The 80,983-nt window shown below is 71.3% G+C and carries 79 protein-coding genes and 1 pseudogene; 38 read left to right on the top strand and 42 right to left on the bottom strand.

From position 1 onward, the window contains the following. Positions 1-217: 217 nt before the first annotated feature. Complete coding sequence (locus tag ACWEV3_RS33425; RefSeq protein WP_452617710.1) at positions 218-787, bottom strand: dienelactone hydrolase family protein; 570 nt, start codon at positions 785-787, stop codon at positions 218-220. Positions 788-960: 173 nt separating this feature from the next. Here ACWEV3_RS33425 and ACWEV3_RS33430 point away from each other — a divergent pair, with 173 nt between their 5' ends. The 3 genes from ACWEV3_RS33430 (at position 961) to ACWEV3_RS33440 (ending at position 3,704) form a co-directional block, all read left to right on the top strand. Continuing rightward, complete coding sequence (locus tag ACWEV3_RS33430) at positions 961-1,878, top strand: AurF N-oxygenase family protein (RefSeq protein ID WP_452617711.1); 918 nt, start codon at positions 961-963, stop codon at positions 1,876-1,878. Between the two features lie 3 nt (positions 1,879-1,881). Continuing rightward, positions 1,882-3,351 carry an FAD-dependent oxidoreductase gene (locus ACWEV3_RS33435; RefSeq protein WP_452617712.1) on the top strand — a complete coding sequence of 490 codons (1,470 nt, stop codon included), beginning with the start codon at positions 1,882-1,884 and terminating at the stop codon, positions 3,349-3,351. Positions 3,352-3,431: 80 nt separating this feature from the next. Then, positions 3,432-3,704, top strand: a complete 273-nt coding sequence (locus tag ACWEV3_RS33440) for a hypothetical protein (RefSeq protein WP_452617713.1) — start codon at positions 3,432-3,434, stop codon at positions 3,702-3,704. A gap of 13 nt (positions 3,705-3,717) precedes the next feature. On the opposite strand, the gene ACWEV3_RS33445 is transcribed toward ACWEV3_RS33440, so the two are convergent. Further along, positions 3,718-4,464, bottom strand: a complete 747-nt coding sequence (locus tag ACWEV3_RS33445) for a LysR family transcriptional regulator substrate-binding protein (protein ID WP_452617714.1) — start codon at positions 4,462-4,464, stop codon at positions 3,718-3,720. Between the two features lie 60 nt (positions 4,465-4,524). Between ACWEV3_RS33445 and ACWEV3_RS33450 the strand changes: the two genes are divergently transcribed. Further along, entirely contained in the window at positions 4,525-4,917 is a 393-nt protein-coding gene (locus ACWEV3_RS33450; RefSeq protein WP_358566325.1) for a DUF5997 family protein, read from the top strand. A gap of 39 nt (positions 4,918-4,956) precedes the next feature. Here the strand turns inward: ACWEV3_RS33450 and ACWEV3_RS33455 are convergent, their stop codons facing one another. Next, complete coding sequence (locus ACWEV3_RS33455) at positions 4,957-5,478, bottom strand: DinB family protein (RefSeq protein WP_452617715.1); 522 nt, start codon at positions 5,476-5,478, stop codon at positions 4,957-4,959. A gap of 199 nt (positions 5,479-5,677) precedes the next feature. Between ACWEV3_RS33455 and ACWEV3_RS33460 the strand changes: the two genes are divergently transcribed. Beyond that, entirely contained in the window at positions 5,678-6,142 is a 465-nt protein-coding gene (locus ACWEV3_RS33460; protein ID WP_452617716.1) for an Lrp/AsnC family transcriptional regulator, read from the top strand. A gap of 55 nt (positions 6,143-6,197) precedes the next feature. Here ACWEV3_RS33460 and ACWEV3_RS33465 read toward each other — a convergent pair whose 3' ends face one another. The 3 genes from ACWEV3_RS33465 to ACWEV3_RS33475 all read right to left on the bottom strand — a co-directional run bounded on the left by ACWEV3_RS33465 (position 6,198) and on the right by ACWEV3_RS33475 (position 7,933). Then, positions 6,198-6,695: a nucleoside deaminase gene (locus ACWEV3_RS33465; RefSeq protein WP_452617717.1), complete on the bottom strand. Its 498-nt coding sequence runs from the start codon at positions 6,693-6,695 to the stop codon at positions 6,198-6,200. Positions 6,696-6,733: 38 nt separating this feature from the next. Beyond that, the gene (gene cynS, locus ACWEV3_RS33470) at positions 6,734-7,204 is read right to left on the bottom strand and encodes a cyanase (protein WP_452617718.1); all 471 of its coding nucleotides are present in this window, start codon (positions 7,202-7,204) and stop codon (positions 6,734-6,736) included. Between the two features lie 132 nt (positions 7,205-7,336). After that, the gene (locus tag ACWEV3_RS33475) at positions 7,337-7,933 is read right to left on the bottom strand and encodes a carbonic anhydrase (protein WP_452617719.1); all 597 of its coding nucleotides are present in this window, start codon (positions 7,931-7,933) and stop codon (positions 7,337-7,339) included. Positions 7,934-8,050: 117 nt separating this feature from the next. On the opposite strand from ACWEV3_RS33475, the gene cynR reads away from it, so the two are divergent. Beyond that, positions 8,051-8,938: a transcriptional regulator CynR gene (gene cynR, locus ACWEV3_RS33480; RefSeq protein ID WP_452617720.1), complete on the top strand. Its 888-nt coding sequence runs from the start codon at positions 8,051-8,053 to the stop codon at positions 8,936-8,938. A gap of 71 nt (positions 8,939-9,009) precedes the next feature. Here cynR and ACWEV3_RS33485 read toward each other — a convergent pair whose 3' ends face one another. Genes ACWEV3_RS33485 through ACWEV3_RS33495 form a run of 3 tightly spaced genes read right to left on the bottom strand, consistent with a single transcriptional unit; the run spans position 9,010 to position 9,625 of the window. Further along, positions 9,010-9,180, bottom strand: coding sequence for a hypothetical protein (locus tag ACWEV3_RS33485; protein WP_452617721.1), 171 nt, complete (start codon positions 9,178-9,180; stop codon positions 9,010-9,012). A 5-nt stretch (positions 9,181-9,185) separates the two neighbouring features. Then, positions 9,186-9,389: a hypothetical protein gene (locus tag ACWEV3_RS33490; protein ID WP_452617722.1), complete on the bottom strand. Its 204-nt coding sequence runs from the start codon at positions 9,387-9,389 to the stop codon at positions 9,186-9,188. Further along, complete coding sequence (locus ACWEV3_RS33495; RefSeq protein WP_452617723.1) at positions 9,386-9,625, bottom strand: hypothetical protein; 240 nt, start codon at positions 9,623-9,625, stop codon at positions 9,386-9,388. The genes ACWEV3_RS33490 and ACWEV3_RS33495 overlap by 4 nt, the downstream gene beginning before the upstream one ends. 197 nt (positions 9,626-9,822) lie before the next feature. On the opposite strand from ACWEV3_RS33495, the gene ACWEV3_RS33500 reads away from it, so the two are divergent. Beyond that, entirely contained in the window at positions 9,823-10,326 is a 504-nt protein-coding gene (locus ACWEV3_RS33500) for an ester cyclase (RefSeq protein ID WP_452617724.1), read from the top strand. A gap of 55 nt (positions 10,327-10,381) precedes the next feature. Next, a complete protein-coding gene (locus ACWEV3_RS33505; protein WP_452617725.1) occupies positions 10,382-11,179 on the top strand; it encodes an inositol monophosphatase family protein in 798 nt (265 codons plus the stop codon). A gap of 106 nt (positions 11,180-11,285) precedes the next feature. On the opposite strand, the gene ACWEV3_RS33510 is transcribed toward ACWEV3_RS33505, so the two are convergent. Continuing rightward, on the bottom strand, positions 11,286-13,580 hold the full coding sequence (locus tag ACWEV3_RS33510) for an ATP-binding protein (RefSeq protein WP_452617726.1): 2,295 nt from the start codon (positions 13,578-13,580) through the stop codon (positions 11,286-11,288). Positions 13,581-13,871: 291 nt separating this feature from the next. Between ACWEV3_RS33510 and ACWEV3_RS33515 the strand changes: the two genes are divergently transcribed. Both ACWEV3_RS33515 and ACWEV3_RS33520 read left to right on the top strand, forming a co-directional pair. Beyond that, on the top strand, positions 13,872-14,759 hold the full coding sequence (locus tag ACWEV3_RS33515; protein ID WP_452617727.1) for a TrmH family RNA methyltransferase: 888 nt from the start codon (positions 13,872-13,874) through the stop codon (positions 14,757-14,759). A 67-nt stretch (positions 14,760-14,826) separates the two neighbouring features. Further along, positions 14,827-15,084 (top strand): helix-turn-helix domain-containing protein, encoded by a 258-nt coding sequence (locus ACWEV3_RS33520; RefSeq protein WP_452617728.1) that lies wholly within the window; start codon positions 14,827-14,829, stop codon positions 15,082-15,084. A 167-nt stretch (positions 15,085-15,251) separates the two neighbouring features. Here ACWEV3_RS33520 and ACWEV3_RS33525 read toward each other — a convergent pair whose 3' ends face one another. Continuing rightward, the gene (locus ACWEV3_RS33525; RefSeq protein WP_452617729.1) at positions 15,252-15,908 is read right to left on the bottom strand and encodes a maleylpyruvate isomerase N-terminal domain-containing protein; all 657 of its coding nucleotides are present in this window, start codon (positions 15,906-15,908) and stop codon (positions 15,252-15,254) included. 321 nt (positions 15,909-16,229) lie between these two features. Continuing rightward, positions 16,230-17,069 carry an NAD(P)H-binding protein gene (locus ACWEV3_RS33530; RefSeq protein WP_452617730.1) on the bottom strand — a complete coding sequence of 280 codons (840 nt, stop codon included), beginning with the start codon at positions 17,067-17,069 and terminating at the stop codon, positions 16,230-16,232. Positions 17,070-17,148: 79 nt separating this feature from the next. Between ACWEV3_RS33530 and ACWEV3_RS33535 the strand changes: the two genes are divergently transcribed. Further along, positions 17,149-17,562: a winged helix-turn-helix transcriptional regulator gene (locus tag ACWEV3_RS33535; protein ID WP_452617731.1), complete on the top strand. Its 414-nt coding sequence runs from the start codon at positions 17,149-17,151 to the stop codon at positions 17,560-17,562. 117 nt (positions 17,563-17,679) lie between these two features. Here the strand turns inward: ACWEV3_RS33535 and ACWEV3_RS33540 are convergent, their stop codons facing one another. The 6 genes from ACWEV3_RS33540 to ACWEV3_RS33565 all read right to left on the bottom strand — a co-directional run bounded on the left by ACWEV3_RS33540 (position 17,680) and on the right by ACWEV3_RS33565 (position 26,746). Continuing rightward, positions 17,680-20,439 carry a hypothetical protein gene (locus tag ACWEV3_RS33540; RefSeq protein WP_452617732.1) on the bottom strand — a complete coding sequence of 920 codons (2,760 nt, stop codon included), beginning with the start codon at positions 20,437-20,439 and terminating at the stop codon, positions 17,680-17,682. Continuing rightward, positions 20,436-21,548, bottom strand: a complete 1,113-nt coding sequence (locus ACWEV3_RS33545) for an ATP-binding protein (protein ID WP_452617733.1) — start codon at positions 21,546-21,548, stop codon at positions 20,436-20,438. The genes ACWEV3_RS33540 and ACWEV3_RS33545 overlap by 4 nt, the downstream gene beginning before the upstream one ends. A 152-nt stretch (positions 21,549-21,700) precedes the next feature. Continuing rightward, positions 21,701-23,041, bottom strand: a complete 1,341-nt coding sequence (locus ACWEV3_RS33550; protein ID WP_452617734.1) for a VWA domain-containing protein — start codon at positions 23,039-23,041, stop codon at positions 21,701-21,703. Then, positions 23,038-24,456 (bottom strand): hypothetical protein, encoded by a 1,419-nt coding sequence (locus tag ACWEV3_RS33555; protein ID WP_452617735.1) that lies wholly within the window; start codon positions 24,454-24,456, stop codon positions 23,038-23,040. Before ACWEV3_RS33555 ends, ACWEV3_RS33550 begins: the two co-directional genes overlap by 4 nt. Further along, entirely contained in the window at positions 24,426-24,935 is a 510-nt protein-coding gene (locus tag ACWEV3_RS33560; protein WP_452617736.1) for a hypothetical protein, read from the bottom strand. Before ACWEV3_RS33560 ends, ACWEV3_RS33555 begins: the two co-directional genes overlap by 31 nt. Positions 24,936-25,462: 527 nt before the next feature. After that, a complete protein-coding gene (locus tag ACWEV3_RS33565) occupies positions 25,463-26,746 on the bottom strand; it encodes a sigma-70 family RNA polymerase sigma factor (protein WP_452617737.1) in 1,284 nt (427 codons plus the stop codon). A 223-nt stretch (positions 26,747-26,969) separates the two neighbouring features. On the opposite strand from ACWEV3_RS33565, the gene ACWEV3_RS33570 reads away from it, so the two are divergent. Continuing rightward, a complete protein-coding gene (locus ACWEV3_RS33570) occupies positions 26,970-27,905 on the top strand; it encodes an NAD-dependent epimerase/dehydratase family protein (RefSeq protein WP_452617738.1) in 936 nt (311 codons plus the stop codon). Between the two features lie 382 nt (positions 27,906-28,287). On the opposite strand, the gene ACWEV3_RS33575 is transcribed toward ACWEV3_RS33570, so the two are convergent. Both ACWEV3_RS33575 and ACWEV3_RS33580 read right to left on the bottom strand, forming a co-directional pair. Next, on the bottom strand, positions 28,288-30,984 hold the full coding sequence (locus ACWEV3_RS33575; RefSeq protein ID WP_452617739.1) for a BTAD domain-containing putative transcriptional regulator: 2,697 nt from the start codon (positions 30,982-30,984) through the stop codon (positions 28,288-28,290). Positions 30,985-31,210: 226 nt separating this feature from the next. Beyond that, positions 31,211-31,366: pseudogene (locus tag ACWEV3_RS33580) on the bottom strand (DUF4913 domain-containing protein); the annotation flags it as partial. Here ACWEV3_RS33580 and ACWEV3_RS33585 point away from each other — a divergent pair. Then, a complete protein-coding gene (locus ACWEV3_RS33585; protein WP_452617785.1) occupies positions 31,292-31,633 on the top strand; it encodes a hypothetical protein in 342 nt (113 codons plus the stop codon). The pseudogene ACWEV3_RS33580 and the gene ACWEV3_RS33585 sit on opposite strands and share 75 nt — an antisense overlap. Before the next feature lie 55 nt (positions 31,634-31,688). On the opposite strand, the gene ACWEV3_RS33590 is transcribed toward ACWEV3_RS33585, so the two are convergent. Next, a complete protein-coding gene (locus ACWEV3_RS33590; protein ID WP_452617740.1) occupies positions 31,689-32,600 on the bottom strand; it encodes an aminoglycoside phosphotransferase family protein in 912 nt (303 codons plus the stop codon). A gap of 62 nt (positions 32,601-32,662) precedes the next feature. Between ACWEV3_RS33590 and ACWEV3_RS33595 the strand changes: the two genes are divergently transcribed. Continuing rightward, positions 32,663-33,031, top strand: a complete 369-nt coding sequence (locus ACWEV3_RS33595; protein ID WP_452617741.1) for an MBL fold metallo-hydrolase — start codon at positions 32,663-32,665, stop codon at positions 33,029-33,031. Between the two features lie 95 nt (positions 33,032-33,126). Here ACWEV3_RS33595 and ACWEV3_RS33600 read toward each other — a convergent pair whose 3' ends face one another. Beyond that, the gene (locus tag ACWEV3_RS33600; protein ID WP_452617742.1) at positions 33,127-34,410 is read right to left on the bottom strand and encodes an MFS transporter; all 1,284 of its coding nucleotides are present in this window, start codon (positions 34,408-34,410) and stop codon (positions 33,127-33,129) included. A gap of 130 nt (positions 34,411-34,540) precedes the next feature. Further along, complete coding sequence (locus ACWEV3_RS33605; protein ID WP_452617743.1) at positions 34,541-35,683, bottom strand: erythromycin esterase family protein; 1,143 nt, start codon at positions 35,681-35,683, stop codon at positions 34,541-34,543. A gap of 81 nt (positions 35,684-35,764) precedes the next feature. Between ACWEV3_RS33605 and ACWEV3_RS33610 the strand changes: the two genes are divergently transcribed. After that, the gene (locus ACWEV3_RS33610) at positions 35,765-36,493 is read left to right on the top strand and encodes a TioE family transcriptional regulator (protein ID WP_452617744.1); all 729 of its coding nucleotides are present in this window, start codon (positions 35,765-35,767) and stop codon (positions 36,491-36,493) included. Between the two features lie 9 nt (positions 36,494-36,502). Here ACWEV3_RS33610 and ACWEV3_RS33615 read toward each other — a convergent pair whose 3' ends face one another. Together ACWEV3_RS33615 and ACWEV3_RS33620 are read right to left on the bottom strand one after the other, a co-directional pair. Continuing rightward, positions 36,503-37,438, bottom strand: coding sequence for an alpha/beta hydrolase (locus ACWEV3_RS33615; RefSeq protein ID WP_452617745.1), 936 nt, complete (start codon positions 37,436-37,438; stop codon positions 36,503-36,505). 89 nt (positions 37,439-37,527) lie between these two features. Beyond that, the gene (locus tag ACWEV3_RS33620) at positions 37,528-38,724 is read right to left on the bottom strand and encodes an FAD-dependent oxidoreductase (RefSeq protein WP_452617747.1); all 1,197 of its coding nucleotides are present in this window, start codon (positions 38,722-38,724) and stop codon (positions 37,528-37,530) included. A gap of 53 nt (positions 38,725-38,777) precedes the next feature. On the opposite strand from ACWEV3_RS33620, the gene ACWEV3_RS33625 reads away from it, so the two are divergent. The 3 genes from ACWEV3_RS33625 to ACWEV3_RS33635 all read left to right on the top strand — a co-directional run bounded on the left by ACWEV3_RS33625 (position 38,778) and on the right by ACWEV3_RS33635 (position 40,102). Next, positions 38,778-39,380 (top strand): PadR family transcriptional regulator, encoded by a 603-nt coding sequence (locus ACWEV3_RS33625; protein ID WP_452617748.1) that lies wholly within the window; start codon positions 38,778-38,780, stop codon positions 39,378-39,380. A 285-nt stretch (positions 39,381-39,665) separates the two neighbouring features. Then, positions 39,666-39,848, top strand: coding sequence for a hypothetical protein (locus ACWEV3_RS33630; protein ID WP_452617786.1), 183 nt, complete (start codon positions 39,666-39,668; stop codon positions 39,846-39,848). After that, positions 39,845-40,102, top strand: coding sequence for a hypothetical protein (locus tag ACWEV3_RS33635; protein WP_452617749.1), 258 nt, complete (start codon positions 39,845-39,847; stop codon positions 40,100-40,102). Before ACWEV3_RS33630 ends, ACWEV3_RS33635 begins: the two co-directional genes overlap by 4 nt. On the opposite strand, the gene ACWEV3_RS33640 is transcribed toward ACWEV3_RS33635, so the two are convergent. Further along, positions 40,103-41,317, bottom strand: a complete 1,215-nt coding sequence (locus tag ACWEV3_RS33640; RefSeq protein ID WP_452617750.1) for a molybdopterin molybdotransferase MoeA — start codon at positions 41,315-41,317, stop codon at positions 40,103-40,105. Between the two features lie 281 nt (positions 41,318-41,598). On the opposite strand from ACWEV3_RS33640, the gene ACWEV3_RS33645 reads away from it, so the two are divergent. The 3 genes from ACWEV3_RS33645 to fdhD all read left to right on the top strand — a co-directional run bounded on the left by ACWEV3_RS33645 (position 41,599) and on the right by fdhD (position 46,039). Then, complete coding sequence (locus ACWEV3_RS33645) at positions 41,599-43,884, top strand: FdhF/YdeP family oxidoreductase (RefSeq protein WP_452617751.1); 2,286 nt, start codon at positions 41,599-41,601, stop codon at positions 43,882-43,884. Between the two features lie 95 nt (positions 43,885-43,979). After that, on the top strand, positions 43,980-45,218 hold the full coding sequence (locus ACWEV3_RS33650) for an MFS transporter (protein ID WP_452617752.1): 1,239 nt from the start codon (positions 43,980-43,982) through the stop codon (positions 45,216-45,218). After that, positions 45,206-46,039 carry a formate dehydrogenase accessory sulfurtransferase FdhD gene (gene fdhD, locus ACWEV3_RS33655; protein ID WP_452617753.1) on the top strand — a complete coding sequence of 278 codons (834 nt, stop codon included), beginning with the start codon at positions 45,206-45,208 and terminating at the stop codon, positions 46,037-46,039. The genes ACWEV3_RS33650 and fdhD overlap by 13 nt, the downstream gene beginning before the upstream one ends. 3 nt (positions 46,040-46,042) lie before the next feature. Here the strand turns inward: fdhD and ACWEV3_RS33660 are convergent, their stop codons facing one another. Beyond that, on the bottom strand, positions 46,043-46,945 hold the full coding sequence (locus ACWEV3_RS33660; RefSeq protein WP_452617754.1) for a LysR family transcriptional regulator: 903 nt from the start codon (positions 46,943-46,945) through the stop codon (positions 46,043-46,045). 298 nt (positions 46,946-47,243) lie between these two features. On the opposite strand from ACWEV3_RS33660, the gene ACWEV3_RS33665 reads away from it, so the two are divergent. The 3 genes from ACWEV3_RS33665 to ACWEV3_RS33675 all read left to right on the top strand — a co-directional run bounded on the left by ACWEV3_RS33665 (position 47,244) and on the right by ACWEV3_RS33675 (position 50,575). After that, the gene (locus ACWEV3_RS33665; protein WP_452617755.1) at positions 47,244-48,518 is read left to right on the top strand and encodes an ATP-binding protein; all 1,275 of its coding nucleotides are present in this window, start codon (positions 47,244-47,246) and stop codon (positions 48,516-48,518) included. 231 nt (positions 48,519-48,749) lie between these two features. Next, positions 48,750-49,766 carry a Dyp-type peroxidase gene (locus tag ACWEV3_RS33670; RefSeq protein ID WP_452617756.1) on the top strand — a complete coding sequence of 339 codons (1,017 nt, stop codon included), beginning with the start codon at positions 48,750-48,752 and terminating at the stop codon, positions 49,764-49,766. Then, entirely contained in the window at positions 49,763-50,575 is an 813-nt protein-coding gene (locus ACWEV3_RS33675) for a family 1 encapsulin nanocompartment shell protein (protein ID WP_452617757.1), read from the top strand. The genes ACWEV3_RS33670 and ACWEV3_RS33675 overlap by 4 nt, the downstream gene beginning before the upstream one ends. Before the next feature lie 335 nt (positions 50,576-50,910). Here ACWEV3_RS33675 and ACWEV3_RS33680 read toward each other — a convergent pair whose 3' ends face one another. The 7 genes from ACWEV3_RS33680 to ACWEV3_RS33710 form a co-directional block, all read right to left on the bottom strand. Further along, positions 50,911-51,069: a hypothetical protein gene (locus ACWEV3_RS33680; RefSeq protein WP_358566475.1), complete on the bottom strand. Its 159-nt coding sequence runs from the start codon at positions 51,067-51,069 to the stop codon at positions 50,911-50,913. Positions 51,070-51,092: 23 nt separating this feature from the next. Next, entirely contained in the window at positions 51,093-52,490 is a 1,398-nt protein-coding gene (locus ACWEV3_RS33685) for an MFS transporter (protein WP_452617758.1), read from the bottom strand. A gap of 33 nt (positions 52,491-52,523) precedes the next feature. Next, on the bottom strand, positions 52,524-53,654 hold the full coding sequence (locus ACWEV3_RS33690; RefSeq protein WP_452617759.1) for a hypothetical protein: 1,131 nt from the start codon (positions 53,652-53,654) through the stop codon (positions 52,524-52,526). A gap of 234 nt (positions 53,655-53,888) precedes the next feature. Beyond that, the gene (locus ACWEV3_RS33695; protein ID WP_452617760.1) at positions 53,889-54,881 is read right to left on the bottom strand and encodes a LysR family transcriptional regulator; all 993 of its coding nucleotides are present in this window, start codon (positions 54,879-54,881) and stop codon (positions 53,889-53,891) included. A gap of 374 nt (positions 54,882-55,255) precedes the next feature. Then, positions 55,256-56,677, bottom strand: coding sequence for an MFS transporter (locus tag ACWEV3_RS33700; protein WP_452617761.1), 1,422 nt, complete (start codon positions 56,675-56,677; stop codon positions 55,256-55,258). 93 nt (positions 56,678-56,770) lie between these two features. Further along, the gene (locus ACWEV3_RS33705) at positions 56,771-57,217 is read right to left on the bottom strand and encodes an RrF2 family transcriptional regulator (RefSeq protein WP_235883596.1); all 447 of its coding nucleotides are present in this window, start codon (positions 57,215-57,217) and stop codon (positions 56,771-56,773) included. Between the two features lie 199 nt (positions 57,218-57,416). After that, complete coding sequence (locus ACWEV3_RS33710) at positions 57,417-57,902, bottom strand: carboxymuconolactone decarboxylase family protein (RefSeq protein WP_452617762.1); 486 nt, start codon at positions 57,900-57,902, stop codon at positions 57,417-57,419. Between the two features lie 200 nt (positions 57,903-58,102). On the opposite strand from ACWEV3_RS33710, the gene ACWEV3_RS33715 reads away from it, so the two are divergent. Further along, positions 58,103-59,026 (top strand): RNA polymerase sigma-70 factor, encoded by a 924-nt coding sequence (locus ACWEV3_RS33715; protein ID WP_452617763.1) that lies wholly within the window; start codon positions 58,103-58,105, stop codon positions 59,024-59,026. Between the two features lie 139 nt (positions 59,027-59,165). Here ACWEV3_RS33715 and ACWEV3_RS33720 read toward each other — a convergent pair whose 3' ends face one another. Beyond that, positions 59,166-59,837, bottom strand: coding sequence for a helix-turn-helix transcriptional regulator (locus ACWEV3_RS33720; RefSeq protein WP_452617764.1), 672 nt, complete (start codon positions 59,835-59,837; stop codon positions 59,166-59,168). 483 nt (positions 59,838-60,320) lie between these two features. Here ACWEV3_RS33720 and ACWEV3_RS33725 point away from each other — a divergent pair, with 483 nt between their 5' ends. Continuing rightward, positions 60,321-60,962, top strand: a complete 642-nt coding sequence (locus tag ACWEV3_RS33725) for a GNAT family N-acetyltransferase (protein ID WP_452617765.1) — start codon at positions 60,321-60,323, stop codon at positions 60,960-60,962. Here the strand turns inward: ACWEV3_RS33725 and ACWEV3_RS33730 are convergent. Further along, positions 60,910-61,557, bottom strand: a complete 648-nt coding sequence (locus tag ACWEV3_RS33730; RefSeq protein WP_452617766.1) for a helix-turn-helix domain-containing protein — start codon at positions 61,555-61,557, stop codon at positions 60,910-60,912. The genes ACWEV3_RS33725 and ACWEV3_RS33730 overlap by 53 nt on opposite strands. A 112-nt stretch (positions 61,558-61,669) precedes the next feature. On the opposite strand from ACWEV3_RS33730, the gene ACWEV3_RS33735 reads away from it, so the two are divergent. Next, positions 61,670-62,854, top strand: coding sequence for an MFS transporter (locus tag ACWEV3_RS33735; RefSeq protein WP_452617767.1), 1,185 nt, complete (start codon positions 61,670-61,672; stop codon positions 62,852-62,854). A gap of 243 nt (positions 62,855-63,097) precedes the next feature. On the opposite strand, the gene ACWEV3_RS33740 is transcribed toward ACWEV3_RS33735, so the two are convergent. Then, positions 63,098-64,510, bottom strand: coding sequence for an aminotransferase-like domain-containing protein (locus ACWEV3_RS33740; protein WP_452617768.1), 1,413 nt, complete (start codon positions 64,508-64,510; stop codon positions 63,098-63,100). Positions 64,511-64,547: 37 nt separating this feature from the next. On the opposite strand from ACWEV3_RS33740, the gene ACWEV3_RS33745 reads away from it, so the two are divergent. After that, on the top strand, positions 64,548-65,447 hold the full coding sequence (locus tag ACWEV3_RS33745; RefSeq protein WP_452617769.1) for a DMT family transporter: 900 nt from the start codon (positions 64,548-64,550) through the stop codon (positions 65,445-65,447). A gap of 123 nt (positions 65,448-65,570) precedes the next feature. Here the strand turns inward: ACWEV3_RS33745 and ACWEV3_RS33750 are convergent, their stop codons facing one another. Further along, positions 65,571-66,227 carry a winged helix-turn-helix domain-containing protein gene (locus tag ACWEV3_RS33750; protein WP_452617770.1) on the bottom strand — a complete coding sequence of 219 codons (657 nt, stop codon included), beginning with the start codon at positions 66,225-66,227 and terminating at the stop codon, positions 65,571-65,573. Positions 66,228-66,286: 59 nt separating this feature from the next. Next, positions 66,287-66,964: a LuxR C-terminal-related transcriptional regulator gene (locus ACWEV3_RS33755; RefSeq protein WP_452617771.1), complete on the bottom strand. Its 678-nt coding sequence runs from the start codon at positions 66,962-66,964 to the stop codon at positions 66,287-66,289. Between the two features lie 287 nt (positions 66,965-67,251). Between ACWEV3_RS33755 and ACWEV3_RS33760 the strand changes: the two genes are divergently transcribed. The 7 genes from ACWEV3_RS33760 (at position 67,252) to mycP (ending at position 73,120) form a co-directional block, all read left to right on the top strand. Beyond that, on the top strand, positions 67,252-67,917 hold the full coding sequence (locus ACWEV3_RS33760) for a response regulator transcription factor (RefSeq protein WP_452617772.1): 666 nt from the start codon (positions 67,252-67,254) through the stop codon (positions 67,915-67,917). Next, positions 67,914-69,164, top strand: coding sequence for a sensor histidine kinase (locus tag ACWEV3_RS33765; protein ID WP_452617773.1), 1,251 nt, complete (start codon positions 67,914-67,916; stop codon positions 69,162-69,164). The genes ACWEV3_RS33760 and ACWEV3_RS33765 overlap by 4 nt, the downstream gene beginning before the upstream one ends. Before the next feature lie 309 nt (positions 69,165-69,473). Continuing rightward, positions 69,474-69,800, top strand: coding sequence for a hypothetical protein (locus tag ACWEV3_RS33770; RefSeq protein ID WP_452617774.1), 327 nt, complete (start codon positions 69,474-69,476; stop codon positions 69,798-69,800). Positions 69,801-69,830: 30 nt separating this feature from the next. Further along, entirely contained in the window at positions 69,831-70,889 is a 1,059-nt protein-coding gene (locus ACWEV3_RS33775) for a WXG100-like domain-containing protein (RefSeq protein WP_452617775.1), read from the top strand. Beyond that, positions 70,886-71,410: a hypothetical protein gene (locus ACWEV3_RS33780; protein ID WP_452617776.1), complete on the top strand. Its 525-nt coding sequence runs from the start codon at positions 70,886-70,888 to the stop codon at positions 71,408-71,410. Before ACWEV3_RS33775 ends, ACWEV3_RS33780 begins: the two co-directional genes overlap by 4 nt. Continuing rightward, the gene (locus tag ACWEV3_RS33785) at positions 71,391-71,777 is read left to right on the top strand and encodes a YbaB/EbfC family nucleoid-associated protein (protein ID WP_452617778.1); all 387 of its coding nucleotides are present in this window, start codon (positions 71,391-71,393) and stop codon (positions 71,775-71,777) included. Before ACWEV3_RS33780 ends, ACWEV3_RS33785 begins: the two co-directional genes overlap by 20 nt. A 62-nt stretch (positions 71,778-71,839) precedes the next feature. Beyond that, complete coding sequence (gene mycP, locus ACWEV3_RS33790) at positions 71,840-73,120, top strand: type VII secretion-associated serine protease mycosin (protein WP_452617779.1); 1,281 nt, start codon at positions 71,840-71,842, stop codon at positions 73,118-73,120. A gap of 12 nt (positions 73,121-73,132) precedes the next feature. Here the strand turns inward: mycP and ACWEV3_RS33795 are convergent, their stop codons facing one another. The 3 genes from ACWEV3_RS33795 to ACWEV3_RS33805 form a co-directional block, all read right to left on the bottom strand. After that, positions 73,133-73,765 carry a DUF4360 domain-containing protein gene (locus ACWEV3_RS33795; protein ID WP_452617780.1) on the bottom strand — a complete coding sequence of 211 codons (633 nt, stop codon included), beginning with the start codon at positions 73,763-73,765 and terminating at the stop codon, positions 73,133-73,135. A 468-nt stretch (positions 73,766-74,233) separates the two neighbouring features. Beyond that, entirely contained in the window at positions 74,234-74,530 is a 297-nt protein-coding gene (locus ACWEV3_RS33800) for a hypothetical protein (protein WP_452617781.1), read from the bottom strand. 12 nt (positions 74,531-74,542) lie between these two features. Further along, entirely contained in the window at positions 74,543-74,878 is a 336-nt protein-coding gene (locus tag ACWEV3_RS33805; protein WP_452617782.1) for a hypothetical protein, read from the bottom strand. Positions 74,879-75,007: 129 nt separating this feature from the next. On the opposite strand from ACWEV3_RS33805, the gene eccCa reads away from it, so the two are divergent. The 3 genes from eccCa (at position 75,008) to ACWEV3_RS33820 (ending at position 80,719) form a co-directional block, all read left to right on the top strand. After that, positions 75,008-78,970 (top strand): type VII secretion protein EccCa, encoded by a 3,963-nt coding sequence (gene eccCa, locus ACWEV3_RS33810; RefSeq protein WP_452617783.1) that lies wholly within the window; start codon positions 75,008-75,010, stop codon positions 78,968-78,970. A 163-nt stretch (positions 78,971-79,133) separates the two neighbouring features. Continuing rightward, a complete protein-coding gene (locus ACWEV3_RS33815; RefSeq protein WP_132485975.1) occupies positions 79,134-79,547 on the top strand; it encodes a hypothetical protein in 414 nt (137 codons plus the stop codon). Positions 79,548-79,558: 11 nt separating this feature from the next. Further along, positions 79,559-80,719: a hypothetical protein gene (locus ACWEV3_RS33820; RefSeq protein WP_452617784.1), complete on the top strand. Its 1,161-nt coding sequence runs from the start codon at positions 79,559-79,561 to the stop codon at positions 80,717-80,719. Positions 80,720-80,983 lie beyond the last annotated feature (264 nt).

An 80,983-nucleotide genomic window follows, 5' to 3' on the forward strand; every position in this document is an offset into this window, starting at 1 on the left:
GCGTGGAAACGGTGACGTTCCGGGGCGAGACCACGGTCGTCGGGGTGACGGACAAGAGCGTCGCCGGGCAGCCCTGGTTCGTCGAGTCCGGGCGAAACCGCCCTCGGTGTCAGGCACCGGCTGCCTTCGGGATGAGCCTGGCGGAGCCATTCGGAAACGACCTCTGAGTGGCTGCGCCGCTTCAACAACAAAGCCCTGCCCCCTATGGCAGCCCGGTTCAGAGCGATTCGAGGAACGCGAGCGCGACCGACCACGCCTCCGTGGTGGCCTCCGCGTCGTAGTCCGGCAGGTCCGGGTCGGTGAACAGGTGCCCGGCGCCCGGGTACTGGAAGATCTCGACGTCCGCCCCGGCCCGCCGCATCTGCAGGTACCAGGAGTTCAGCCAGTCGGCCGTCTCGAACGGGTCGGGGTCGGCGACGTGCAGCTGCACGGGCAGGTCGTCGACGGCCGCGTTCTCGGCGATGTCCGAGGTGCCGTGCAGGAGCAGCAGGCCGCGGGCCTTCTCGTCGGCCAGCGCGAGGTTCTGCGCGATGGCCGCGCCCAACGACAACCCGGCGTACACCAGCCCCTTGTCGCTGTGCGGGGCCGCCGCCTGCACGGCGCGGCGCAGCAGCTCGTCCCGGCCGATCTCCTCCGTGATGCGCATGCCGTCCTCGACCGTCTCCGCGGTCCGGCCGTCGAAGAGGTCGGGGACGTGCACCTCGTGACCGGCCACGCGCAGCCGTTCGGCGGCGGCTTGCACGGCGGGCCGCAGACCGAACGCGGAATGAAGCAACAGGATGTCCACGGGGACATCCAATCAGCCCGCCGCGACCGGGGCCCGGGACGGGCAGGGCCGCCAATCATTGCAATAGCCATTGACACAGTCGCCGATGTCATCGATCCTGATACCTGTTACTCGCGTTAGCAGGTATCGCCGGGTAACGCGAGACACCGCCGTCACCGTCGCAGGGAGCGCCCATGACCGGCAGCATCGCCCGGGACCACGGAACGCCGCCGCAGTCCGACCGCGCCGATTTCGCGGACCGGCTGCTGCGCTCCTCGGAGATCCTCTCCTACGACCCGGTCCAGAAGGTGGACTGGGAGACGCCGCTGGACACGAGCTACCACGGCACCAGCCCCGAGTGGAGCACGCTGTACGGCACGTCCTACTGGCAGGAGATGACGCCGGAGCAGCAGCGCGAGCTGACGCGCCAGGAGGCCGCGTCGGTGGCGAGCACCGGCATCTGGTTCGAGATGATCCTGCAGCAGATGGTGCTGCGGGACTTCTACGCGAAGGACCCGACCGATCCCGCCTTCCAGTGGGCGCTGACCGAGATCGCGGACGAGTGCCGGCACTCGATCATGTTCGCGCGCGGCGCCGCGAAGCTGCGCGCCCCGGCGTACCGGCCGACGCGGTTGGTGGTGGAGCTCGGCCGCGTGTTCAAGACCGTCGCGTTCGGCGAGGCCGCCTACGCGGCGATCCTGGTCGCCGAGGAGGTCCTGGACGTCATGCAGCGGGACTGGATGCGCGACGAGCGGGTCGTGCCGTTCGTCCGGACGGTGAACAACATCCACGTCGTCGAGGAATCGCGGCACATGAAGTTCGCCCGCGAGGAGACCAAGACACGGCTGGAGGGCGCGGGCCGGCTGCGTCGGCAGATCACCGCGATCGTGGTGGCCGGCGCGTCGTACTTCATCGTCACCAGCATGTGGAACCGCAAGGTGTACGAGAACGCCGGGCTCGACCCGAAGCGGGCCATCCGCGAGGCGAAGGCGAACGAGCACCACAAGTCGATGCTGCGCTCCAGCTGCGCCGGCCTGATGGAGTTCCTCAGCTCCGCCGGCCTGCTCACCAAGGCGTCGCAGTGGTTCTACAAGCGCGCGAACCTGATCTGAGCCATGGCGTACGCGATCACCCAGACCTGCTGCAACGACGCGACCTGCGTGAAGGTCTGCCCGGTCAACTGCATCCACCCGACGCCGGACGAGCCGGACTTCGGCACCACCGAGATGCTCTACATCGACCCCGCCTCCTGCATCGACTGCGGTGCCTGCGCCGATGCCTGCCCGGTCGAGGCGATCTTCCCGGTGGAGCACCTGACCGAGCCCCTGCGGGCGTACGCCGAGGTCAACGCCGCCTACTACGCGGGCGCGGAGCCCACTGCGGAGACGACCGATCCGGCGCCGAACTTCCACCGCTGGGGGCCGCCGGTGTTCGGCCGCGCCATCCCCAGCGACTTCGCGCCGCTGGACGTCGCGGTCGTGGGCACCGGCCCCGCGGGCATGTACGCGGTGGAGGACCTGCTCCTGCGCACCAACTCCCGGGTCACACTGATCGACCGGCTGCCCGTTGCGGGCGGGCTCGTGCGCTACGGCGTCGCGCCCGACCACCCGTCGACGAAGAAGATCGGCGAGACCTTCAGCCGCTTCCACACCCACCCGCGGCTGCGGCTGCGGCTGGGCGTCGAGGTCGGCAGCGACGTCACCGCCGACGAGCTCGCCGCCCGGCACGACGCGGTGATCTACGCCGTCGGCGCCTCCTCGGCGCGCCGACTCGGCATCCCCGGCGAGGACCTGCCCGGCAGCGTCGCCGCCACCACCCTCGTGGGCTGGTACAACGGGCACCCGGACGTCCCGGCCGATGCGATCGACCTCTCGGCGGAGCGGGTGGTCGTGGTGGGCAACGGCAACGTGGCGCTCGACGTGGCCAGGATCCTGACCGCGGATCCGGCGGCCTTGGAAGGCACCACCATCTCCCCCGCCGCGCTGGCTCAGCTCCGGTCGAGCAAGGTCCGCGAGGTCGTGCTCCTCGGCCGCCGCGGCCCCGAATCCGCCGCGTACACGACGCCGGAGCTGCTCGCGCTCACCCAGCTCGACGACGTCGAACTCGTCGTGGACGGCCACGACGCGCAGATCGAGGCGGCCATCGAGACGGCACCCGCCGGCGCCAAGGCGAGCCTGCTCCGGGGCCTCCCGCGCGAGGCCGTCGACTGGTCCGCGCCGCCCCGGCACGGGCGCCGCCGCATCGTGCTCCGCTTCCACTCCGCGCCGGTGGAGATCAGCGGCGACACGCAGGTGCGCGCGCTGCGCGTCACCGGTCGCGCCGGCGAAGTGGAGGTCATCGCCGGTCAGGTGGTGCGGGCGATCGGCTACCGGGGCGCGGAACTGCCCGGCCTGCCCTTCGACGAGGACACCGGCACCATCCCGCACGCGGACGGCCGGGTGGACGGACGGCCGGGGACCTACGTCGTGGGCTGGATCAAGCGCGGCCCCACCGGCGGCATCGGCGCCAACCGGACGTGCGCCCGGGAAACGGTCGACGCGCTGCTCGACGACGCCATTGCCGGCCGCCTCACGGCATCGCGCTGAGGCGGCCTCGCCGGACCCGCGGCAGGGGTTCTGCCCCGCCCCGCCGCGGGTCCGGCGAACTCCCCGGACTCGCAGAATCCGTGGCAACGGCAGTCGCAGAAGGCGAAGCGGCGATATCCTCGAATCTGGAATCGTCCGTCCGCCACACCGAAGACGCGCACTGGTGCGCCGGAATCTCGAACGGCGACGACCTCTACGAGCACGGCGGTTTCGCGGTGCACTTCTTCGACCGGGCCCTCGTGGACGACCTCGCCGCCGGCCGGCGCCTCGACGAGGTCCACGCGTTCGAAGAGGGCGAACTGCCCCGCAGGCTGTGGCGCGTCACCCAGACCCGCCCGTCGAGTCCTCAGTAGACGGAGCAGGCGCTTACGAACGGCGGCGGGGCTTCCCGCGCTTGGGAGCGCCGGAACGCGACTGCCGGGCGCCACCGGCCGGCTTGCGCGCGGCGGCCTTCTTGGCGTCCCCCTCGGGACGCTTGCTCTTCGCCTGCGCCGGGGCCGGTGGGCGTCCGCGCGTGCTGTTGACGGTCCGCCCCCGGACGATCCCGATGAACTGCTCCATCAGGTCGGTGGTCTCGTCCTCCAGCCATGACAGCGCGACCCGCGATTGCGGCACGTCGACGATCGGCCGGTAGGTGAGGTCCCGGCGGTGGTGGAGCCGGGCGAGCGACTGCGGGACGACGAGCAGGCCCACGCCGGCGGCCACCAGCTGGATGGCGTCCGCGGTCGTGGCCGGGCGCTCCAGCGCCGGGCGGCCGGGCGGCCGCTCCCAGTCGAGGGTGTCGTCGAGCGGGTGCAGCACGAGCTCGTCGGCGAGGTCGTCGACGGACACCTCCTCGGCCGTGGTCACGACGTGGTCCTTCGGGACCACGACCACCGTCGTCTCGGTGTAGAGCGGGATCGCGTGCAGGCCCTCCCGGTCCGTCGGCAACCGGAGGAGGACCGCGTCGGCGTCACCGGCCCGCACCAGGCCCGCGGCCTCGGCGGCGGTCACCTGCACGAGGTGCAGCGGGACCTCGGGCGACCGCTCGTGCCAGGTCCGCGCCCACTTGCCGGGCGTCACCCCCGGTACGTAAGCGAGCGTGAACGAGGGTTGTCCGTCCGTGCCTGTCACGTGGCCAGGCTACCGGGCGTCGTCGCAGGTAGTGCGCACCCGGTCGATACCCTTGAGGGCATGACGTCGCAGAAGACCCCCCAGACGATGAAGCCCGCGACCGCGGCGAAGAAGCTGAACGTGTACCTCCAGGCCACCCCCGCGGAGTTCCAGGAGGGTGTCGTCTCGCGCGACGAGTTGAACGCCCTGCAGACCAGCCCGCCGGAGTGGCTGCGCGAGCTGCGCCGCAACGGCCCCCACCCGCGGCAGGTCGTCGCGGCGAAGCTGGGCGTCTCCATCGGTGGCCTCGCGCGCGGCGGGGTCACCGAGGCGCTCACCACGGAGCAGATCGAGGAGTTGAAGTCGGACAACCCCGAGTGGCTCCAGCAGGAGCGCGCCACCCAGGCGGATGTCCGCAAGGAGACGGCGCGCATCAAGGAGAAGGCGGCCGAACGCCGCCAACGGCGTCCCTGACGCCGGCCATCGGCGGGGTCGGGCGGCGCCGCCGCGGTCTCACCAGCCGCGGGCACCGTCCCACTGCTCGCGCAGGAGGTCCGCGTGGCCCGCGTGGCGGGCGGTGTCCAGGGCGACGTGGCAGAGCGCCCAGCGGAGCGTGTAGTCATCGGCCGTCTGGGCGCCGGTGCTGTCCAGCTCCAGATCGTCGATGATGCGGTCGCTGCCCAGGCACGCTTCGCGGTAGCGGGCCACCAGATCGGGCAGGGACTCGTCGGCGGAGGCGATCCAGTCGCCGTCGGGGTTCTGCGGGCCGAACGGCATCGGCACGGCCCGGCCGCCGAGGACGACCTGAAACCAGTGCTGTTCCACGGTGGTCAGGTGCTTGACGATGCCCGCCAGCGAGGTGTTCGAACGCGTCGGGTTGTACCGGCCGCCGTCCTCGGAGAGTCCGGCCACCTTGCCCAGGATGGTGTTGCGGCCGAACTCCAGCCAGGCCTGGAGCATTTCCTTCTCCCCGAGCCCGTGCTTCGGGATCCGACGCTGGGGAGCGTCTGCGCAAACCGGAACGTGCTGCGCCATGTGCGTCTCGTTTCTGCTCGCCGGCAACGGGAAAGCCGAGCGCGGGCAGGCGTAGGACGAACGGGCGCGGATCGCGATCGCCTCCCGGAGTTCGTCGCACCAGATCGCACTCGACCGACATTTTCGAATGTCAGTGACGCTCGCAGCTTATGATCATAAGCTAGATTCTGTCCACGGCATTGGAATCAAAGGGGTGACGGTGGCGGAAGAACCGGACGCGGTCGACCACGCGCTGCTGGCCGAACTCCAGGAGGACGGCCGGATGACGCACGCCGAGCTGGGGCGCCGGGTGGGGCTGAGCGCACCCGCGGTGGCCGAGCGGCTGCGCCGGCTGGAGCGGCTCGGCGTGATCACCGGCTATGCCGTCCGGTTGAACCCCGCGAAGCTGGGCTTCCACGTCGTCGCGTTCATCCGGCTGGCCGCGTTCGGCGCCGAGCCCGTCGAGGGCTCGATCGACCGGCTGGCGGAGATCCCGGAAGTCCTGGAGTCGCATCACGTCGTCGGCGACGACTGCTGGATCTTCAAGGTGGCGGTGCCGGATGTCGGCCGGCTGGAGGAAATCCTCGGGTCGATGACCGCGCTGGGCCGGACGACCACCTCGATCGTCCTGTCCTCCCCGGTGACCGGGAACAAACTCCCGATCTCCGGCGAACCCGGCGGGTGACCGGGCGCGAGACCGGCTCGGCCGGCCCGGAGCCGGGCCGGCCGAGCCGACGCGATCACGCGGTCGGGGCTCCGGCGACGCGGCGCTCCCCTCCGTTGCGCGCCTGCCATTCCCGGTAGACGTCGACGGCGGCGTCGCGGGGGTCGTAGGTCATCGGCAGGCGGCGCTCGTCCCAGTCCTTGGCGAACTCGCCGTAGAAGGTGGCGAGCTCGAAGTACTTCCGGTCGTCCACGTAGTGCGGCTCGTAGTCGTCACGGGTGGTGAGGAAGACCACCTCGTCGGGGCTGCAGTAGTACAGCGAGCCCAGGCACATCGGGCACGGGTGCGCCAGGACGTAGATGGTGGCGCCGGTGAGGTGCTCGGTGCCGAGCTTCGTGCAGGCCTCGCGGATGGCGAGGATCTCGGCGTGGGCGGTGGGGTCGCCGGTCTGGGCCACCTTGTTGGGGCTTTCCGCGACGATCTGGCCGTCCTTGACGATCACCGTCGCGAACGGGCGGCCGCCCTCGGCGACGTTCTGCCGGGCGAGGTCGATGGTGCGTTGTGCGAAGTCCACGGGATTCCTTCCTCCGGTTGCGCTGGTTCGGGTCCGCCTCAGAAGGGCTTGGTCGGCAGGTACTTGCCGTCGAGGGTGATCACGGCGCGCTCGCCGCCCTCGGGGTCGGCGACCTTCTTGACGTCCAGCCGGAAGTTGATGGCGCTGATGATGCCGTCGCCGAACTGCTCGTGGACCAGGGCCTTCAGGGTGGTGCCGTAGACCTGGAGCATCTCGTAGAAGCGGTAGATGGTCGGGTCGGTCGGGACACCGCCGTCGATGGAGCCGCGGGTCGGGATGGTCTGCAGCAGCATCTCGGCGTCGTCGTCGAGGCCCAGCAGTTCGGTGACGGCCTTGGCCGACGCCTCCGGCAGGGCGTGCTGGCCGAGGACCGCGGCGGTGACGAAGGCCGGCGACAGGCCGGCGGCCTCGGCGATCTGCTGCCAGGTCAGGTTCTTGCGGGTCTTGGCCTCCACGGCGGCCGCGGCAACGGACTGGCGGGCGGTGGGGTCGAACTGGGCGTGCGGCATGGGACTTGCTTCCTTTCGGGTGGCCGCCGCGCGCTGCGGCGGGGCTTGAGCGGGTCCGCCCGCGGTGTCGGGGCGGTTGCGTCCTGCCTCGTGAGCGTTTTGGATGGCGCTCCAAACGCGCACGAGCCGGGATCAGGCGACCTGGGGGCGGAGGTCGCCGGCGTCGAGCTCGTCGACGGCGCCGGTCGGGATGTCGAAGATCCAGCCGTGCATTCGCACGGTGCCCTTCGCGAGGGCCCGCGCCACCGACGGATGCGTGGCGAGGTTCGCCAGTTGCGCGGCGACGTTGTCGCGGACCAGCGCACCCACGGCATCGCGATCGCCGGGCGCGGTGCGGCCGGGGGCGGAGTCCGCGTGGCGCAACCAGTCGGCGATGGCGGGCATGCCGGTCAGGTCGTGGCCCTCGGCGATGGCGGTCATCGCGCCGCAGGCGGAGTGACCGCACACGACGATGTCCGACACGCCCAGGACCGCGACGGCGTACTCGATGCTCGCGGTGACGCCGTCCGCGCCCGGGGCGTAGGCGGGCACCAGGTTGCCCGCGGTCCTGATGACGAACAGCTCGCCCGGCTCCTGCTGGGTGATCAGCTCGGGGACGACTCGCGCGTCCGAGCAGCCGATGAACAGCGTGCTCGGCCGGTGGACGGCGCCGAGGCCGGCGAACAGGTCCGCCTTGGCCGGGAAGACCTCTTCCTGGAAGCGGTGGATTCCCTCGGCGAGGTGGTGCATGCCCACTCTCCTTCCGGACTTCTGCGGGGACCGACCACTCAACCGTGCACCAGCAGGGGCGATAGTGTCCAAGTCGCACTTCGCATGATCACGATTGGTCTCATCTATAGTCGCGGCATGCCCCTTGAGCTGCGCCACCTGCGCTACCTGCTCGCGGTCGCCGAGCACGCGAACTTCACCCGCGCCGCCGAGGACCTGCACATCTCCCAGCCGACGCTGTCGCAGCAGATCAAGCAGCTGGAGAAGTCGCTGGGCGTGCAACTGCTGGACCGCACCGGCCGCACCGTGCGGCTGACCGACGCGGGCGCGACCTACGCCGACCACGCCCGGCGGGCCCTGCGCGACCTGGCCGCGGGCCGGCGCGCGGTGCTGGACGTCCAGGACCTCACCCGCGGCCACCTGCGCCTGGCGATGACGCCGACCTTCACGGCCTACCTGATCGGGCCGCTCGCCGGCGAATTCCACGACCGGCACCCGGGAATCCGCCTGGACGTCCGGGAGATGACCCAGGACCGGATCGAATCCGCCCTGCTCGCCGACGAACTCGACCTCGGCATCGCCTTCGAAGGCGCGCACCTGCCGGGCATCGAGAGCACCGCGCTGTTCGCCGAATCCCTCAGCCTCGTCGTGGGGCCCGGCCATCCGCACGCCGGGCGGACTCGGCCGCTGCCGGTCGCCGAAGCGGCGCAGCAGCAGCTGGCCCTGCTCAGCCAGGACTTCGCCACCAGGGGCCACATCGACGCCTACTTCGCGCAGCACCGGGCGCAGATGCCGATCGCGGTCGAGACCAACACGATCACCGCGCTGACCGAGATCATCCAGCGCACCGCGCTGGCCACCGTGCTGCCGGACGCCATCACGCGGGAACACCCCCGCCTGCACCCGATCCCGCTCGATCCCGGGCTCCCGAGCCGCACCGTCAGCATCCTGCGTCGCGAGAACGCCTACCTCAGCGCGGCCGCCCGGGCGCTGATCCAGCTGACGCACCGCAAGGCTCAGGCGTAGCCTGACCGACGCCCACCAAGAAATCGTCTACTCAAGACCTACGTCGCGACGCGGTCGGTTTTCCCCTGGATTCAGGGACTTCCGGCCGCCCGGATCACGCCCTCGACCGCCCGGTCGATCCGGTCCGCGATCTCGTTCGGCTCGGGACGTCCGGCGTCCAGCCAGGCCATGACGGCCTCCGGGCGCACGGCGGGCACGCTGGTGGAATTGCCGGTGACCTGGTGACGGGACCACCAGGTCACCGCGTTCAGCCCCGCCGGTCTCGCCGGGCGGATTCCGCCGCCACGGCGCGCATCTCTTCGCGGTAGCGCTGGGCGAGGTTCCAGCGGCGGGATTCGAGGGCGATGTTCATGTGGTGCTCGGCGCGGCGGGCCCGGTCGTCGAGCTCCGCCTCGGTGCACTTGTGCAAAATCATCTCGTTGCCCGGGAAATCGTCGTCTTCGCCGTTCACGCGGCGACCGGCTGCTGCGCGGCTTCGATGTCGACGGCGGCCCGCACCGCGTCGAGGTGCGTGCGGTAGACGGTGCGGGCGTGTTCCGGGCCGGGGTTGGCTCGGGTGCCCTCCTGATCGCAGATCCAGGTGCCCATGAACAGATTTCGGTAGACGTGGGGCCGCGGGTGGGACGGGGTACGCGGATCGAGCGTGCGGACTGCCGGGTGTTCGGTGGTGGATCGGGGGGTGTGCATGGTGTTCTTTCCTGAGGGGTATCTGTTCGGTACGGAACCCAGCTTGGCCCGCGAGGCCCCCGGGGAAACACGGGAGTTCTACGTAGTGACTACCTAAATCCGGGACCTTCGCCTCTGTACGGGTCACCGCTTCCGGTCGGCGGACGCGCATGGGCTCCGGATTCCTGACGGGTAGGGCCGAACGCGGAAGTACTGCCATGGCTGAGCAATCGGGGGCCGACATGGCGACCAGCGACGGACAACGGATCGAACTGCAGCGCCGCACGATCGCCGAGCACATCGACGCGGAGAACGCCCACGACTGGTCGCGGGTGTACGGCACCTTCATCCAGGACGAGCACGCCTACTACGACGTCGTCCCGCTGAGCACGCGGTACGCGGGGTTCGAGGGCGTCCAGGACTTCTACCAGATCTTGGAGACCGCCGTTCCGGACTTCCGCATCACCGTGAACGCCGAGTACGACATGCCCGGATCGTCCGTGCGCGAGGTGACGGTCAGCGGCACGCACCAGGGCGAGTACTGCGGCGTACCGCCGACCGGCCAACCGGTCTCGTTCGAGCTGGCGGCGTTCTACCTGTTCCGCTCGGACGACGCCGCGAAGCTGCTCGCGGAGCGGATCTACTTCGACAACGAGACCGTGCTGCGCCAGATGCGCGGCGAGGAGAACGCGCCGATCGGCATCGGCCTGGCCCCGGCCTGATCCACTGCGGAGCCAGTGGGCTTCGGACGCAGTGGTGAAGTCATATTCTGGCGGCGTGATCGACTCTTACGCGGCCTCTGATGATGCCGGGGTTGCAACGGCCGCGGCAGGTGCCGGCGCGGACGTGGTGCGCAGCATGTACGGCCGCCGGCTCGCCCGCATCGACAAGGGCGCGGGCGACTTCGCCACCGCCGCCGATGTGGCGGCCGAGGAGGCGATCCTCGGCGTCATCCGGGCCGCGCGACCCGGTGATGCGGTGCTCGGCGAAGAAGGCGGCCAGCGTGGATCCGCCACCGCCGCGCGCCAATGGTTGGTGGATCCCTTGTGCGGCACGCTGAACTACGCCGTCGGCACCATGGTGGTGGCCGTCAACGTCGCGCTGCGCAACGGCGCGGCAGCGGTCGCCGACCCCTTCAGCGGCGAGGTCTTCGTCACCGACGGCGAGACCGCCTGGGTGCGGCACGAGGGGGTCGATGCGCCGCTGGCACCCACGCCGACCAGCCGACTGGTGGACGTCAACCTGGATTCGCCGTTTCCGAACGCGCCCGGCTTCCGGGCCGTGGACCTGCTGGCCCACCCCGGATTCGTCGAGCGGTTCCGGCCGCGGGTCGTGTCCACGACGCTGGCGCTCGCGTGGGTCGCGGCGGGCAAGCGCGCCGCATACGTCACCGATGGCGACGACCTGTGCGGGAGCGTGCATTTCGCCGCAGGCATCGCCGTGTGCCGCGCCGCCGGCTGCGTGGTCACCGGGATCGACGGCGCCCCGCTCGCGGAGACGAGCCGCGGGCTCGTCGCGGCGGCCGACGCGGAAACCCACGAGCTGCTGATGTCGATGATCCGCGACCTGCGCTAGCGCGGTGTCCAACGAGGACGGCCGGCAACCTCGCAAGAAATCCACCACCTGCTCGAACGGCGATCACCGGACGTGGCGGCTGTCGTCCATCCCACTCGGGTGCCCGCTAGGTGGCGCCCTCGGTTTTGCGCTGTGCCGCGACCCACGCCGCGATCTGGGTGCGCGAGCCGAAGTCGAGCTTGGTCAGGATGTGCTCGACGTGCGCCTCCGCGGTGCGCTGGCTGATCACCAGGTTCGCCGCGATCTCCTTGTTGGACATGCCCCGGGCGACGGCCTCGGCGACCTGGAGTTCGCGCCGGGTCAGCGGCCCGCCCCGCCGGTCCCCGGCCGGCGGGGCCGCGCTCTGCACCGGAACCGACCGGGCCTGGCCCCGCACCATCATCGGGAGGCTCTGCGCCAGCGGTAGCTTCGCGGTTTCCGCGGCGAGCTTGTCGAAGACGCCGTCCCCCAGCTCCGCGCGCGCTTCGGCTTCGGCCCGGCTCCGGTAGTCGATCAGCTGCTGCGAACCCAGCAGCGGGATCCCGACCAGCGGCCAGATCCGCCCGAGGACGCCGAACAGCCTGGCGGCCTGGTCGTGTTCGCCCAGCGACACGTGCGACCACGCCAGGACCTCCACCGCCACCCCGAGGCCGAACAGGTCGTTGAAGCGGCATTTGATGCCGATGCCCTCCCGGAGATCCGCCACGGCGGCCGTCGCATCGCCCCGCATCCAGCGCGCGAGCCCGCGCACCACGAGCGACCAGGAGCGGGTCCACAGCTCGCCGGCCTTGGACGTGATCCGCAGGCACTCCTCGGCGTGCTCTATCGCGTGCTCGCTGTCGCCCTGCAGGCAGGCCACCAGACCCGCCTGGACCAGCGACATGACCATCGGGCTGGTGATCTCCGCGTGCGTGCGGTGCCGCTCCCACGCCTGCGTGCAGAGTTCGTGGGCCTGCTCCAGCTCGCCTTCGGCCAACGCGGCGACGCCGCGCAAGTGCATGCCGAAGGACGCCAGGCTGGGATCGTCGAGCTCTTGGGCGATCGCGAAGCACCGTTCGGCCGTCGACCGGCCCCAGGCCACATCACCTTGGTGCGAAGCCAGCCAGCTGCAGACCCACAGATCGGTCGCCCGGGCCGCGGTCGGACTCGCATCCAGCGCCAGCAGGCGGTCGAGCCACTGCCGTCCCTCGGCGATGAGCCCGCAGGCCGTCCAGTAGAACCACAGATCCCCGGCCAGGCGGAGCCCGGCCTGCACGTGCTCGGGCTTCGACGCGCAGAACTCCATGGCCGCCCGCAGGTTGTCGTGCTCGATGGTGATCCGGGCGCGCCATTCGAGCTGGCGCGGGCCGAACCATTCGCGGGCGGCGCGTTCGGCCAGGCCGAGGTACCAGTCCCGGTGCCGCAGGCGGAGCCGGGCCCGCTCCTCCTCGTCCTGCAGGCTCTGGCCGTACTCGCGGACGGTCGACAGCAGCTGGTAGCGGGTGCCGGCGGGAAGATCGCCGGTCGGGTTCGCGGTGCGGATCAGGATCGACTTGTCGATCAGCGACGCGATCAGGTCCAGCACGCGGTCCGGGGTGAGGCCGTCGCCGCTGCAGACGTGCTCGGCGGCCGCCAGGTCCATGCCGCCGGCGAAGACCGACAACCGCGCCCACAGCATGCGTTCCTCGGCCGAGCACAGCTCGTAGCTCCAGTCCATGGTCGCCTGCAGCGTCTGGTGCCGCGGCAGGGACGTGCGGTTCCCGCTGGAGAGCAGCCGGAAGCGGTCGCCGATCCGCAACAGCAGTTCGTCCAGCGACAGGAACCGGGTGCGGGCCGCCGCCAGTTCGATCGCCAGCGGGATCCCGTCGAGCGCGCGGCACAACTCGACGATGGTGCTCTCCCGGCCCGCGGGGCACCGGAAGCCCGCGGCCGAGGCCCGGTCGATGAACAACCGAACCGAATTGGACGTGCCCGCGCCCCCGTCGACCTCCGCCGGTCCGGGCACCGGCAGCGTCGGCACGACGAGGACGTGTTCGCCGTAGACGTCCAGCGGCTGCCGGCTCGTGGCCAGGATCCGCAGCCCGGGCGCGGCGTCGAGCAGCACGGCGCTGGCCTTGACGCACCCGTCCAGCACCTGCTCGCAGTTGTCCAGCACGATCAGGATGTCCTTGTCCCGGACGTACTCGGCGAGCACGGACTCCACGCCCCGGGACGACCAGTCCTGGATGCCGAGCGTCTGGGCGATGGTGTGCACCACCAGGTCGTCGTCGCGCACCTCGGCCAGCTCGACCAGCCACACGCCGTCCCGGTAGGCGCGGCCCAGCTGCGCGGCGACCCGCAGCACCAGCCGGGTCTTCCCGACCCCACCGACGCCGGTCAGCGTCACCAACCGGGAGCGGGACAGGAGTTCTCGCACATCGGCGCACTCCTGCCGACGGCCCACGAAACTCGTTCGCTCGGCGGGGAGATTTCCCACCAGCCTGCGCGACGTTCGACTGGCCATTTCGGCCCCACAACGAAGTAGCGGCACCGGGCGCACAGCGCCCGCCTTCTGCACCGCCAGCCTACGGCGGGTGCGGCCCAGAATGCGAACTGTGCGCCTGGGCCCCGCGCCGCAAGATCGCGCGGAACCGTGCGGGCGGCAGGCCGGAGCCGTCGGTCCGGCGTTCTCGGGCGTCGGTCGACATTGGACCGTCGAGCGCTCGCGGTCGCCGCCGCCTGTTAACCTTCTCCGGTGTCGGACGCAGGACGTAACCGGGGACGAAGGGGCCAGGACCAGCGCGGGGGTGGCCGTTCCCGAGGACTCCGGGTCAGCACCCGGAACGCGCTTTTCCAGCAGTGGCAAGCATTGTTGTCGAACCGCACGAAGCGGCAGCGTTCCGGCGAGTTCCTGATCCACGGCGTCCGGCCGATCACGCTGGCCGTCGAGCAGGGCTGGCCGCTGCGCAACCTCCTGTACCCGTCGGGCCGGAAGCTGTCCACCTGGGCCCGGCGGCTGATCGACGAATGCGATGCGCCCGCCGTGGAGGTGCACCCGGATCTGCTCTGGGAACTCGGCGAACGCGAGTCCGAGGCGCCGGAGCTGATCGCCGTCGCCGCCCTGCCCGCCGACGACCTCGACCGGCTGCCGGTCGGGCAGGACTTCCTGGGCCTGGTCTTCGACCGGCCCACCAGCCCCGGGAACATCGGCACCCTGGCCCGCTCCGCGGACGCCTTCGGCGCCGGCGGCCTGATCGTCAGCGGGCACGCCGCGGACGTCTACGACCCGAAGTCGGTGCGCGCCAGCACGGGCTCGCTCTTCTCGGTCCCCGCGGTCCGGGTGCCGTCGCCGCAGGACGTGCTCGACTGGGTCGACGGGCACCGGCGGCGCGGCGTGCCGATCGCGGTCGTGGGCACCGACGAGCGCGGCACCGCCGAGATCACCGAATTCGACTTCACCCGGCCCGTGCTGCTGGTGATCGGCAACGAGACCTCCGGGATGAGCGCGACCTGGCGCGACCTGTGCGACGAGATCGTCCGGGTTCCCATCGGAGGCGCCGCGAGCTCGCTCAACGCGGCCTCGGCGGGGACCGTGGTGCTGTACGAGGCCGCTCGGCAGCGCGGCTTCCCCGCCGCCGGCTGATCGCGCGGACCCGCCGCGCAGCCAGGCACGGATCTGTCCCCCTCACGGGTCCGCCGGTTCCCGGCGCGTGAAGGGCTTGCGCCGCGAGGAGGTCGCGCTGCTCGCCACCATCAGCACCGACTACTACACGCGCGTGGAGCAGGGTCGGATGCAGTCCTCCGCGCCGGTGCTGGATACCATCGCCCGGGTGCTGCACCTCGACGACGACGGGCGCGAGTACATGTTCGAGCTCGCCGGCAAGGACACCTCCCGGCCGCGGCGACGCAACGCGCAGAAGGTCCAGCCGGCTTCATCGCGCTGGCCTTCGGCTCCGCCCACCGGGTGAGAGCGAAGGCGAACCGCGCGGCCTGGAGGACCCTTTCCAGCGCGCCGACGACTTCCGCAATGCCGTGTCGCATCTGACCGTCCGCGACGACGTCGACGCCGGGCGCATCGGCGTGCTGGGCATCTGCGCGTCGGGCGGCTACGTGCCCTTCGCCGCGCAGTCTCGTTCTACGCCCGAGGTGTTCCGTCCCAGCGCCAGGTGGAAAGACGAGGCTGCCCAGGCAATTCGGCGCGTCCGGTGGCCCACAGCAGGGTCGGCCAGGGGTCCGTGGTCTTCGGGGCGTCGGGGAACAGCCGGGCGAGCACCCGCGAGCACAGATCGGCAGGCGGGGTCCAGGCAACCCCGAGGCCCTCGGCCAGATCGTGGGTGTGCACCAAGGTTTCCACGATCCCCATCGCGGCGAAGCCCTCGGCGTCCGAGACGCCGTAGACGTGGTAGGCGCGGGTCTGCGGCGGCGTGGTGCGCACCATGGCGACCAGCAGTGCGCCGCTCGCCTCAAGCACCTGCAACAGCCCGGCAGGCCCCGCAGCCCGATTCGCGTGGACGGCGTTCGCGGGGCCGCCGGGCCGCCGGCTCTCCCAGGCGAAGGGCACCTCGCCGTCCAAGGGCGGCGTCCTGGGGCCTAGTTGGACCGCGTACGCGAAGAGGTCGTCGCTGAGGTGCTCAACGGTCTCCCAGCAGTCCCACTCCAGGGAACCCGCCTTGCGGTCCCACGCCGCCTGGGGCGCGCCGCGAAGACTCGCCACGGCAAGTCGCACGGCGAGGTCGAGGTCGTCAGCGGTGACAGGGGGCGGGATGCGGCCGGTCTCGGCTGATCGGGACATGGCAGGACCGTACCGAGAGCGGAAGCGGCCATGCCAGTGGTTTTGCGGTCACCGCACTGGAGACGCCAGCTCTTACCGGCATCGATCAGGGCCGCGCCCGCCGGCCGACTTCCGAATTCACGAACGGGCGGCGTCACTTTCAACCGTCATGGGCGGCTCGATGACGCACCAGCCGTCCTCGGTGGGATAGCCCTCGACGATCTCGCGCCCGCAACATCTGGTCCACTGTGGACCTGGTGCGGTGGCCCGTGAACCTGGGCCACCGCACCGGTCTCACGGCCTGGCGAGCAGTTCCGCCAGCACTGCCGTCGTCGCCGCGCGTTACCTGCCACCATCCGGCTGTCCCGGCCTCGTGGCGGAAGCGACTGCGACAGCCGTCGCCAGCGGGTCGCCGACCGGGCGGCCGAGGATGCCGGCGAGGTCGGGACCGGCGCCGTCCAGGAAGCCGTGCCGGATGCCGGTCGCGATCGAGGCGAGCATGGGCGGCTGGAACGGCAGGAGCCCCGGCATCTCGTCGAGAACCCTGCGCCGGAACTCCCCCAGGCCGATGGTGCGGTGCGGGACTCCGAGCCGGTCGGCCACCTGCGCCGCCGTGATCGGCGTGCCGACCAGGTCGTAGGTGCGCCCGCTGTGTTGCGCCGGGTCCGCCGCGATGAGCGCCGCGGCCTCGGCGAGGTCCGCACGAGTGACCGCGGCCACGGCACCGTCGCCGAAAGCGGACTCCAGCCCGTCATCGGCCCACTGCAGGAGGCCGCCGAAGAGTTCGGCGTAGAGGCCGTTGCGCAAGATCGTCCACGGCAGACCGCAAGCGCGCACGAGCCGTTCGGTCGCGCGGTGCGCCAGTGCGAAACCGAGGTGGTCGCCGGCGCCGGTCAGGCTCGTGTAGATGACGTGCTGGACACCGTCCCGGACGGCGGCGTCCAGGACGGCCGCGTGCCGCGCGATGACCTGGTCGTCCTCGGCATAGCCGGCGGAGATCAGCACCAGGACCGACACACCGGCGAGATCCATGCCGGTGGGGTCGTCGAAGTCGAGCCGCCGCATCCCGTCGCCCGGAGTGCGGCTGCCGCCCGTCGCGATCGCGCCTCGGGCGCGCAGCGCCGCGAGAGTGGCCGAACCGAGGTTCCCGCTCGCTCCGGTCACCAAGATCAAGTCAGTCATGGTCTTCCCGTCGTGGTTCTCTTCGGTAACTACGCTTGATCCTGATCAGCTCGCGCACCGGCCACAAGGAGGCAGTTCGATGTCACTGACGCACACCGGGGTAACCACCGGTCTGGATCCCTGCGGACGCGCGGATCATCCGGACTGCGGGATCCGCGATGTCCTGGACCGCATCGGGGACAAGTGGTCGGTGCTCGTGATCGTCGAACTCGCCGGCGGGCCGCGCCGCTTCCGCGAGGTACAACGCGCGATCGACGGCATCTCCCAGCGCATGCTCACGCTCACCGTGCGCCGGCTGGAACGCGACGGACTCATCCTGCGCACCGTGTACCCGACCGTCCCGGCCCAGGTCGACTACCGCCTGACCGAGACCGGGACCAGCCTGACCCACCTGGTCAAAGCGCTCGCCGACTGGTCCCTCACCCATCGCGCCGTCATCGCGGAGGCACGGCAGCAGTACGACCAGACCCATCCGGACCACGACATCCGGTGACGGGGAGCGCCATGAGCGCGTTGCCGATGACGCGCCGCGAACGAGCACGCAGCCCACGACAAACTGTCCACTATGGACTTGACGCGGTGGCCCGCAGCCCGGGCCACCGCGCCGACATCACGGCCTGGCGAGCAGTTCCGCCAGCGCTGCCGCCGTTTCCGGGTAGCGGCCGAGCAGCTCGGCGCCCGCCCCACCGGAATCGACCGGCTGCCACGCCCCGTCGCAGCCCAGCAGATCCGCCACCGCGTCGCAGGTCGCAGGATGTGCGGCCAGCAGCGCGGCCCCACCCCCGCGCGGCGCTCGCCGGGGCGGCACCGCTTCCGGCGTCGGCTGGGCCAGCCACGGCGGCACCCATTCGTCCAGCTCCGCGAGGCGGCCGGGGAAGATCCGCCCGGCCTCGCGGATGAGCATCGGCGCCAGTTCCGCGCCGCCGGAGCGCAGAGTGCTGATCAGGCTGGGCAACCACGGCAGCAGCACCGGGTCCGGCAGCCGCCGGAACGCGTTCGACACCGCTTCCACGACGAAGTCGGTCAGGCCCGGCACGGGCTCCAGCGCGTGCACGAATCCGCTGAGGTAGCGCGGGTAAACGGGCACCACCATGGGGTTGGCGAGCAACTCGTCGCACCGCGCCCGCAGCTGCGCGCGGGAGAGCTGCCCGAGCTGCACCTGAGCCGCCCACAGCAGCGCCAGCTTCGCCGGCTCCTGCGGATGCGACTGCGCGAACGCCAGCTCCAGCTGCGCCCGGTCGCAGCCCAGCGACAGCGCCAGGCTCTCCATGCTGAACAGGAAGCCCAGCATGGCGGCGACCTGGTCGACGGTCGCGTCCTCGTCGGTGAACGCCGTCGGCAGCAGGGTGCAGTAGTGCGCGTAGCCGGTCTTGACGAACGATTCGATCCACGGCGGCAGCACCGGCTCGCTGGTCCGGTAGTACGCCAGCAGTCGGCGCACCCGGCGCAGGACTTCCGGCGCGCCATCGACGCTGCGCTCGGTCGCCAGGACTTCCAGCGCACGCGTGCCCAACTCGTTGGCGAGGCGCCGGCTGCGCAGGTAGAGCGTCGCGTCCTCGACTGCTTCGAGGACGGTGGCCGTGGTCGCGCGCGGGCCGTACGCCGCGCTGCGCAGGCGCTGCTCCAGCACCTGCTCGATGCTGACGCCCTCGTAGCCGAGTTCGATCAGCGCCCGCTGGTGGGTGCCGAGCGCCACGTCCCACGACTCCTGGATCGGCCGCTCGCCGAGCCGCCGCTCGCCCATGATCGGCCGCGCCGCCCCGCGCGGCAGCAGGTAGCGCAGCATCCACAGCACGTCCGAGCACTGCGCCAGCTCCGGCCGGGAAGCGATGTCCAGCAACGCTCTTTGCACGCCGCGCTGCTGGAGCTTGAGCTCCAGCGGCGCGAGCCGGTCGTGCACGTCGCGCGCCAGCGGCGGCAGCGCGTCGTAGCCGACCTGGCCGATCCGGTCGCCGCCCATCATGATCTCGACGAGGCGGCGCACGTCGCGCCTGCCCGGCACGGCGTCCTTCTCGATGCAGGTGATCGCCGCGTCCTGGAAGTCGTACGGCGTGGGCTTGGCCCGGTCGCGCATCCCGGCCAGCAGGATCGACGTCTCGAACACGGCGATCGCGTCCGCGGTGGACGCGAGGTAGCCGTTGCGGCGCGCGGCGCGCACGATGTCCACCGACCAGCCCAGCAGCTCGGCCTCGTCCAGCCGGTCGAGGACGGGCGGCCGCTGGAGGAAGCCGGAGAGCTTGTCCGAAGGCCCTGACGGCGCGGGATCGACCGGCGGCGCGGTCTTCCCCGGCTTCTTCTTCGCACCCGCCTGCCCGGCGAGCCGGAACGGCTGCACCTTGGTGCGCTTGAGGTTCTTCGCCCACTCCGTCGCGGCGATCGACACCGAACCGGCGGCCAGGCCGAACTGCGCCTCGATCGCCGCATTGCTCGACGGGATCAGGCCGTGCTGCCACTTGCTGGCGCTGGGCGGGCTGATCTCGAAGGTGTCCGTGCCGTGCACGCCGAACTCCGCGACGCGGCTGGCCGCGTGGAACGCGCCGCAGACGTACAGGCAGTCCGCCGGATCGGCGCCGGTCGCGGCCAGGTGCTCGCGCATCCTGGTCCACATGTAGCGCTCGCGGTCCTCGTCCACGCGCACCCGCTGCTGATCCCCGGGCGCGAGGCGGCGGAACAGGCTGCCGATCAGGAGCATGACCTGCCGGTAGGCGTCGTGGTCGCTGTCGCCGAGCGGCAGTTCGACGTACTGGTGCCACCACTCCGACCAGTGCCGCACCCGGCCGTGGCGCAGCAGGTGCTCCTCCAGCTCCGCGAAGCGCGGCCGCAGGTCGCCGATCTCCACGCCGCGCGCGTCGCCGTGCAGCGCGGCCTCCTCCTCCGCCTGCGGCGCGTCCGGGTCGGCGGGCTCCTCCCACTGGAAGACGTGGTCGGAGGAGCGGTCGACGAGGACCAGCTCGACACCCGGTGTTTCCAGCGCGTAGGCGATCGCCTGGTACTCGGCCGACGCCTCGGTGATCGGGGCGACCACCGACAGCGGCGACCATTCGACCGGGAAGCCCTCGACCTCGGTCGCGAACGCCTGCACCGCGACCGGGAGCCGGCAGTTGCGCAGCTCGGACAGCAGCGGCGCCATGTCCTCGCACAGCTCCAGGTAGACCACCTTCGGCTGCTTCTCCCGCAGCCGCCGGGCCATCGCGATGGCCGAGGCCGGCGAGTGGTGGCAGACCGGGAAGATCTCCAGCGGCTCGCGCTGCGCGCGGTCGACGTCGTCGACGATGCCGAGCAGGATGCCCTCCAGCGCATCGGGCCCGTCGGCGAACGCCGCGGCGGCTTCCCGCAGCTGCGTGCGGAGCGCGTCGAAGGCGCCGCTCATGACAGGGTGGCGATCGCGTCGCGGCCGCCCTCCAGGAAGTCCGGCCACGATCCGCCCTCGTCCTTGCTGCGCGGCTCGACGACGCCGTGCAGGTACTTGTTGAGGATCGCCAGGTCCTCCGGCGCTCGCCTGGCCAGCGATCCGACGAGCGAGGAGGCGAGGGTGCGAGCGGTCAGCGCGTGCTCGCCGAAGAAGTTGCTGTGCAGGATCGCGTCTTCGAGCACGCCGATCTGCTCGGCGGTGGACAGCGCCGACTCCAGCTTCTCGTCGTCGCTGCCGGCCGCGGCCGCGGAGGCGCGCAGATCGGCGAAGCTGCGCAGCAGCACGTCCAGCAGCGTCGGCGGCACGTCGAGCTCGATCTGGTGGCGGCGCAACAGCTCCTCGGTCCGGAAGCGGACGATCTCCGCCTCGCTCTTCTTGTTCGTCACCACCGGGATTCGCACGAAGTTGAAGCGGCGCTTGAGCGCCGAGGACAGGTCGTTGACGCCCCGGTCCCGGCTGTTGGCGGTGGCGATGATCGAGAAGCCCGGCTTGGCGAAGACGATGTTGTCGCCGTCGAGCTCGGGGACCGAGATGTACTTCTCCGACAGGATCGAGATCAGCGCGTCCTGCACGTCGCTGGTGGAGCGGGTGAGCTCCTCGAAGCGGCCGATCGCGCCGGTCTCCATGGCGGTCATGATCGGCGAGGGGATCATCGACTCCCGCGACTGCCCCTTGGCGATGACCATGGACACGTTCCACGAGTACTTGATCTGGTCCTCGGTGGTGCCCGCGGTGCCCTGCACGACGAGCGTGGAGTTCCGGCTGATCGCGGCGGCCAGCAGCTCCGCCAGCCAGCTCTTGCCGGTGCCGGGGTCGCCGATCAGCAGCAGGCCGCGGTCGGAGGCCAGCGTGACGATGGAGCGCTCGACGAAACTGCGGTCGCCGAACCACTTCGGCGCGATCTCCCGGTCGAGGCCGTCGGCGCGCTCGGAGCCGAGCACGAACAGGCGGACCATCTTCGGGGACAGCCGCCAGGCGAACGGCTTGGGGCCGTCGTCGATCGACTCCAGCCAGTCCAGCTCCTCGGCGTACTTGATCTCGGCCGGAGCGCGCAACAGGTCGGACATGTCGAGAGCCTTTCTCAGAGCTTGTGTTGGAACTGGACTTCGCGGTTCGACGCTTCCGCCGGCCACGGGGCCGTGAGTGTTTTGGGGTGCCTGGGCGCCCCAAAACGCGCACGGCCTCCGTACCTGCGGGAGCGAGGCCGGAAACCGGTCTCCTACCCGAGGAATGTCTTGAGTTCTTGGACGAGTTTGCGGATGTGGCCGGAGATCACCGGCGTGCCGAGGGCCTTGAAGCGCTCGCGGAACCAGGGGTTGACCTCCTGGCGGCCGGAGCTGGTCACCGAGCCGACGGGGATGAACTTCACGCCCGACCGGTGGACCGCCTCGATTCCCTCGAACAGCGGCTGCGAGCGGTCGAACTCGTAGAAGTCCGAGATCCAGACCATGACGGTGTTCTGCGGCTCGGCGATCTTCGGCCGGGCCATGGCCATCGCCACCGGGCCGTCGTTCCCGCCGCCCAGGTTGGTGCGCAGGAGCACGTCGAACGGGTCGTGCACCCAGGGCGTGAGGTCGATCGCCTGCGTGTCGTAGGCGATCAGGTGCACGTCGACCTTCGGCAGCCCGGCGAAGATCGACGCCAGGATGGTGCAGTTCACCATCGAGTCGACCATCGAGCCCGACTGGTCGACGACCACGATCAGCCGCTGCGGCGTCGTCTTGCGGGCGGTGTGCCGGTAGAAGAGGCGGTCGACGTACAGCCGCTCCTCCTCCGGGCTCCAGTTGGTGAGGTTCTTCCAGATCGTGCGGTCGAGGTCCAGGTTCCGGTACACCCGCTTCGGCGGGACCGAGCGGTCCACGGCGCCGACGGTGGCCTTCTCCACCTGGGTGCGCAGGACTTCGGCGACCTCGTCGACGAAGCGGCGGATCAGCGCCTTGGCGTTGGCCAGCGCCACGCCGGACAGGTTGCTCTTGTCCCGCAACAACTGCTCGATCAGCGACATGCTCGGGGTCAGCTGCGCGGCGAGCGCGGGATCGGCCAGCACCTCGCGGAGGTGCATCCGCTTGACCAGGTCGGCCTCGATGTCGCCGAGCTCCTGGCCGAGGCCGTGCGCACCGCCGGAGCCACCGGATCGACAGCCGCGCAGCTCCCCCGGCTTGCAGCCGAGCGCGCGTTCCAGCCAGCCCGCATCCGACTGCCAGCGCGACAGCTGTCCCGCGGTGACCGTGCCGCTGCCGGAGTTGAAGACGTTGAGCAGCACCTTCGACACCAGCGCCGCGCGCCGCACCTCGGCGGCCCGGTCGCGCTCGCCATCGTCCGATGTGGACTCCGGCGTCATCAGGCCGTCGAACTCGGCGGCCAGGTCCGGATGGCGCTGCACGATCGAGTCGACGGAGACCTGCGGATCCAGCAGCGCGGGCGGCAGGCCGATGTCCTCGACCACGGCGACGCTCGCGGATTCCAGCGTCGCCTGCTCCTCGTCGTCGAAGAGCCGGGCGAGCAGCCGCCAGTACAGGACCTGGCGGCGGTTGTCGTGGGAGATGGTCTCTTCGGTCATTTCCGCAACAGCCTCCCGGCGCGCTCGCGCAGCACCGCTGCGGCGTCGGTGGCGGCCTTCTCCGCCTTGACACCGGCCTTGTCGGTGGTGCCACCGGCCCACGCCCCGGCGTGGACCGCGACGGCCTTCTTCCGCTTGGTGGTTTCGACGGCGAGCGGCTGGATGCCGAAAGCTCCGGAATCCCAGCGGAGCAGGCCGATGCACGCGCTCGACGCCGCGACGGCTTCGGGGGTGAGCGGCCCGGCGGCCGGAATGCGGTCGGCGTCGACGGCCAACCGGTGCCCGGCGATGGTGAAAACCATTGCGTCGCCGTCCACTTCGGCGACGTAGCCCTCCAGGAAGACGGGCACGGCGATGCGCGCCGGGTGCCGGTCCAGCGGCGCGGTCGCCGGAACGGTCGCGGTGGCCAGGGCCACGCGGGCGGTCGCGAAGGCGTCGGCGGGCTCGTCTTGGCGGGCGTGCTCGTCGCTCCAGATCAGGTCGCCCTCGGCGGTGATCGGCATGCCGTCGAGGCCCATCGAGCGGCCCTCGCTGACGGCCGCCAGCAGCGACATGTGCGGGCGGAGCAGCTGCCAGAGGCCCGCTCCGACGATGGTGTCGGGCTTGGGCGCCGACACGCTCGCCCGCACCAGGCGGGGCGCGGCGCCGTCGGCGGGTTCGAACACCGCGTGGACCTGGGCCTGCACCGCGGTCGCGTGCTCGTGCACGTCCACGCCGAGGGGCAGGAGCCGGCCGGTGGCGGTGCCGGTCTCCGGCACGTCGGCCGCCCCGGGCAGCGTCAGCAGCATCGCGCGCGACCACAGGTCTGCCCAGCGACGCGCCGGGATGCGCGCCAGCGCCGTGCCCGGGCAGGACGCCGCGAGTTCGGCGGCGAAGCCGTCGAGGAGCGACGCCAACCGGCGCAGCGCCGGGTCCGGCAGCATCGCGGAGACGACCTGCGCCGAGGCGGAGACCACGTCGTGGTCGATGCCCCGCCACCCGGATCGCGCCAGGTCGGACAGCCAGGACCGGGCGGCCGCGAGGAGGTTCGGCCCGTGCTGCCCGCCGGTCGCCGGGCCCGGATCGTCGCCTGCGGCCCGGCCGGTCGCCTCCGCCACCCGGGCCATCAGTGCATCGTGGACGGAGCCGAGCAGCGCGGTGCGGGCGGCGGCGAGGGCGACGAAGTGGTCTTCGCCGGCGGCGCCGGCCGCCGCCTTGTCGGCCGCCTCGGCGACCGCAGCGGACAGCGGCGTTCCCGCGACCGCGTCGGCGAATTCGGCCAGTTCCGCGGCCTGGGCCGACTGCGGCCGGAGCAGGCCGCCGGCGAGCGCGCGGTCGAAGGCGTCGACGGCCGCCAGGGCTTCGTCGAGCCCGGCGATGGTTTCGGCGAGCAGATCGGCGCGCATCACGCCACCGCCCTGGTCGGCGGGAACCACTGCATCTCCGGCAGCGGCGCGGTGGACGGGGCGAGCTCCAGGTAGGCCAGGTGGCGCAAGAACCGGCTGAAGACGGTCGCGGCGGCCTTGCTGTCGGCCTGCGGCGGATTCGCGCTGCTCATGCCGTCGGCGATGGCGAGAGCGCCCGCCTCCTCGTCCGCGATCTCGACCTTCAGGTAGCGCGCGACGCGCCCGGCGCCGTACTGCAGGACCGCCTCGTTGATCAGGGCCCGGATGTGGTTGCAGAACGAGCCGCGAGCACCGCCGCAGGGCCGGTTGTTGTTGGTGCTGCAGGCGAACGCGTGGTCACCGGCCGCGACCGACGAGACGTAGACCCGCTCGATGTCCGACCCGCTGGACACCACGCCCTGCAAGCGCCCGTCCGCCAGCTCGACGAACGGCACCTTGGCGAGCTTGCGCGGCCGCGCGGGTGGCAGCACCCGCGCCGTGCTCGACGTCTCCCAAGCTTCCAACACCATCTCCAATGCACCAAGCGGATTCCACGCCGCAACGACGTGACGCGACGAACGTACTTGCGACCCCCGACAATCCCGATCATGGCACTCAGGGCGCCGCACGCGGAGCTCTCGCCCGGCTACGACGCGCCGCCAAGCCCCTGCGGAGCTCCGGGTGGCCGGTGACGCCCGCTGGGTCGTGAGCACTTTGGACTGCTATGGCGATCCAAAACACTCACGACCCGGCCACGGCCGTCGCGACGCGTTCTTCCCGGTCGGCAACGGCGAGGCGCTCGCGCGCGGCTGCTCGTGCTCGTACAGGCAGCGACCGCGATCCCCGACGCGGCCGCCGATGAGGTCGCCGCGGCGATGCTCGCGCTGTAGGCGATGATCACGCATGCGCGGGCGGCGCGCTCTTGTTCGTCATGGCGGACGCGGACGATCCTGACCAGCTGCTGCGACTGCGCCGGCTCCCACTCGCGAACGAACACCACCGGCTGTCGAGGTGAGCGATCAAGCGGACGCGGAATGCGCCGTTCCTCGGTGCGGCACTAGCCCGGGGTCACGCCGGCGTCCAGCTGGACCCGGTCCCGGTCGACGTCGAGATCCACCGCCACGCTCCGGTTCAGCAACGGCAGCGGGAGATTCGCTTCGACGTCGGCGATGTGCTGCTGACCCGGCGGCACCAGCGGCAGCGGCGGGAGCAACGGCACGCCGTCTTCCATCGGAGTCCCCGGCACCGGCTGCTGCCCGGGAGCCGGCGGCGCGGGCGGGGCGGGCGGCGGAGCCGGGTTGGGCTGAGCCGTCGGCGGCGGGGTTGCGGCCTGGCCCTGCGACTGCTGGGTCGGCGATTCCGGGTCGACCGGTGCGGCGGCCAGCGGGGGCGGATCGGCCTGGTTCGCCGCCAGCGCGATGCCCAGCGCCGCCAGCGCGGCCAGCACCGCGCCGCCCACCGCCATGCTCTTGCGCGGATTCGACCGCATCACGCCGACCACCCCGGCGCCGACCAGGCTCCCGCTGCCCGAGACCGCGAGGTATCCGGTGGCCGACGCGGTCCCGCCCAGCACCACGGGGGCGATGAACGCCTTGAGCACGCCGTTGATCTCCATCAGCTCGGCCGCCAGCGCCGCGCACCGGTCGCACTTGCCCAGGTGCTCGTTGACCTGCGTCGTCTCCCGCTTCGACAGGCCCTCGCGGGTCCACGACCCCAGCCGGTCGATCGCCGACCGGCACTCGACGGCCTCCGCGTCCATGCGCATCAGGTGCACCTGGAGGTACTGCTGCTTCAGGCCCTCGCGGGCCCGGTAGGCGAGCGCGGAAACGCCGTTGGCCGTCATGCCCAGCATCGGCGCGACCTTCGACGGCGATTCGCCCTCGATCTCCACGTGCCAGAGCACCATCTGCCAGCGCTCCGGCAACCGGTTGAACGCCTGCGAGATCAGCGAGCGCTCCTCGTTCTCCACGGCCGGGTCGCGGAACGGCTGGCTGATGTCGATGTCCGGCACCGTCTCGAAGTCGTCGACGGCCTGCGTCCGCTTCGCCTTGTTGGCCCGGTCGTAGGCGCCGTGCCGCACGGCGGTCAGCAGGTAGGCCCGGAAGGCGTCCGTCGGCCCGCGCCCGTCCCGCAGCAGCCCGAGCACCTTCGCGAACGCCTCGGACACCACGTCGTCGGCCTCGGCCTGCGACTTGGTGACCTGCCGCGCCATCGTGTAAGCCGCGCCGACGTGCCGCTCGTACAACGCCCCGAACGCATCGGTGTCCCCGCCGCGCACGGCGTCGATCAAGACGGCGTCACTGGCCTCCTGGACCAGATCTTCCCGCTGCACGGCCACCACACATCACTCCAACGCCCCGAACCACTCCCGCTGAGCCGAAAGCGTATCCCGGACGCCATCGGCCGAATAGGCGGACTCGATCACCCAGAACGGATCAACGCCGAGTCACCCGGTCGCACCAGCGCGCCGGGGAGTTTCGCCACGCACGGCGAAAGCCCCGATCCGCGCAACACCGGGAGCCGCCGGACGGTAGCGTCGTCGGCGTCGAAAGGGAGGTGACCGGATGTCCGTCCACATCGTGGTCGGCAAGGGGCCGATCGGCGTCGCCACGGCGAATCTGCTCGCGCAGCAGGGCCATCGAGTTCGCCTGATCAGCCGTTCCGGCGGTCCCGCCGAAGGCTCGATCGAGCACGTCGCGCTGGACGCCGGCGATGCTGAGCAGCTCGCCGCGGCCAGCGCCGGAGCGGTGGCCATCTACAACTGCGCCGCCCCGCCCTACCACCGCTGGATCCAGGACTGGCCGCGGTTGTCGGCCGGCTTGCTCGATGCCGCCGAACGCACCGGCGCGGTTCTGGTCCTCACCGGCAACCTCTACGCGTACGGCCCGACGAACGCTCCCATGACCGAAGATCTCCCGCTGAACGCCCGATTCCGCAAGGGCGAGGCGCGGGCCCGCGTCTGGCGGGACGCCCTGGCCCGCCACCAGGAGGGACGCGTCCGCGTGGCGGAAGCACGCGCGTCCGACTTCATCGGCCCCGGCGTGACGGCGGGCGGTCACCTGGCCGAGCGCGTCGTGCCCAAGCTGTTGCGGGGACGGCCCGTCCAGGTCCTCGGCGACCCGGACGCGGCGCACAGCTGGACCTACGCGCCCGACGTCGCGCGCACCCTGGTGCGGCTGGCCGCGGAAGAGCGGGCATGGGGCCGCGCGTGGCACGTGCCCACCGCGCCGCCCATGTCGGCGCGTCAGGCCGTCGAGGAGATGTGCCGGATCGCCGGCCTCGCGACGCCCCGCGTGTCCGCCCTGCCGTGGTGGGCGCTGCGAGCGATCGGCGTGGTGTCCCCGCTGGTCCGCGAGCTGCACGAGATCCGCTACCAGTTCGACTCACCGTTCGTGATCGACTCCAGCGCCTACTCGGAAGCGTTCGAGGAGGAGCCCACCCCGGCCGGGGAAGCGCTCGCGAAGACCGTCGAGTGGTGGCAAGCGAGGCTCGCCACCTGAACCCGAGCCGTTGCGGCGGTCCGGCGGAACAAGCACAGCGGCGCAAGGCCCGCCGATCGGCATTCGCATGCTGATCGGCGGGCCTCCAATTGCGTCGGCACGGCCGGATTCGAACCTGAACCCCCCTTGTTCCCCAGCGTTCTCCGAACAGGTGCGCCTCCGCGGAACCGACGTGGCTGAAACCGATCACGTCACGGCCAACGCCCGCCCTGCGACGGCCCTGCCCGCTTCGTCGATTCGGATCGGCCGTCTCGGACTCCCCCTGCATCCGAGCCGGCCGTCAGCATCCGAAGATCGTCGCAAGCCGCGCTTTCCTCGCGCTTTCGCGGCGGCTGCGGCGAGTTGGGCCGAATCCCCGAGATCACGGTCGGCGCGGCCGTGATCAGGTCGACCGCTGTTCCAGGGCGAGCGCGCGAGCTCGTTCCGCCTGCGCCTCGCGGATGCGTCCCATTTCCCCGTAGAGGACGCCGAGGATGCGCCTGGCGTGGGCTTCGAGGGTCGCCGATCCGCATTCCCCGGCTATCGCCACGGCTCGCTCGCCCCAGTCCAGCGCGTCGGTGAGCATGTTGAGCCGTCGGCAGGCGTTGCACAGATCGGCCAGGAAGCGCCCCTCCTCGGCGAGATCGCCGGTCTGCCTGGCCTGCGTGTAACCGGCCACCGCCCGTTCGAAGTCGCGGTTCGCGTCGATCACGTACTGGGCGCCGAGGTCGGCCGGCGCCTCGCGGTGCGGGAACAGGGCGGCGGCGATTCGCATCGATCGCTGCGTGTGGTGCACGGCTTCGGGATACCGGCCGGTGCGGTGGTGGAGCAGGCCGAGCCAGAAGTGGGCGATGATGTTCAGATCGTCGTCGTGGCCCTCCTGCAGGGCCAGCGACTTCTCCAGCAGGTCGCGGGCGTCGTCGTAGTCGCCCTGCAGCGTGTACACGCCGCCTAGCCAGGTGAGCATCACCGCCTGGCCTTCGTGATCGCCGGCGGCGGTGGCGGCGGCGAGCCCGATGCGATGGGTCTCCGCCCAGTCCTCGTAGTAGGTGTCGAGCAGGAAGAAGCTCCACATCGCATTGGCGAGCTGCCAGGCATGCGTCGACCGGCCCTCGTCCGCGGCGCAGGCGACCGCGGCGATGAGGCAGGCACGTTCGGCTCGCAACCACGTCTCGGCCTGTTCGCGGGTTTCCAGGACGGGGCCGTGCGCGGGTTCGCTGCCGGTGAGGCTGAACCGCACCTTTCGCGGCTGGATGGTCTGGATCGCCGCGACCGCGGTGTGGAGGTAGTAGTCGAGGAGGCGCCCGGTCGCCTCGCGCCGCTGGTCGGCGGAGTCCTCCTGCTCGACGACCGCGCGGGCGTAGTCGGCGAGCAGGTCGTGCAGGCGGTAGCGGTCGCCGCCGGTGGCGATCACCAGGTGCTCGTCCGCCAGGCCATCGAGCATCCGCCGGGCGGCCGCGGGTGTCACATCCGCCAGCGCCGCGACGGAGTGGGCGGTGAAGTCCTCGCCCGGATGCAGTCCCAGCAACCGGAAAACCCGCTGCTCGTCGGCCGCGAGGGCACGGTAGGACAGCTCGAACACCGGCCGGAGCCTTCGGGTTCCGGCCGCGATCTCCGCCAGCCGGTTGCCGGGCTCGGCCAGCCGGCCGGCCAGCTCCGCGAACGACCACCCCGGCCGGGACTGCATGCGGCGGGCGACCAGCGCGATCGCCAGCGGCAGCCGACCGCACAGCTCGACGACCCGTTCGACCGCCGCCGGCTCGGCCAGCACCCGGTCTTCGCCGACCATCCGCACGAACAGCTCTTCCGCTTCGGCGCGGGTGAACGCATCGAGCACCAGCGCGCGGGATCCATCCACCGCCAACGCTCGTCGGCTCGTGATCAGCACCAGGCTTTCCGGGCTCGCGGGCAGCAGCGGGAGCACCTGGTCCTCGCTCGCCGCGTTGTCCAGCAACACCAGCGCTTTCCTGCCGAAAAGCCGGTCGCGGTACAGCGCCGCCCGCTCGTCCAGCCCGTCCGGGATCTGGTCCCCCGGCACGCCCAGCAGCCGCAGGAACGACGCCAGCACCGCGGCCGGGTACGCGGGCAGCCGGTCGGCATGCCCGTGCAGGTCTACGTACAGCTGGATGTCCGCGTACCGGCCGGTGGACACCAACCGGTGCGCCGTGTGCAGCGCCAGCCGCGTCTTCCCCACCCCGCCCATGCCCTCGATCGACCGGATCACCACGGCCGTCGGGCTTCCGGACGACGACAACTCCTCGTGCAGCACCCGCAGCTGTTCCCGGCGACCGCAGAAGTCGCTGATATCAGCTGGAAGTTGCCGGTGCGCGCTCACCGGCGCCGGGTCGGCGCGGGCGGGCCCGGGGTCCAGCTCCAGCGGCCGTCCGGCCAGGATCGTCGCTTCCAACGATCGCAGCTGCGGCCCCGGCTCTATGCCGAGCTCCGACACCAGGATCTTTCGCGCGTCCCGGTAGACCGCCAAGGCGTCGGCCTGCCGCCCTCCCCGGTACAGGGCCGTCATCAGCAGCGCGTGCAGTCGTTCCCGCAGCGGATGCCGTCCGGCGAGGTCGGCGAGCTCACCGACGATCGCGGCATCCCGGTCGCAACGGATCTCGGCGGCGTACAGCTCCTCGAACGCCGCCAGCCTGCGCTCGACGAGCCGCTGCACCTCGCCGTGCAGATCCGCGACGTCCACGCCCTGGTAAGGCTCGCCGCGCCACAGCGCCAACGATTCGCGGATCAGCGCCGCGCTGCGCCGCGGGTCGTCGGAGCGCTCCGCTTCGCCCAGCAGCGCACCGAACCGGTCGGCGTCCAGCTCACCGGGGAGCACCCGCAGCCAGTAGCCCTCCGGGCCGAACCCCAACCGCCCCGGATCGTCCAGCAGGCCCCGCAGCCGGTGGACCTGGAGCTGGAGCCGGGCGCGCCGGTCCTCGGCGGCCCCGTCCGGCCACAACGCCCGGACCAGCGCGTCCGCGGAGACCGGCTCGTTGGCTCGCGCCAACAGCATCGCCAGCAGCCGACGGCGCAACTCGCCGGGCACCGCGACCGCAGCACCGCCGCCACGCGCCAGGCGCACCGGTCCCAACACCTCGAACCGCACCAGCACCACTCCTCGGGTTCAGCGGATGTGCGCGGAGATCGAGTCGCTCACCGCGCGGGTTTCGTGACGGATCGCCCGGGTGGTCAGGCGGTCCGCTTCGTCGAACTCGCCGCGTCGCCGGAGCAGCCCGGCGAGTTCGTAACCGGCCCGCGGGAGCCGGAACGGAAGGCAGCGGCACGGGATCCTGGTGGTGCTCCGGGCTGAACGGGCCCTTGCTGGAGAGCAGGACCTCCAGGTGCGGATCGAGGTGATCGCGGTACCACACGGCCATGCCCGTCCCCGGTTCGTACCGCAGCACCTCCCAGGCGTGCCACAGCGCGTGGAACCGCGAGACGGCTTCGGAGTGCTTCCACCACTGCGCGCACCACCGGTAGTCGCCCAGCGGTCGGCAGTACATCGGCAGGAACCGGTAGACGACGAACTCCTCGACGTTGCGGAAGACCGGCTGCGGCTTCTCGTCGTGCTCAGCCGCGACGTCGACGACGTCCTGTTCCTCTTCCGCGAGAACGGCATCGTCGGCCGGGCGCATGTCTTCGGCCACCTTTCCCTCCGCGGCTCGGCGAACACCGGGTGCAGCGGCGGGCGAATCCCCTGGATCGCACCCACCGCACACCGCAACCTACCCGCTAGGGCGGCACGGCGGTGGTGATCCGCAGATCACGCCCGCTGTTCGCGCGCCCCGCACCTCAGTCCACAAGAGACGGTCAGCCGCCGAAGAGGTCGTGATCGGCGAGGACTTCGTCGATCACGAGCCGTTGGACGGCGGCTCCTTCCGGGTCCTCGTCGATGCACTCCGTGAGCGTCAGCAGGGCCTTCCACAGAGCCCAGCCCCTGGCGCGCGCCCAGGTCGCCTCGTCGTGGCCCACCTCGTCGCGGAACGTCCGGCGGCTCTCGCCGGAGAAGAACGTCCACGCGATCACCAGGTCGCTGGCCGGGTCGCCGACGCCCGAGGTCCCGAAGTCGATCACGGCCGCGAGATTCCCGTTGTCCACCAGCAGGTTCCCGTGGGCGACGTCGCCGTGGAACCAGATCGGCTCGTCGCGCCATTCGGTCGCCAGGGCGGCGTCCCAGACGGCGGCGGCCCGGGCGGAGTCGACGCGCTCGCCGAGGATCGCCAGGCAGCGGCGGGTTTCCTCGTCGTAGTGGCGCACCGGAGCGCCCCGGTAGAAGCTGTGGGCCCCGGCGAGCGGGCCTCCGGTGGCGTCGCAGCGCTGGAGGGCCTTGATGAACTCCGCCAGCGAAGCGGCGAACTGCGACATGTCGTCGATGCGGCCCCGATCGGCTGTTTCACCGGGCAACCACCCGCGCACCGACCACGGGAACGGGTAGCCCTCGCCCGGGGCTCCCTCCGCCAGGATCGGCGGCACGGCGACCGGCAGCGACGGCGCGAGCCGCGGCAGCCAGCGGGTTTCCTTGGCGATAGCGGGAACGTAGCCGGCGGCGGTGGGCAGCCGCACCGTCATGTCCGCGCCGAGCCGGTAGGTCCGGTTGTCCCAGCCGTCGACCTCCACCGGCGTCACGGGCAAGCCGCTCCACTGCGGGAACTGCGCATCGATGAGGCGTTCCACCAGGGCGGCGTCGATGCCGGCGCGGCCGTCCGGGGCGTTTGCATCCACCTCCCGATCATCGCGCAGGCAGCCGCCGCACCCGATCGGGGGCCGCAGTCGCCACGACCGGGGTGCGCGCGAGCGTCCGGGCGTTCGCGGTGGACCACCTGTGCCCGACCTGGAGCCTGCGCGTCGAGGCGGAAGGCCGGGTGTTCGCCTTCACCGGCGACACCGGTCCCAGCGACGGGATCACCAAGCTCGCGGAGGGCGCCGACGTGCTGCTGTCCGAGGCGTCCTGGCTCGACTTCCCCGACCAGCCCACCGGAATGCACCTGTCCGGCAAGCAGGTCGGCGCCCCGGCGGCCTCGGCCGGGGCCCGACGGCTGCTGCTCACCCACTACTCGCCGTGGACCGACCAGGACGCGCTGGCCCGGGAAGCCCGCGACGCCTTCGACGGCCCCGTGGAGATCGTCCACGCGGGCACCACCTACACCATCTGACCGAACCTCCCGCGGCACAGAGCGGTCCGCAATTTCCATTGAAATCGAAGGTTCGATTTCAATGGAAATTGCGGCGGGAAGCCGCGTTCCGCGCGTCAGGCAACGACTTCCGCTAGTTGGCGCCGCTTGGCCTCCTCGACGCCGGCCAGGACCTGCGGGGTCACCGAGCGCAGGAAGAACGGCATGATGATCAGGACCGCCAGGGCGAACACGGCGAAGGTCGCGCGCATGCCGGCGAACTCCGCGAGCAGCCCGCCCACTCCGGCGCCGACCGGCATCGCGCCCCAGCTGAACAGCCGCGCCGCCGCGCTGTAGCGGCCCATCATCTCCGGGTCCACCAGGTACTGCGCGATGGTGCGCGCGTTGACCGCCCACAGCGTGCCGCCCATGCCTCCCAGGAACGCGCCCACTGCCAAGATCCACAGGTCCGTGGTCAGCACCGGCGCCGCCACCATCGCCAGGGTGCCGACGAGGTCGGCGAACAGGGCCCACCGGCGGCCGATGAGCCGGTTCACCGCGGTGACCGTCAGCGCGCCGACCAGGCCGCCGATGCCGAGCGCGCTCAGCAGCACCCCGTACTCGCGGGCGTCCAGGCCCAGCACCGTGGTCGCCATCAGCGGCATCAGCGCGAGCCACGCTCCCCAGCAGGAGCACAGCACGGTCAGGACCAGGGCCATCAGCCGCAGGAGGCGCTGCCGCCACAGGTACCGCAGGCCGCTGCCGATCTGGCGGCTCACGCTCGCCGGTTCCCGCCCGGCCGTCCGCGGCACGCGGAACCGGCCGACGAGGAACACCAGCAAGACCGTGCCCAGCACGTACCCGGCGGCGGTGGCGCCGAGCGCGAAGGCGCTTCCGGCGGCGAGCAGCAGGCCGCCGACGAACGGGCCGCAGAACTCGTTGCAGACCGTTTCCGCGCCGGTGATCCAGGCGTTGGCCCGTTCCCGCCAGCGCGGGCCGACCGCCGTCGGCGTCAATGCCATCGCCGAGGTCAGCGCGACCACTTCCGCGATGCCCAGCACCGCCCCGCCGACCAGCAGCAGCGGCAGGCCGATCGCGCCGGAGAACTGGCCGAACAGCAGCGCGGCGAGCGTCAGCAGGCGCAGCGAGTTGGCCAGCCACAACAGTTTCCGGCGATCGAACCGGTCGACCAGCACGCCCACGTGCAGCGCCGTCAGCAGCCACGGGAGCGTCAGCGTCATCGACACCGCCGCCACCGCGGCGGGCGAGTCCGTCAGCGTCGTCGCGATCAGCGGCAACGCCATCTTGATCACGCCGTCGGCCAGGTTGGTGATCGCGGTGAACACCACCAGGACCAGCGTGTTGTGCGCACTGCGATCGCGGGGCCCCGGGGGCGCGTGCTCGGCGAGTCGGTCGGTCATCTCAAACGCACCTCGACGTAACCATCAAAACCGTTTTGGTGGATAGTAGCGACGTGGATCATCGCACGGCAATCCCGCGAACGGCAGCACTGGCCCGCGGGTGACGGCCCCGCCCGCAGCTCCGGTCACGTCACTCCGGGATCGCGCCGTCGGCGATGTGCAAGATCGCGTCAGCCGCGCCGAGGATCGCCTCGTCGAGCGGGAAGTAGCCCTGCTCCGGCGTGATGTCGGTACGCGTGCGGGCCGCCGCGACCGAGGCGGCCTTCGTCAGGCCCCAGGTGGTGATGCGGCCCTGCAGGATGCCCTCGCAGGTGTCCGGCTCGGGCTCCCCGAGGCCGATGGCGGCGCTGCGGCCAAGGCTGCCCGCGACGAAGGCGTACTGCTCGCCGAGCAGCGAAGCGAGGATGGCGCCGGCCCCGGACCAGTTGATGTCCATGTCTCCCAAGCGCATGTAGCTCGGGCCCCGCTTCAGGTGCAGGTTGTGCGCGAAGACCAGCGTCGCGCCGCGGCGGGCCTCGATGTCCCGGATCTCCAAGAGGTTCTGGGCCATGAGCGCATCCCGAGTGGCGGACAGGCCGGCGACCCGCGCGCTCTGCTCAAGGCGCTTCGCCGACTGCTTGTGGTAGCGCAGCAGGCCGAGACCGGCGGTGAGGTGCGTCTTGGCCCTGATCCACTCGACGCGCGATGTCGCCGCGATCAGTTCCGGTGCGCGCACGTAGAACGCGGTGAGCATGTCGTCGGCGATCGATCGCAGCGTCTCCGCCTCGGCGGTGGCGCCGACCGACATGGCCGGGTCCAGGATCGCCTCCGTGCGGCTCCACCGCTCGTCGTCACCGGCGAGGCTCGCGACGTCGAGGTCGATTCCCAGGTAGCCACGGGCGAATTCGAGGTAGCTGCGCGGGCTGGGCGCGCTCATCGTCTCCATGGCGGCGTCGAAGCCGTGGAAGACGAGTCGTTGTTCGGCGGGGCGGCTCTCGTTGTACTCGCGCATCCAGGCGACCAGCCGCCGGTTGGCGTCGAATTCCCCGAAGCCGTGGGAGAAACCCTCGCCCATCGCCGCGTCGAGGGTGTCAGCTCCTCCCTGGACGTAGTCGTTCACGGCGAGCGCGGCCACGCGATCGGTTTCGAGAGCGATCGACCGGAAGCCCCGGTCGGCCAGCTGGGCGAACAGCCGGTTGCGGAGCCGTCCGAAGGCCCGTTCCAAGTGCGTCGGCTCGCCGAAGGCCAGCAGGTCGCACGGCGGGGTCACGAAGTCGTTGATGTCCTGACTCATGCTCCTGAATCGTATCTTTGAAAGCTCAGTTGACACTTCCGATGCACTGGTCGCGGATTCATGCGGTAAAGTCTCAAACCGGTGAGAAACTTGCGACCAGCCGACCTCGCGCGCGAGCACGGCATCTCGACCCAGGCGGTGCGCAACTACGAGCGGGACGGGTACCTCCCGCCCGCCGAGCGCACGCACAGCGGCTACCGGGTCTACACCGCGGTGCACGCGGCAGCCCTGCGCGCCTATCTCGCCCTCGTCTCGGCGTACGGCCACGCGGCCGGCGGCCGGATCATGAACGCGCTCCACGACGACGCGCTCGACAACGCCCTGCTGATCATCGATCGCGGCCACGGCCAGCTGCTCCGCGACCGCGAAACCCTCGATGCGGTGCGGAAAGCGGTGGACCACCTGACGGCGGAGCCCGATGCCGCCCCAGACCGGCCGGAAGCCGCCGTGCCGCTGAACATCGGCGAACTCGCGCACCGGCTCCGCGTCACGCCCGCGACCCTGCGCAACTGGGAGGACGCCGGCATCCTCGTCCCCGCGCGAGACCCGGCCACCGGATACCGCCGCTACCGCGCGGGCGACATCCGCGACGCCGAGCTCGCCCACCTGCTCCGGCGCGGTGGCTACCCGCTGGAGCACATCTCCACCGTGGTCCAGCAGATCCGGACCGCCGGCGGCACCGAGGCGCTGTCCCGCGCCCTGGCCGACTGGCAGCGGAAGCTCACGGCGCAGGGCCGCGCCATGCTCGACGCGGCCACCCACCTCAGCCGCTACCTGGGCTTGCTCGACGAATCCCGGCCCTCTTCCTGAGGTACGGCCTTACTCCTCGGCCAGCCGGTCGCCGAGCCACGACTCGACATCCCGAACGGCGGCAGCGGCCATCGCCGTCGGGAAGGAGATGAAGCCCGGCCCGGACTCGGGGTACACCCGGACGTCCACGTCGCCGCCCGCGGCGGAGAGCCGGGCCGCCATCGCCAGGTTGTCGTCGAGGGCCTTGTCCAGTCCGCCCACGACGAGCAGGGCCGGTGGCAGACCGGCGAGATCACCGTAGAGCGGGGAGACGTCGGGGTCGGTGCGGTCGGCGACGTGACCCGCGTACGCCTGGATGAAGAACTCATCCGCGATCAGCCGACCGCCCGGAGATCGCCCGCTCAGGTCGTAGGCCCCGTACAGCAGGGCCGCACCGGCGAACCGCTCGGCCAGGCCCAGGGCCCGCAGGCGGAGCAGGGTGGCCACGGTCAGATTGGCTCCCGCCGACGCTCCGCCGATCGCCACTTTCCCCGTGCCGAACAGGGATTGGGCGTGCTCCACGAGCCATCGGGCGGCGGTTTCGCAGTCGTCGGGAGCCGCGGGCCACGGGTGCTCGGGCGCCAACCGGTAGTCGACGCTCACGACGGCCACCCCGAGTGACTCCGCCAAGCGGGCATTGCTGTCGTCGCCCCAGGCCGCCGATCCGAGGTAGAAACCCCCGCCGTGGATGTCGAGGAAGGCTCCGCGGATCTCTCCTCCCTCGGGGAGGGTGATGCGCACCGAGACCTGGCGCCCGCCCGCCTCGACGAGGCGGTCGACGGCCTTGCCGCCGGACCGGGCGGTGGAGGCCAGCCGCTCGCGGATCTGCCGCAGGCCCTCGGGCGTGGCCGGATCGGGCATCGGCTGGTCAGCGGCGGCTGCCCGCGAGGCGGCGTTGAACTGCCTGCTCTCCTCGACGTGCGCGGCCAGGTCCTCGTCGATCAGCCGATTCAGCCCGATCTCCATGCTTCTCCTCCCAGATTCCGCTCGACGGCGTCGCATGCCTGCGGATTCACGCCAAGACTCAGGCGCGACCCCTCGCCGGGCCGCCGGGGTCACCGCGCGGACGTCGCCGGTGAGTCCCAGTCGATGCGGTGACCGTACATCCAGTCCATGGACTCCGGGTTCGGCTTGTGCAGTTTGAAGATCAGCGGCAGCACGTGCCGCATCACGGGACCGAGCGTCTTGCCGTCGCCGTTGCGCTTCCCTTGCGCTACAACACGTTCCACCCGCGCACGGCGCAGCGACTCGTACGCGGCGAAAGCGGCGGCCACGCCGTCCGCGTCGCGCAGGCACTTCGCGAGCGTGACCGCGTCTTCGATCGCCATCGACGCGCCCTGGCCCGACGCCGGCGAGGTGGCGTGTGCCGCGTCGCCGATGATGATCATCCGATCGCGGTGCCAGGTCGGCACCTTCGGGAAGTCGTAGGTGTTCCAGCCAGCGAAGAGCTCGTCGCTCGCGGTGACGAGGTCGCGGGCGGGGCCGTCGTCCTCGGCGAAAAGGTCGAGCAGTTCGGCGCGCCACTGATCCTCGCTGACGGCGGCCAGTTCTTCCCTCGACAGCTCCTTCGGCTGGCGCGGGTTGGCGAACCACCACACGTCGCCGTTGGGGTGGACGAGATAGCAGTAGAAGCAGCCGCGCCCGAAGACCATGTGCATCTCGCCGGGTCCGGCGTCGAGCCGCAGTCCTTTGGCATAGCCGCCGGTGTTGAGCAGCGGCACGTACCTCGGCGCCGGCGCGTTCGGGTCGATGATCGTGCGGACGGTCGAGCGCAGGCCGTCGGCGCCGATGAGCAGGTCGGCGTGCGCGGTGCTGCCGTCGGCGAAGGTGGCGGTCACGCCGTCCCGTTCCGGCGTCGCGGCCACCAGCCGCTTGCCGTACTCGATCGGTATGCCGCGCCGCACGGCCTCGTCCCGCAACGAGCCGTAGAGCGCGGCGCGGGTGATGGTCTGCGTGCCGGTCCCGTCGGGTAGCGCTGCGCCGAAGCCGAACTCCGCCATGGGTCTCCCCCCGCCCATGCCGATGGACATCTTCGTGGTCGCGAACCCCTTGTCGCGCACGATCGCGTGCAGGTCGAGCGTGCCGAGCGCGGCGATGCCGTTGACAGCCAGGGTCAGGAACGCGCCGACGCCATCCGCGCCGCGGTCGTACGCCTCGTAGACGGTCGCGTCGATGCCGGACTTCTGGAGCGCCATCGCCGTGACCGGCCCCGCCACGCCGCCGCCGATGATCAATGCCTTCACTTTAGTCATATTATGACTATACATAAAATGACTCGTCGGACAAGGGCGCTAAGGTCTGTCCCATGGCGAGGAGCATCCATCGGCGGTCCGTGCTGGCACTCGTGCTGCTTTCCCTGCTGGCGGAGGAGCCGATGCACCCGTACCGGATGCGCGAGATGATCAAGGAGCGCGGCAAGGACCGGATCGCGAACGTGGCGCAGCGCAACAGCGTCTACCAGACGATCGACCGCCTGCTGCGCGCCGAGCTCATCGCCGTCCGGGAGACCGCCCGCGACGAGCGCAGGCCGGAACGCACTGTTTACGAGATCACCGACGCCGGGCGGGACGCACTGCGCACCTGGACCGCCGAGATGCTCGCGAGCCCGGCCCGCGAGTTCCCGGAGTTCCCGGCCGCGCTCGCCACCCTCATGGTCCTGACCCCGGATGACGTGACGGCCGGCCTGGCGAAGCGGGCGGCCGACCTGGCCACCTCGCTGGCGGCCGACCGCGAGGCCCTCCGAGCCGCGCCGGAGCTGCCGCGACTGTTCCTCCTGGACGAGGAATACTCGATCGCGGTCCGCGAGGCGGAGTTGAAATGGGTCGAGGGCGTGCTGGCGGCGCTGCGGTCCGGTGAGCTCACGTGGTCGGAGGAATGGATCCGAGCGGTGGCCGAAAAGCTCGCCTAGCCGATCGGGGCCGAAGTCCCGGCCCGACTGTGCTCCGGACATTGGCGATAGCACCGCGAACTACCCCGAGACCGGATTCCGGCCGGCGGCAACAGCCTTCCGCGCCGGGGCACCGATCCGGTGCCGGTTTTCCGCTGCCCAGGCGCGGTGGTGGGATGCGGTGGTCGGTGCGAGACCTGCGGGAGCGTGGTCATGGACGAGCGAGACGGCAAGCACCAGGACGCTGCGCAGCCGGAGTTCCGGCCCTCCCACCACCCGGCCGCCGGCTGGGGCGCCGCCTAGAGCGTGACCGAGTTCCTGATCCTGCCGTGCCTCGGTCGCACGGAGAAGGACCACCAGCGCCGCGGCCTGCAGGCCACGTCGGTGGAGGATTCGATGAGCATGGTGCACCTGTCGGTGGGCATGAAGCGCCCCGCGTCGCCGCACCTGCTGTCGGAGCCGGCGATCATCGCACGCTGGTGTTCATGAACGCCGACGACATGCGCGCCCGCGGCATCCGCCGGTTCGACGACGTCGACATCGCCAGCACGGCCTGGGATGGCAGCACCCGCACGCTGCGCCGGTGCAAGGCCATCCCCTACGAGATCCCGCGCGGCTGCGCGGCCGGTTACATGCCCGAGATGAACGTCCTCTGCGCCATCGGCGACTGCAGCACCCAGAGCGACCAGCCGCTGATGAAGCACCTCAAGGTCACCGTGGCGGCGTCGCGGCCCGCCGGGTGATCACGGTCGCGGCACCTCCAGCACGTCCACAGTGGAGCCGGTGGGCAGGCCGCCGGGCGGGACCACCGCGAGGCCGTCGGCGAGCGCGAGGCCGCGCAGCATCGCGGGACCGTCGAAGGGAAGCGGCGCGGCCGCGTTCTCGCGGAGCCGCACCGGCAGCAGCCTGGTGCTCCGCGGATGCCCGGGCAGCTCGACCGGGACGTCGACACGTCGCGGCTCCGCGTCCGGCCGACCGCTCAGGCGGCGCAGCAGCGGCAAGGCCAGCGTCACCGTTCCCGCGACGGCCGCGAGCGGGTTGCCGGGGAGCCCGACGAGCCGGCGGTTCTGCCCGTCCGCGGCTGGCGGAAGCTCGGCGAGCAGCATCGGATGACCTGGCCGCACGGCGACGGAGTCGACCAGCAGCCGGGCGCCGGTCTCGGCGAGCGCTGCGTGCAGGAAGTCGACGGGACCGGCGGCGGTGCTGCCGGTGGTGACCACGACGTCGGCCGGTGAGTGCCGGATCGCGTCGTGCAGCAGCTCGAAGTCGTCGGCGATCCGGCGCCGGCCGATCACGTCGCCGCCGGTTCGCAGCATCGGCGGCAGCAGCGGGCTCAGCGCGTCGCGGACCGCGCCTCGGCGGGGCAGGCCGGAGTCCAGCAGTTCGTCACCGAGGACCAGCAGCTCCACCGTCGGGCGCCGGTGGACGACGAGCCTGTCGTACCCGGCCGCCGCGGCCAGGCCCAGCACGGCGGGCGTGACCGTCGCACCCGCCGGCAGCAGCGGCTCGCCCGAGCGGCATTCCTGTCCCCGGGGCCGGACATCGCGGCCCGGGGCGGGCGGGCTCGGCGCGCGGTCGAACAGGATCCGGGCCGACCTCTCCACCTCGCCGTGCTCGCTGCGCAGCACCGCGATCGGGCCGGGTGGCAGCTCGGCGCCGGTCGCGATGCTCACGGCGGTGCCCTCCGCCAGCGGCTCCGGCCGCCCGCCGGCCAGCACGCCGGTGCCGCCGAGCCGCCACGGCCCCGGCCCCGCCACGGCCCAACCGTCCATTGCGGACGTGTCGAACGGCGGCAGGTCGGTGAGCGCGACGAGCGGTTCGGCGAGGGCGTGGCCGAGCGCGTCGGCGAGCTCGCGCGCAACCGCGGGCAGCGGCTCCCCGGCGGCCCTGGCGGCGTCCCGCGCCTGCGCCCAACTCTTCGCGGGCGCCTCGGCACCGATTCGTGCAACGAGATTCATCTGATTCCCCGCCCGGCGCACCGCCGACGGAACGCCTCGTGCTGTTCGCAATTCTCGGCGATGCGGAAATCCCGGTCGGTCTCCAGTTTCCGATATCGGGTCCGAATGGTCAAAGCGGAGTCCCCTACCAGCCGATAAGCAATGCCTATCACCGGCCGGACCGGAGTCGATAAACGGCGCCTATCAGATCATCACCGCTCCCTCTTTGACTTTCTCCCGCCGGTGCCGAACGCTGGAAAAGTGCGGCGGAATTCGGAAATGGACGAGGGGTTGGCCACGACATGAGCAAGATCGAAGATCCCGGCGAGGACGCCCTCTCGGTCACCCCGCCCAAGACCTGGGCGGCGGGACTGCCCGCGGTGGCGCACGCCATGGAGTACTCGCTGGGCCAGACGTCGGTCCGGCGGACCATGCTGACGCTGCTGAACCTCAACCAGGCCAAGGGAATCGACTGCCCCGGCTGCGCGTGGCCGGAACCCGGTCCGAAGCAGCGGCACCTCAACGAGTACTGCGAGAACGGCGCCAAGCACGTCAACGACGAGGCGACGTCCCGCCGGGTCACCGCCGACTTCTTCCGCCAGCACCCGGTCTCCGAGCTCGGCCGCAAGTCCGACTACTGGCTCAACCAGCAGGGCAGGCTCACCGAGCCGATGGTCAAGCGGCCCGGATCGGACCACTACGAGCCGATCACCTGGGACGACGCCCTCGGCCTGCTCGCGGACGAGCTGCGCGCGCTGGGCTCCCCGGACGAGGCGCTGTTCTACACCTCCGGCCGGCTCAACAACGAGGCCGCGTTCCTGCTGCAGCTGTTCGCGCGGGCGTTCGGCACGAACAACCTGCCCGACTGCAGCAACATGTGCCACGAGTCCAGCGGTTTCGCGATGCAGCAGACGCTGGGCATCGGCAAGGGCAGCGTGAGCCTGGACGACATCCACGAATCCGACCTGATCTTCGTCGTCGGCCAGAACCCCGGCACCAACCACCCGCGGATGCTGTCCGCGCTGGAGGAGACCAAGCGGCACGGCGGGCAGGTCGTCGCCGTGAACCCGTTGCCCGAGGCCGGGCTGATCCGGTTCAAGAACCCGCAGAAGGCCAGCGGGATCGTCGGCCGCGGCACCGCCATCGCCGACCAGTTCCTGCAGATCCGCCCCGGCGGCGACCTCGCGCTGTTCAAGGCGCTGAACCGGCTGCTGCTGGGGGCCGAGGACGCCGCCCCGGGCACCGTGCTCGACCACGAGTTCATCCGCGCGCACACCACCGGCTTCGAGGAGTTCGCCGAGCAGGCCCGCCAGATCTCCTGGGACGAGATCCGCGCCGCCACCGGGCTGACCCGCGAGGAGATCGAGCAGGGGCTCGACCGGGTGCTGGCCAGCAAGAGCGTCATCGTCTGCTGGGCGATGGGCCTGACGCAGCAGAAGCACGGCGTCCCCACCATCCGCGAGGTCGTCAACTTCCTGCTGCTGCGCGGGAACATCGGCAAACCGGGTGCCGGGGTCTGCCCGGTGCGCGGGCACAGCAACGTGCAGGGCGACCGCACCATGGGCGTCTGGGAGCAGATGCCGCAGTCCTTCCTGGACGCGCTGGAGCGGGAGTTCGGCTTCACCCCGCCCACCGAGCACGGCTGGGACTCGGTGGATTCCATCCGGGCCATGCTCGACGGCCGGGCCAGGTTCTTCCTCGGCGTCGCCGGGAACTTCGTGCGGGCCACGCCGGACAGCGACATCACCGAGCGGGCGATGCGCCGGTGCCGGCTGACCGCGCACATCTCGACCAAGCTGAACCGCTCCCACGCGGTGTGCGGCGAGATCGCGCTGATCCTGCCGACGCTGGGGCGCAGCGACCGCGACGTCCAGGCCGGCGCCGAGCAGTTCGTCACCGTCGAGGATTCGATGAGCGTGGTGCACGCCTCGCGCGGCCGCCTGGAGCCCGCCTCGGAGATGCTGCTCAGCGAGGTGGCGATCCTGGGCCGGCTGGCGCGGCTGACGCTGGGCTCGGATCCCGACATCCCGTGGGAGGAGTTCGAGGCGGACTACGGCGCGATCCGGGACCGGATCGCGCGGGTGGTGCCGGGGTTCGAGGACTTCAACGCGCGGGTGGCGGAGCCTGGCGGGTTCGCGCTGCCGAACCCGGTGAACAGCAGGGTCTTCCGCACGCCCAGCGGCAAGGCGGTCTTCACCCGCAACGAGTTCGAGATGCTGAGCGCGCCCGAAGGGCACCTCGTGCTGCAGTCGCTGCGCTCGCACGACCAGTGGAACACCATCCCGTACGCGCCGAACGACCGCTACCGGGGCATCCACAACGCCCGCCGGGTCGTGCTCGTCAACCCCGTCGACCTGGACGCGCTCGGGCTCGCCGACCGCGCCGCAGTGGACCTGGTGAGCGTGTGGCACGACGGCGTCGAGCGGCGGGCGCGCGACTTCCGCGTTGTCGCGTACCCGACGACGCCCGGCTCCGCGGCCGCGTACTACCCGGAGACCAACGTCCTCGTGCCGCTGGACAGCGTGGCCGACTTCAGCAACACGCCCACCTCAAAGGGAATCGTGGTCCGGCTGGAGCCCCGCGCCTGACGCCGCCAGCGGAATGTCCACATCGGATCGATCCGATGTGGACACCACGTCGTGCCAGGATCCCTCCGCACGCGAACCAGAAGGGCCGACCCGGCATGACGACCTACCGCACCGCGTCCAGCTGGATGCCGGCCGCGGCCGCGGTGTTCACCGCGGGGTGGGGCGCGAACCAGTTCGCGCCGCTGGCCGTCGTCTACCGCACGGAGCGACACTGGCACGACATCCCGGTCGCCGCGATGTTCACCACCTACCTGCTCGGCCTGCTCCCCGGCCTGCTGCTGGGCGGGCCCGCCTCGGACCGGCGCGGCAGGCGGATCGTCCGGCCTGCGCTCGCGTTGTCCGCCGTCGCCAGCGCGCTGCTGTCGCTGGCGCCGGTGTCGCAGCTCCCGGTGTACGCGAGCCGGCTGGCCGCGGGCGTCGCGGCCGGCGTCGTCCTCTCCGCGGGAACCACGTGGATCGTGGAGCTGTCGGCCGATCTCGGGCGCCCGAGCGCGGGCCCGCGCCGCGCGTTGAACGCGACCGGCGGCGGGCTGGCGGCAGGGGCCCTAGTGGCGGGCGTCCTCGCCCAGTGGTCGCCCTGGCCTGCGGTGTTCCCCGCGCTCGTGCACACCGCGCTGGCCCTGCTCTGCCTCGTCGCGACGCGGCAGGTACCGGAAACCGCGCCTTCCCCGGTGACGGTGGCCAAGGTCCGGCACGTCCGGGGGCTGGGCAGGTCGGCGGCCAGGCATCCGCGATTCCTGCGCGTGGTCCTCCCGGCGAGCCCGGCCGTGTTCGCCGCCGCGACGGTCGCCTACGTCGTGCTGCCGCCGCTGCTGGCCGACCGGGTTCCCGGCTACGCGCCGCTGTTCAGCGGGTTGGTCACGGCCCTGACGCTCACCACCGGCATCGCCGTCCAGCCGCTGGCGCGCCTGCTGGACCACGCGCGGAACGCGCGGGCGACGCTCGCCGGCATGGCCACCGTGATCGCCGGGCTGCTGCTGGGTTCCTACGCCGTGTACCGGGGTTCCGTCGTCCTGGCGTCGGCCGCGGCGCTCCTGCTCGGCGCCGGATACGGCCTCACCTCGGCCTCCGGCCTGCGCGAGCTCCGGCGGATGGCCCCGCCGCCGGCGCTGCCCTCCGCGGTGTCGCTCTACCACGGCACCACCTACATCGGCTTCCTCACGCCGCTGTTCCTGGCCGTCACCGCGGACGCGGCCCCGTACCCGGCCCTGCTGGCGGGCATGGCCGCCGCCGGCCTGCTGTTCCTCTCGATCACCGCCTGGCATTCCCGAAGCCACCTACCCCACCGGATCCCCGGTGAAATCCAGGAAAGGACGCAACGATGGGCCGAGTGACCGTGCGACGGCCGGTGCTGCGCATCCGCGACGGGGTGCGATCGCAGCGACCGGACACCCTGACGGCCGAGGAGCCGATGGAGATCCGGGTCGGCGGCCGCCCGCTCACCGTCACCATGCGCACCCCGGGGCACGACTTCGACCTCGCCGTCGGATTCCTGGTCAGCGAGGGCGTCGTCGATTCGGCCGACGACGTGGCCGCGATCCGCTACTGCGCGGGCGCCACCGCCGACGGCGGCAACACCTACAACGTCGTGGACGTCGCCCTCGCTCCCGGCGTCGCGCCGCCGGATGCGTCGCTGGAGCGGAACTTCTACACCACGTCGTCCTGCGGGTTGTGCGGCAAGGCGAGCCTGGAAGCGGTGCGCACCACGACGACCTGGCCCCTCGGCGAGGACTCGCTGCGGATCGAGCCGTCGACGCTGGCCGTCCTCCCCGACCGGCTGCGGGAAGCCCAGCGGGTGTTCGACAGCACCGGCGGCCTGCACGCCGCCGGGCTGTTCACCGCCGACGGCCGGCTCACGTGCCTGCGCGAAGACGTCGGGCGGCACAACGCCGTGGACAAGGTCGTCGGCGACGCCCTGCGCGCGGGCCGGCTGCCGCTTCGCGACTCGGTCCTGATGGTCAGCGGCCGGGCGTCCTTCGAGCTGGTGCAGAAGGCGGTGATGGCCGGGATCCCCGCGCTGGCCGCCGTGTCCGCACCGTCCTCGCTGGCCGTGGACCTGGCCGCGGACGCCGGGTTGACCCTCATCGGCTTCCTGCGCGGCACCTCGATGAACGTCTACAGCGGCGCCGAGCGGCTGCGGCCGGACCCGGCGTGAGGCTCACTCCAGCGCCCCGGCCACATCCACCGACCGCGCGACCTCGATGAACGCCCGGCCCATCACCGACCCGGGCTCCCGCGCGGTCGTCACCAGACCGACCCTCGCCTCGTGGTCCGGGGCCACCAGCGGAACGGCCTTCACCCCGGCCGTGTCGCTGATGGCCCGGGCGAACGGGGCGGGCACGATGCTGGACCACCGCCCCATCGCGACGTGCGCGCACAAGCCCGCGATCGAGTCGGTTTCCAGTTGCGGGACGGGCGAAATCCCGACTTCGGCGAAGACCCCGTCCAGCGTGCGCCGGCCGCGCATCGACGGCGTCAGCAGGCACAGCGGCACCCGCCCGGCCTCCGCCCAGGTCACCGACTCGCGGGCGGCGAACTCCCCCTCGGCGGGCGTCAGCAGCACGTACCGCTCCCGGTACAGCGCGACGCTGACCATGCCGGCCGCCTCGGCGTCGGCGAGGTAACCGATCGCGACGTCGAGCTCGAAGTTCTGCAGCCGCCGGAAGATCTCGTCGGTGGGCAGATCGGCCATGACCTGGACGCGGGCGAGCGGGTGTTCCGCGCAGAACCGCGCCGTGAGCGGCGGCACCGCGGGCGCGGCCGTCGGGATCACGCCGATCGAGAGCTGACCGGTCAGCCCGGTGCGCAGGGCGTTCACCTCCAGCCGCATCGAATCCCGGTCCGCCAGGATCTTCTCGGCCCAGCGGACGATGCGTTCGCCTTCCGGCGTCAGGCCCTGGAAACGGCGCTCGCGGCGGATCAGCGGGACGTCGAGTTCCTCCTCCAGCTTCCGAATCGCCTCGGACAGCGCAGGCTGCGAAACGGAGCACGCTTGCGCGGCGCGCACGAAATGCCGTTCGCGCGACAATGCCACCAAGTACTCGAGCTGCCGGAAGAGCATTTTGTTCACCTAACGCCAGAGGACCGCGGAACATCCTATCCCGGGATGCGAAAGCCGCCTTGCGACACCGCGTGACGTCGCATGCACACGGAGTCCCGGCGCGCAAATAGGTGCGACCTATTGCGAAATCGAAAATGTCACTTTGACTTTCCCCGAATGCCCGGCGGAGAATTCTGCCAGTGCCGATTCGGCCGCCGCGCGAAGGCGGCACGGCACCGCAGGAAATCCCGACTCGTACTGCCCGACACAAGCTCGCGGCCGGCGCGGCCGCGCAGCGCGGAAGACCGGGAGGTGGGCCGTGCCGACTTGGCGGGTGCGCGATTTCCACGACGACGACCTGGACCAGGCGATCCACATCTGGGACCAGAGCAGGGAGGGCGGCGAGCCGGCGTTCTCCGCCGCCGAGGTGGTGTCGCTCGCGCGGGCCGGGCATCCGGCCCTGGTCGCGGTGGTGCAGCAGGACGTCGTCGGCATGGCGGCGGCGAAGGTCGAGGGCGACCGGGCCTGGCTGGCGCTGTTCGCCCTCGACGCCCGGTGGCGCAACCGCGGCATCGGCAGCGCGCTGCTGGCCGAGCTGGAGAAGAAGCTGCGCAGCGCGGGGGTGCACCGCATCGCCAGCCTGGTGTCGGAGGGGGCCGCGGGCTTCCGGGCGATGGTGAACTCCGGCTACCGGCCCCGCACCGACCTGACCTACTTCGAGAAGGTCCAGGAGCTCGACCCCGCCGACTTCGACGTCCTCGAACACCTGGGCGGCAGACTCCTGCCGCCCGGCGGGTGGGACGCGCTGGCGGGCATGCGGCGGGAGAAGGACGTCATCGAACGCCGGGTCGTGCTGCCGATCTCGCACCACGAGCAGGCCGAGCGCCACGGCGTCCTGCCGCCCAAGGCGATCGTCCTGTTCGGGCCGCCGGGCACCGGCAAGACCAGCTTCGCCAAAGCGATCGCCTCCCGGCTGAACTGGCCGTTCGTGGAGCTGTTCCCGTCCCGCCTCGCCGCGTCCTCCCCGGACGGGCTGGCGGCCTCCCTGCGGGAGGTGTTCGCGGAGCTGGAGGAGCTCGACGACCTGGTGCTGTTCATCGACGAGGTCGAGGAGATCGCCGGGACCCGCTCCAGCCCGGCGGTGGGCGCCGCGCACGGCGTGACCAACGAGCTGCTCAAGCTCATCCCGGGCTTCCGCGAGCACGACCACCGCCTGCTGGTGTGCGCCACCAACTCGGTGAGCTCGCTGGACCCGGCATTCCTGCGGCCGGGCCGGTTCGACTACCTGATCCCGGTGGGGCCGCCGGATCCGCCCGCGCGCCGGGCGATCTGGTCCCGCTACCTCGGCCCGGCGCGCGACAACGTCGACCTGGACCTGCTGGTGGAGCGGACGGAGCTGTTCACCCCGGCGGACATCGAGTTCGCGGCGCGCCAGGGCGCGCAGACCGCGTTCGAGCGCGACGTGCTGCACGAGCGCGGAGACCTCGCGACGACCGACGAGTACCTGCAGGCGATCGCGGACACCCGCCCCACGCTCACCGCGGAGGCCATCACCGAGTTCGAGCGCGACATCGACGCGCACACCCGGCTGTAGCGCCGGGGCTGGCTTGGAGGGTCGTTTCAGAACGGCTCCGCCTGGCTCGTCCCGAAGGCGCCCGGCGCCTGACAGGCGATGGCGGTTTCGCGCGAAACCGCCATCGCGCCCCACGCGGAACAGCGGTTTCGCGCGAAACCGCCACTGTCCCCAGGCTGCCACGCCCACACATGCCCGCGCACCATGCTGAAACGCCCCTTAGAGTCGGCCACTTGGGAGGTGACCACCACGATGTCGAGCCCCGAATCGACCGATGCGGTGCCGCAGCCGGTGCTGGCGCCGTTGACGCCTTCGGCGATCTTCCTCGTGCTGTCGGTTTCGGCCGGCGGCGAGTCGCAGGTGCGGGATGCCCTCGGCGATCTCGCGGCGCTGCAGCGCGCCGTCGGTTTCCGCTACCCGGAGGGCGGGCTGACCTGCGTGGCCGGGATCGGCTCGCAGGCGTGGGATCGCCTGTTCTCGGGGCCGCGCCCGGCGGGGCTGCATCCCCTGCCGGAGTTCGTCGGGGCGAAGCACCGGTCGGTGTCCACGCCGGGAGACGTCCTGCTGCACATCCGGGCCAGGCAGGAGTTCCTGTGCTTCGAGCTGGCGGCTCAGGTCCTGGCGCGGCTGCGGGGCGCGGTGACGATCCTCGACGAGGTGCACGGCTTCAAGTACTGGGACGAGCGGGACCTGCTCGGGTTCGTGGACGGCACCGAGAACCCGACCGGGGTGGCGGCCCGGGCAGCGGTGGCGGTCGCGGCGGACGAGGACCCGGACTTCGCCGGCGCCAGCTACGTGGCCGTGCAGAAGTACCTGCACGACCTGGTGGCGTGGAACGAGTTGCCGGTCGAGGAGCAGCAGCGGGTGGTGGGACGCACCAAGCTCGACGACATCGAACTCGCCGACGACGTGAAGCCGGCCAACTCGCACGTCGCGCTCACGACCATCACCGCAGCGGACGGCAGCGAGCGGCAGATCGTGCGGGACAACATGCCCTTCGGCGAGTTCACCGGCGGCCGGTTCGGCACCTACTTCATCGGCTACGCAGGCGACCCCTGGGTCATCGAGCAGATGCTGACCAACATGTTCGTCGGCGTCCCGGCGGGCAACCACGACCGGATCCTGGACTTCTCCACCGCCGTGACCGGATCGCTGTTCTTCGTGCCCACGCTGACGTTCCTGGAGCAGCAACCGCCGGAACCGACCGGAACACCGACCGCCGGGGCGTCGCTCGGCATCGGGAGCCTGAAGGGAAACCCGCCGCCATGAACAACTTGCACCGCGAACTGGCGCCCATCTCGCAGTCCGCGTGGACCGACCTGGAACAGGAAGCGCGCCGCACCTTCGCGCGGCATGCGGCCGGCCGGCGGGTCGTGGACGTGTCCGAGCCGAAGGGCGACACGTTCGCCGCGATCGGGACCGGTCGCAGCACGCGCATCGACGCACCCGGCCACGAGGGCGTGCAGGCCGAGTTGCGGGAGTCCCGGCAGGTGCTGGAGCTGCGCGTGCCGTTCCGCGTGGCCCGGGATGCCGTCGACGAGGTCGAACGAGGTTCCCGGGACGCCGACTGGCAACCGGTGAAGGACGCGGCCCAGCGCATCGCGCAGGCCGAGGACCGCGCGATCGTCGACGGGTTCGAGGCCGCCGGCATCACCGGCATCCGCGCCGGATCGTCGCACCGGTCGATTCCGCTGCCCGCCGACGTGCGTGGGCTGCCGGGCGCGGTGGCCGAGGGGCTGTCCGCGCTGCGGCTGGCGGGCGTCGACGGTCCGCTCGCGTTGCTGCTCGGCGCGTCCGAGTACACGGCGGCCGCCGGAGCCACCGAGGCCGGCTATCCGCTGATCGAGCACCTGCAGCGCATCCTCGGCGGAGACGTGGTGTGGGCGCCTTCGATCAGCGGCGGCTGCCTGCTGTCGACCCGGGGCGGCGACCACGACCTGCTGCTCGGGCGGGACCTTTCGATCGGGTACCTGTCGCACGACGCCGACGGGATCGACCTGTACTTCGAGGAGAGCTTCGCGTTCCTGCTCAACACGCCCGAGGCGGCGATCGGGCTGTCCGCCGTCCCGGCCGGCTGAGACCCCGACGATCTCACCCGTTCACGTGAAATCGCGATCGTAGAACACTGTGGACGGACGCTCCGGCGCCCTGAGCCGGCGACGCCGATCACGGTTTGCCCTGTGCCTCCTCGCCTCGTGCCGGCTCCCATCGCGACCGCTGACAGTCCAAAGAAGACAGTCATCGACGTGCGCCAGGGCCCGGTTGGCACCGAATCCCCACCTGCCGGACCAACAGCCGTGGCTTCTAGCCCTCGATGCCGGCGGGTGCACCGGCGCTCCTCCTCGCCCGGCCGTCGAGGAGGAGCGCCGTCGTGCGGGTCGGGACACATCCCGCCCACGTGTGAAGTCCCGCTTCAGAACCAGCTTTTCGACCGCAGCTCGTACCACTGGCCGCACCTCGACTCCGCGCGGCGGTACGCCCGCGCGAGCCGGTGCCGGTACCGGCCCGCGCCGACGACCAGGCCGGCCAGGACCCATGCCGCGGCCACCGCCCCCGCGACAGAAGTCAACACCGCCATTCCCTCCGCTGGCTATCTCACCGGGACCCGTCGGCCGTGACCGGCTGCTTCGGCGCAGCCGCCCGCCCGTGGTCCCCGCGCAGCGCGAAGGCCGACAGGCAGCTGACGCCGACGAGCAGGAACGCGCCCGCCACGACCAACATCGGGACGAGGAGCTGGTAGGCGAACCCGAGGCCGCCGAGCACCGCGATGGCGATCGTCATGCCCACCTGCCTGCTGGTGTTCAGCAGGCCGGACGCGGCACCGGAGATCTCCGGCGGGCACAGGTGCATCGCCTCGGCGCTGAGCAAGGACGCCAGCAGTCCTGACGGCACACCGATCAGCGCGGTGGCCGCCAGCGTCGCGCCCAGCGATCCGGTCACCGACAGCACGGCGACCGACGCACCACCCACGCCACCGATCAGCGTGGCGGTCAGGATGATCCGGCGCCGGACCCCGGGCGTGACCCGGCTCGCCAGCAGGTTCCCGCACAACCACGCCACGCAGCACGGCAGCGCGGCGTAGCCCGCCTGCTCGGCGTTCAGCCCGTGCTCCTGCTGCAGGAAGAGGGCCAGGACCAGCAGGGAACCGTAGGACCCGATCTGGTAGAGGCCACCGGAGAGGATGACCAGCAGGTACGGGCGGTGGGTGAACAGCGCGCGCGGCACCAGCGGCGTCGTGGCCTTCGCCTGGGTCAGCGCGAGTGCGCCCAGGGCCACGGCGAAGCCGACCAGCGCGGCCACCACCACGGGGTTGGCGAACGACGAGTGCGCGCCCTCGATCAACGAACCGGCGAGGAACGTCAGGGCGAGGCAGAACAGCAGCTGCGGCAACACGGTGAAGCGGCGCTCGGGAGCGGCCACCGGGTCGCGGAAACCGCGGATCAGCACCAGCGCGAACGCGCACACCGGGATGTTGACCAGGAACAGCCACCGCCAGCCCACGAACTGGGTGATCAGGCCGCCGGCCAGCGGTGCGGTCGCGATGGCCACGCCGCCGACCACGCCCCACCCGCCGATGGCGCGGGCGCGTCGGGTCAGGTCGGGGATGCCCTTGGTGAGGATGGACAGCGTCATCGGGAGCATGAAGCTCGCGCTGGCGCCCTGGAGCACGCGCGCGGCGATCAGCTGCCAGCCCGACACCGGCAGCGCGCACAGCAGGGAGGCGACGGCGAACACGGCCGTCGACACCCGGTACACGCGGGCGACGCCGAAGCGGTCACCGGCGACGCCCGCCGTCAGCAGGAAGACGCACAGCGGAATCGTGTAGGCGTCGAGGAACCACTGCTGTTCGGCCTGTGACGCCTGCAGGGACGCGGTGATGCTGGGCAACGCCACGTTCACCGAGGACGCGTCGAAGGCGACGAGGAAGTTCCCGATGCTGACGGCCACCACACCGGCGGCCGTCAGCCGGGACGCATAACTGCTTTCGTTCATCAGGAGAGTTCAATCCGTTCCGGCGGCGCCACTTCAGACGCCGACCACGGTGGCGCGGTCGGCGCGCTCGCGGATGACCTCCAGCGCGGTGGTCTGAACGTCGTTCAGCCGCACCATGTCCGCGTAGAACGCCTTGATCTGCGCCGCGAGCCGGTCGTACTCGACGCGCTTGTGCTGGTACAGCTCGTCCATCTGCTCGGCGAGGCGGACGTAGATCTGCTGGATCAGCTCGTCGTCCTTGAGCATGACCGGGTCCGCGCCGGCCTCGGCGAGGATCTGCTTGATGTAGACCGGGAACAGGCCGATCCGGTTGAGGAAGTAGTCCACCGGCCGGGACACGCCGAGGTAGTCCGGCACGTTCACGATGCCCGCGTTCTCGTTCTCCACCAGGAAACCGCTCACCGCCCGGTACGGGTCCGGGGTGGCCAGGAAGACCTCCTCGGAGAGCCGCGCGGCGGCGGAGAGCTTCTCGATGTCCAGCGCCGCGGCCTCGACGGTGATGTTGCGCTCGGCGAAGACGGCGGCGATCGACTCCAGCTCGGCGAGCCCGGCCCGGTTGCCGACGCCGGCGACGCCGCCCTCGATCATCTGGAAGCCGTGGAAGACCGACACCAGCGAGTTCGCCGTGCCGATGCCGCGGTCGTTGTGCCCGTGCAGGTAGAAGGTGAAGTCCTGGTTGTCGTGCACCAGGTTGGCCGCCAGGATCGCGGTCGCGTCCGGGAGCAGGGTGCCGACGGAGTCGTTGATCCGGACCAGCGAGATCCCCTGCTGGCGGCAGCGCTCGATCTGGTCGTTGAGGTGGGCGTACTTGTCCTCGTCGACGGTGCCGGAGAAGGCGTTGAGCAGGCTGGACCGCAGCCGCCCCACGCCGATGGAGCGCAGCCGCTCGGCGACCCGTTCGAACAGCTTGTTCTCGCTGTCGATCTCGATCATGCCGATGCTGACGTACATCTCCTTGAGGTACTCGCGCGGAATGTTGCGCTCCAGCTGTTCGCACAGCGGTTCCCACGTCTTCAAAGTCAGGTTGAACGAGAATTCCGTCCGCTCCGGAATCCTGCCCATCAAGTACTTCGCGTCCAGCACGTTGCGCACGAACGCCGCCTCGGTGATCCCCGAGCCGACGTCGATGTCGGTGACACCGGCGCCGGTGACCGCCTCGATCAACCGCAGCTTGCGCGAATCGTCGGCGCCGAACGGAGCACGCTCGCCTCCTTCGCGAAGCGTTTCATCCGAGATCGCTCGAATTGAAAAGTCGTTGTAACGCGGCTGATGTCCCTCCGGAAACGACAGCATGAAGCCGATCCCTTTCAGGTGGTTGGAGTAGGCGGTCACCGTTGACCGCAGGCGACATTACATCGCGCCCGTTCCGTCCTCTAATTAAACTTTCTAATGGTCTGATCAGAACCGATTGTTCCGCGCCTGCCGTCCGAGAGCGGCGGACAGCTCCACCGGCTCCACGAGCCCGTGCCGGCCCGCCTCGGCGGCGACGAACTCGACGAACCGGCGGACCAGCGGGCTGGTGTCGCTGTTCAGCCAGGCCAGGGAGATCTCGCCGGTCGGGCGCCGGCCGGCGAAGGGCCTGCAGACGGCGCCGCCGGTCGCTGCGCGCTCGGCCAGCGAGCGGTCCAGCACCGCGACTCCCGAACCCGAGCAGACCGCGTCGATCACGTTGGCGTAGTCGGGTTCGACGGAGGTGATCTCGGGCACATCGTGCCCCCAGATCTGTTCGACTACGCGGTCGTAGAACTCCGGGCCGCTCTCCCGCTGCCACATCACGACCGGCTGCGCCCGGAACTCCTCCCGCGTCACGCGGTCGCGGGCGGCCAGCGGCGAACCGGCGGGGAGGACGGCCACGAGCTCCTCCTCCCCGATGACCCGGCAGTCGATGTCCGGGAGACCGGGAGGGGTGCGCACGAAGGCCACGTCGGCCTTGCGCGAGCGGAGCTCGGCGACGTTGTGCGACGCCCATCCCGCGATCGTCACCACGTCGACCTCGGGGTGTTCGCCGCGGAACTCCTCGACGAGCCGCCGCTGTCCCAAGTGGACGCCGGATCTGCTGTACAGCACGCGGATCCGGCCGGAGCTCCCGCCCGCCACCTCCCGGATCGTCCGGGCTATCCGTTCGGACCGCCGGAGGATGCAGGTCGCCTCGCCCAGCAGGATCTTCCCGGAGTCGGTGAGGCGAACTCCCCGCCTGCTCCGGACGAACAGCTCCGCGCCGAGGAGGCGCTCCATGGAGCGGATGCCCTGGGAGAGCGCCGACTGCGTGACGAACAGCCGCTCGGCGGCCCGGCCGAAATGCAGCTCGTCGGCCAGCGCGATGAAGTAGACCAGGTTCCGGGAAATCAGCGGGTTGGTTAACCTCTGCGTCTCATCCCACAACTCGGACATGCTTCAGCACCTTTCCCAGAGCTGGCCGTGAAATGAACCCCAGCGGAGAAGATTACCGCACCGGTCCGATCCTCCGGATATTGCAACCGAAGCGCGACGACGGCCGTCCCACATCCGCCGAATAGAGCATCCGGGACGACTGGACGGCCGCCGTGAAACCGGCGATCAACGCAGTTCCGAACCGTTAGCCGATTTTCCCGGACAGTGCGCGGATTCACACTTTCCAAGCAATGGAAAACGCCCGGTGCCCGATGATCTTCCGACCCGTTACGACATTCAGGTAGAAAATACGATCATTTCGATGAAAACGCTTGAGCCCGGGCAGCACCCGCCGAACTGCGCCGGCGCCGCCCGTGCAGCGTTGCGCGGATGTTTCAGCTGTCCCGCGACGCTGCTGCGGGACGCATCCGGAAGGCGACGATCAACGCGAGGACGACGACCGCGGCCATCGCCAGGAACGCATCGGAGTAGGCAGCCCCGGCCTGGCCGCCGTAGAAGGGGTTGATGGCGTTGCTGCCGCTCTGCAGCCTCGCGGCGACCAGCACGCCGAACAGGGCCGGGCCGGTGCCGGCGCCGAGGAACTGCGCGCCCTGGAGGATTCCGAGACCGACGCCCACCTGATCGCCCGGCAGCGCGCTCGCCGCGGCGCTGATGATCGGCGTGATCACGAAGATGAAGCCGACGCTGAGCCCGAGGATGCCGATCCCGGCGGGGATCACCGACGCGCCTCCCGTGGCGGTCGAGAGGAACAGGGCGAAGACCCCGATCGTCGCGAGCCCGGCCAGCACCAGGGGCCGGGTGCCGATGCGGTCGGCGAGGCGGCCGATCAGCGGCGAGAGGACGGCGACGGCGACCCCGGCCGGGATCATGACCAGGGCGCCCGCGCCCGGGGCGAGGCCGTTGACGTCGACCACCAGCAGCGGGACGAAGACCAAGCCGCCGAGGTTGACCGCCATGGCCAGGAACGCGACGACGACCGCCGCCCGGTAGACCCGGTTGGCGAACAGCGCGGGCGGGACGAAGGGCTGCGCGACGCGAGCGGTGCGCCACCCGAACAACGCGATCGCCACGACCGCGACCAGGAGACTGCCCCAGGAAGACGGCGCGCCGAAACCGGCCACCTGCGCCTGGGTGATGCCGAACAGGACCAGCCCGGCGCCGATTCCCAGCAGGATGCCACCGAGGAGGTCGAAGCGGCTCGCCCCCGCCGGGGGCTCGCCCGGGAGCACGCGCAGCGCAGGGGGAAGCAGCACCAGCGCGACCACGAGCACGAGCCAGAACAGCGCGGGCCAGCCGAGGAACTGACCGAGCCCGCCGCCGATCGCCGGCCCGGCGGCGGTGCCGATGCCCGCGGCAGCGGAGACGACGCCTATCCCCATCCCCCGCTCGGCCTCCGGCATCAGCCTGGTGACGGAGATGATCGCCAGCACGGGTATCGCGGCCGCCCCGACGCCCATCACCATTCGCCCGAGCACGAGCACGAGGAGTTCCGGGGCGAGCGCGCAGACCAGGCTCCCGACCGCGTAGGTCACCAGGGCGAAGGCGAAGAGGCTCCGCAGACCCAGCCGGTCGGAGAGGCGGCCGTAGAGCGGGATGCCGACCGAGAACATCAGCAGGAATCCCGTGACGACCCAGGCCAGTTCCGCTTCGGACGCGCCGAACTCCGCGCCGATCGACGGGAGCATGAGGTTGACCATGTCGCTTGCGGTGACCGTGACGAGGATCGCCGGCATGAGCACTGCCAGCAGGGCCCGTCCGGCGCCGGTTCGTCCCGGCTCGGTCGACGTGGATGTCATTCGACGCACTCCTCCGCGAGATTTACCGCAACCAACACGGTTGCAGTTTGGGCAAGAAGAAAGGCGGAGGAACTCTCCTCCACCGTTTCCCGGTCAGCTGTTCCGCAGTGCGACTTCGCGCTCGCAGGCCAGCACCTTCCGGGCCAGGTCGGCAATGGTGGTCCGGCCGAGCCGTTCTTCCATCGCCCGCTCCGCGTCCCGGAACTCCGCCTCCAGCAGGGCCTTCATGTTGCGCCCCACCTCGCACTCCGCGCTGGGCGGATGGGGGTGCCGCGACAGGACCGGCCCCGCCTCGACGGCGATGTACGCGTCGTAGAGCGTGATCTCGCGCGCGGCGCGAGCCAGGGACCACCCGCCGCCGCGACCCTCGGTGGACAGCACCAGGTCGGCATCCCGGAGGCTGCCGAGGATGCGCCGCACGAGAACCGGGTTGCTCGCCAGGCTCTCCGCGATTTCCGCCGAGGTCAGCGATCGGTCGTCCCAGCGCGCCAACATCGTGAGCGCGTGGATCGCGACCGCGCTCCTGCTGCTGAGACCCACCGCAACCCCCTCGCGACACCTGCAGAACTGCAACAAAGCTAGTTGCAGTTCGATCACCTGTCAATTCCCCCGCGACGTCGCCACGGCGACGGGTTCACGCCGCCGAGCACAACGACTCCCGGCCGACCACCTTCGTCCACAATGGAATACGACCGGTCCCGGCCCGGATCGGATGATCCGGACCGGGTTCGCCTGCCGGTCAGCTCGACAGACCCGCGAACATGCCGGGGTCGTAGGAACCTCCCCGCATGCGCGTGATCACGCCGAGCCGGTTGGCGGCGTTGATCATGGCGACCAAGGAGACCAGCGCGGCGACCTGGTCCTCGTCGTAGTGCTCGCACACCTGGGCCCAGGTCTCGTCGGACACCCCGCGGTGGGCGTCGGCCAGCCGGGTGCCTTCCTCTGCGAGCGCCAGCGCGGCCCGCTCGGCCTCGGTGAACACGGTGGACTCGCGCCAGGCGGCGACCAGGTTGAGCCGGACCGCGGTCTCACCGGCGGCCGCGGCCTCCTTGGTGTGGACGTCGACGCACCAGCCGCAGCCGTTGATCTGGCTGGCGCGCAGTTCCACCAATTCCTGGAGGGCCTTGGGCAGCGACGACTCCCGGATCGCCAGGCTGACGTTGTAGATCCGCTTGTTGATCTTGGCTCCGACCTCGTTGGCCATCAGGTTGATGCGGGGTTCCATGGCTTCGTCCTCGCTCGTGCAGTGGCGTGCCGCGCGGATCGTTCGCGCGGCGTCTTGACGACCATGGAGATGCCGGCGACCCGCTCCTCGTGACAGCGCGGCAGTGTGATGCACGACACCGCTCACGGGTGTCACAAAGCGGCCGGGACCGGCGCCTTGTGCGTGTGACAGGGTCGAGGACGAGCAGACAGGAGCCGGCGATGAACGAGCGCAGCGAGCCGACCACGGACACGGCCGAGCCGCTCGCGCGCGGCGATCGCATGGGCGCCGCCACCGAGGGGTTCGTGGCCCACCGCAACCTGCTGTTCACCGTCGCCTACGAGCTGCTCGGCTCGGCCGCCGACGCGGAGGACGTCCTGCAGGAGACCTGGTTGCGGTGGGTGGACGTCGATCTCGACGTGGTGCGGGACCAGCGCGCCTTCCTGGTCCGGATCGCCACCCGCCAGGCGTTGAGCCGGCTGCGCTCGCTCGGCCGCCGCAAGGAGTCCTACGTCGGCCCCTGGCTGCCCGAGCCACTGCTCACCGCGCCGGACGTGGCCGAGGACGTCGAGCTGGCCGACAGCGTCTCGATGGCGATGCTGCTGGTGCTGGAGACGCTCTCGCCGACCGAGCGGGCGGTGTTCGTGCTGCGCGAGGTTTTCGACCTGGCCTACGACGAGATCGCGGAGGCAGTCGACAAGAGCCCGGCCGCGGTCCGCCAGATCGCGCACCGAGCGCGGGCTCACGTCGCCGCGCGCCGCCCGCGCGGGGCCGTTTCCCCGGCACAGGCGCAGGACGCGCTCACGGCGTTCCAGCGGGCGGTCGAGACCGGCGATCTGCAACGCCTGCTCGACATCCTCGCGCCGGACGTCGTGCTGCTGACCGACGGCGGCGGGGTCGTGCAGGCCGCGCTGGCCCCCTTCGTGGGGGCCGAAGCCGTGGCCCAGGTGCTGGGCAAGATCGCCGCTGCGTCACTGCGCCCGGCACAGGTCAACGGCCACCCGGCGCTGCTCCTGCGGCACGAGGGCGAACTCGACACGGTTCTGGCAGTACGCATCGAGGACGGCCTCATCGCCGGGCTCTACGCGGTGCGCAATCCCGAGAAGCTGTCGCACATGGCGCGGGAAACCGCTCTGCGCCGCTGAATCCGGCGGCGGATGCCCACGAGAGCGGCATCGAAGTGTCCTCAATGGATCGGGCGGCGCGAACGCGGCATTCCTTGCCGGGAACGGGCGGACGCCCCGATCCTGGTGGGAACGGGGCGGCACGAGGATCGGCGGGCGGTCAGATGAGGCCGATCCGCACGCCGTAGGCCACCAGCTGCGGGCGGTTGCGCAGGTTCAGCCGGCTCGTCATCGCGTAGATGACGTTCTTCACCGTGCGCTCCGAATAGCAGAGCTCCTTGCCGATCTCCTCGGTGTCCCAGCCTTCCGCGAGCAGCCGCAGCACGTCGATCTCCCGGGACGTGAAACCGGCGGAGTTCACGCCGCGCGGCTCCAGGACCTCGCGGTTGAGGTTCTCCACCTGCCGCAGCAGTTCCCCCAGCAGGCTGGCCGGCAGCACCCCGCCTCCCTGGGACGCGACGCGGATCGCGTCGACGAGCCGCTCACTCGTGGCCGCGCTGCGGTGCAGCACCGCGACGACGCGGCACTCGACCACCCGCAGCAGCACCGGGCGATCCAGCTTCCTGGCCACCAGCACCGCGGGCGCGTCCGATTCGGCAGCCGCTTTGCTCATGCTGGCGAGGACGTCCGGTGTCACCCGGTCCGCGGCGAACACGAGCACGTCGATGTCGGCGGGGAACGGGTCCGTTGCGACGAACACGTCCGCGGTGCCCAAGAGCATCTCCGTCAAACCGGTGAAGGTGATGGGGTCCGACGCCCACACCGCGACGCGAACCTGCTTTCGCGGCACGGTCGCGGCCATCGAGTGCGTCGCCGATTGGGTCTTGGTCATCATCGTGCTCTTCCTCCGACCTGCGTTCGAGCATGCTGTTCGGCGCGACGCCCGTCCCCGTTCCGCCCCAGCGTCGTCGGGACGACGCGCCGACCACTTGCGTCGACCTGTCCAGCGCCGGGCGGGAAATCGCGGCCACGGCGCAAGACCGCGAAAATCCCACCGGCGAACCAGTGGCGTTCGGCCCGCGCGAATGGCGCCGCTGCCCCGCCTGAAAGACCGGACGCCAACGCGCGGGCCGAACTGTTCTCCCCCTCCGCTGACACCTTCAACACGACACCGATGCACTCAGCGGTTCTTGATTGAGACGTGGATCACAATTCTTGGGGGGAGTCCGCCAACCGGGCTCCCAGGACCCGCAACGTCCTCATAGGACGCCGCCGTGCCCGAGGCGAACGCCCAGGACGCTCGCGGCGTCATTCCAACCGTCCTGGTTCCCGAAGTCGTGGCCGCAGCACGGGGCGAATCGGTAATGTCGTTGTCGTGGTGGAGATACGCGCCTTCGCGGAGGCCGACCGCGCCGAGTTGCGCGAGCTGTTCGGGCGCGCGGGCGAGGGTGCGCCGTCCGCCTCGCTGTGGGGGCACGAGGAATCCGAGGCCGCCGTCTACCTGACGCCGTACATGGACCTGGCGCCGGATTCGCTGTTCGTCGCCGTGTCCGGTGGCGCCCTCGTCGGTTACCTGACGGGATGCCTCGACGGCTCGGCGTTCCCCAGCGAGAGCAAGCGCATGGACCAGGCCATCAAGAAGTACCGGCTGATCTTCCGGCCCGGTCCTGCGGCCTTCTTCGCCCGCGCCGCCGTCGACATGGCGCGCATCGCGATCCGGCGCGAGCCCGCCTCGGGCGAGTTCGACGACGCCCGGTGGCCCGCCCACCTGCACATCAACGTGGAGCGCCGGGCGCGCGGAACCGGTGCCGCCGAGGGGCTGATGAACCGGTGGCTCGATCGGCTCCGCGAAGCCCGTTCGCCGGGATGCCACCTGCAGACCCTGCGCGAGAACACCCGCGCGGTCCGGTTCTTCGAACGCATGGGCTTCGCCAAGCACGGCCCGACGCCGCTGGTCCCCGGCATCAGGCAGGACGGCAAGCGGCTGCACCAGCAGACGATGGTCTGGAACCCGTGATGCCGCGGGCGGGAGCTTCCCGCCGCGAGGTGCGGAGGTGGATGCGCTCGCCCTGCTTCCCGAAGAGGCTGAGCACCTCGACGTCGCCGCGTCCGGCGGCGCCGAACCAGTGCGGGATCCGGCAGTCGAACTCGGCCGCTTCGCCGGCCCCCATGACGAAATCGTGGTCCCCCAGCTTCACGCGCAGTCGCCCGCGCAGCACGTAAAGCCACTCGAAGCCCTGGTGGGCACGCAGGTGGGGCTCTTCGTCGTGCGCGGGGATCGTCATCTTGTACGCGCGCGGTTCCCCCTGGTGCCGCGACAACGGGATCAGCACCCGGCCGCCCGCCTTCGCGGGCTGCTGCGGCACGCGCGGATCGAGCATCCGGGGCGCGGAGACGATCTCGTCGAGAGGGACGCCGAGCGCCGCCGTTATCGGCAGGAGGAGTTCCAGGCTCGGCTTGCGCTGCGCCGATTCCAGGCGCGACAGGGTGCTGGTCGAGATGCCGGTGGCTCGCGCGAGAACGGACAGGCTGACGCCCTTCTTCTCGCGGACGCGCCTCAGCCGCGGCGCGATCTGCTCGATCACGGCGCCGACGCTCGGGTTGTCGTCCATGCGGGCAGTCGACCAGATCCGTCCCGGAATCGGCAACGTTGTTTGCTGAAACCGCGAAGACCGCCCGATCCTCCTGGTGGAGGTGGTCCGAGTGGACACGACTGTTGATTCAATGAGGAAACCGTCGCGGAGCGGGAGCTCCGAAAGGCTGCCCGCCGGTGTGTACCTGCTGGGTTTCAGCCTGTTCGCGATGGGAAGCGCGGAGTTCCTGCTGGCCGGAGTGCTACCGGCGGTCGCCGCCGATCTGGAGGTCACGCTCTCCTCCGCCGGGCTCCTGATCACCGCGTTCGCGCTGGGCGTCGTGATCGGCGGCCCGCCGTTCGCCGTGCTCAGCCTGCGCTGGCCGCGCCGCACCGCGCTGGTGGTCACCCAGGGCGTCTTCGCGGCCGGCATCGTCGCCGGACTGCTCGGCGACTACGAGATCTTGCTGGTCACCAGGGCGATCTCGGGCATCGCCTACGCGGGTTTCTTCGCCGTCGCGTCGGTGACCGCGATCGGCCTGGTGACACCGGACCGCAACGCGCGCGCCTCCGGAGTCGTGGTCAGCGGTCTCAGCGTGGCGATGGTCGCCGGCGGCCCCGCGGGCACGCTGCTGAGCCACTTCACCGAATGGCGCGGCGGTTTCTGGGCCGTGGTGGTCCTCACCGCCGCCGGGATGGTCGGCTGCCTGCTCGGGCTCCCCCGCTCCTCGGGCGCCGAGCGGACCGCCGCGCCGAGCGTGTCGCGGGAGCTCGCCACGATGCGGAAGCCGGTGCTCTGGGGCATCTACGCGATCACGATCCTGACCACCGCGGCGTACATGATCACGTTCAACTACCTGGCCGCCATGCTCGCCGGGATCACCGGCGTCCCCGAGGCGTGGATCCCGGCCGTCCTCGCGCTGTTCGGGATCGGCGCCTTCGCCGGGCTGTCCGTCGGCGGCCGCGTCTCCGACCGGCGCCCCCACGTCGTGCTGCTCACCGGCGCCTCGGCGATCGTGATCCTGTCCGTCGCAATGGTTTTCGCGATCCAGCAGGTCTGGGCGGTGGTACCGGCGGTGTTCCTGCTGGGCGTCGCCGCGTTCGTGCTGAACCCGGCCCTGTACGGACGCGTCTTCGCGATCGCGGCCGATGCGCCGACGCTCGCCGGTGCCACCACCGTGTCGGCGTTCCAGCTGGGCATCAGCATCACGCCGGTCCTGGCTGCCGCCTCGCTCGCGCAAGGGGCCGCTCTCACCTCGGTGTGCTTGATCGGCGCGGCCCTCGCCTTGGCCGCCATCCCGCTCGTCCTCCTCGACCGGGCGCGAAAAACCCGCTGAACGCAACGCATGGCGGCCGGCCCGACGCCAGCCGCCATGCCTGCACCAGCTGGACCCAGGGGTCGTGTCGGAATGGTGCGCGGGCACGCGTGGGACGTGGCGGCCCGAGATGCAGGACGGCGGTTTCGCGCGAAACCGCCGTTCCGCGTGGGCAGCGGTGCCGGTTTCGCGCGAAAACGCCACCGGCGTCAGGCACCGGACGGCTTCGGGACGAGCCAGGTGGAGCCATTCTGAAACGACCGTTCAGGCCGCGCGGGCGAGCACCTGGCCGATCGTGCGCGCCCCGTCCGGGAACGCGCCGGGGTTCGGCCGCGCGTAGTTGAGGCGGATGTACTGCCCCGTCGGTTCCGCCGGGAACCACTCGCTGCCCGCGCCGATGATGACGCCCGCCGACTTGCATTCCTGGATGACCCGGCCGAGATCGACGGCGTCCGGCAGCCGCGCCCACAGGTTCAGCCCGCCCTGCGGCACGGCTTCCAGCTCCACGCCGGGCGCGTGCTCGCGGAGGCTTTCGACGAGCAGGTCCCGGCGGGTTCTCAGCTCGTGGCGGAGCCGGCGCAGGTGGGTCCGCCAGGCGGGTTGCGTGACGACGTCGAGCGCGACCGCCTGCAGAACACCGCTGACGTAGATGGATTCCGCCTGCGCATCCGCGAGGATCCGCTTGCGCGCCGGGCCGCGCGCGATCAGCCCGGCGACGCGGACCGCCGGCGAGACGCTCTTGCTCAGCGAGCGGATGTAGACGACGTGCCCTCCGTCGTCCTGCGCCGCGACCGGGCGCGGGTCGGCCGTCATGCCGAAGTCGTGCGCCGCGTCGTCCTCGATGAGGAACGCGCCGTGCCGCCGCACCGTGTCCAGGACCCGACCTGCCAGCTCCGGCGACCACAGCGCCCCCGTCGGGCTGGCGAAGCTGGGCTGGGCGTAGAAGGCACGGGCCCCGGACTGCTCGAAAGCGCGCGAGAGCACGTCGGGATCGGGACCGCCGAAGCCGCTGGGCACCGGGATGACCTGCACGCCGACCTGGGCGGCGGCCAGGATCGCGCCCCAGTAGGTCGGCGACTCCATGAGCAGCGGCCGTCCGATCCCGACGAGAGCGCGGAAAGCGGTGCTCAGCCCGCCCTGGCTGCCCGGGATGACCACGACGTCGCTCGGCGCGACCGGGGTAGTCCCGGCCGGGGTCGCCGACTCCAGTTCGGCCGCGAACCACGACTGCAGTTCCGGCAGGCCCGCCGTCGGCGGCCTGTCGACCAGCGCGTCGGTGCGGGCCACGCGGGTGAACGCCGCGCGGACCAGGCGCTCCGGCAGCAGCGCGCGCTCGGGATATCCCGAATGCAGCGCGATCACGTCGTTCGGGGCGGACTGCAAAGCCGTTGGCAGCTCCGGGATCCGGTGGTTCGGCGCCCCGAGCGCCGCCGTCTGCCACCCGAAATCGTTCGGGCGGGCGACGCGGGCGGCGCGGACGAACGTGCCGACGCCCGGACGGCTCTCCACCACGCCCTGCGCGACCAGGCCGCTCAGCGCCTTCTGCACGGTGACCGGGCTCGCTCCGTGCTGGGCGACCAGCGAACGCGTCGACGGCAGCTTCGCCCCCGGCGGAGCCGCGGCGATCCACTGCCTCAGGGCCGCAGCGATCCTCGCCGGACTGCTATCGTCAGACATGAGTAACAACGATAGCGCTACTCTTACTGCGACGCCAGTGCTATCCCCGTCGGGGACCGGGCTCTGGTGGGGTCTGCTCGGGGTCGCGGCGTTCTCCTTCACCGTCCCGTTCACCCGCGTCGCCGTCGAAAGCGGCGGCATGTCACCGCTGTTCATCGGCTCCGCCCGCGCGGTCATCGCCGCGCTGCTCGCGGCCGCCGCGCTGGCGATCACGAAGCAGCGCCTGCCCCGCGGTATCCAGTGGGGCCGGGTGGCGGTCGTCGCCGGCGGCGTGGTGGTGGGCTTCCCCGTGCTGACCTCCTTCGCTCTCACCACTGCGCCCGCAAGCCACGGCGCCGTCGTCATCGCCGTCCTGCCCGCCGCGACCGCCGTGATGGCCGTGATCCGCGGCCACGAGCGGCCCCCGATGGCGTTCTGGATCATGGCGGCCGTGGGCGCGGTCGCGGCCGTCGTGTTCGCCGCGTTGCAGGGCGGCGGGCTCAGCTCGCTGCACTGGTCCGACCTGCTGCTGTTCGGCGCCGTCGTCGCGGCCGCGATCGGCTACGCGGAAGGCGGGCTCCTCGCCCGCGAACTCGGCGCCTGGCAGACCGTGTCCTGGGCGCTGGTGCTCTCCGCGCCGCTGATGATCGCGCTCACCGGCATCTCGATCGCCGGGCAGGTCCCGAGCGGCACCGCGACCGAATGGGCCGCGTTCGCCTACCTCGCCGTGGTGAGCATGTTCCTCGGCTTCTTCGCCTGGTACCGAGGACTGGCGATCGGCCCGATGGCGCAGGTCAGCCAGGTCCAGCTCGCCCAGCCGGTGATGACCATCAGTTGGGCCGCGCTGTTCCTGCACGAAGAGCTCACCTGGCCCACGGTCCTCGGCGGCATCGCGGTGATCGCCTGCGCCGCAATCGCCGTCCGGTCCCGCCTCGGCCAGACCGCGACCAAGCGCTGAGCGCTCACCCCGCGACCACGAGGGTCGGTCCCCAGTTTCAATTGAAACTGGGGACCACCCCACCACGCGTGCCCTCGCACCAGCCTGAAACGACCCCTGGAGTCGGAGTTTCCTGGCGGCGGATTACCCGGTGATCAGGTAGCCGGATCCGCGGACGGTTTGGATCAGCGGTGGGGCGCCGAGTTTGCGGCGCAGGCGGCCGATCACCACGTCGAGCACGTTCGACGCCGGGTCCGCAGCCTCGTCCCACGCGTAGTCGATCAGCTCCGGGCGCGACAGCGGCTTGCCGGGCGAGGTCATCATCCGCTCCAGGACCAGGAACTCCTTGCGGGTCAAGGTGAGCAGCACGCCGGCCCGGCGCACCTGGTGGTTGCCGCCGTCGAGCTCGACGTCCGCGCAACGCAGCACCGCCGGCCGGCCCGCCGTGGTGCGCCGGCACAGGCCGCGCACCCTGGCCACCAGCTCCGCCATCGCGAAGGGCTTCACCAGGTAGTCGTCGCCGAGGCGCAGGCCGTCGATCCGGTCGGCCAGGCTGTCCCGCGCGGTCAGGAAGAGCACCGGCACCGGCCAGCCTTCCGCGCGCTTGCCGCGCACGTAGTGCAGCGCGTCCCCGGCGGGCAGCATCCGGTCGAACACCGCGCAGTCGTAGGCGTTCACGAACAGCGCCTCGTCGGCGGCGGGCAGGTCGGCCGCGACGTCCACCGCGAACCCGGCGCCGCGCAGGGCCCCGTCGAGCGCCACCCGCAAGTTGTCGTCGTCCTCGGTCACCAACACCCGCACAGGTGCACGCTAGCGCGCCGGCACCGCCCGCATACCGGCATTGGCGAGACCGGGCCAGATCACCCCGCCTCGTCCATCAGCCAGCCCCGGTCCGCCGCCTTGACCCCGGCCTGGAACCTGCTGCGCGCGCCGAGCCGGTTCATGATGTCGGCCACCATCCGCCGGACGGTGCGGACCGAGATGCCCAGGCGGGCCGCCGCCGACTCGTCGGTGCTGCCCGAGCAGAGCAGGGTCAGCAAGTCGCGCTCCCGGCTCGTCAGCACCGAAACGTCGCCGGATTCCGGCAGATCGGCCGGGGTGAGCGGCACCGCGGACCGCCAGATCCGCTCGAACAGGCCCATGGTCGCGGTGACCACGCTGGGCAGCTGGAAGAACGCCGCGCCCGTGGCGCTCCCGGCGTTCGAGCGGTCCGCGGGCAGCACCGCGGACGTCCCGTCGACCACCACCGCCTCCATCGGGACCTCGGCATCGGTCCGGACCTCCGCTCCGGCGAGCGCCAGGCCCGTCAGCGCGCCGGAAAGCCGCACCGCGTCGGGCGCCAGCACCCGGTACCGCACGCCGTGGCGCAGGTTCGCGCCCGACCGGCGCAGCGCACCGATCGGCCAGGACTGCGCGCCGACGGCCATGACCAGCACCTCGCTGGTGGCCGAGGCCAGGAGCGCGTCCATCCTGGCGCGGCCCGTCGCCGGACCGCTTCCCCCGACCAGGCTGAGCCGACCTGCTGGCTGGTCCTCCATGACGGGCACCTCCGTTGAGCGGTGGGAATCGGATTGCGCGGCCGCAGCCCGCTGCTCCTCCGAGCAGGGCTTCCCGGCGCGCCGCAACGAGTTCCGGCCCGCGGCCGGTTCATGCCAGATCGGGCCGATCGGCTGACCTGCGCCCGTCCTCGGGTTAGCGTTCAGTGGCGCGGCTCGCATCGCGTCCCCCGGCTCGAGGAAGGTGTTCCGCGCGGTGTGCGCACCGGGCGGAGCGGGTGGCTGGAACTGCATGACACCGACTTTCCTCCGCACCACATGAGGTTTTGATGACACGGATCATGGTCGTCGAGGACGACGAGAACCTGCGCATCGCGGTCGCCGCGAAACTGCGCACGTCGGACGTCGAAGTCGACGCCTGCGGGGACATCAAGACCGCGGATCCGGCCCTGCGCGAAAACCACTACGACTGCGTGGTGTTCGACCGGATGCTGCCGGACGGCGACGCCATCGACTACGTCCACGCCAGGCGGCGGGAGGGCTGGCACGCGCCGGTGCTGTTCCTCACCGCGCGCGACGCGCTCGCCGACCGGGTGGCGGGATTCGAGCACGGGGGCGACGACTACCTGGTCAAACCGTTCGCCATGGCCGAGCTCGCCGAGCGGGTGGCCAACCTCTGCCGCCGGGCCGGTATCTTCCGGCCCACCGTGCTGAGCCACACCGACCTCGTGATGGACTGCGCGCGTCGCGAGGTGCGCCGGGCGGGCGCGCTGCTGACCTTGACGAACAAGGAGTTCGCCGTGCTCGAATACCTCCTCACCAGGGCGGGGCGAACGGTGGGACGGGCCGATCTGATCGAGCACTGCTGGGACGAGCAGACCGACCCGATGTCCAACGTGGTCGACGCGACGGTCCGGAGGTTGCGCCGGAAGCTGCGCGAACCCGAGTTGATCCACGCGGTGCGCGGCGTCGGCTACCGGCTCGGCACGTCGTGAACCACTCCGCAGCGGACCGGCTGCGCAGGCTGCGCTGGACGCTCACCGCGCTGTTCACGGCGATGAACGCCATCGGGCTCGTGGTGCTCGCCTGGTTCGTGATCAGCGAGGACGGCAAGCGGGGCGTCGAGCAGACCGATGCCGAGCTGCACCGGATCACCTCGTCGGTCAGCAGGCTCGTCGGCTTCGACGAGGCCATCCAGTTCAACCTCGTCAACGCCGACGTGCTCAACGAGGGCTGCCCGCAGTTCGCGATCCTGCCCGGCGGCGCACCCACCTTCCAGCCGCACCTGTCGGACCGGCAGTGCGTGCCGATGGACGTCGGGGTGCTCAACGGGCTGGCGGCCGCGGCCGTCGGCTCCGGCAACCTGGTCTCCGGTTACCAGGAGGGCACCGGCGGCGAGCCGGTCAGGGTGCGGGCCGAGCCGCTGATCAGCCGCGACGGCACCTACATCGGCGCGGTGGTCGCGGTCGCCGACGCCCGCCCGGAGCAGCAGCGGCACACCGAGCTGGTGCTGGTGGTGATCGGCGGGTGCGCGGTGCTGATCGGCGGGCTGGGGGTCGCGAGCCACCTGTTGTCCGGACGCTCGATCCGGCCCGCGGCAGCGGCGTTGCAGCAGCAGGAAGTGTTGCTCGCCGAGACGGCGCACGATCTGCGGACGCCGGTGGCGGCGCTGCGCGCGCTCGCCGAAACCGCGCTCGACAACCCGACCCAGCGCGCCGATCTGCTGCCGCGCACCGTCCAGCTGGCGGCGCGGATGGGCAGCATCATCGATGACCTGCTGGCCCGGGCGCGGCTCGCGGCCGGGGTGGAGCAGCTGACCATCCAGCCGGTCTGGCTGGACCAGCTGGTGGTCGGCGTCGTCGAGGACACCCGGACCGACGGGGCGCAGGTCACCGTCACCGCGGCACCGACCAAAGTGGACGCCGACCCGGTGCTGGTGCAGCGGGCGATCGGAAACCTGCTGGACAACGCGATGCGGTACGGGCGGCAGCCGGGTGCGGACGCGATCGTGCACATCACGGTGGCCGGTGGCACCGTCACGGTGGCCGACCACGGCCCCGGCATCGACGCGGAGGCGGCGGCGGACGCCTTCGACCGGTTCAGCAGCACCGGCGGCTCGTCCGGGCTGGGCCTGTCGATCGTGCGCTGGGTGGCCCAAGCCCACAACGGAACGCTGGCGGTCTACAACGCCGACGAAGGTGGCGCGATCTTCGAGCTGCGCCTCCCCCTGAGCGCATCCTGACCAGATGCCCAGTTTCAATTGAAACTGGGCGTCGAGTGTCGACGTACCCACAGTTTCAATTGAAACTGGTCCCAGGGTTCGGTGAACCGCAGGTTTCAATTGAAACTGGTCTCGGGGTGTCTGCGGGACGCAGGTTTCAATTGAAACTGCGGATCGTGATGTCGTGCCAGGGCAGCAGATCGACCCCGACCCGGTCGAAGGGGTCGCGCACGACGGTGGTGGCAGCAAGGTGTCATCCGGGCCTCGCTCCCCACCTCCGCGCCTACCGTTGGTCCGGATCCGGGCTGGAACGAGACTTCGGGGTGGGGCGTGACCTGGGAACTCAACATGCGGCTCGACGCGACCGACACCGAGGTGGTGCAGATCCAGTCGCTCCTGAGCGATACCAGCAGCACCTGGCTCCGGCTGCGGCCGGTGACCGTCAACAACGAGGAAGGCATCGGGCAGGGCAGGCTGGCGCAGGCGTTCCGGCCGACCTACGTCCCGGCGGCCGAGCAGGTCCGCACCCTCGCCGACGGCGTGCTCGACAAGCTGGAGATGACCACCCACGCGGGCCGCGTCGCCGTTCAGGCGTACCGGGAGGCCGAGATCGCCGCGAGCCAGACCATCGAGGGCGGAATTCCCGGCATCCGCTGAATCCGTCCACACGCGACACTGGGAAGTGCTGTGCCTGTTTCGGAACCCTCCGGGGAATTGTGGTCCAAGGTCAAGCCGCTCACCGAGTGGCCGGACACCAACGAGGACATGGTGGGCGCGATCTACTTCGCGCTGCTGGATTCCGCCGCGGCGTTCGCGGGGCTGGGCGAGGCGGGTCTTGAGGCGGTCTGGGAGGCCTGGCAGGACCCGGCGGGCGGCCAGTTCGTCAGCGTGCTGACCTGGGAGATCAACCTGGGCGTCGGCGCCGCCGGTCAAATGGTGCAGCTCGGCGGGCTGGCCGGCGCGTTCGCCGCCGACGTCAAGAACGCGAAGCAGTACATCCAGAACATCATCGCGCTCAACACCGTCCCGTACGAGGCCGCCGGGGCAGTCCCGTTCATCGGCGACGACGCCCAGGAGCGGATCGTGAAGCAGGTCGCGTCGTGGATCAACAACCACCTCAACGGCCTGCTGGACGGGATCGCCAACCGCCGGGACGTGGACCACGCTGCGATCGTCGCGGAGCTCGGCGAGGGCCGGAACCTGCTGGAGCGGGGCCAGGACCTGCTGGCGGACAACGCCGAACTCATCAACAAGGTGTCCGATGTGGTGGGTGACATCAGCACCACGCTCGGCCTGGCCTCCGACGTGGCCGGGGTCGTCCCGCATCCCATCGCGGAGGGGCTCAGCGAGGCGTTGGGGAACGCGTCGCTGGGCACCGGAGTCGTGGCGCTGGGCGGCCACACGCTGGCCGACAAGGCCGGCGCCGATGTCGCCGAGGAGACGCTGAACTGGGACCGGCAGGCGGTCATCTTCGGCGCGTCAGGCGTGCCGAACGGCACCACCTTCGTCGTCGGGGAGCAGATCGGGGCGGAGTTGGCCACTCCCGACGAGGGTCCGCCGACGTACTTCAACGACCTGCAGTCGTACTGGGTGCCGGAAAGTCCCTTGCAGGGCGCGCTCAGCGGAACACCGCTGCGCATCCTCGTCCCGTTCGCCAACGCGGCCGGGGACGGAATAGCGGCGGACAACGAGAGCCAGGGCGCGCGCGACGAAACCAGGGCGCGGGACCGGGTGGGGGCGCGATGACTCCGGCCGTTCAACCCCGGGCATCGGATTCCGTCCGGATCGAGTTGCCCGAGGGCTTCGAATCGATGCCGCTGCCACCGGGTGCCGCCGAGCAGGGCGCGAGCATCCTCGGCAGGTTCACCGCCGGCGACCCGCCGGTCTCGATGGCGCTGGCCGTCGGCGTCGCCCCGCTGCGCGCGATGCCGCTGCCCGCAGTGGCGATCGCGAGCAGCCTCGTCGTGCCCTACCGGCGGCGGCACCCGGCGGCCCAGGTCGGCGTCGCGATGCTGGCCAACGGGCCGGCGCTGGTGGCCCTGCACGCCGGGGAGTACCGCCTGCCGCCGGAGGTCGCCGAAGTGCGGGAGGCGCTGCTCCTGCCGCGGATCAGGGTGGAAGCGCAAGTACCGGACGGGAACCGGTTGGTCGTCGTGTCGGTCGCGAGTGCCGGGCAGGACGGCTGGCCCGCGGTCATCGCCGAGGCCACCCGCCTCGCCGGCAGTGTCGAAAAGGGACGGAGCACGCGTGCAGAACGGGACCGATGACCACGATCTCGGCGAGATGCGGGAGACCTACGAGCGCCTCGCCGACGGGATCCGGAAGTTCCGGGACGAGCTGACCGCCATGCGGGTCACCGCCGACTCCGCCGACGGCCTCGTCTCGGCGACGGTGAGCGGCCGCGGCGAACTCGTCGAGCTGCACATCGATCCGCGGGTCTTCCGCGCCCCCGATTCGCGGCGGCTGGCCGAGCAGATCATGGGGACCATCCGGTTCGCGGCCGGTTGCGCGCGCGAGGACGTGTTCGAGCTCGCCAAGCCGTTCCTGCCCCCGGACGCCGAAATCGACCGCACCGACGTCGATTTCGACCCCGCGCTGCACCAACTGGACCGCGCGTTGGGCCGCACCAGCTGAGCTCGTGGCCTGTTGCGGCCACGAGCAGCGACGCGGCCCGCACCGGGAAGACCATGGTGGAGATGAGACGACATCGAGTGCTGCTCGCCGCGGTGCTTGCCGCGACGGCGCTTCAGATCACCGGCGGCGCCGTCGCGGACGCCGCTCCCCCGCCCGGCGCCTGCCACGACCCGGAGCCCGCGCGCCCGCAGGTGCGGCAGCAGCCGTGGGCCCAGCAGGTCCTCGCCCCGGAGCGCGCCTGGCCGCACAGCCGGGGCTCCGGGGTGCTGGTCGCGGTCGTCGATTCCGGCGTCGACGCCGATCACCCGCAGCTGCGTCGGCCGGGAAAGGTGTTGCCGGGCCGCGACTTCTACCTGACGGGCGCGCTGCCGGGCGCGTTCGACTGCGTCTCGCACGGCACCGGGGTGGCCGGGATCATCGCCGCCGACCAGGTGCCCGGCGTCGGCTTCCACGGGGTCGCGCCGGACGCGGCGATCCTGCCGGTGCGGATCAGCGACCGGGACGTCGGCGATCGCGGCGAGTCGCTGCGGATCGACCCGCAGGTGGTGGCGAACGGCATCCGCTACGCCGCGGACCAGGGCGCGAAGGTGATCAACCTGTCCCTGGCGGGGCTGGACGACTACCCCGCCATCCGGGGCGCGGTCGCGTACGCGGTGGCCAAGGACGTGCTGGTGGTGGCCGCGGCCGGCAACGCGCAGCGGGACGCGAGCGCCGAACTGCCGTCCTACCCGGCCGCCTACGACGGCGTGCTCGGCGTCGGCGCCGTGGACATCGACGGCGCCCGGATGTCCGGCTCGCAGATCGGCCGGTACGTGGACCTCGTCGCGCCGGGCGAGAAGGTGCTCGCCACGTCCAGGGTGGACGGTCACAACTACGTGGACGGGACCAGCTTCGCCACGCCGTTCGTGGCCGGGACCGCTGCGCTGGTGCGCGCCGCCTGGCCCCGGCTCACCGCGCCCGAGGTCGCCCAGCGGCTGATGGCCACCGCCAGCCCGGCGCGCGGCGGCGCGACCGGCGACGGCTACGGGGCCGGCCTGGTCGATCCGTACCGGGCGGTGACGGACGGGCTCGACCTCAACGGCCCGGCGGCGCTGCCCGCGCACGTCCCGCAGCCCCCGGATCAGGCACGGCTCGACCGGATCGCGTGGGAGCAGGACACGGCGAACGCGGCGAAGTGGCTGACCATCGCCGCGGCCGGGGAGGTCGTGCTGGCCGCGGCGATGGCGGTGGTCCTGCCGCGCGGGCGACGGCGCCGCTGGCGGGCGGGCCGGGCGCGCTCGCTGCCCGCCGAACCCGCCGCCGTCGAACCACCGGAGCAGATCTTCCTCATCCCCGATCGCTGAGGACCGGCGCCGCTACGCGCATTCCTTCCACTCGAAGTGGTAGGTGGTGTCGATGTTGCCGTCGGTGGAGTCCATCGACATGAAGCTCGTCTTCGACGGGTCCGACGTGCCGGCGTCCACCCGCAATTCGGTGTTGATGTTGAAATTGCGCTGTTCGCCGCACGGCTTGTAGACGATCGCGCCGATCTCGGTGGAGTCGGTCACCTGCCAGTTGTCGCTCAGCGGTCCGGAGAACGGCGTCTGGAAACGGCCCGTCTCCGACATTCCCTGAAAGTAGTAGCTCGCCTTCTCCAGTCCGGTCGCCCCCGGTTCGAGGTGGGCGAAACCGCGGTAGTCGGCGCTGGCGATGCCGTAGGTGAATCCCTGCGGAATGTTGACGATCAGGTTGAGCTGGCAGTTCTTGCGGAAAGCGGTGGGATCCGCGCCCGGGCCCACCTTGGCCAGGTAGTCGCTGTAGCTCACGGTGAACGAGGTGTTGTCCGGGGACACCGCGACCGCGGCGGTTCCCGCCGGGCACCCCGATCCGTTCACCGTCGCGACATCGATGGTGATCTTGCCGGTCGGCGGCGGAACGTCGTCGTGGTAGCCCGCCGGGGAGAGCATGGTCAAAGCCGTCAAAGCGGCAGCAGAAAGAGCAGCGAACATGGCGAACGCCCTTCATGGAAAGCGAACAGACAAAACTTCACTGCTGTGAATGAGCCTTTCCAACCTCGTTTTGCGTGGCAGTGCAAGTGGCGGAACCTCAGAGGCTCCCTGGTCTGTGGGTGCCCCTCCTGATGTATGTCCAATACACGGCGGAGGGGCCGTCCTCGCCAGGAAGCCTCTGAGAACCCGCGGCGGTGCCGGTGTCGTAGGTGGGTTATGCGCCTGCGGCGCATGCGACACCCATCGACGTGCAGCTTGCGACCCGCGGCTGCGGGCCGACCAGGATGGAAAACGCTCAATGCGATGAGAGTAGCGGCGGGACCGATCGCGGCACGCCTCTGAACGGGCTAAAACCGCCGAGTCTCGAAAACTGTTAATGCGCGGGGAAATTGGGCCGCGGTGCTTTCCCTCGCGAACACCGGATGCCCGGCGCGGTGTGGCGCCGGGCATCCGGTGATGACGAAATGTCTAGATGTTGGTGACGATGTTGATGCCTTGCCGCAGGGTCTGGTTGCCGATGTCGCCGACGTTGCCGTAGGCGTTGCCCTCCGCGTTCAGCCCCTCCTGCCAGTACCCGGTTTCCTTCTGGCGCAGCTGGTAGGACTGCGCCATCTGCTGGTGGGCCTCGTCGAAGTGGTTGAGGTTCATCGCTTGCTGGACCTGCCCGTCGAAGTAGTCCCCGATCTGGGCCGCCGTCTTCTGCGCATCGGACATCGCCATGTCCATCATGTCGCAGACGATCTTGAATTCGCCGCCGGTCGACATTCGCTACTCCCTTCAGGTCGGGTTGATGACGCTCGCGGTGCCGTAGTCCGGCGCGGCGAGCACGCTCTGGGCGGCGTCCTGGCCGCCCTGGTACACCGACAGCAGCTGGTTGTTGTTGTCGACCAGGAGCTGGTTGTGGTCCGCGACCTTCCGCCACTGGTCGTCGCGGTTCTGGCCGACCGAGAAGGCCGCGGCCTGCGGCGACCCCAGCAGTCCACCCTGGACCGTCTCGCTGTTGCGCTGGCTGTGGGCCACGCTCGCGCCGTTCTGGTCGCGCTGGCTGTTCTCCGTCAGGGAGACCAGGTGCTGCATCGCCCCGTAATCGATGTGGGCCTGGTTGGAAACCATCCACCCCTCCTCTGCTCGGCGTGCGGTTCCGATGCCGAAGCTAGAGCGCGGAACCGGTCCCGCGCCCCGGCGCGGCACGTTCCTGCCATCGCCCGCGCCCACCGCCGCCGATCGCGAACCATCACGGTCATGGCGACAGTCGTGGTGAAGAGGCCGGCCCGCAGACCGGCGCCGGAGATGCCCGCCGGCGAGCTGGTGCTGCAGGCCCCGCCGGAGATCCCGCCGCCGCCCGCCCGGCAGTGGACGCAGGTGTTCATGGTCCTGCCCATGGTGGCGATGACGGCGGGCATGATGCTGATGTTCTCCGGTTCGCTGGGCGGTTCCATCCGCTTCGTCATGTACGGGCTGATGGGCGTGGCGATGCTCGGCATGGTCGTCATGGGCTTCCTGCAGAGCGGCGGCCCGAGCAAGCGCGAGATGGGCCACGCCCGGCGCAAGTACCTGCGGCACCTCGCCCAGCACCGGCAACGGTTCCGGCGGTCGGTGCGCGGGCAGCGCGCGGCGATGGAATACCTGCACCCGGACCCCGCCTCGCTGTGGTCGGTGGCGGCGAGCTACCGGTTGTGGGAGCGGCGCAAGGACGACCCGGATTTCGGTGTCGCCCGGATCGGCAGCGGCGCCCAGCGCCCGACTGTCACGCTGGTCGCCCCCGACACCAAGCCGCTGGAGGAACTCGAACCGCTGTCCGCGCTGGCGCTGCGCAGGTTCATCACCACGTATTCCACAGTGGACCGCTTGCCGGTCGCGATCGCGGTCAACGGGTTCAGCCGGATCTACCTGCGCGGCGACCGCGCTGCGGCGCTGGGCGTGCTGCGCGCGATGCTCGCGCAGCTGGCCACCTCGCACTCCCCGGACGACCTGCGGATCGCGGTGTGCGCGGGCGAGGAGCGCCGCCCGGACTGGGAGTGGGTCAAGTGGCTGCCGCACGCGCTGCACCCGGAGCGCACCGACGCGGTCGGGCCGGTTCGCTTGGTGGCGCAGGATATTCCGGCTCTGGAATCGATGCTGGAGGAGGAGCTCGCCAAGCGGCCGCGCTTCGACCCGGAGGCCGGGGCGGGCATCCCGGGCCCGCACCTGGTGGTGGTGCTCGACGGCGGCTCGGTCGCCGGTTCCGATCACCTGATGACCGGCGGCGGCGTGGAAGGCGTGACCGTGGTGGACCTGACCACCGCGCCGCCGCGGGCGCTGGACCGGAGCGCGGTCGTGCTGGACGTGACCGCCGACGGCGAACTGGGCAGCGAGACGATGGACGGCGCCGCTCAGGTCGGCCGGGCGGACTCGCTCGGCGCGGCCGCCGCCGAGGGCCTGGCCCGGCAGCTGGCCCCGCTGCGGCTGACCGCCGGCGTGCGCGGCGATGCGCCGATGACCAACGAGCTGGGCCTGGCCGACCTGCTGGAGCTGGGCGACCCGTACGAGCTCGACCCGGCCGAGACCTGGGCGCCGCGGCCGAACCGGGACCGGCTGCGGGTGAAGTTCGGCATCCGGGCCGACGGCGTTCCGATCGAGATCGACCTGAAGGAGTCGGCCCAGGACGGCATGGGCCCGCACGGCCTGCTGGTCGGCGCCACCGGATCCGGCAAGTCGGAGCTGCTGCGCACCCTCGTGCTGGCGCTGGCCGTCACCCACCCGCCGAACTCGCTGAACTTCGCGCTGGTGGACTTCAAGGGCGGCGCCACCTTCGCTCGGCTGGACGCGTTGCCGCACACCAGCGCGGTGATCACCAACCTCGCCGAGGAACTGCACCTGGTCGACCGGATGACCGACGCCATCAACGGCGAGCTGATCCGCCGCCAGGAGCTGCTGCGCGCGGCGGGCGACTTCGCCTCCCTGCGCGACTACGAGAAGGCCCGCGCCGCCGGCGCCCCGCTGCCCGAGGTGCCGACGCTGCTGGTCATCTGCGACGAGTTCTCCGAACTGCTGTCCGCCAAACCGGAGTTCATCGATCTGTTCGTCCAAATAGGACGGGTCGGCCGCTCGCTCGGCGTGCACCTCCTGCTCGCCTCGCAGCGGCTGGACGAGGGCCGCCTGCGCGGCCTGGAAACCCACCTGTCCTACCGGATCGGGCTGCGCACCTTCTCCGAGATGGAGAGCCGGGCCGTGCTCGGCGTGCCCGACGCCTTCCGGCTGCCGAGGGCTCCCGGGCACGGATTCCTCAAGGTCGGCACCGAGCCGATGGACCGGTTCCGCTCCGCCTACGTCTCCGGCGTCTACCAGAGCGCCGCCGGAACCGGCGTGGCCGCGGCCTTCGGCGAACGGCTGGCGCTGCACGAGTACACGACCACGTACCTCGCCCCGGAGCCCACTCTCGACGACGTGCCGGAGGAGCCGGAGGCCAACGAGGAGGCCGCCGTCGGCGAAACGCTGCTGGACGTCATGGTGGACCGGCTGCAGGGCCGGGGCACGCCGGCGCACCAGGTCTGGCTGCCGCCGCTGTCCGAATCGCCGTCGCTGGACGCCGTGCTGCCGCCGCTGACCGCCGATCCGGTGCGCGGGTTGACCGCCGCCCCGGCGGGCACGCTCCGCCCGGTGCTGGGCATCGTGGACCGGCCGCTGGAGCAGCGGCGCGACCCGCTGGAGCTCGACCTGTCCGGCGCCGCCGGGCACGTGCTGGTGCTCGGTGCCCCGCAGACCGGCAAGAGCACCGCGCTGCGCACCCTGATCACCAGCCTCGCCCTCACCCACACCCCGCGCGAAACCCAGTTCTACTGCCTGGACTTCGGCGGCGGCACGCTCGGCTCTCTCGCCGGCCTGCCGCACGTCGCGGGCGTGTCGGGACGCCTGGACACCGGCGCGGTCCGGCGCACCGTCGCCGAGGTGGCGACGCTGCTCGCCCAGCGCGAGCGGATGTTCGCCGAGCACCAGATCGACGGCATCGCCACCTACCGCCGGCTGCGCGCCGAGGGCCGGTTCGCCGACCACCCGCACGGCGACGTCTTCCTGGTGATCGACGGCTGGCAGACGCTGCGCAACGACTTCACCGACCTGGAGGAGGTCGTCGGCGACATCGCCGCCCGCGGCCTGTCCTACGGCGTGCACGTGGTGGCGTCCTGCGCCCGCTCCTTCGAGCTGCGGATGAACGTCCGGGACCTGTTCGCCAGCAGGCTGGAGCTGAAGATCGGCGACCCGATCGACTCGATCGTCGACCGGCGCGCCGCGATGAGCGTGCCCGCCGACTCGCCCGGGCGGGGCCTCGCGATGAGCGGGCACCAGATGCTGGTGGCGCTGCCCAGGATCGACGGGGTGAGCAGCGCAGGCGATCTGGCCGGCGGCATCGGCGCGCTGGTCGAGGCGGTCGGCGCGGCGTGGCCGGGCGAGCCCGCGCCGCCGGTGCGGCTGCTGCCGGGCGTGCTGCCCTACGCCGAGCTGCCCGCCACCGACGAGCTCACCGGGGACGAGGCGGGACTCGCGGTCGGCATCCACGAGCGCGACCTCTCCCCGATGCGGCTGGACTTCACCGCCGACCCGCACTTCTTCCTGCTGGCCGACACCGAGTCCGGCAAGACCACGTTCCTGCGGGTGCTGGCCCGGCGGATCTGCCAGGCGTACTCGCCGAGCGAGGCGCGGATCGTGCTCGTCGACCACCGGCGCGGTCTGCTCGGCGAGATCGGCGACGAGCACCTGCTCGGCACCGGCACCAACGACGCGCACAGCCGCGGCCTGCTGGCCGAGGTGGCCGCCGAGCTGACCAAGCGGCTGCCGGGCCAGGACATCACGCCGGAGCAGCTGCGGGCCCGGAACTGGTGGCAGGGACCGGAGATCTTCGTGCTCGTCGACGACTACGACATGGTGGCCACGCACCAGGAACACCCGCTGATGTCGCTGCTGCCGCTGGCGGCGCAGGGCGCCGACATCGGCCTGCACGTCGTGCTGGCCCGCCGCACCGGCGGGGCAGGGCGCGGGCTGTTCGAGCCGTTCCTGGCCCGGCTGCGGGAAGTCGGCGCGCCCGGCCTGATGATGTCCGGCGACCGGGACGAGGGCCCGCTGCTGGGCGGCATGCGCGCCCAGGTGCTGCCGCCGGGCCGCGGCTGGCTGGTCGACCGCCGCGGGCAGAAGGACCAGGTCCAGATCGCCTGGCTCCCGCCGGGCTCGTAGCCGAAATGGCCGGTTGCTGTCGCCGCCCCCACCGCGACCGGCCGCCGTGCTTCGCTGAGCAGGGGGCAGGCGATGCGCGAAAACCCGTGGCTATCCAGCGGAACTGCCGGGCCGACCCGGACCGCACACGCGCGACACCGCGCCGGACATCGAGGAGGGGCGTATGCCCGCAGCAGAGGTCAACGGCAACACCGAGGCGATGAGCGCGTTCTCCAGCCGGCTCACCGCTCCACCGATGCCGCCGTCGCTCACGCGGCTGGGGACGCCGCCGAACCTGTCCGGCCTGTTCGAGGGGATCGCGATGTCCGTGCTGGACAAGGCCGCCACGGCGGCCATGGCCACGTACCTGACGAAGGTGACCGAGGACCTGGTGACCGACTCCGCGAAGGTCAAGGCGGCCGCGGCGACCTACAGCGCCGCCGACGTGACCAGCGCGCTCACGCTGACCGCCTCGGCCCTGAAGCTCGCGAACAAGGGGCTCGGCCTGCTGAAGCAGGCGGGCGGGACGTTCGGCCAGCAACCCGCCGCGAAGCCGGGTGACGAGCCCGGAACCGCCTCCCCGACCAGCGCCGCCTGAGGAGGGCATCCATGGCAATCCCCTACAACCTGCTGCCCATCGAGGCGCACATGGCGATGATCACCGCCGAGCAGGCGAACGTCGCCGTCCTCACCGACGCGGCGCGGATGTGGACCGAGGTCCGCGCCTGGATCGAAGAGGCCAGGGTGGAACTGCACACCCGCGCGGGCGAGCTCGCTCCACATTGGAAGGACGACGCCGGGCGGGCGCACGAGGAGAAGGTCCAGCGGTCGCTGGCCGAGCTGACCATGTGGGCCGACCGGATCGACGCGGCCCAGCCGGTCGAGACGCTGACCACGCTGGCCGGCGCGATCCCGGAGGCGCTCGGGACCGTGACCGGCCTCTACGAGTCCTACATGCTCGCCATGTCCAACCCGCTCACCATGGGGATGGCCCCGGCGTTCCAGCAGGCGGCCGGCGCGCGGATGTCGGCCCTGGGCGCGCAGTTCGACATGTCGATGCTCAAGGTGGTCGCGGCCTCCGGGCTCCAGTCGCCGGGCGACGTGCTGCCCGCGCCGGAGGGCGGCCTCCCCGTTGTCGAAGGCTCGCCGGGCGAGTTCCTCAAGGCGGCGAACGCCGGGATGGACGTCCTGTCGGAACTGCAGAACCTGGCGTCGTCGATGACCGACGGCGCGACCGCACCGGACCTCTCCGGCGCGACCGGGCCGTCGCTGGCCGGGGCGACACCCGTGACCGGCCCGGTCCCGAACGCGCACCTGGGCGCCGGGCTGCCGTCGGCGTCCGGCCCGCCGGTGCCGTCGGCTGGACTGGGCTGGGCGGGCGCGGCGGGCGGAGCGGGCATGATGCCGCTGGCGAAGCCGGTAGCGGGCAAGCGGGCGCCCAGCCTGGCCGCCGAGGTGAAGCCGGGAACCGCCGCCGCGGCCGGGACGAAACCGGTCGCGGGCGCGATGCCGCCGCCGATGATCCCGCCGTCCGCCGGTCAGGGCGCGACGGGCACGCTGCGCCCGGGCAGCGCCGAGCAGTCCACCGGCCGGACCGAGACCAAGCGCAGACCGGCCGGAACCGACGGCGTGCCGGAGAGCCTGCGCGGCCGCTCCGGCGGCGACGCCGCCTTCCACCGGACGAGCGGCCAACGCACCCGCGAAGCAGGCCCGGCCCGGCTGCCCGACGACGAGCTGTGGCAGGCAAATCTGCCCGCAACACGCCGATAACCGTTTCACAGCAGGGAATTCCGGCACCTGTCGTGCGGGACTGGCACCTCCTGCCGGCGCGCGGGCGCCTGCGCCCAGATCGCCGGCACCCGCGCACCCCCACCGCCCACACTGGACATGACACCTGCCGCAAGTTCCATTGAAATCGAAGGTCCGATTTCAATGAGATTCTGCGCGGATGGCCTGTGTCCTGGGTCGTGAGTGGTCATGGCTGCTGTGGCGACCATAGCCACTCACGACCGCGGGACGTCGGGTCGTGAGTGG

The organism is Saccharopolyspora sp. NPDC003752, assembly GCF_053605825.1.

Coding starts and splice junctions, on each gene's coding strand:
- ACWEV3_RS33430 (WP_452617711.1), top strand. CDS start 961: ATGACCGGCAGCATCGCCCGGGACCACGGAACGCCGCCGCAGTCCGAC.
- ACWEV3_RS33435 (WP_452617712.1), top strand. CDS start 1,882: ATGGCGTACGCGATCACCCAGACCTGCTGCAACGACGCGACCTGCGTG.
- ACWEV3_RS33450 (WP_358566325.1), top strand. CDS start 4,525: ATGACGTCGCAGAAGACCCCCCAGACGATGAAGCCCGCGACCGCGGCG.
- ACWEV3_RS33455 (WP_452617715.1), bottom strand. CDS start 5,478: ATGGCGCAGCACGTTCCGGTTTGCGCAGACGCTCCCCAGCGTCGGATC.
- cynS (WP_452617718.1), bottom strand. CDS start 7,204: ATGCCGCACGCCCAGTTCGACCCCACCGCCCGCCAGTCCGTTGCCGCG.
- ACWEV3_RS33475 (WP_452617719.1), bottom strand. CDS start 7,933: ATGCACCACCTCGCCGAGGGAATCCACCGCTTCCAGGAAGAGGTCTTC.
- cynR (WP_452617720.1), top strand. CDS start 8,051: ATGCCCCTTGAGCTGCGCCACCTGCGCTACCTGCTCGCGGTCGCCGAG.
- ACWEV3_RS33495 (WP_452617723.1), bottom strand. CDS start 9,625: ATGCACACCCCCCGATCCACCACCGAACACCCGGCAGTCCGCACGCTC.
- ACWEV3_RS33500 (WP_452617724.1), top strand. CDS start 9,823: ATGGCTGAGCAATCGGGGGCCGACATGGCGACCAGCGACGGACAACGG.
- ACWEV3_RS33525 (WP_452617729.1), bottom strand. CDS start 15,908: ATGTCCCGATCAGCCGAGACCGGCCGCATCCCGCCCCCTGTCACCGCT.
- ACWEV3_RS33530 (WP_452617730.1), bottom strand. CDS start 17,069: ATGACTGACTTGATCTTGGTGACCGGAGCGAGCGGGAACCTCGGTTCG.
- ACWEV3_RS33535 (WP_452617731.1), top strand. CDS start 17,149: ATGTCACTGACGCACACCGGGGTAACCACCGGTCTGGATCCCTGCGGA.
- ACWEV3_RS33540 (WP_452617732.1), bottom strand. CDS start 20,439: ATGAGCGGCGCCTTCGACGCGCTCCGCACGCAGCTGCGGGAAGCCGCC.
- ACWEV3_RS33545 (WP_452617733.1), bottom strand. CDS start 21,548: ATGTCCGACCTGTTGCGCGCTCCGGCCGAGATCAAGTACGCCGAGGAG.
- ACWEV3_RS33550 (WP_452617734.1), bottom strand. CDS start 23,041: ATGACCGAAGAGACCATCTCCCACGACAACCGCCGCCAGGTCCTGTAC.
- ACWEV3_RS33560 (WP_452617736.1), bottom strand. CDS start 24,935: ATGGTGTTGGAAGCTTGGGAGACGTCGAGCACGGCGCGGGTGCTGCCA.
- ACWEV3_RS33570 (WP_452617738.1), top strand. CDS start 26,970: ATGTCCGTCCACATCGTGGTCGGCAAGGGGCCGATCGGCGTCGCCACG.
- ACWEV3_RS33600 (WP_452617742.1), bottom strand. CDS start 34,410: ATGACCGACCGACTCGCCGAGCACGCGCCCCCGGGGCCCCGCGATCGC.
- ACWEV3_RS33605 (WP_452617743.1), bottom strand. CDS start 35,683: ATGAGTCAGGACATCAACGACTTCGTGACCCCGCCGTGCGACCTGCTG.
- ACWEV3_RS33615 (WP_452617745.1), bottom strand. CDS start 37,438: ATGGAGATCGGGCTGAATCGGCTGATCGACGAGGACCTGGCCGCGCAC.
- ACWEV3_RS33620 (WP_452617747.1), bottom strand. CDS start 38,724: ATGACTAAAGTGAAGGCATTGATCATCGGCGGCGGCGTGGCGGGGCCG.
- ACWEV3_RS33625 (WP_452617748.1), top strand. CDS start 38,778: ATGGCGAGGAGCATCCATCGGCGGTCCGTGCTGGCACTCGTGCTGCTT.
- ACWEV3_RS33635 (WP_452617749.1), top strand. CDS start 39,845: ATGAACGCCGACGACATGCGCGCCCGCGGCATCCGCCGGTTCGACGAC.
- ACWEV3_RS33640 (WP_452617750.1), bottom strand. CDS start 41,317: ATGAATCTCGTTGCACGAATCGGTGCCGAGGCGCCCGCGAAGAGTTGG.
- ACWEV3_RS33645 (WP_452617751.1), top strand. CDS start 41,599: ATGAGCAAGATCGAAGATCCCGGCGAGGACGCCCTCTCGGTCACCCCG.
- ACWEV3_RS33650 (WP_452617752.1), top strand. CDS start 43,980: ATGACGACCTACCGCACCGCGTCCAGCTGGATGCCGGCCGCGGCCGCG.
- fdhD (WP_452617753.1), top strand. CDS start 45,206: ATGGGCCGAGTGACCGTGCGACGGCCGGTGCTGCGCATCCGCGACGGG.
- ACWEV3_RS33660 (WP_452617754.1), bottom strand. CDS start 46,945: ATGCTCTTCCGGCAGCTCGAGTACTTGGTGGCATTGTCGCGCGAACGG.
- ACWEV3_RS33670 (WP_452617756.1), top strand. CDS start 48,750: ATGTCGAGCCCCGAATCGACCGATGCGGTGCCGCAGCCGGTGCTGGCG.
- ACWEV3_RS33675 (WP_452617757.1), top strand. CDS start 49,763: ATGAACAACTTGCACCGCGAACTGGCGCCCATCTCGCAGTCCGCGTGG.
- ACWEV3_RS33685 (WP_452617758.1), bottom strand. CDS start 52,490: ATGAACGAAAGCAGTTATGCGTCCCGGCTGACGGCCGCCGGTGTGGTG.
- ACWEV3_RS33695 (WP_452617760.1), bottom strand. CDS start 54,881: ATGTCCGAGTTGTGGGATGAGACGCAGAGGTTAACCAACCCGCTGATT.
- ACWEV3_RS33700 (WP_452617761.1), bottom strand. CDS start 56,677: ATGACATCCACGTCGACCGAGCCGGGACGAACCGGCGCCGGACGGGCC.
- ACWEV3_RS33710 (WP_452617762.1), bottom strand. CDS start 57,902: ATGGAACCCCGCATCAACCTGATGGCCAACGAGGTCGGAGCCAAGATC.
- ACWEV3_RS33715 (WP_452617763.1), top strand. CDS start 58,103: ATGAACGAGCGCAGCGAGCCGACCACGGACACGGCCGAGCCGCTCGCG.
- ACWEV3_RS33720 (WP_452617764.1), bottom strand. CDS start 59,837: ATGACCAAGACCCAATCGGCGACGCACTCGATGGCCGCGACCGTGCCG.
- ACWEV3_RS33730 (WP_452617766.1), bottom strand. CDS start 61,557: ATGGACGACAACCCGAGCGTCGGCGCCGTGATCGAGCAGATCGCGCCG.
- ACWEV3_RS33735 (WP_452617767.1), top strand. CDS start 61,670: ATGAGGAAACCGTCGCGGAGCGGGAGCTCCGAAAGGCTGCCCGCCGGT.
- ACWEV3_RS33740 (WP_452617768.1), bottom strand. CDS start 64,510: ATGTCTGACGATAGCAGTCCGGCGAGGATCGCTGCGGCCCTGAGGCAG.
- ACWEV3_RS33755 (WP_452617771.1), bottom strand. CDS start 66,964: ATGGAGGACCAGCCAGCAGGTCGGCTCAGCCTGGTCGGGGGAAGCGGT.
- ACWEV3_RS33760 (WP_452617772.1), top strand. CDS start 67,252: ATGACACGGATCATGGTCGTCGAGGACGACGAGAACCTGCGCATCGCG.
- ACWEV3_RS33780 (WP_452617776.1), top strand. CDS start 70,886: ATGACTCCGGCCGTTCAACCCCGGGCATCGGATTCCGTCCGGATCGAG.
- mycP (WP_452617779.1), top strand. CDS start 71,840: ATGAGACGACATCGAGTGCTGCTCGCCGCGGTGCTTGCCGCGACGGCG.
- ACWEV3_RS33795 (WP_452617780.1), bottom strand. CDS start 73,765: ATGTTCGCTGCTCTTTCTGCTGCCGCTTTGACGGCTTTGACCATGCTC.
- ACWEV3_RS33800 (WP_452617781.1), bottom strand. CDS start 74,530: ATGTCGACCGGCGGCGAATTCAAGATCGTCTGCGACATGATGGACATG.
- ACWEV3_RS33805 (WP_452617782.1), bottom strand. CDS start 74,878: ATGGTTTCCAACCAGGCCCACATCGATTACGGGGCGATGCAGCACCTG.
- eccCa (WP_452617783.1), top strand. CDS start 75,008: ATGGCGACAGTCGTGGTGAAGAGGCCGGCCCGCAGACCGGCGCCGGAG.
- ACWEV3_RS33815 (WP_132485975.1), top strand. CDS start 79,134: ATGCCCGCAGCAGAGGTCAACGGCAACACCGAGGCGATGAGCGCGTTC.
- ACWEV3_RS33820 (WP_452617784.1), top strand. CDS start 79,559: ATGGCAATCCCCTACAACCTGCTGCCCATCGAGGCGCACATGGCGATG.